The sequence below is a fragment of the Vibrio sp. 1874 genome, assembly GCF_033344395.1.
GTDB lineage: Bacteria > Pseudomonadota > Gammaproteobacteria > Enterobacterales > Vibrionaceae > Vibrio > Vibrio alginolyticus.
Genome location: NZ_JAWPOR010000003.1, coordinates 115,343 through 230,685 on the forward strand (window position 1 = coordinate 115,343; position 115,343 = coordinate 230,685).

At 44.6% G+C, this 115,343-nt stretch carries 111 protein-coding genes, 1 tRNA gene, 1 riboswitch and 1 other annotated feature (2 of these 114 running past the window's edge); of the genes, 77 read left to right on the forward strand and 35 right to left on the reverse strand.

Annotated features, from left to right (window positions below; all coding sequences use genetic code 11):
- Positions 1–256, reverse strand: partial view of a DUF72 domain-containing protein gene (locus R8N46_RS07925; RefSeq protein WP_033905053.1) — the 5' end (the start) only. It extends 611 nt beyond the left edge of the window; the window shows 256 of its 867 coding nt (coding positions 1–256); its start codon is at positions 254–256; the stop codon falls past the left edge of the window.
- Between the two features lie 273 nt (positions 257–529).
- Between R8N46_RS07925 and aspS the strand changes: the two genes are divergently transcribed.
- The 21 genes from aspS to R8N46_RS08030 all read left to right on the forward strand — a co-directional run bounded on the left by aspS (position 530) and on the right by R8N46_RS08030 (position 19,541).
- Positions 530–2,308 (forward strand): aspartate--tRNA ligase, encoded by a 1,779-nt coding sequence (aspS, locus tag R8N46_RS07930; RefSeq protein ID WP_005378401.1) that lies wholly within the window; start codon positions 530–532, stop codon positions 2,306–2,308.
- A 144-nt stretch (positions 2,309–2,452) separates the two neighbouring features.
- The gene (locus R8N46_RS07935) at positions 2,453–3,199 is read left to right on the forward strand and encodes a YebC/PmpR family DNA-binding transcriptional regulator (RefSeq protein WP_318098379.1); all 747 of its coding nucleotides are present in this window, start codon (positions 2,453–2,455) and stop codon (positions 3,197–3,199) included.
- A gap of 92 nt (positions 3,200–3,291) precedes the next feature.
- A complete protein-coding gene (ruvC, locus tag R8N46_RS07940) occupies positions 3,292–3,813 on the forward strand; it encodes a crossover junction endodeoxyribonuclease RuvC (protein WP_005387909.1) in 522 nt (173 codons plus the stop codon).
- Positions 3,814–3,880: 67 nt separating this feature from the next.
- Positions 3,881–4,492: a Holliday junction branch migration protein RuvA gene (gene ruvA, locus R8N46_RS07945; protein WP_017820041.1), complete on the forward strand. Its 612-nt coding sequence runs from the start codon at positions 3,881–3,883 to the stop codon at positions 4,490–4,492.
- 287 nt (positions 4,493–4,779) lie between these two features.
- On the forward strand, positions 4,780–5,784 hold the full coding sequence (gene ruvB, locus R8N46_RS07950) for a Holliday junction branch migration DNA helicase RuvB (protein ID WP_005378312.1): 1,005 nt from the start codon (positions 4,780–4,782) through the stop codon (positions 5,782–5,784).
- Positions 5,785–6,245: 461 nt separating this feature from the next.
- Entirely contained in the window at positions 6,246–7,832 is a 1,587-nt protein-coding gene (gene cydA, locus R8N46_RS07955; RefSeq protein ID WP_005378311.1) for a cytochrome ubiquinol oxidase subunit I, read from the forward strand.
- A gap of 17 nt (positions 7,833–7,849) precedes the next feature.
- Positions 7,850–8,986 (forward strand): cytochrome d ubiquinol oxidase subunit II, encoded by a 1,137-nt coding sequence (cydB, locus tag R8N46_RS07960; protein ID WP_006742909.1) that lies wholly within the window; start codon positions 7,850–7,852, stop codon positions 8,984–8,986.
- Positions 8,987–8,998: 12 nt separating this feature from the next.
- Positions 8,999–9,106 (forward strand): cytochrome bd-I oxidase subunit CydX, encoded by a 108-nt coding sequence (gene cydX, locus R8N46_RS07965; protein ID WP_000270284.1) that lies wholly within the window; start codon positions 8,999–9,001, stop codon positions 9,104–9,106.
- Complete coding sequence (ybgE, locus tag R8N46_RS07970; protein WP_025766908.1) at positions 9,099–9,401, forward strand: cyd operon protein YbgE; 303 nt, start codon at positions 9,099–9,101, stop codon at positions 9,399–9,401. Before cydX ends, ybgE begins: the two co-directional genes overlap by 8 nt.
- Positions 9,402–9,573: 172 nt before the next feature.
- Positions 9,574–9,993: a tol-pal system-associated acyl-CoA thioesterase gene (ybgC, locus tag R8N46_RS07975; RefSeq protein WP_017820044.1), complete on the forward strand. Its 420-nt coding sequence runs from the start codon at positions 9,574–9,576 to the stop codon at positions 9,991–9,993.
- Entirely contained in the window at positions 9,983–10,681 is a 699-nt protein-coding gene (tolQ, locus tag R8N46_RS07980; RefSeq protein WP_005378301.1) for a protein TolQ, read from the forward strand. Before ybgC ends, tolQ begins: the two co-directional genes overlap by 11 nt.
- A 3-nt stretch (positions 10,682–10,684) precedes the next feature.
- Positions 10,685–11,128, forward strand: coding sequence for an ExbD/TolR family protein (locus R8N46_RS07985; protein WP_005378298.1), 444 nt, complete (start codon positions 10,685–10,687; stop codon positions 11,126–11,128).
- Positions 11,129–11,141: 13 nt separating this feature from the next.
- Positions 11,142–12,209, forward strand: coding sequence for a cell envelope integrity protein TolA (gene tolA, locus R8N46_RS07990; protein ID WP_042522108.1), 1,068 nt, complete (start codon positions 11,142–11,144; stop codon positions 12,207–12,209).
- A gap of 12 nt (positions 12,210–12,221) precedes the next feature.
- Positions 12,222–13,574, forward strand: a complete 1,353-nt coding sequence (gene tolB / locus R8N46_RS07995) for a Tol-Pal system beta propeller repeat protein TolB (RefSeq protein WP_005387925.1) — start codon at positions 12,222–12,224, stop codon at positions 13,572–13,574.
- 30 nt (positions 13,575–13,604) lie between these two features.
- Positions 13,605–14,129, forward strand: a complete 525-nt coding sequence (pal, locus tag R8N46_RS08000) for a peptidoglycan-associated lipoprotein Pal (RefSeq protein WP_005378293.1) — start codon at positions 13,605–13,607, stop codon at positions 14,127–14,129.
- A 15-nt stretch (positions 14,130–14,144) separates the two neighbouring features.
- Positions 14,145–14,897, forward strand: a complete 753-nt coding sequence (ybgF, locus tag R8N46_RS08005; protein WP_005378285.1) for a tol-pal system protein YbgF — start codon at positions 14,145–14,147, stop codon at positions 14,895–14,897.
- A gap of 251 nt (positions 14,898–15,148) precedes the next feature.
- Entirely contained in the window at positions 15,149–16,210 is a 1,062-nt protein-coding gene (nadA, locus tag R8N46_RS08010; protein ID WP_017635054.1) for a quinolinate synthase NadA, read from the forward strand.
- A gap of 118 nt (positions 16,211–16,328) precedes the next feature.
- The gene (locus R8N46_RS08015; protein WP_017635053.1) at positions 16,329–17,372 is read left to right on the forward strand and encodes a potassium channel protein; all 1,044 of its coding nucleotides are present in this window, start codon (positions 16,329–16,331) and stop codon (positions 17,370–17,372) included.
- A complete protein-coding gene (locus R8N46_RS08020; protein ID WP_005378281.1) occupies positions 17,372–17,788 on the forward strand; it encodes a DUF350 domain-containing protein in 417 nt (138 codons plus the stop codon). Before R8N46_RS08015 ends, R8N46_RS08020 begins: the two co-directional genes overlap by 1 nt.
- Before the next feature lie 8 nt (positions 17,789–17,796).
- Positions 17,797–18,366, forward strand: a complete 570-nt coding sequence (locus R8N46_RS08025; protein ID WP_025766906.1) for a DUF1190 domain-containing protein — start codon at positions 17,797–17,799, stop codon at positions 18,364–18,366.
- 8 nt (positions 18,367–18,374) lie between these two features.
- Complete coding sequence (locus R8N46_RS08030; RefSeq protein ID WP_042522104.1) at positions 18,375–19,541, forward strand: glutathionylspermidine synthase family protein; 1,167 nt, start codon at positions 18,375–18,377, stop codon at positions 19,539–19,541.
- Between the two features lie 73 nt (positions 19,542–19,614).
- Here R8N46_RS08030 and R8N46_RS08035 read toward each other — a convergent pair whose 3' ends face one another.
- The gene (locus tag R8N46_RS08035) at positions 19,615–20,226 is read right to left on the reverse strand and encodes a YecA family protein (RefSeq protein WP_005378278.1); all 612 of its coding nucleotides are present in this window, start codon (positions 20,224–20,226) and stop codon (positions 19,615–19,617) included.
- Positions 20,227–20,277: 51 nt separating this feature from the next.
- On the opposite strand from R8N46_RS08035, the gene R8N46_RS08040 reads away from it, so the two are divergent.
- The 3 genes from R8N46_RS08040 to R8N46_RS08050 all read left to right on the forward strand — a co-directional run bounded on the left by R8N46_RS08040 (position 20,278) and on the right by R8N46_RS08050 (position 23,882).
- Positions 20,278–22,698: a hybrid sensor histidine kinase/response regulator gene (locus R8N46_RS08040; protein ID WP_115385852.1), complete on the forward strand. Its 2,421-nt coding sequence runs from the start codon at positions 20,278–20,280 to the stop codon at positions 22,696–22,698.
- 502 nt (positions 22,699–23,200) lie between these two features.
- On the forward strand, positions 23,201–23,650 hold the full coding sequence (locus tag R8N46_RS08045; protein ID WP_005378276.1) for an L-alanine exporter AlaE: 450 nt from the start codon (positions 23,201–23,203) through the stop codon (positions 23,648–23,650).
- A 144-nt stretch (positions 23,651–23,794) separates the two neighbouring features.
- Positions 23,795–23,882: transfer RNA gene (locus tag R8N46_RS08050), tRNA-Ser, on the forward strand.
- Between the two features lie 273 nt (positions 23,883–24,155).
- Here the strand turns inward: R8N46_RS08050 and R8N46_RS08055 are convergent.
- The 3 genes from R8N46_RS08055 to R8N46_RS08065 all read right to left on the reverse strand — a co-directional run bounded on the left by R8N46_RS08055 (position 24,156) and on the right by R8N46_RS08065 (position 26,960).
- A complete protein-coding gene (locus R8N46_RS08055) occupies positions 24,156–24,284 on the reverse strand; it encodes a hypothetical protein (RefSeq protein WP_005378275.1) in 129 nt (42 codons plus the stop codon).
- Between the two features lie 349 nt (positions 24,285–24,633).
- Positions 24,634–25,626 (reverse strand): cytochrome d ubiquinol oxidase subunit II, encoded by a 993-nt coding sequence (locus R8N46_RS08060; RefSeq protein WP_115385853.1) that lies wholly within the window; start codon positions 25,624–25,626, stop codon positions 24,634–24,636.
- Between the two features lie 2 nt (positions 25,627–25,628).
- The gene (locus R8N46_RS08065; protein ID WP_115385854.1) at positions 25,629–26,960 is read right to left on the reverse strand and encodes a cytochrome ubiquinol oxidase subunit I; all 1,332 of its coding nucleotides are present in this window, start codon (positions 26,958–26,960) and stop codon (positions 25,629–25,631) included.
- Positions 26,961–27,776: 816 nt separating this feature from the next.
- Here R8N46_RS08065 and R8N46_RS08070 point away from each other — a divergent pair.
- Positions 27,777–28,025, forward strand: coding sequence for a hypothetical protein (locus R8N46_RS08070; RefSeq protein WP_005378271.1), 249 nt, complete (start codon positions 27,777–27,779; stop codon positions 28,023–28,025).
- A 5-nt stretch (positions 28,026–28,030) separates the two neighbouring features.
- Here the strand turns inward: R8N46_RS08070 and R8N46_RS08075 are convergent, their stop codons facing one another.
- Positions 28,031–29,020 carry a Solitary outer membrane autotransporter beta-barrel domain gene (locus R8N46_RS08075; protein WP_149191922.1) on the reverse strand — a complete coding sequence of 330 codons (990 nt, stop codon included), beginning with the start codon at positions 29,018–29,020 and terminating at the stop codon, positions 28,031–28,033.
- A 774-nt stretch (positions 29,021–29,794) separates the two neighbouring features.
- Between R8N46_RS08075 and R8N46_RS08080 the strand changes: the two genes are divergently transcribed.
- From R8N46_RS08080 to R8N46_RS08095, 4 genes are all read left to right on the forward strand, one after another.
- On the forward strand, positions 29,795–31,432 hold the full coding sequence (locus R8N46_RS08080; protein ID WP_115385856.1) for a methyl-accepting chemotaxis protein: 1,638 nt from the start codon (positions 29,795–29,797) through the stop codon (positions 31,430–31,432).
- 466 nt (positions 31,433–31,898) lie between these two features.
- Positions 31,899–33,038 (forward strand): efflux RND transporter periplasmic adaptor subunit, encoded by a 1,140-nt coding sequence (locus R8N46_RS08085; protein ID WP_115385857.1) that lies wholly within the window; start codon positions 31,899–31,901, stop codon positions 33,036–33,038.
- Positions 33,039–33,040: 2 nt separating this feature from the next.
- On the forward strand, positions 33,041–36,202 hold the full coding sequence (locus R8N46_RS08090) for an efflux RND transporter permease subunit (protein ID WP_054577971.1): 3,162 nt from the start codon (positions 33,041–33,043) through the stop codon (positions 36,200–36,202).
- 187 nt (positions 36,203–36,389) lie between these two features.
- Positions 36,390–36,845: a MarR family winged helix-turn-helix transcriptional regulator gene (locus R8N46_RS08095; RefSeq protein WP_115385858.1), complete on the forward strand. Its 456-nt coding sequence runs from the start codon at positions 36,390–36,392 to the stop codon at positions 36,843–36,845.
- Between the two features lie 44 nt (positions 36,846–36,889).
- On the opposite strand, the gene R8N46_RS08100 is transcribed toward R8N46_RS08095, so the two are convergent.
- Positions 36,890–37,846: an AEC family transporter gene (locus R8N46_RS08100; protein WP_005388415.1), complete on the reverse strand. Its 957-nt coding sequence runs from the start codon at positions 37,844–37,846 to the stop codon at positions 36,890–36,892.
- A 601-nt stretch (positions 37,847–38,447) separates the two neighbouring features.
- On the opposite strand from R8N46_RS08100, the gene trpS reads away from it, so the two are divergent.
- A complete protein-coding gene (gene trpS, locus R8N46_RS08105) occupies positions 38,448–39,470 on the forward strand; it encodes a tryptophan--tRNA ligase (protein WP_213972289.1) in 1,023 nt (340 codons plus the stop codon).
- Between the two features lie 84 nt (positions 39,471–39,554).
- Here trpS and R8N46_RS08110 read toward each other — a convergent pair whose 3' ends face one another.
- Both R8N46_RS08110 and R8N46_RS08115 read right to left on the reverse strand, forming a co-directional pair.
- Complete coding sequence (locus R8N46_RS08110; protein WP_017634956.1) at positions 39,555–40,511, reverse strand: hypothetical protein; 957 nt, start codon at positions 40,509–40,511, stop codon at positions 39,555–39,557.
- Positions 40,508–41,836 carry a sphingomyelin phosphodiesterase gene (locus tag R8N46_RS08115; protein WP_115385860.1) on the reverse strand — a complete coding sequence of 443 codons (1,329 nt, stop codon included), beginning with the start codon at positions 41,834–41,836 and terminating at the stop codon, positions 40,508–40,510. Before R8N46_RS08115 ends, R8N46_RS08110 begins: the two co-directional genes overlap by 4 nt.
- A gap of 292 nt (positions 41,837–42,128) precedes the next feature.
- Between R8N46_RS08115 and R8N46_RS08120 the strand changes: the two genes are divergently transcribed.
- Complete coding sequence (locus tag R8N46_RS08120) at positions 42,129–42,395, forward strand: hypothetical protein (protein WP_017634954.1); 267 nt, start codon at positions 42,129–42,131, stop codon at positions 42,393–42,395.
- A 155-nt stretch (positions 42,396–42,550) separates the two neighbouring features.
- Positions 42,551–44,179 (forward strand): methyl-accepting chemotaxis protein, encoded by a 1,629-nt coding sequence (locus tag R8N46_RS08125; RefSeq protein WP_115385861.1) that lies wholly within the window; start codon positions 42,551–42,553, stop codon positions 44,177–44,179.
- 125 nt (positions 44,180–44,304) lie between these two features.
- Here the strand turns inward: R8N46_RS08125 and miaE are convergent, their stop codons facing one another.
- Together miaE and R8N46_RS08135 are read right to left on the reverse strand one after the other, a co-directional pair.
- Complete coding sequence (gene miaE / locus R8N46_RS08130; protein ID WP_017634952.1) at positions 44,305–45,075, reverse strand: tRNA isopentenyl-2-thiomethyl-A-37 hydroxylase MiaE; 771 nt, start codon at positions 45,073–45,075, stop codon at positions 44,305–44,307.
- 97 nt (positions 45,076–45,172) lie between these two features.
- Positions 45,173–45,937 (reverse strand): hypothetical protein, encoded by a 765-nt coding sequence (locus R8N46_RS08135; RefSeq protein WP_005378247.1) that lies wholly within the window; start codon positions 45,935–45,937, stop codon positions 45,173–45,175.
- A gap of 313 nt (positions 45,938–46,250) precedes the next feature.
- Between R8N46_RS08135 and cysB the strand changes: the two genes are divergently transcribed.
- Positions 46,251–47,225, forward strand: coding sequence for an HTH-type transcriptional regulator CysB (gene cysB / locus R8N46_RS08140; RefSeq protein WP_005388967.1), 975 nt, complete (start codon positions 46,251–46,253; stop codon positions 47,223–47,225).
- A 53-nt stretch (positions 47,226–47,278) separates the two neighbouring features.
- Positions 47,279–48,475 (forward strand): methyltransferase, encoded by a 1,197-nt coding sequence (locus R8N46_RS08145; protein ID WP_104975208.1) that lies wholly within the window; start codon positions 47,279–47,281, stop codon positions 48,473–48,475.
- Between the two features lie 93 nt (positions 48,476–48,568).
- Here R8N46_RS08145 and ald read toward each other — a convergent pair whose 3' ends face one another.
- Positions 48,569–49,693 carry an alanine dehydrogenase gene (gene ald, locus R8N46_RS08150; RefSeq protein ID WP_005378241.1) on the reverse strand — a complete coding sequence of 375 codons (1,125 nt, stop codon included), beginning with the start codon at positions 49,691–49,693 and terminating at the stop codon, positions 48,569–48,571.
- 156 nt (positions 49,694–49,849) lie between these two features.
- Between ald and lrp the strand changes: the two genes are divergently transcribed.
- From lrp to R8N46_RS08190, 8 genes are all read left to right on the forward strand, one after another.
- Positions 49,850–50,344, forward strand: a complete 495-nt coding sequence (gene lrp, locus R8N46_RS08155) for a leucine-responsive transcriptional regulator Lrp (protein ID WP_005378234.1) — start codon at positions 49,850–49,852, stop codon at positions 50,342–50,344.
- Positions 50,345–50,496: 152 nt separating this feature from the next.
- Positions 50,497–53,544 (forward strand): DNA translocase FtsK 4TM domain-containing protein, encoded by a 3,048-nt coding sequence (locus tag R8N46_RS08160; RefSeq protein ID WP_054575123.1) that lies wholly within the window; start codon positions 50,497–50,499, stop codon positions 53,542–53,544.
- A gap of 61 nt (positions 53,545–53,605) precedes the next feature.
- Complete coding sequence (lolA, locus tag R8N46_RS08165) at positions 53,606–54,232, forward strand: outer membrane lipoprotein chaperone LolA (protein WP_005388103.1); 627 nt, start codon at positions 53,606–53,608, stop codon at positions 54,230–54,232.
- Positions 54,233–55,588: a replication-associated recombination protein A gene (locus R8N46_RS08170; protein ID WP_031781169.1), complete on the forward strand. Its 1,356-nt coding sequence runs from the start codon at positions 54,233–54,235 to the stop codon at positions 55,586–55,588.
- 91 nt (positions 55,589–55,679) lie between these two features.
- Positions 55,680–56,987 carry a serine--tRNA ligase gene (gene serS / locus R8N46_RS08175; RefSeq protein ID WP_005378225.1) on the forward strand — a complete coding sequence of 436 codons (1,308 nt, stop codon included), beginning with the start codon at positions 55,680–55,682 and terminating at the stop codon, positions 56,985–56,987.
- 203 nt (positions 56,988–57,190) lie between these two features.
- Positions 57,191–58,093, forward strand: coding sequence for an N-acetylmuramidase domain-containing protein (locus tag R8N46_RS08180; RefSeq protein ID WP_104975211.1), 903 nt, complete (start codon positions 57,191–57,193; stop codon positions 58,091–58,093).
- Complete coding sequence (locus tag R8N46_RS08185; RefSeq protein ID WP_238854764.1) at positions 58,068–58,511, forward strand: hypothetical protein; 444 nt, start codon at positions 58,068–58,070, stop codon at positions 58,509–58,511. Before R8N46_RS08180 ends, R8N46_RS08185 begins: the two co-directional genes overlap by 26 nt.
- A gap of 137 nt (positions 58,512–58,648) precedes the next feature.
- The gene (locus R8N46_RS08190; protein WP_132936554.1) at positions 58,649–58,915 is read left to right on the forward strand and encodes a DksA/TraR family C4-type zinc finger protein; all 267 of its coding nucleotides are present in this window, start codon (positions 58,649–58,651) and stop codon (positions 58,913–58,915) included.
- A 69-nt stretch (positions 58,916–58,984) separates the two neighbouring features.
- Here the strand turns inward: R8N46_RS08190 and bioA are convergent, their stop codons facing one another.
- The gene (gene bioA, locus R8N46_RS08195) at positions 58,985–60,265 is read right to left on the reverse strand and encodes an adenosylmethionine--8-amino-7-oxononanoate transaminase (protein WP_115385863.1); all 1,281 of its coding nucleotides are present in this window, start codon (positions 60,263–60,265) and stop codon (positions 58,985–58,987) included.
- A 129-nt stretch (positions 60,266–60,394) separates the two neighbouring features.
- Here bioA and bioB point away from each other — a divergent pair, with 129 nt between their 5' ends.
- Genes bioB through bioD form a run of 4 tightly spaced genes read left to right on the forward strand, consistent with a single transcriptional unit; the run spans position 60,395 to position 64,089 of the window.
- Entirely contained in the window at positions 60,395–61,447 is a 1,053-nt protein-coding gene (gene bioB / locus R8N46_RS08200; protein WP_005378222.1) for a biotin synthase BioB, read from the forward strand.
- On the forward strand, positions 61,434–62,585 hold the full coding sequence (bioF, locus tag R8N46_RS08205; RefSeq protein WP_165935340.1) for an 8-amino-7-oxononanoate synthase: 1,152 nt from the start codon (positions 61,434–61,436) through the stop codon (positions 62,583–62,585). The genes bioB and bioF overlap by 14 nt, the downstream gene beginning before the upstream one ends.
- Positions 62,585–63,406, forward strand: coding sequence for a malonyl-ACP O-methyltransferase BioC (bioC, locus tag R8N46_RS08210; protein ID WP_054866301.1), 822 nt, complete (start codon positions 62,585–62,587; stop codon positions 63,404–63,406). Before bioF ends, bioC begins: the two co-directional genes overlap by 1 nt.
- Positions 63,403–64,089 carry a dethiobiotin synthase gene (gene bioD, locus R8N46_RS08215; RefSeq protein ID WP_005378217.1) on the forward strand — a complete coding sequence of 229 codons (687 nt, stop codon included), beginning with the start codon at positions 63,403–63,405 and terminating at the stop codon, positions 64,087–64,089. Before bioC ends, bioD begins: the two co-directional genes overlap by 4 nt.
- An 82-nt stretch (positions 64,090–64,171) precedes the next feature.
- Here bioD and R8N46_RS08220 read toward each other — a convergent pair whose 3' ends face one another.
- On the reverse strand, positions 64,172–64,339 hold the full coding sequence (locus R8N46_RS08220; protein WP_005378215.1) for a hypothetical protein: 168 nt from the start codon (positions 64,337–64,339) through the stop codon (positions 64,172–64,174).
- A 509-nt stretch (positions 64,340–64,848) separates the two neighbouring features.
- Between R8N46_RS08220 and htpX the strand changes: the two genes are divergently transcribed.
- From htpX to R8N46_RS08265, 9 genes are all read left to right on the forward strand, one after another.
- Positions 64,849–65,718: a protease HtpX gene (htpX, locus tag R8N46_RS08225; protein WP_005388085.1), complete on the forward strand. Its 870-nt coding sequence runs from the start codon at positions 64,849–64,851 to the stop codon at positions 65,716–65,718.
- 209 nt (positions 65,719–65,927) lie between these two features.
- On the forward strand, positions 65,928–66,347 hold the full coding sequence (locus tag R8N46_RS08230) for a nuclear transport factor 2 family protein (protein WP_005378211.1): 420 nt from the start codon (positions 65,928–65,930) through the stop codon (positions 66,345–66,347).
- Positions 66,344–67,069: an SDR family oxidoreductase gene (locus R8N46_RS08235; RefSeq protein WP_054577961.1), complete on the forward strand. Its 726-nt coding sequence runs from the start codon at positions 66,344–66,346 to the stop codon at positions 67,067–67,069. Before R8N46_RS08230 ends, R8N46_RS08235 begins: the two co-directional genes overlap by 4 nt.
- A gap of 12 nt (positions 67,070–67,081) precedes the next feature.
- The gene (locus R8N46_RS08240) at positions 67,082–68,392 is read left to right on the forward strand and encodes an NAD(P)/FAD-dependent oxidoreductase (RefSeq protein ID WP_213904736.1); all 1,311 of its coding nucleotides are present in this window, start codon (positions 67,082–67,084) and stop codon (positions 68,390–68,392) included.
- A 1-nt stretch (position 68,393) separates the two neighbouring features.
- Positions 68,394–69,212 carry a DUF1365 domain-containing protein gene (locus R8N46_RS08245; protein WP_115385866.1) on the forward strand — a complete coding sequence of 273 codons (819 nt, stop codon included), beginning with the start codon at positions 68,394–68,396 and terminating at the stop codon, positions 69,210–69,212.
- A complete protein-coding gene (locus R8N46_RS08250) occupies positions 69,206–70,462 on the forward strand; it encodes an SAM-dependent methyltransferase (protein ID WP_017821710.1) in 1,257 nt (418 codons plus the stop codon). The genes R8N46_RS08245 and R8N46_RS08250 overlap by 7 nt, the downstream gene beginning before the upstream one ends.
- Before the next feature lie 6 nt (positions 70,463–70,468).
- Positions 70,469–70,981: a DUF2878 domain-containing protein gene (locus R8N46_RS08255; RefSeq protein WP_213972290.1), complete on the forward strand. Its 513-nt coding sequence runs from the start codon at positions 70,469–70,471 to the stop codon at positions 70,979–70,981.
- Positions 70,941–71,534: a chalcone isomerase family protein gene (locus tag R8N46_RS08260; protein ID WP_017821712.1), complete on the forward strand. Its 594-nt coding sequence runs from the start codon at positions 70,941–70,943 to the stop codon at positions 71,532–71,534. Before R8N46_RS08255 ends, R8N46_RS08260 begins: the two co-directional genes overlap by 41 nt.
- Positions 71,534–72,067 (forward strand): DUF3833 domain-containing protein, encoded by a 534-nt coding sequence (locus tag R8N46_RS08265; RefSeq protein ID WP_017821713.1) that lies wholly within the window; start codon positions 71,534–71,536, stop codon positions 72,065–72,067. Before R8N46_RS08260 ends, R8N46_RS08265 begins: the two co-directional genes overlap by 1 nt.
- A 133-nt stretch (positions 72,068–72,200) precedes the next feature.
- On the opposite strand, the gene purB is transcribed toward R8N46_RS08265, so the two are convergent.
- The 3 genes from purB to mnmA all read right to left on the reverse strand — a co-directional run bounded on the left by purB (position 72,201) and on the right by mnmA (position 75,477).
- Positions 72,201–73,571 carry an adenylosuccinate lyase gene (gene purB / locus R8N46_RS08270; protein WP_005378198.1) on the reverse strand — a complete coding sequence of 457 codons (1,371 nt, stop codon included), beginning with the start codon at positions 73,569–73,571 and terminating at the stop codon, positions 72,201–72,203.
- 153 nt (positions 73,572–73,724) lie between these two features.
- Positions 73,725–74,342, reverse strand: a complete 618-nt coding sequence (gene hflD, locus R8N46_RS08275) for a high frequency lysogenization protein HflD (protein ID WP_005378194.1) — start codon at positions 74,340–74,342, stop codon at positions 73,725–73,727.
- Between the two features lie 10 nt (positions 74,343–74,352).
- Complete coding sequence (gene mnmA / locus R8N46_RS08280) at positions 74,353–75,477, reverse strand: tRNA 2-thiouridine(34) synthase MnmA (protein WP_005378192.1); 1,125 nt, start codon at positions 75,475–75,477, stop codon at positions 74,353–74,355.
- Positions 75,478–75,665: 188 nt separating this feature from the next.
- Here mnmA and R8N46_RS08285 point away from each other — a divergent pair, with 188 nt between their 5' ends.
- Positions 75,666–75,935 carry a hypothetical protein gene (locus R8N46_RS08285; RefSeq protein ID WP_005378190.1) on the forward strand — a complete coding sequence of 90 codons (270 nt, stop codon included), beginning with the start codon at positions 75,666–75,668 and terminating at the stop codon, positions 75,933–75,935.
- Positions 75,936–76,052: 117 nt separating this feature from the next.
- Positions 76,053–77,357, forward strand: coding sequence for an inosine/guanosine kinase (locus tag R8N46_RS08290; RefSeq protein WP_005378187.1), 1,305 nt, complete (start codon positions 76,053–76,055; stop codon positions 77,355–77,357).
- Between the two features lie 127 nt (positions 77,358–77,484).
- Here R8N46_RS08290 and R8N46_RS08295 read toward each other — a convergent pair whose 3' ends face one another.
- On the reverse strand, positions 77,485–77,892 hold the full coding sequence (locus tag R8N46_RS08295; RefSeq protein ID WP_005378185.1) for an H-NS family nucleoid-associated regulatory protein: 408 nt from the start codon (positions 77,890–77,892) through the stop codon (positions 77,485–77,487).
- A gap of 582 nt (positions 77,893–78,474) precedes the next feature.
- Positions 78,475–78,657, forward strand: a riboswitch (Lysine riboswitch).
- Between the two features lie 109 nt (positions 78,658–78,766).
- Here R8N46_RS08295 and tet(35) point away from each other — a divergent pair.
- From tet(35) to hisIE, 9 genes are all read left to right on the forward strand, one after another.
- Entirely contained in the window at positions 78,767–80,368 is a 1,602-nt protein-coding gene (tet(35), locus tag R8N46_RS08300; protein WP_005378182.1) for a tetracycline efflux Na+/H+ antiporter family transporter Tet(35), read from the forward strand.
- A 180-nt stretch (positions 80,369–80,548) separates the two neighbouring features.
- Positions 80,549–80,686, forward strand: a sequence feature (His leader region).
- Between the two features lie 53 nt (positions 80,687–80,739).
- On the forward strand, positions 80,740–81,636 hold the full coding sequence (hisG, locus tag R8N46_RS08305; protein WP_005378180.1) for an ATP phosphoribosyltransferase: 897 nt from the start codon (positions 80,740–80,742) through the stop codon (positions 81,634–81,636).
- Between the two features lie 5 nt (positions 81,637–81,641).
- Positions 81,642–82,934, forward strand: coding sequence for a histidinol dehydrogenase (gene hisD, locus R8N46_RS08310; RefSeq protein ID WP_115385867.1), 1,293 nt, complete (start codon positions 81,642–81,644; stop codon positions 82,932–82,934).
- Between the two features lie 12 nt (positions 82,935–82,946).
- On the forward strand, positions 82,947–83,987 hold the full coding sequence (gene hisC / locus R8N46_RS08315) for a histidinol-phosphate transaminase (protein WP_017634689.1): 1,041 nt from the start codon (positions 82,947–82,949) through the stop codon (positions 83,985–83,987).
- Between the two features lie 71 nt (positions 83,988–84,058).
- On the forward strand, positions 84,059–85,132 hold the full coding sequence (gene hisB / locus R8N46_RS08320; RefSeq protein WP_005389832.1) for a bifunctional histidinol-phosphatase/imidazoleglycerol-phosphate dehydratase HisB: 1,074 nt from the start codon (positions 84,059–84,061) through the stop codon (positions 85,130–85,132).
- 26 nt (positions 85,133–85,158) lie between these two features.
- Positions 85,159–85,773: an imidazole glycerol phosphate synthase subunit HisH gene (gene hisH / locus R8N46_RS08325; protein ID WP_005389830.1), complete on the forward strand. Its 615-nt coding sequence runs from the start codon at positions 85,159–85,161 to the stop codon at positions 85,771–85,773.
- A 12-nt stretch (positions 85,774–85,785) separates the two neighbouring features.
- Positions 85,786–86,523: a 1-(5-phosphoribosyl)-5-[(5-phosphoribosylamino)methylideneamino]imidazole-4-carboxamide isomerase gene (hisA, locus tag R8N46_RS08330; RefSeq protein ID WP_005390889.1), complete on the forward strand. Its 738-nt coding sequence runs from the start codon at positions 85,786–85,788 to the stop codon at positions 86,521–86,523.
- A complete protein-coding gene (hisF, locus tag R8N46_RS08335) occupies positions 86,505–87,278 on the forward strand; it encodes an imidazole glycerol phosphate synthase subunit HisF (protein WP_004749837.1) in 774 nt (257 codons plus the stop codon). Before hisA ends, hisF begins: the two co-directional genes overlap by 19 nt.
- Positions 87,275–87,910, forward strand: coding sequence for a bifunctional phosphoribosyl-AMP cyclohydrolase/phosphoribosyl-ATP diphosphatase HisIE (gene hisIE, locus R8N46_RS08340; RefSeq protein ID WP_115385868.1), 636 nt, complete (start codon positions 87,275–87,277; stop codon positions 87,908–87,910). The genes hisF and hisIE overlap by 4 nt, the downstream gene beginning before the upstream one ends.
- A 275-nt stretch (positions 87,911–88,185) precedes the next feature.
- Here the strand turns inward: hisIE and R8N46_RS08345 are convergent, their stop codons facing one another.
- The 4 genes from R8N46_RS08345 to R8N46_RS08360 all read right to left on the reverse strand — a co-directional run bounded on the left by R8N46_RS08345 (position 88,186) and on the right by R8N46_RS08360 (position 91,394).
- Positions 88,186–88,701 carry a YchJ family protein gene (locus R8N46_RS08345; RefSeq protein ID WP_005378159.1) on the reverse strand — a complete coding sequence of 172 codons (516 nt, stop codon included), beginning with the start codon at positions 88,699–88,701 and terminating at the stop codon, positions 88,186–88,188.
- An 87-nt stretch (positions 88,702–88,788) separates the two neighbouring features.
- Entirely contained in the window at positions 88,789–90,003 is a 1,215-nt protein-coding gene (locus tag R8N46_RS08350) for an EAL and HDOD domain-containing protein (RefSeq protein WP_005378158.1), read from the reverse strand.
- A 98-nt stretch (positions 90,004–90,101) separates the two neighbouring features.
- Positions 90,102–90,839 carry a UDP-2,3-diacylglucosamine diphosphatase gene (lpxH, locus tag R8N46_RS08355; protein WP_005378157.1) on the reverse strand — a complete coding sequence of 246 codons (738 nt, stop codon included), beginning with the start codon at positions 90,837–90,839 and terminating at the stop codon, positions 90,102–90,104.
- Positions 90,840–90,899: 60 nt separating this feature from the next.
- Positions 90,900–91,394: a peptidylprolyl isomerase gene (locus tag R8N46_RS08360; RefSeq protein WP_005378156.1), complete on the reverse strand. Its 495-nt coding sequence runs from the start codon at positions 91,392–91,394 to the stop codon at positions 90,900–90,902.
- A gap of 202 nt (positions 91,395–91,596) precedes the next feature.
- On the opposite strand from R8N46_RS08360, the gene cysS reads away from it, so the two are divergent.
- Positions 91,597–92,979: a cysteine--tRNA ligase gene (cysS, locus tag R8N46_RS08365; RefSeq protein ID WP_005378155.1), complete on the forward strand. Its 1,383-nt coding sequence runs from the start codon at positions 91,597–91,599 to the stop codon at positions 92,977–92,979.
- An 87-nt stretch (positions 92,980–93,066) separates the two neighbouring features.
- Entirely contained in the window at positions 93,067–93,645 is a 579-nt protein-coding gene (locus R8N46_RS08370; protein ID WP_005378154.1) for a thymidine kinase, read from the forward strand.
- A 60-nt stretch (positions 93,646–93,705) separates the two neighbouring features.
- Here the strand turns inward: R8N46_RS08370 and R8N46_RS08375 are convergent, their stop codons facing one another.
- The 3 genes from R8N46_RS08375 to R8N46_RS08385 are packed head-to-tail and all read right to left on the reverse strand — an operon-like array spanning position 93,706 to position 96,065.
- Positions 93,706–94,344: a YdcF family protein gene (locus tag R8N46_RS08375; RefSeq protein ID WP_054576404.1), complete on the reverse strand. Its 639-nt coding sequence runs from the start codon at positions 94,342–94,344 to the stop codon at positions 93,706–93,708.
- Positions 94,341–95,168 carry an NAD-dependent epimerase/dehydratase family protein gene (locus R8N46_RS08380; RefSeq protein WP_054576405.1) on the reverse strand — a complete coding sequence of 276 codons (828 nt, stop codon included), beginning with the start codon at positions 95,166–95,168 and terminating at the stop codon, positions 94,341–94,343. The genes R8N46_RS08375 and R8N46_RS08380 overlap by 4 nt, the downstream gene beginning before the upstream one ends.
- Before the next feature lie 18 nt (positions 95,169–95,186).
- A complete protein-coding gene (locus R8N46_RS08385; protein ID WP_005378151.1) occupies positions 95,187–96,065 on the reverse strand; it encodes a LysR family transcriptional regulator in 879 nt (292 codons plus the stop codon).
- 89 nt (positions 96,066–96,154) lie between these two features.
- Here R8N46_RS08385 and R8N46_RS08390 point away from each other — a divergent pair, with 89 nt between their 5' ends.
- Positions 96,155–96,601 carry a PACE efflux transporter gene (locus R8N46_RS08390; protein ID WP_025766871.1) on the forward strand — a complete coding sequence of 149 codons (447 nt, stop codon included), beginning with the start codon at positions 96,155–96,157 and terminating at the stop codon, positions 96,599–96,601.
- A gap of 42 nt (positions 96,602–96,643) precedes the next feature.
- Here R8N46_RS08390 and R8N46_RS08395 read toward each other — a convergent pair whose 3' ends face one another.
- The gene (locus R8N46_RS08395; RefSeq protein ID WP_005387662.1) at positions 96,644–96,877 is read right to left on the reverse strand and encodes a TIGR02647 family protein; all 234 of its coding nucleotides are present in this window, start codon (positions 96,875–96,877) and stop codon (positions 96,644–96,646) included.
- Positions 96,878–97,176: 299 nt separating this feature from the next.
- Here R8N46_RS08395 and focA point away from each other — a divergent pair, with 299 nt between their 5' ends.
- Complete coding sequence (gene focA / locus R8N46_RS08400) at positions 97,177–98,037, forward strand: formate transporter FocA (RefSeq protein WP_005378146.1); 861 nt, start codon at positions 97,177–97,179, stop codon at positions 98,035–98,037.
- A gap of 85 nt (positions 98,038–98,122) precedes the next feature.
- On the opposite strand, the gene R8N46_RS08405 is transcribed toward focA, so the two are convergent.
- Positions 98,123–98,260 carry a hypothetical protein gene (locus R8N46_RS08405; RefSeq protein WP_005378145.1) on the reverse strand — a complete coding sequence of 46 codons (138 nt, stop codon included), beginning with the start codon at positions 98,258–98,260 and terminating at the stop codon, positions 98,123–98,125.
- 354 nt (positions 98,261–98,614) lie between these two features.
- Complete coding sequence (locus R8N46_RS08410) at positions 98,615–99,427, reverse strand: ABC transporter permease (RefSeq protein WP_017634681.1); 813 nt, start codon at positions 99,425–99,427, stop codon at positions 98,615–98,617.
- Positions 99,428–99,889: 462 nt separating this feature from the next.
- On the opposite strand from R8N46_RS08410, the gene torE reads away from it, so the two are divergent.
- The 4 genes from torE (at position 99,890) to R8N46_RS08430 (ending at position 105,731) form a co-directional block, all read left to right on the forward strand.
- Entirely contained in the window at positions 99,890–100,069 is a 180-nt protein-coding gene (gene torE, locus R8N46_RS08415) for a trimethylamine N-oxide reductase system protein TorE (RefSeq protein ID WP_005378141.1), read from the forward strand.
- A gap of 50 nt (positions 100,070–100,119) precedes the next feature.
- Positions 100,120–101,304 (forward strand): pentaheme c-type cytochrome TorC, encoded by a 1,185-nt coding sequence (gene torC / locus R8N46_RS08420; RefSeq protein WP_005378139.1) that lies wholly within the window; start codon positions 100,120–100,122, stop codon positions 101,302–101,304.
- A 26-nt stretch (positions 101,305–101,330) separates the two neighbouring features.
- Entirely contained in the window at positions 101,331–103,793 is a 2,463-nt protein-coding gene (gene torA, locus R8N46_RS08425; RefSeq protein WP_005378138.1) for a trimethylamine-N-oxide reductase TorA, read from the forward strand.
- 198 nt (positions 103,794–103,991) lie between these two features.
- Positions 103,992–105,731 (forward strand): glycoside hydrolase family 36 protein, encoded by a 1,740-nt coding sequence (locus tag R8N46_RS08430; protein WP_054576408.1) that lies wholly within the window; start codon positions 103,992–103,994, stop codon positions 105,729–105,731.
- 77 nt (positions 105,732–105,808) lie between these two features.
- Here R8N46_RS08430 and R8N46_RS08435 read toward each other — a convergent pair whose 3' ends face one another.
- Positions 105,809–107,023: a putative manganese transporter gene (locus R8N46_RS08435; RefSeq protein WP_062730704.1), complete on the reverse strand. Its 1,215-nt coding sequence runs from the start codon at positions 107,021–107,023 to the stop codon at positions 105,809–105,811.
- Positions 107,024–107,209: 186 nt separating this feature from the next.
- Between R8N46_RS08435 and R8N46_RS08440 the strand changes: the two genes are divergently transcribed.
- Both R8N46_RS08440 and R8N46_RS08445 read left to right on the forward strand, forming a co-directional pair.
- Positions 107,210–108,115 (forward strand): manganese-dependent inorganic pyrophosphatase, encoded by a 906-nt coding sequence (locus R8N46_RS08440; RefSeq protein ID WP_017634678.1) that lies wholly within the window; start codon positions 107,210–107,212, stop codon positions 108,113–108,115.
- 68 nt (positions 108,116–108,183) lie between these two features.
- Positions 108,184–108,573 (forward strand): DUF2750 domain-containing protein, encoded by a 390-nt coding sequence (locus R8N46_RS08445; RefSeq protein ID WP_054576411.1) that lies wholly within the window; start codon positions 108,184–108,186, stop codon positions 108,571–108,573.
- An 82-nt stretch (positions 108,574–108,655) separates the two neighbouring features.
- On the opposite strand, the gene R8N46_RS08450 is transcribed toward R8N46_RS08445, so the two are convergent.
- The 6 genes from R8N46_RS08450 to pspF form a co-directional block, all read right to left on the reverse strand.
- Positions 108,656–109,447, reverse strand: coding sequence for an ATP-binding cassette domain-containing protein (locus R8N46_RS08450; protein WP_005393308.1), 792 nt, complete (start codon positions 109,445–109,447; stop codon positions 108,656–108,658).
- A complete protein-coding gene (locus R8N46_RS08455) occupies positions 109,444–110,439 on the reverse strand; it encodes an oligopeptide/dipeptide ABC transporter ATP-binding protein (protein WP_005378126.1) in 996 nt (331 codons plus the stop codon). The genes R8N46_RS08450 and R8N46_RS08455 overlap by 4 nt, the downstream gene beginning before the upstream one ends.
- Positions 110,439–111,326: an ABC transporter permease subunit gene (locus R8N46_RS08460; protein WP_005378123.1), complete on the reverse strand. Its 888-nt coding sequence runs from the start codon at positions 111,324–111,326 to the stop codon at positions 110,439–110,441. Before R8N46_RS08460 ends, R8N46_RS08455 begins: the two co-directional genes overlap by 1 nt.
- Complete coding sequence (locus R8N46_RS08465; protein ID WP_005378122.1) at positions 111,313–112,275, reverse strand: ABC transporter permease; 963 nt, start codon at positions 112,273–112,275, stop codon at positions 111,313–111,315. The genes R8N46_RS08460 and R8N46_RS08465 overlap by 14 nt, the downstream gene beginning before the upstream one ends.
- Complete coding sequence (gene sapA, locus R8N46_RS08470) at positions 112,275–113,894, reverse strand: ABC transporter substrate-binding protein SapA (RefSeq protein ID WP_017820870.1); 1,620 nt, start codon at positions 113,892–113,894, stop codon at positions 112,275–112,277. Before sapA ends, R8N46_RS08465 begins: the two co-directional genes overlap by 1 nt.
- Positions 113,895–114,099: 205 nt before the next feature.
- A complete protein-coding gene (pspF, locus tag R8N46_RS08475) occupies positions 114,100–115,107 on the reverse strand; it encodes a phage shock protein operon transcriptional activator (protein ID WP_017820869.1) in 1,008 nt (335 codons plus the stop codon).
- Between the two features lie 232 nt (positions 115,108–115,339).
- On the opposite strand from pspF, the gene pspA reads away from it, so the two are divergent.
- On the forward strand, positions 115,340–115,343 hold the start of the coding sequence (gene pspA, locus R8N46_RS08480) for a phage shock protein PspA (RefSeq protein ID WP_005378119.1). It continues 668 nt past the right edge of the window; the window shows 4 of its 672 coding nt (coding positions 1–4); its start codon is at positions 115,340–115,342; the stop codon falls past the right edge of the window.

Below are 115,343 nucleotides of genomic sequence, written 5' to 3' on the forward strand. Positions count from 1 at the left end.
TTAGCATTTGCTCATGAGTGATGGCTTTAGGAAGTTTGAAAGTAAAGCGAAAATCATCGTGGGTTGCGGCTCTCCAGTTTTGCACTGTATTGAGCGTCGGTGTGGCATAAAATGTCGTGTTGCCTTCCACGGTATGAAACACTTGCGCATACCTTTCTAAACGTTCAGCGGGCTTTGTCCCGCTGCCGTAAAAACTTTGTTGCCATTGATTGTGCGACCACATCGTCAATCCAAGTCGAAGAGGTAAGTTATCCATTATTCTTTACTGCTTGCTACTCGTGTGAATACTTTACGAGAGTTTTGCTGAAATAGGTAATTTCACGCTATAATCCTCCCCAATTTTTTCGCTTTGGTGCGCTTTTGAACATTTGTTGTACTAAAAAGCACCAGTGAATGATAAAACACACGTAATTGTATGTTGAGTAGTCGATTTTCGTGGACATTCAGCGTATAACTGAATCTTTACTCTGCTTAGCAATGAGGCTGACAGAGCGTAGTTAACAACATTTGAGAGATTGGGAATTTCATTATGCGTACCCATTACTGTGGTCACCTGAACAAGTCCCTTGCAGGACAAACTGTAGAACTTTGCGGCTGGGTTAACCGTCGTCGTGATTTAGGCGGTCTTATTTTTATTGATATGCGAGATCGCGAAGGTATCGTTCAGGTAGTTGTTGATCCAGATATGGCGGATGCGTATGAAGTGGCGAACACACTTCGTAATGAATTCTGTATCAAACTAACGGGTGAAGTGCGCGTTCGCCCAGAGAGCCAAGCAAACAAAGACATGGCAACAGGTGAAGTCGAGATCCTTGCGAAAGGTCTTGAAATCATCAACCGTTCTGATGTTCTGCCTCTAGACTTCAACCAAAAGAACTCTGAAGAGCAGCGCCTGAAGTACCGTTACCTAGATCTACGTCGTCCAGAAATGAGCGACCGCATCAAGCTACGAGCTAAAGCGTCTAGCTTTGTTCGTCGTTTCCTAGATGACAACGGTTTCCTAGACATCGAAACACCAGTCCTAACAAAAGCGACTCCAGAAGGCGCTCGTGACTACCTAGTACCTAGCCGTGTTCACAAAGGCAGCTTCTACGCGCTTCCTCAGTCTCCACAGCTATTCAAACAACTTCTAATGATGTCTGGTTTTGACCGTTACTACCAAATCGTTAAGTGTTTCCGTGATGAAGACTTGCGTGCTGACCGTCAACCAGAATTCACTCAGATCGATATCGAAACGTCATTCATGACGGCTGACCAAGTTCGTGCAACGACTGAGAAAATGGTTCGTGAAATGTGGCAAGAGCTACTAAACGTTGACCTAGGTGAATTCCCAGTAATGCCGTTCAGCGAAGCGATTCGTCGTTTCGGTTCTGACAAGCCAGACCTACGTAACCCACTGGAACTAGTAGACGTTGCTGACCTAGTGAAAGACGTTGAGTTCAAAGTATTCTCAGGTCCAGCAAACGATGAAAAAGGCCGCGTTGCCGTTATTCGCGTTCCAGGTGGCGCTTCTCTGACTCGTAAGCAAATTGATGGCTACGGTGAATTCGTTGGCATCTACGGTGCGAAAGGTCTAGCTTGGATGAAGGTTAATGACCGTGCAGCGGGCATGGAAGGTATCCAATCTCCAGTCGCTAAGTTCCTAAATGAAGACGTGATCAACGGCATTCTAGATCGTACTCAAGCGGAATCTGGTGACATTATCCTATTTGGCGCTGATAAAGCGGGTATCGTTGCAGAAGCAATGGGTGCGCTACGTTTGAAACTAGGTAAAGACCTAGAGCTAACGGATGAGTCTGCATGGGCTCCACTATGGGTTGTTGACTTCCCAATGTTCGAAGAAGATGACGAAGGCAACCTACACGCGATGCACCACCCATTCACATCGCCTCTAGGTGTGACTGCAGAAGAGCTAAAAGCAAACCCTGCTGCGGCAAATTCTAACGCTTACGATATGGTTCTAAATGGCTACGAAGTGGGCGGCGGCTCTGTTCGTATCCACAACGCAGATATGCAAGAAGCCGTATTTGATATTCTAGGTATCACACCTGAAGAGCAACAGCTTAAGTTCGGCTTCCTGCTTGATGCGCTGAAATTCGGTACGCCTCCACATGCTGGTCTTGCATTTGGTCTAGACCGTCTAGTAATGCTGCTATGTGGCACAGAGAACATCCGTGATGTTATCGCGTTCCCTAAAACAACAGCAGCGGCGTGTCTACTAACAGACGCACCAAGTATTGCGAACCCAGCAGCGCTAGAAGAGCTAGCAATCGCAGTAACTGCAGCGAAAGAAAAAGACGCAGAATAAGCGCACAACATTTGAAGAAAACTCCCGCAACTGCGGGAGTTTTTGTTTAAATAAACCCAAGAAACTTCCAAAGCAATTTCCCAAGCAACGCTTTTTAGAACATGTTTTTGTTATTAAGCGTCAAAATACATTAAAAGGTGAATTATGGCTGGTCATAGTAAATGGGCGAATATTCGTCACCGTAAAGCAGCGCAAGATGCGAAGCGCGGCAAAATCTTTACTAAATTAATTCGTGAAATCGTTGTTGCGGCAAAAGAGGGGGGCGGTGAGCCAGAAAATAACCCACGTTTGCGAGCAGCAATTGATAAAGCACTGTCTAACAACATGACACGTGACACTGTCAACCGCGCTGTCAGCCGAGGTGCTGGTGATGAAGGCGACGACAACATGGAAACCGTGATCTATGAAGGTTATGGTCCAGGTGGTACGGCGGTCATGGTCGAATGTATGACGGATAACCGAAATCGTACGGTATCTGGCGTGCGCCATGCATTCTCAAAGTCAGGCGGTAATCTGGGGACGGATGGTAGCGTCAACTATCTTTTCGACAAGAAAGGCGTGATTTCATATGGCCCAGGTTTAGATGAGGATGCGGTAATGGAAGTAGCATTAGAAAGTGGTGCTGATGACATTGAAACGGCAGAAGATGGCTCGATTGATGTCTACACGGCCCCAGGCGATTTTGGACTCGTAAAAGATGCTCTTGATGCCGCAGGGTTTGAGGCAGAGAACGCGGAGGTGTCGCTGATCCCATCTACGAAAGCAGATTTGGACGCGGATACTGCGCCAAAACTACTTCGTTTGATTGACGCTTTGGAAGATCTGGACGACGTTCAAGAGGTTTATCACAATGGTGATATCTCTGACGACGTTGCGGCTACGCTAGATTAAACTCAAGGTGTCGGGAGCGGTATTTGCTCCGAAGTTAGCAAGTAATAATAAAAAGACTGAGGCCGAATTAGGCCTCATTTTTAGGAACATTCATGTCAATTATTTTGGGCATTGACCCAGGTTCGCGCATTACCGGCTATGGGGTCATTCGTCAAAATGGACGCCACTTGCAATACCTTGGTAGTGGCTGCATTCGTACTTCAGAAAAAGAACTTCCGGGTCGGCTTAAACAGATTTATGCAGGCGTCACGGAAATCATTACCCAGTTTCAACCGGACGTTTTCGCGATCGAGCAAGTGTTTATGGCCAAAAACGCGGATTCAGCGCTAAAACTTGGCCAAGCTCGTGGCAGTGCAATTGTTGCTGCGGTGAATGCGGAGTTGCCGGTATTTGAATACGCGGCTCGTCTTATTAAGCAAGCTGTCGTAGGCACTGGTGGCGCGGACAAAGCGCAAGTTCAGCATATGGTTCAGCAGATGCTTAAATTGCCCGCCAAGCCTCAAGCGGATGCGGCCGATGCTTTAGGTGTGGCGATTTGTCATGCCAATACTAACAAGACTCTCGTTGCCTTAGCGGGCAAAGCAACCAGTGCCAGAAAAGGGCGCTATCGATAAAATTAACTGGATGTCTATCCAGTTCTTTATTATCCTGTCGCAAATTCATTTCCAAAGAGTATTTATAGTGATTGGACGTCTTCGTGGCATACTGATTGAAAAGCAACCACCTGAAGTATTAATTGAAGTTAATGGCATTGGCTATGAAGTCCAGATGCCAATGAGCTGTTTTTACGAACTGCCAAATGTTGGCGAAGAAGCCATTATTTATACTCACTTTGTTGTCCGTGAAGATGCGCAATTGCTATATGGTTTCAACACGGTAAAAGAACGAGCACTTTTCCGTGAAGTGATCAAAGCCAATGGCGTTGGTCCTAAACTCGGTCTTGGTATTCTCTCTGGTATGACAGCAACGCAATTTGTTACTTGTGTGGAACATGAAGACGTTTCTACGCTGGTTAAGCTTCCAGGCGTTGGCAAGAAAACCGCAGAGCGATTGGTTGTTGAAATGAAAGACCGCTTGAAAGGGTGGGGCGCAGGCGATCTATTTACACCATTTACGGATGCTGCTCCTGCGGATTCTAGTGCGACATCCAACAACGCGGAAGAAGAGGCAATCAGTGCGCTTCTAGCTCTAGGTTACAAGCCGACTCAAGCGTCGAAAGTGGTATCTCAGATCGCTAAACCGGACATGAGCAGTGAGCAAATGATCCGTGAAGCTCTAAAATCAATGGTGTAACGCTGGTTGCACAGTGAACATTTGTTCAAGATAACTCATTCTCTAAGGTTAATGCCAATCGCTTAACGATGTTTTTTTGTGTCATTTCAGCGAGCCTGGCGAGACTGGGAATCTAATAGCAGCACGCTGAGCGGTTAATGAAACAATTTGACCATAAATCGCTCGGATAGAAGATCCTGTATCACGCTCCTTCGTCGCTGTACAGGATGACGAGATATAGAAATATGCCACTTGCTGTTAAACGAGCGGCATTATTCTCTCAGGTAACCATTTTTCAAGGTAAAAAGATGATTGAAGCCGATCGTTTAATCGCGCCAGAAAACCCTGCCTTTCGTGATGAAGATGTCATTGATCGTGCTATTCGGCCAAAAAAATTAGCGGATTACCAAGGTCAGGACCATGTCCGTGACCAAATGGAGATCTTCATTAAAGCTGCTCAGTTACGTAGCGAAGCACTTGATCACCTTTTGATTTTTGGTCCCCCAGGTTTGGGTAAAACCACACTTGCGAATATCGTTGCCAATGAAATGGAAGTGAACATTCGCACTACTTCAGGCCCTGTACTTGAGAAAGCAGGCGATTTGGCCGCGCTGTTAACCAACCTTGAAGAAAACGATGTGTTGTTCATCGATGAGATTCACCGCTTGAGTCCGATGGTTGAAGAGGTGCTATATCCGGCGATGGAAGATTATCAACTGGATATTATGATCGGTGAAGGTCCGGCCGCTCGTTCTATTAAGATCGATTTACCACCGTTTACGTTAATTGGTGCGACGACCCGAGCGGGCTCTTTGACGTCACCATTGCGCGACCGCTTTGGTATTACTCAGCGCCTTGAGTTTTATAAGATAAAAGACCTCCAAGATATCGTGCAGCGAAGCGCGGATTGTTTAGGTTTATCAATGGAACCTGAAGGTGCATTGGAAGTGGCAAGACGTGCGCGTGGCACACCACGTATTGCTAACCGTTTGCTACGCCGTGTTCGTGATTATGCGGAAGTAAAAGGCAATGGTCACATTTGCGCCGATGTTGCCGATAAGGCGTTGAATATGCTTGATGTGGACGCCGAAGGCTTCGATTACATGGACCGTAAGCTACTACTCGCGATTATGGAAAAATTTGGTGGTGGTCCGGTCGGGCTCGACAACATGGCAGCGGCAATAGGTGAAGAAAAGGACACTATTGAAGACGTTCTTGAGCCTTATCTTATTCAGCAAGGTTATTTACAACGCACTCCGCGTGGAAGAATCGCGACAGATCGTGCGTATTTGCATTTCGGAATTGAAAAATAAGATTCCCTCGCTGGGCCTTTGTTGCCCAGCACTTCATTAAAGTTGACCAAACTCACATTTTTTGAATTTTTTCTCATACTGGTTTAGTAAGTAAAAAGCATTGATTGTTAACTCGATGTTTGCTTGCAACTGGTTAATTTCTCTCCTGATTACTCTCTCTTAACATCCGTATCCAATACTGGTTGATCTAGATCAATGTGATGGATTTTTGTGCAAATTCCGCGCATAAACATTGATGTATATCAAAGCGCGTTACGGCTATAAACCTTTTGAAACAATCTGTTTTTACAAGTAATATTAGTCCCAGCTATATTAGCTGATGCTTAACAATTAACTAACCAATGAAGCACATTTTTGCAACAATGAGTTGTGATAATTCAACATTTTTCAAGTGTAAATAACACCTGAATATGGATTGCAATATGTAGAGAGTGTCATTCAGCCGACACATAGGAGTTACCATGATTGACGTAGTTGATCTATCGCGGTTGCAGTTTGCACTGACAGCGATGTATCACTTCCTATTCGTACCATTGACCCTTGGTATGGCCTTCCTTCTGGCCATTATGGAATCGATGTACGTAATGACGAACAAGCAAATCTATAAGGACATGACCAAGTTCTGGGGTAAGCTATTCGGTATTAACTTTGCACTTGGTGTGGCGACAGGCCTTACCATGGAGTTCCAGTTTGGTACGAACTGGTCTTACTACTCCCACTATGTAGGTGATATCTTCGGTGCACCGCTAGCGATCGAAGCACTTGTCGCATTCTTCCTGGAGTCAACTTTTGTTGGTCTATTCTTCTTCGGGTGGGATCGTCTATCTAAACGCCAACACTTAGCGGTTACCTGGCTTGTGGCACTAGGCTCTAACTTCTCTGCTCTTTGGATTCTTATCGCAAACGGCTGGATGCAAAACCCAGTAGGCGCAGATTTCAACTTCGAAACCATGCGAATGGAAATGGTGAGCTTCTCTGAGGTTGTACTAAACCCAGTTGCTCAGGTTAAGTTCGTGCATACGGTTGCTTCTGGTTACACTTGTGGCGCAATGTTTATTCTAGGCATCAGTTCATACTACCTATTAAAAGGTCGTGACATTGCGTTTGCTCGTCGTTCGTTTGCTATTGCTGCTTCTTTCGGTATTGCAGCTATCTTATCTACCATCGTTCTTGGTGACGAATCTGGCTACGAGCTTGGTGAAGTTCAAAAAGTGAAACTCGCTGCAATTGAAGCAGAGTGGCACACTGAACCTGCACCTGCCGCATTTACGTTATTTGGTGTTCCTAACCAGGAAACGATGCATACCGATTACGCAATTAAGATCCCTTACGTAATGGGTATTATCGCGACACGTTCTTTTGATGAGCAAGTAACAGGTCTTCGTGATTTACGTGATGAACACGTCGATCGTATTCGTGACGGCATGTACGCTTATGAACTTCTAGAGAAGCTTCGTGCGGGCGATAAGTCAGAAGAAAACATGACTGCGTTTGATGAAGTGAAAGGTGACCTAGGTTACGGTCTACTTCTAAAACGCTACACAGACAATGTTGTTGATGCAACAGAAGAGCAAATCCAAGCTGCTGCGGACGACTCAATCCCAACAGTATGGCCGCTATTCTGGTCATTCCGTATCATGGTTGCTTGTGGCTTCATCATGTTGTTTGTCTTTGGTGCGGCGTTTATCCAAACGTGTCGTCAGAAGATTGAGCAGAAACAATGGATTCTAAAAGCTGCACTATTTAGCATTCCACTACCTTGGATTGCAATTGAAGCGGGTTGGTTCGTCGCTGAGTACGGCCGTCAACCTTGGGCTGTAGGTGAAATTTTACCAGTGCATGTTGCAGCTTCTGCACTAACTGCAGGTGAAATCTGGACTTCACTCTTCGCAATTCTGGCGCTATACACGGTATTCCTGATTGCAGAAGTTTACCTAATGTTGAAATTCGCTCGTAAAGGTCCAAGTAGCCTGAAAACGGGTCGCTACCACTTCGAGCAAAATGCTGACTCTGTTGAAGACAAAGTTAGTCGCCAAGTAGAAGCGTAAGGTAAGGAGATAACAAGATGTTTGATTACGAAATCTTGCGACTCATCTGGTGGGTACTAATCGGTGTTCTACTAGTTGGTTTTGCAGTAACAGACGGCTTCGATATGGGTGTAGGCGCGCTTGTACCTATCATCGGTAAAAACGACACGCAACGCCGTGTCATGATTAACTCAATTGCTCCTCACTGGGATGGTAACCAAGTTTGGCTTATCACTGCTGGTGGTGCACTGTTCGCAGCTTGGCCTTTGGTTTACGCAACGTCATTTTCAGGCTTCTACTTAGCGATGATTTTGACACTAGCAGCGCTATGGCTTCGTCCTCTGGGCCTAGACTACCGCTCTAAAATCGAAGATCCAAAATGGCGCAATACCTGGGATATCTGTATCTCAATCAGTGGTTTTGTTCCGCCAATCATCTTTGGTGTAGCGTTTGGCAACCTTCTACAAGGTGTACCATTCCAATTGAGCGAGTTCTTGATGCCAACATACCATGGCTCATTCTTTGGTCTACTAAACCCATTTGCACTGTTGTGTGGTCTAGTAAGCTTGTTCATGATTTTGATGCAAGGTTCTACTTGGCTACAAATGAAAACAACAGGCGAAGTGCATGTGCGTGCGCGCAACGTTGCTCAGTTGGCTGGTTTACTGACGGTTGCTGCGTTTGTAGCGGCTGGTTTCTGGATCCAAAATATCGATGGCTACGTCATTGTTGGCGGTATCGACACTAACGCTGCTTCTAACCCTCTAAACAAAGAGGTTATCCGTGAAGCTGGTGCGTGGATGAAGAATTTTGAAAACTACCCACTACTATGGGCTGCTCCTGTATTAGGTGTTGCAATGCCGCTTCTCGCTGTATTGGCATCTCGTCTTGAAAAATGTGCGATTTCGTTCATTACTTCAAGCTTGGGTGTTGCTGGTGTTATCTTTACTGCAGGTTTTGCGATGTTCCCATTCATCATGCCTTCAGACTTAATGCCAAGCCACAGCTTAACAATGTGGGATGCAACGTCATCTGAGCTGACTCTGAACCTAATGACAGGCGTTGCGTTTGTTATGGTGCCAATCATCCTTGGTTACACATCTTGGACTTACTACAAGATGTTTGGTCGCCTTGATGACCAGTACATTGAAGACAACAAAAACTCACTTTACTAAGGAGCATTTACTATGTGGTATTTCGCATGGATTCTAGGTGTACTACTTGCTTGTGCATTCGGTATCATCAACGCTCTTTGGCTAGAGCACTCAGAAATGATGGATAAAGACAGTGAGTAACCTCGCTGATAAGGTAGCGAAACTTCACGCACCAATGGATAAGACTCTGCTACGAGTCTTATCTCTCATCCTTGGCTTTATGCACGTAGGATTGGTGATGTGGGACCCTGAAGCTTACCATCAAGCAATTGGTGGTTTTAACTCAATCACCGCACCAGCACTGATTTGGTCTGTATGTTCAAGCATGGTGTATGGGGTGGGCTTCAAGCCAAGAAACTGGTACTGGCAAGTTTTGTTTAGTCCTTATTTCTCGTTAGCTATCTTAATTTATCTAACGGCACTTTATTTCATTTAGGCTGAAATATGCTGTAATAAAGTCGGTTACTAAATCATCGAATAAAAGCTAGGTATCTCGCCTAGCTTTTATTTTTTCTACAAATTTCAAAAATATTTCCTTAGCTCGGTACCAATTGCTGTCGCTTCAGTTATAGTAATTACTTTAAAGAATTGAATATATTGGTACTCCCTTGCAAGGCACATCAAATCTCTTTCACTGGCCGATCACTGTGTACTATGAAGACACTGATGCGGGCGGTGTTGTATATCATTCTAATTATCTAAAATTCTTTGAGCGCGCACGGACAGAGATGTTACGTGCTAAAGGCATTTCTCAACATGTGTTACTGGAACAAAATATCGGCTTTGTTGTCCGACACATGGATATCGATTTCAACCAAGGCGCTAGGCTGGACGAGCATCTGACAGTCGTAACCCGAGTGTCAGAAATAAAACGTGCTTCTCTGCAATTCTGTCAAGAGTTGGTCAATGATCAAGGCAAGATATTGTGCAAGGCCTCGGTTAAGGTAGCATGTATCGATAATAAGAAAATGAAACCAATAGCTATTCCAACCTTTATAAATTCGGAGCTAACAAATAGTGACTGCTGATATTTCCATTTTAGATCTCTTTCTTCAGGCCAGTCTGTTGGTAAAGCTTGTGATGCTGACGTTGCTTGGCATGTCAATTGTGTCATGGGCAATGATCATCAAGCGCAGCAAAGTGCTTTCTCAAGCGTCAAAAAATGCAGAGCAGTTTGAAGACAAATTTTGGTCGGGTACTGATCTTTCTCAGCTTTACCAAAAAGTAAAAGCGCGTAAAGACGAAATTGAAGGCACAGAAGAAATCTTCTACGCAGGTTTTACAGAGTTTGCTCGCCTACGTAAGAGCAACGCAAATTCACCAGCTTACATCATGGAAGGCACTGGCCGCGCAATGCGCGTTGCTGTTTCTCGTGAAGTAGATGAGCTAGAAACAAGCTTACCGTTTTTGGCAACAGTCGGCTCTATAAGCCCTTATATCGGCCTATTTGGTACCGTTTGGGGCATCATGCACGCCTTTATTGCGCTGGGTGAAGTAAAGCAAGCTACGCTGTCTATGGTTGCACCGGGTATCGCCGAAGCACTTATCGCGACAGCGATGGGTCTATTTGCGGCTATTCCGGCAGTAATGGCGTACAACCGCCTAAGCAATAAAGTGAGTAAACTAGAGCACACTTACGCAACATTTTCTGAAGAATTCCACAGCATCCTTCATCGTCAAGCGATGGCTGGCCGAGACAGCGCGGATAAGGAATAAAGCATGGCGGGTTATCAACCTAAAAAGCGAAAAATGACAGCGGAGATCAACGTTGTTCCGTATATCGACGTAATGCTCGTACTGTTGATCATTTTTATGGCGACCGCTCCATTTGTGACTCAAGGCGTCGACGTTGATCTTCCGAAAACATCGACCGCAGAATCTATGCAAGACCTTGCTGGCGAGACTGACAGTAGCTTTATTATCATCGAAATTGATAGCGAGGGTAATTTAGGCCTAAGCGTAAATGATGAAGAAGTTCAGCGAGGTTTGTCGTTGCAAGATGTTATTGTGCGAGTGAAAGCGGAGCGAGAGGTTAAGCCGGATTCACCAGTTGCGGTAGGTGGCGACGCGGCAACACCATATGCCGATGTTGTTCTATTGCTAGATGAACTAAGTAGAGCTGGTATCCCTAAGGTAGGTCTAATGACCGATATCAGGGAATAGACATCAATTATCTATGAAAGATCACAAGAAGAAACCCAACCAATACGCCAAACCGATAGCAATATCGGTTGGTTTGCATGCAATTCTAGTTGCAGCCCTGCTTTGGGGGACGGACTTCAACATGTCTAAACCAGAGCCTACAGGGCAAATGGTTCAAGCTGTTGTCATCGATCCAAAACTTGTGCAGCAACAAGCGAAAGAAATTCGCCAGCAACGCGAAAAGGCAGCGAAAAAAGAACAAGAGCGTCTTGATAAACTGAGACGCGAAGCAGAGCAGCTAGAAAAAAACCGCAAAGCTGAAGAAGAGCAAATTCGCAAGTTGAAAGAGCAGCAAGCGAAAGATGCTCAAGCGGCGCGAGAAGCAGAAGCTGCACGTAAGAAAAAAGAGCAAGAGCGCAAGCAGGAAGAAGAACGTGTTCGCAAAGAAAAAGAGCGAGCTGCTAAGCTAGAAAAAGAGCGCAAGGAAAAAGAAGAAGCCGTGCGTAAAGCTGAGCAGGAGCGTTTAGCAAAAGAAGCGGCTATAGCAAAAGCTGAGCAAGAACGTTTGGCTCGTGAAAAAGCAGCAAAAGAAGCGGAAGAAAAAGCACGTCGTGAGCGTGAAGCTGCTGAAAAAGCTGAACAAGAGCGCATTGCAAAAGAGAAAGCGGCAAAAGAGGCAGCGGAGCGAGAGCGTAAAGCGAGAGAAGCAGCTGAGCGTGCCGAGCGTGAGCGTAAAGCTCAAGAAGCCGCGTTAGATGATATTTTTGCGGGTCTCGAGGATGAGGTCAGTAAAAACAGTGCTGCGCGCAATCAATTTATTGACGACGAACTTTCTCGTATGTCATCCATCTATACTCAAAATATTCAGCAAAAGCTGATTAAGGATGACTACTTGCTGGGAAAGGAGTGTAGGGTAAACATCAAATTGATTCCGACAGGAACTGATATGATGGTCTCTGGTGTTACCGTTTTGAGTGGCGATACTCGAGTATGTGCTGCGGCGAAGCGAGCAATAGCTCAGGTAGGGACGTTCCCTAAATCTTCAGAATCAGCGGTCAATGAAAGACTAAAAGACATCAACATAACTGTTGCTTTGGACTAAAAGGAATAAGACGTGATTAGACGCCTTTTACTAGGAATGTTTGTACTGTTTAGCAGTATGACAAATGTGGCGAATGCCGCATTAGAGTTGGTCATTACCGATGGTATTGATTCAGCACGACCAATTGCTGTTGTTCCGTTTAAGTGGGAGGGCACACAAGCGCTTCCAACGGATGTTTCTGCTGTTATCGCCTCGGATTTACAACGTAGTGGTAAATTCAGCCCAGTTCCAACGAGCAAAATGCCACAAACACCGTTCAGTGAATCAGAAGTTAATTTTGATGCTTGGACCAATTTAGGTGTGGATGCGCTATTGACTGGTTCAATCAAGCAAAACGACCAAGGTGACTACGTTATCAACTATCAACTTGTTGATATTGTGCGTGGTCAGTTAACAGGTGGGAAGAGTAAGGCGCTTGGTAGTGACGGTGAATTGGTTCTGTCAAAAGATCATGTGCTGTTCAATAAAGTAGCCACTGTTCAAGGGCCTCGTATGCGTGAGTACGCTCACCGTATCTCTGATTTGGTGTATGAACAGTTAACTGGCGACCGTGGCGCTTTCATGACTCGTATCGCATATGTGGTAGTGAACGATAAAGACCGTTTCCCTTACCAACTTCGAGTCGCTGATTACGATGGCTACAATGAGCGTCTGGTTTTACGTTCTAAGCAACCATTAATGTCACCAGCGTGGTCACCAGATGGTAAAAAGCTTGCGTATGTTAGCTTCCAAAATGGCCAAGCAGAAATCTTCATCATGAACATCTACACCGGTGAACGTGAGAAAATTACTTCATACCCACGTCACAATGGTGCGCCAAGATTTTCGCCAGATGGCAATAAGTTAGCGATTGTTCTTTCTAAAACAGGCTCGCTTCATGTTTATACGTTTGACCTTAACACTCGTAAGCTGACGCAAATTACGCGTGGCAGATCAAATAATACGGAACCGTTCTGGCATCCGGATGGAAAATCGTTGATTTTCACATCGGATAGGGGTGGTAAACCACAGATTTATCAAGTAAATTTGGGCAGCGGTTCTATTGACCGTTTGACTTGGCAAGGCAGCCAAAATTTGGGTGGTCAGATTACTCCTGATGGGCGATTCCTAGTTATGGTGAACCGCAGCAACGCAGGATTTAATTTGGCGAAACAAGATTTGGAAACTGGTGCTCTTCAAGTCTTAACTAAGACCTTGCTTGATGAGTCTCCTAGTATTGCCCCAAACGGTGGCATGGTTGTGTATAGCTCGATTTACAACAAGAAAAACGTACTATCGATGGTGTCAATTGATGGTCGATTCAAGGCTAGATTACCGGCAACAAATGGGCGTGTTCGAGCGCCTGCATGGTCACCGTTTTTGTAGTAATAAGTTTGATTAATAAAGGAAAATAAGATGCAACTGAACAAGGTTCTAAAAGGGCTACTAATCGCGCTTCCTGTAATGGCTGTTACAGCGTGTAGTTCAAGCGACGACGCTGCTTCTAACACTGGTGCAGCAACAAACAACAATGGCGCAGTGGAAACAACAGTAGCTACGCCAATTGATCAAAGCGGTCAGTTGACAGAGCAAGAGCTAAAAGAGCAAGCGCTACGTGAAACTCAAACAATCTACTTTGCTTTTGACAACTCAACAATTGCAGCAGATTACGAAGAGATGCTAGCGGCTCACGCTTCTTACCTAAGCAAGAACCCAGCACTTAACGTAACTATCGAAGGTCACGCTGATGAGCGCGGTACACCTGAGTACAACATTGCTCTAGGTGAGCGTCGTGCACAAGCAGTAGCGAACTACCTACAAGCACTAGGTGTTCAAGCTGACCAAATCTCAATCGTTAGCTACGGTGAAGAGAAGCCACTTCTTCTAGGTCAATCAGATGAAGTTTACGCTAAGAACCGTCGCGCGGTTCTAGTATACTAATTCGAGGTAATCCTCATGTTCAGTAACACTAAGCGCGCTGTTGCGCTTACGTTACTGGCAAGTGCAGCGAACTTTGCGTTCGCTGCACCAGCTCCAGTATCCGATCTCAACAGCACATCATCCGTCTCTAAGAGCCGTTCATCTGAAACGGAAGTAGAACGTCTAGAACGTTTGCTACAAAATCGCAATCGCGTTCAGCTCCAAATGCAACAGCAAATTGACCAAATGTCACAAGAGATCAGTGAATTGCGTGGTCAATTAGAGCGAAATAGCTACGAAATGAAACAAATGTTGCAACGTCAACGTGAGTTGTTTGTCGAGCTGGATCGTGTTCGTGGAGAGATAAAATCCACACCTGCACAAGAAGCACAACCTGTGAAAACAGGTGGCCAGTACACTCCAAATGTTGATGAGCAAACGGCATATCAGAATGCAGTTGACCTCATTCTCAAAAAGCGTGATTACACTGGTGCAATTGCAGCGTTCCAGCAGTTCCAGAAAGATTATCCTGATTCTACATATTCAGCGAATTCTCACTACTGGTTAGGTCAGTTGTACTTCGCTAAAAAGCAGGATGAGGATGCAGTGAAAAGTTTTGCCGCTGTGGTGTCTTATAAGGACTCCAATAAGCGAGCCGATGCGTTGCTTAAGTTAGGCGAAATCGCTGAGCGTAATAACAATGCAGCTCAAGCGAAAAAGTACTACCAACAAGTGGTTGATGAATACCCAGGTAGTGCATCTGCAAAACTTGCCAGCTCTAAGCTGTAAGACGTTATGTTTTAAAAAGGAAGCTTCGGCTTCCTTTTTCTTTTCCATTTTCTGTTGGTGCAGAACGGCTAAGTCGATAGCAATGATGCAGAGCCTCTGACCTTATGTTGCACCGAATTTCGCTACTCGGAAATGCTACCTGTAACAAAGATATACGGCTAGATCGCTAGAAATCCCCGCGACAAGTTGGTTTTTGAAAATTAACGAGGTTACAATACTCGGATTAAAGGAAGTTGCGTAGAGCAAGAGCAATGAGCCATATATTAGATAAAATCGACACTGTTTACCCATTCCCACCGAAACCAGTTCCATTAAGCGAAGAAGAAAAAGCATCTTACATTGAGCGTATTAAAAAGTTACTCAAAGAAAAAGATGCGGTACTTATCGCGCACTACTATACCGACCCTGAGATTCAAGCCCTAGCTGAAGACACTGGCGGGTTTGTTGGTGACTCGTTGGAAATGGCGAAGTTTGGTAATCGTCACCCTGCAAGTACATTGATTATTGGTGGTGTTCGCTTTATGGGCGAGTCGGCCAAAATTCTGACACCAGAAAAGCGCATTCTAATGCCAACGTTGGAAGCGGAATGTTCGCTCGACCTTGGCTGTCCTGCGGATAAGTTCAGCGAGTTTTGTGATGCTCACCCTGATCATACGGTTGTAGTTTACGCAAACACCTCAGCAGCGGTTAAAGCCCGTGCCGACTGGGTCGTTACATCGAGTATTGCGCTTGAAATCGTGGAACACTTAGACGCTGAAGATAAGCCAATTATTTGGGGACCAGACCGTCACCTAGGATCGTACATCGCTAACAAAACTGGCGCAGATATGCTGCTTTGGCAGGGTGAGTGTGTGGTTCATGATGAGTTCTCTGCTGATGCGTTACGAAAAATGAAGAGCGTGTATCCAGATGCGGCTATTTTGGTTCACCCTGAGTCACCAGCAAGCGTCGTAGAACTTGCCGATGCCGTTGGATCAACGAGTCAGCTGATCAAAGCAGCGAAAGAGCTTCCTCACAAACAAATGATCGTTGCGACAGACAAAGGTATTTTCTTTAAAATGCAGCAACTAGTGCCAGAAAAAGAACTTATCGAAGCACCAACCGCAGGTGCAGGCGCAACATGCCGCAGCTGTGCACACTGTCCTTGGATGGCAATGAACGGTTTGAAAGCAATTGAGAAAGCGCTTAGTGAAGGTGGTAAAGAGCACGAGATTTTTGTTGACGAAGAACTGCGTGTTAAATCCCTTATACCACTTAACCGCATGCTAGATTTTGCTGAGCAGCTAAATATGCAAGTGAAAGGTAATGCTTAAAAAGTAGGCGTAACTGAAAGTAAATCTCAAAAACCAGTCGAATATGGCTGGTTTTTTTGTGTCTTACTATCAATGAGTTACTATTGATGCAATCAATGAATATCGAGGTCATAAATTTATGGCGGTGTGGTTAGTAGTTAAAAAGTGGCTTAGTTCACACCTTTTTAAATTGAGCAACCGAAGCCTTCTCATCTTTAGTGGCTTATATGTGAGCCTTTCATGGTGGCTGCTGGTTCTCGCTGGTGAAACAGCATTAACAGACAGTTTCGCTAACTTTATCTATTACCTCATGGTTACGGCGAGTACGGTGGGTTATGGCGACCATTCTCCAGTAACAGATTTGGGTAAATGGGTTGTCGTACTATTTGTAATCCCCGGCGGTTTGAGCTTATTCGCCGCATTATTGGGGCGTGTCGCTGGAGCCGCGATGGACTATTGGCGAGCGGGTATTTTAGGAAAACGGAGAGTAAGAGTGGAAAACCATATTGTATTGTTGGGCTGGAATGGATCGAGGACGATGCACCTTATTCGCATGTTACAACATGAAGAAGAGGGAAAGCGTCCGATTGTTTTATGCAGCCGTTCAGAAATAGAGAACCCGTTACCTGGCGAAATCAGTTTTATCAAAGTGACCAGTTATACCGATTCGCAAGAAATGAAAAACGCCAATATTGCCGAAGCCGCTTGCATTATTGTGGATAATCTCTCGGACGACATTACCTTGTCAGCCGCTCTATACTGCGCATCTGTAAACCCTTCCGCTCATTTGGTCGCTTACTTTAAAGATGAAGCGCTAGGCCGACTTCTAAGTCAGCATTGCCCGAAAGCGGAATGCATACCTGCTGTTGGCGCAGAAATGTTGGCAAAAGCGGCGGTTGACCCGGGCTCAAGTGCGCTTCATCAGGAGCTTTTGGCTTCAACACGAGGTATGACGCAATACTCAGTTATTTATCCCGAGGGTCAGTCTGCCACCACTATTGAGAATCTCTTCGTTTTTCTCAAAAGACGCCATCATGCCACGCTGATTGCTTTTGATATTGGCGATGGTATTCAACTCAACCCAGATTTAGATGCTGAAGTACCCGCGAGTACCAAGCTGTTTTACATTGCAGATGAACGTATTGAAGATTTTGCCTGGAAAGAAATGAACAAGGAACAATAATGCACATGATTGCCGGCCTGTTAGCAGGCTTCCCAAACTTTTTACTCTATTTCTCTGTTTCTATTATTTTTGTATTGGCGTTTAAGTTCATCTACGTCAAGTTGACGCCATACGATGAGTGGCATCTGATCAAAGAAAAACAAAATACAGCAGCAGCGATTGCGCTAAGTGGGGCCTTCCTTGGTTATTGTCTCGCGATTTCGGGGGCGGCAAAAAACTCGGTCAATATCGTCGATTTTATGGTGTGGGGCGTTGTTGCAATGCTTGCTCAAATTATCGCATTTGCAATTGTACGCTTTATTTTACTTCCGAAAGTGGCAGAGCGTATCGAAAAAGATGAACTGCCAGCCGGTATTGTATTAGCCGCAGTTTCTGTTTCGGTCGGCGTATTGAATGCCGCTTGCATGACTTACTAGGAGGAACGATGAAGCGGAGTTCTAACGTTAAACGTTCTTCCATGGACAAAAGCTTAAAGCTTGGGAAAATTCTTCCCTTTGCTGCCTTTGGTGGTATTTTCTTCTTTGCTACGTACGAGTCAAAAACAGAAGGGTACATTTTTTCTGATGCTGATGAGTGTAAATCTAACTCGCCTGAGTTTAGTGAACAGTGTGACATTGCATACCAAGAAGCTTTAGCTCGTGCCGAACAAAATGCCCCTCGCTACCGCAGCGAGTTCGAATGCGAGAATGATTTCTACGAGGATGATTGTTACTACAGTTCCAGTTCCCGAGCTTATGTACCTAACTTTGGCGGTTTTTTTTACAGTCGCTCATTAAGCGGGTTGAAAGGTTATAACAAGAGCTATTACTCAGAGCCGATGTACCGTTATAAATCCAAATTCTATAATGGAGCAGGACAATTCTTTGGCTCCTACCGAAATCAGCCGACCAAAGTTGCGACTAATAGCCTTAATAAACGTGGTGGCGGCACCATTGGCAGGGCGATGTCTCGAGGCGGGTTTGGTAAAGCGGTGTCGGTCAGTCGAGGCGGTTAAAAAGCACTATGTTTCGACGAGAAATACAAGAGCGCGAAAACTGGCGTGAATTAGCACGCCAGTTTGGTTTTGGTTTCCATACCATGTATGACCAACCGTATTGGGATGAGAGTGCTTACTATCAATTCACGCTGGAGCAAATTGAGCGCGATATAGAAGCGCCCACTGAAGAGCTGCATCAGATGTGCCTGGCTATTGTGGATGAAGTCGTTCGGAGTGAGCGGTTGCTGACGCAATGTGCGATCCCTGAATCTATGTGGGAGCAGGTCGCTTCTTCATGGAGACGAAGCGAACCTTCGCTTTATTCGCGGCTGGATTTCGCGTACAACGGGACCTCGCCAGCAAAATTACTGGAAAACAATGCGGATACGCCAACCAGCTTGTTTGAAACTGGCTTTTGGCAGTGGGTGTGGCTAGAAGATGTTGTAAATAAAGGTCGAGTTCACCAGAGCGCGGATCAATTCAATATTCTTCAAGACTTTTTGATCGAGCGCTTTGCCGAAATAGCAAAATACCAACCAGGACAAACACTTCACTTTAGCTGCTGCAAGTACACTGAAGAAGATAAAGGGACTGTCCAGTATTTAGAGGATTGCGCGCGAGAGGCAGGGTTAGCAACGGCATTCGTGCATGTCGAAGATATTGGAGTTACGGAAGATGGTCTGTTTGTGGATGCTGACGACAGAGCGATTCGTTGGATGTTTAAGCTTTACCCTTGGGAGTTTATGTTTGAAGAGGAATATGCGAAGTACTTAGCGACTGCGAACGTAAACTGGTTAGAACCGATGTGGAAGTCGATTCTATCCAATAAAGCACTTTTACCGTTATTGTGGGAGCGCTTTCCTAATCACCCGAACCTTTTGCCCGCTTATTTTGCTAACGATTCAAAAGCGAACACTATGAGAGATTATGTCATCAAGCCACTATTTTCTCGAGAGGGCGCGAACATCGAGATCGTCATCGATGGAAAACGTTTTGTTAAAACGTCAGGGCCTTATGAATCTAAATTCAATATCGTCCAGCAATACCATCCACTACCTAAGTTTGGGCACAACCATACGTTAATTGGCAGTTGGTTGGTCAATGATAGAGCTGCCGGTATTTCGATTAGGGAAGATAGTAGCTTAGTGACTCAAGATATGGCGCGGTATATTCCACATGTAATTTTAACATGATCAAAAAAGCTCTCCATTTGGAGAGCTTTTTGTCTATTCAGCCGTTCAATCTTGATGGTCGACAGCGTTGCGTCTATTGTTCTTCAGCTAATGCAACACCGCGCTGGGTAAGACCACATAACATCACTGGCATTGCATTGAAGATCTCTTCAAACTGCTCTAAGCCTTCCATACCTTGTTCGGCCAATGTTTCAATGGTTGTTTCTGGGTCGTAAAGCATAGTAAGAGAAAGTAAAACACCACCGAGTAGGGCATTATCTTCGCTATCCTCAGGCATCAACGTTTCCCAGTCATCACGCGCAAGTTGCCAGCCTTGTAATACACCTTCACAGAAATCGCGAGCCTGACTTGTTACAATGTCTTGCTCATCTAGCGCGCACCCTGCAGGCCACTGCCAAGTGCCTTCTAGGAGAGCGGGACGAGTTTGGTTCCACATTTGTACAATCTCGTCAATGTACTGCTCTAGTTGTTCACCGTCAGTAAATGGCGCTGTTTCTTCTCCACCCCATAAGAATGGCAACCACTCTTGAGGCATTAATACGTTTGGCGCTGCAGCCATCGCTGTTACAAAGCCTTGAGTTTTTGCTAGGTTTAGTAGTTTACCGTCAAGTTCTGGGAGAGAAAGGATGTCTTGTAGTTTCAAAATAGAATACCATTTGTTAATGGGCTGGTTGATTGCGCTCATCTTACCAATCAATTAGTGATAAATCGATATTAGGGAATGATTCACACATCTATGGAAATTCGCTCATCACTTAGAAAAAAAAGCATTCTCGCCCTAACACTTTACCTGTGCTTCTTTATCGCCACTATCGGTTCTGTCGCCTATTTGGTTGTTGAGCCACCGGTTAGACAAAAGCTAGAGCAAAACCTAGAGTTACGTACCCAACTCCTGGCTCTTGAGATAAAAGAGCCCCTCCTCAGTTCTACAGGTGTATTGAGCAGCTTAGTAGGGCTAGCCCAAGGGACTGAAAATATTCAATCTCTCAACACAATAATTCCACATATACTTCAATTGAGTGACAAGATGCTTGTTAGTGGTGGCGTATGGCCTAAACCCGAACTAAAAGCAGAACAATGGAGATATAAAAGTCTATTCTTCAATAAAAACAGTGATAGTGGTATTGACCAAATTCACTCCTACAATAACCCCGAATCTGGCGGTTATGATAATGAAGCCTGGTATGTCGCTGCCGCCGATGCTCCGGTAGGTTCTGTTAGTTGGTCTACGGTTTACATCGATACCTTTACTCAGGTCCAGATGATTACCGCGTCTTCTCCGTACTACCAAAACGGTCGATTCGCTGGAGTTGTAACGGTAGACCTATCACTTGATGCACTTTTTCAGTTTATTCGAGAGCACACGAACCAGCATTCTTTGGGGGTAGTGGTTCGCGATGCTGACTCAAACGTGATTATTGAACACAACTTTCAACTGACGGACGAAATTTATGTCAGCGAGCTTGATTTCGGAGAGTTCGATTGGCGCATGGAAGTTGTCAACGCAAAAGCTAAAGTCGCCGATCAAGTGTTTGAACAAGTGATGAGCGTTGAGGGGAGGATCATTCCATTTTTGCTCTTGTGTGTCTTGGTCGGTTACTACTTACTGAATCGCTATATTGTTGAACCAATTGTTCGCATTGCCGCTAAGATTGATGACTCGAAAACTGGTGGGATCATAGATATTGACTACGATAGCGATGACGAAATCGGACAGCTTATCGAGAAGTTCAATGAAAAGACGATCTATTTAGAGCAGGAGAGAATAAAAGCTCAGGCTTCGACAAACGCTAAAACGGCATTCTTAGCCACATTGTCCCACGAGATTCGCACACCAATGAACGGTGTACTAGGAACTGCCCAGATACTGTTAAAAACACCACTTACCGATGAGCAGCGTAAGCACCTGAGAACACTTTATGATTCAGGTGATCACATGATGACATTACTCAATGAGATTTTAGATTACTCAAAAATTGAACAAGGGCATGTTGAGTTTGAAAATAAGCCTTTCCCAATTGAGTCGATTATCGGCAGTATCAAGAGTGTTTATCAAACTCTATGTGCAGAAAAAGGTCTTCGCTTTAGAGTCGTCTCGCATTTACCAACGGGTCGTTGGTACAACAATGACAAAGCCCGTTTGCGTCAAGTACTGTTCAATCTACTCAATAACGCTGTTAAGTTCACCGATCGTGGCATCGTAGAGGTAGAGCTAGCCGAGAAATCGAGTAAGGCAGGCACCAAGCTGATACTAAAGGTAAAAGATACAGGAATTGGTATTTCAAAAGAGGCACAAAAACGCATTTTTCGTCCTTTTGAGCAAGCGGAGTCATCAACGACTAGACGGTTTGGTGGTACAGGGCTTGGTTTAGCAATAGTCAAAGAAATCGCGGAACATATGGGTGGGCAAGTGGTTGTAGAGAGTCAGGAGGACGCTGGAACGACTTTTACTGTCGAAATTGCCCTTACACCTTGCAAGCCAGGTAAAGTAGAGTCAATCAATACACATAAATTGAACTGTAAAGGGTTGAAAGCACTCATTGTTGAAGACAACCGAACAAATGCGATCATTATGGAAACTTTCCTCCGAGCCAAGGGCTTTGAGTGCACAAGTGTCGAAAATGGTCAGCTTGCAGTCGATGAGGTTGCGATCAAACCATTTGATTTGATACTGATGGATAATCATATGCCTGTTCTAGATGGCGTTGGGGCCATATCAGCCATTCGAGCAATGAGTTCACCTGCTAAGTCGGTACTGATTTTTGGCTGTACAGCGGATGTGTTCAAAGAAACACAAGAGCGTATGATTAATGTAGGAGCAGACCACATAATAGCGAAACCAATAGTGGAGTCTGAATTAAATGATGCACTGTATCTTCATGCGACACAGTTATATCAGTACCAATCGGACTTTGATGGAAATGCAGCAGATAGCTTTAATACTGAAAAGTGGTTACTCAACTTCTATGTCGCTCTAGATAATGGACATCTTAATGAAGCACTTGAGGCTATTTCAGCGATCATTGCGGAGGCTCCCCTTGAACTCAGTGGCGACGTTTCTTCAGTCGCCGAACGGATAAGAAGTAACTTAAAGCGTCAGCAATCCCCGGACCAAGATGATATCGATACATTAACGATTTTGCTGGCCTCACCATAACTGAATCAATATGGCGCAACTGTGAATTGTTCTTACTATTCATACGTCATCCAGCGTCGTCACAAACTCTTCTAACCTGCAATGAACAGGCTTGCAGTTTTACTTTTACGAGTAAAGCAGCAAGACCTTCTACTGTGATTATATCGGTAATACTCTGAATTTTCGCAGCTTGGTAGCATAAGCTATAGGAGTGACTGTTTACAGTCCGAGTTTTGTTCTAACTTTACGTCAAAATAATTATCGTAACCCCTTTTTATGTAAGTGAAATCCGTGTTTTTGTACCATTTTTACGTGATTTTAGGCGTTTTTACTCGCCATTGGTGAAAAAAACTACTTTTACTTTAAAAGTTGGTTATAAATTTACAACTTAATTTTAAATACAGAACCATAAGCTAGTTTTTGTGTGCTCTAATTGCATCATTAACTGGCTTGGTGTCTTTTTAGTGGTTAATAGTTTTATTATTTTTATTAATTGCAGTGTTTGATTTTAAGGGTTTTGTAAATGAAGTCTCGTGGACCATTTTGTATTCGTCACGCCGCAGCGGATACCTTTGCTATGGTTGTTTTTTGCTTTATCACAGGGATGATTGTCGAGATTTTGATTTCAGGGATGACATTTGAGCAATCTCTAGCATCGCGTACGCTATCGATTCCAGTGAATATCGCCATTGCTTGGCCGTATGGGGTTTTTCGTGATTGGGTGCTGCATCAAGGTAGTAAGGTGTCGCCGTCTTCCTTTATGAAGAACATCTCTGATCTGGTCGCTTATGTACTATTTCAATCTCCAGTTTATGCGGGTATTTTATTCGCAGTTGGCGCGTCTACAGATCAAATTGTGACCGCAGTGGCAAGTAACGCTGTTATTTCTTGTGGCATGGGTGTGTTGTATGGGTACTTCTTGGACATGTGCCGCCGTTGGTTCCGTGTTCCCGGTTATTCTCAAAGCATGTAAATGCCCCAGTTTTGCTCAATTTAGTTACTTAGTGAGCAATCGATTCGAAAAGGGCGCTTTTTTTTATGTTTAGCCTTGACCATCAGGCACATAATCATTAAATTAGCGCCTCGTTAGCCAATGATGCTAACCAAAATTTGATTCGGTGAGTTGTCCGAGTGGCTGAAGGAGCACGCCTGGAAAGTGTGTATACGGCAACGTATCGAGAGTTCGAATCTCTCACTCACCGCCACATTCTAAAAGGTCTGATTTATTAGGCCTTTTTTCGTATCTACACTAAAGTAATGCGTCATTGAAAGTACACAAGAGTGCTCAAGGTGCAAGCGCCATTCTATCTACAAGCCAACTATTCACATCTCACCTCTATACAACGCCAAAATTGAAGATGCTATACAGAGGCAGCCATAATCTGATTGGTGCGGGTTAGCACATCCGCTTTAATCTAGAATCTAGCACCCATATCACATGAGGTATGAATACGGCCACAAGAATGAACGTAGTGCTACTAGATGCTAAGCAAAACAGCCATGAACACGAATACAACAGCAATCATACCAAAGAGATCTGTGTTTAGATTGAGGTCATCAGGGTTAAATTTTTCAATGCTTTGCGTCGTTTTGCATCTTATCTTCATGTTCTTGTCCTTATTTCATGTACGATTTCAACAGCAACATAACATGCAATTGAGTGTTCACAAGTCATAAAAAGCATAAGTATACTTGCACCTCATTGAGCGCAAAAAATACTCAAAGCGTTTTAAAGTGGCGGTCTACCTTTTGTAACATCAAATATTCTTTCTGTTTTTGTGCCTGTATCGCTATAGTTGAGAAACGGTTATCTCGTTCTAGTTAGGAACAAACTACTGGCTGCCGCTACATTCTCTCAGCGTTCCCACTCAGTCGCCTTGGGTAGATACTTTAGTCGTTGAGTACTGCAAAAAAACGCCGCATGAGCAGCGGCGCTTTGTTGAGGAATTCCCTTTCCTACTTGTAGCTAAGTTCTGTCGCTTTGCCTTTGAAGATCCGGTATACCACAAAGGTGTAAAGCAATATCACCGGCATAACAATCATCACACCGTAGCCCACGATTATTAACGTCGCAGGCGAGGAGGCGGCTTCTTGTGCGGTCATTAATCCCGGCACAACTTCTGGGAAGAAGCTATACGCAAGACCAAGAAAGCTCAAGGCGAAAATGACGGTGACACCAAAGAAAGGCCAACGCACACCCAGATCATTCACCATCGGAACCTGACGCAAATAGCGATCAACGAGGAAGATGGTCGCCAACACAATTAACGGAACTGGGGCAAGCAACAAGACTTCTGGGAAACTGAACCAACGCAGGGCAACTTGTTGATTTACAATTGGGTTTACAACGCTCACGACTAAGATTCCTAAGGCTGCTAACCAACCAGCACGACGAGACCAACGTGCTGAACGTATTTGTAAATCACCTTCCGTTTTCAGTACCAACCATGCGCCACCGATGTAAACATACGCCGCCGTTACACAAAGTGCGCTTAACCAAGCAAAGCCAAATGCTTCGGCTGATTGCTCAAATCCCATGATGTAACGACCCACCATGTAACCCTGAGTTAGTGCGGTGATTAGCGAGCCAATTCGGAAGCACCAATCCCAATGAGGCTTATGATCCGAGTTCGCTTTGGCGCGGAAGTCGAACGCCACGCCACGCATGATCAATGCGATAAGCATGATGGCGGTCGGCATATAAAGCTCAGTCAAAATCAAGCTATGAGCGGTAGGAAAGGCAATTAGCAGAATACCGACGGCTAACACTAACCACGTTTCATTCGCGTCCCAGAAAGGGCCAATAGACGCTATCATTCGGTCACGTTGCGCTTCATTATCACTTGGCAACAGGATACCGACGCCAAGGTCGTAGCCGTCGAGCACGGCATACATAAAGACCGAGAAGCCAAGCAGCAGAAGATAAATTTCTGGTAGATAGTCGAACATGATTAGGCCTCTTGTTGTGTCAGTGGGACTTCATGGGCTGCAACGTCTTTGCGCGCCAAATAGAACAGGGTATGGATGTACGCAACCAGCAATGCCGCGTAAATGGCTAAGTACATAATGAGCGAAGTCATCACACTACTGCTCGCAACCGTGGTGACGGCTTCTGATGTACGCAATACACCGCTGACCAACCAAGGTTGTCGACCAATCTCAGTAACATACCAACCCGCCAGTGTGGCTATCCAACCAGAGAACGTCATAGCTAACACTGTGTACAGGTAAGGTTTAGGTAGCGCTTTTTTGCGTGCTAGCTTCACCGCGCCATACCAGCTAACCAGCAGCATAAGAATACCCACACCGACCATCACGCGGAAACCAAAGAACAAGGGCTTCACTGGCGGGTGATCAGGTGCAAACTCGTTAAGTCCTCGGATTTCTCCGTCTAAGTCATGAGTAAGAATCAAACTCGCTAACTTCGGGATGCCAACTTCAAAATCATTGCTGCGAGTTTCTTCATTTGGCATCGCAAACAGAAGAAGAGGTGCGCCTTGCTCGGTCTCCCACACGCCTTCCATTGCTGCAATTTTTGCAGGTTGATGTTCAAGCGTGTTTAACCCGTGAAGGTCTCCGACAAAGATTTGAATTGGGATGAATCCAGCCGCCGCGAACAGTGCGACTTTTAGGCCAAGTTTGGCTGAGCGATGATCTGGCTTTTTCATTATTTGATAAGCCGAAATACCCGCAATCAAGAAGCTGGCAGTCAGCGCCGATGCCAATAGCGTGTGCAGAAGACGGTAAGGTAAAGAAGGATTGAAAATAACTTCCTTCCAACTGGTTACATGTACTATTCCGTCAATCACTTCATATCCGCTTGGTGTGTGCATCCAGCTGTTAAGCACCAGAATCCAAAATGCGGACATACTTGTCCCAACTGCAACCAGAACGGTTGCGAGAGTATGAACCCATTCCGGTACTCGTCCTCGTCCAAAAAGCATCACACCAAGGAAGGTGGCTTCCATAAAGAAGGCAGTCATCACTTCGTATCCGAGCAATGGTCCTGCAACGTTTCCGACTCGCTCCATAAAGCCCGGCCAGTTAGTACCAAACTGGAAACTCATCGTAATGCCGGATACCACACCTAAGGCGAAAGTGAGAGCGAATATCTTGACCCAGAAGTAATAAACATCGAGCCATACGGGGGCTTGTGTGCGGTTATATCGCCACTTGAAAAACACCAACATCCACGCCAACGCGATGGTGATGGTCGGGAAGAGAATATGAAAGCTGATATTGGCCGCGAACTGGATCCGCGACAGCATGAGGGTATCTAACATCTTGGTTCCTCAAAAACGTGCCGTGCTAAAAATCGTGTCTATCTGTAATTTAGTTACGAAAAATCGGGCAGTTTGGATTCATGTATCGAGAAATACAGGTGATTCTGTTTTCTTCTAACCATGATTTATATCAACTAAGACAAAGAAAGGAGTGTGGGAAATTGTCTCAAAATGCCGCTAATAGTCGCGAGAAGTGAGTAAAAGAAAGCAAATGTAACTGAAGCCACATGAATTAAGATTAGTTCGAATTATCCTTATGATGGCTTCGATAATTCTGAAATAAAATTACAGAAACAGTGTTTTTAGTAAGGAAAATTGCCTTGCCTTCACTTTGAACCTCCATACTATTTATACACTAGTCATGTCGAGATCATCTCAAACACAGCAAACTTACTGGCAGTTAAGGTGGGAAACTTTAGCTAATTGATAAACTTAAAATTGCACTGCTAATGACATGTGCATCATAAGTTCGTTAGCACTCGACCAGAAGTGCGATAGGCTACATTTTTATACTAGCGAACGATTTGGCTCTAGGTAATTCGGCTTTCACTAGATCAACAAGTCGACTGCGGACCATTTTCGATTCCTGATGAGTTTCAATCCAAACTGACACTTACTTTTCAGCAAGTGTGCTAGTGTCTTTCTTGTTATTTATTAAATAATTAATAAATGCCTATATGGTAAAGAGAGTTGTGGGCAGCTATCTCGAGCAGTAGACTGGCGCTAGCCAGAGAGTCTGACTTTGAGGGGGGCATTCTACATGAACCTTGGATTCTGCCACCGCAAAGCTGATATTGAATTTGATGGAGATGGATAATGAACGACAGTTGGGCTAATTTCTTTCCTTACTTTGCTGGAGCTTTTAAGCTTATTGTATTAGGGATAGGAGCCTACTTAGCCATTAAATGGCATTTTGACGAAGAGCGAAGGGTAAGAGAAGCGGAAGGTGTGGTGTTTGATAACCCAAGTCTCATGAAAAAGTTTGCGAAGACGCTAACTCTGCCATTCCTTTTGTGTCTTCTCGTTCTTCTTGTTATATATGCTACCAACTGGTTCCTGTACTGACAGCGTTATTGTTTGTTGTAGTAAAGTTGAATGCTGCCACCTCTGAGAGTCGAGCCGTAGTTGAAGTTAACGCCTATGCCGAAATTGTCTAACCAATCAAAGGGCTTTGGTGCATAAAATAGCCATCCTATAGAAGCTTCGTAGTAATGCGGGCTTCCCAGTTCATCGCTTAAATCATGCGAAAGGTCGACTCTTTTAATCCCGGTAAATAAAGCTTGCTCACCGTGATAAATATTGTAGTAACCGGTGATTTCATTAGATAGGTACCAACCTTTAGGGTTGCCTATATTGCCGTTATTTGCGCTTCCCCAGCTGTGCCCCATGAATGAATTCAATGTCGAACTGGCATGCCATTTCCCCCAACTTGTGGGAGACGTGTATTTGGCTTTAATGGATGGTTGAACTATTGCCGCCCATGCTGAAACGTTAACGGCACGGCCGTCTAGGATTCTTCCAATGATGGAGGAAAGTTTATTATCGGTAGAGAATGAGTTTTCATAACGCATAAGGTGAGTCGTCGTTCTGGTGCTAAGGGTGACGTTTTCACTTGCTTTGTATAGGTACCCATAACCAATCGACGCACCGTATGTCCTTTCCTTGAGAAGATCCTTACTTGTGCCGAATAGTTTGAGATCATTCTCTGTTTGTATCGTAAATGCCTTAAACGACAGCTCATGTAAGTCCTCGCTGCCCTCTATGTCAAAGTTAGTCGTGTAAGGGAGAACATATACGGATTTGCTTCGACGTTCATTGATTGACTCGTCAGTCCCGAACTCTGGGTTGGCGGTATCAAATAATGCATTCGGATCAAAGTCGCCAATACCAAACGCAATTGCGTCAGTATCGGACAGCAAAACCGCGATAGAAAAACGTTGTTGGAGAAGGTTGCTAATTTCCTTATCTAGTGGATCCGCTTGAGCTGTGTTAGGAAGAGAGAGTAGGAGAGCGAGCGAAACGACTCGCCACTCCACTGAGGCGAAGTTGGGTTGGAACATTTTGGCTCTTTCAAATGGTTCATGCATGGAGTTTTTGGACGTACCGGTACGCTAACATTAGTTTAATCGTTGAATGGTCGGTGTAACTTTGAGAAATCTATGTTTTCTCATATTGATATGAAAAAGTTCCTTAAACGAGTTTAGCTTCAATGTGTATGCTGCACCAGATTTGTTTAGCAACATCATTCTTTTCTGAAGATGTAGCAAGACTTTGTGACTAGGTTGCATTATTTTCTTTAATGCGTCTCTTGAGAGGAAAATAGCAAACTTTTTTATTGCCTTGGCGCTCAAGAAAATCTGAATCGTTCACTGTGCTACTGGTTAACTTCGAAAACTTGTAAGCATCCTGTCTGCCAACATCACGACTAACATCATCAAGGAGTACCCTTAAATACGTCAGATAAACAATGGTTTTTTTGAGCTTTAGAAGAAATGTTCGGACCTTTGCATATTCCGCGGTGGTGCTCAATCCAAGAACTGTGTTTTGTATGTGTTCTTAGTAAATCATTGAGTCGATCTATTCTTCAAAATGTGGTCCCTTTTAATTCACTTTCTGTTACATATTTTTCGTTTTGAAAGAGCATTTTAATTTGCATCTTTTGAAAAGATCTCTTTGTTAAATTTTGTATAAAATCAACTAATTGTTGAAATTAGAACCCTTGTCAAAAAGTCATTAGATTTCATGTTGAATAGCCTCTTTTACCTAATAGTATACTCTATTTGTTTGATATAATTTCCGGCAGTTTGTATACCATAAATAAAGAGAGTCTATTCATGTTCCAGAACTTAACGATCAAGCAGAAGATAGTGATTCCGCTGTCATTGATTATTGGATTGTTTATTGTGAGCTCTGTATTAAACGTTATGACAAGTTGGAAGCAATCTGAATTGAGTGAGACACTCAACGAACGGATCGTGCCGAACTTATTAACGATTGAGGATGCTTACCGCGATCTTTACCAAGCTACATCTGCAATCCAAGGTGTTGCTCTTTCTGATACTCAAACCGATATTGATCACCACATCGGTGAATACAAAGACAACGCATACAAAGCGCTGCCGCGTATGGAACAAATGATTGAGCTATCGCAAGCCGGTGTGACGCCTTCTACACATGGTAATGAAGTTCGAACGCTTGTCTCTTTGGGTGAAAAATGGTTAGCAAGTTATGAGGCGATGCTACGTTTACCTCAATCTCAATGGCGTGGTTACTACAATGAGCACAAACATACCTTTGAAGACCAATTTATCGAGGTTAGAGCGCAGCTTAACGTTGTAAAAGATGCAATAGAAGAAAAGCAAAGCCAATTGAAGGACGAAATATCAGCGGCTGCAACAAGAGCAGAACTCATTCTTGAAGCGGGCATTGTGATTGTTATTCTGGCCGCTATTGCGATGGCGTTTTTGTTGTTGCAAACGGTTGTGAAGCCTATCAATGATATTAAAAATGCGATGACAGAAATTGCGTCCGGTGAAGGTGATCTAAGTCAGCGAATCGATGTAAAAACACAAGACGAAATTGGCAATTTAGCAGACGCATTTAACCAGTTTGTGTCCAAAATTCAAATGACAGTCGCTCAGGTAATTGAAAGCTCAAATACCTTACGTAACGAAATGGCAAATCTTAGCTCGTTGACCACGACCATCGCGAATTCGACCGTTTCTCAGCAAAAAGATAGCGAGGCGGTAGCGGCGGCAGTGCATGAAATGCAAGTCACCAGCAGAAATGTAAGCGATAGCGCTAACGAAGCTGCGGTTGCGAGCCAAACAGCGAATGATGAACTTACCAATACCAATGTTATTTTGGATCAAACGGTTAGCTCAATTCGTAGCCTCGCAAGTGAAATCGAAAGCGCAAGCCACGTCATTAACACATTGGATCATGATGTGAGTAACATTGCGTCCGTACTGGATGTAATTCGTGGTATTGCCGAGCAAACAAACTTATTAGCGCTTAACGCAGCCATTGAAGCGGCTCGCGCTGGAGAGCAAGGGCGAGGCTTTGCTGTCGTAGCGGACGAGGTTCGTTCTTTAGCCAGTCGTACGCAACAGAGTACGGGAGAAATCCAAACCATGATTGAAAAGCTACAATCTGGTGCAGGACAAGCTGTAGAAGTGATGCGCGGTAGCCAAAATAGCAGTGATGAAACGATCAAGTCCGCTGGCCGAGCGAGTGAATCCCTTTCTGAAATCTTGAACGCGATTTCACGTATGAACGAGATGAATACACACATTGCAACGGCTGCGAGCCAGCAAAGTACAGTAAGTGACGAAGTAAATAGCAACGTACAAGGCATTGCAGACAGTAGCACTTCAATTGTGGAAATCGTAAACCAAGCGCAAGCTTCTTTAGCCATGTTGTCAGAGCAAACTCAACGTTTAGATCATCAGGTCAGTCAGTTCAAAGTATAAGCTTGAGAACAGCAATCTCACTGACGAAATAACCCGCTTCTTAGCGGGTTATTTTTTAGATAAGTGGCGAACCTGACTTGTGAAATTTCGACTATATTTACATTCCTTTCTCACTTTAGTTCGTATACCAGAGTGGGCAAATAACCCTAGACAGTGGTAACAAACTCTGTACAGCGTGATGATGCTTTTATCATCACTTTTGCTGCTTTTTAACCATTGCAATTGCACACAGGAAAATGTGATTTCCAACCCAAAATCTTCAAATTTGAGAACTTCATAACACCTTTACCATAAACGTTTTTCGTAAGCGTATAGAACTGTAAATTTTGTTGTATGTACAACACTGGGTATTTATCATCCTAATTAATTTGTTCTGGATATACATCCATTAGTCATTATTAAGTCATTCTAGAAGCTTTTAATAAGGAATCTTGAAGGCTTGTCGGTAGATAAGAGAGAAAAATTCATGAGACGTAAAACCACGCTATCTCTGCTGATTGCGTCGAGCCTTTTTGTGGTTGGATGTCAGCCTAGCGAAGAAGGATCGAGCCAAGGTGGGGGGCCTGCGCCCGCAACCGAAGTAGAAGTGTTAACAGTGCAGCCAACGCGCCAAGCATTAACAGTGGAGTTGCCGGGTCGTAGCCGAGCATTCAAAGAAGCAGAAGTTCGTCCGCAAGTCACTGGCATTATTTCGGAGCGAAATTTTGTTGAAGGTGGCTTTGTTGAACAAGGACAGTCGCTATATCAAATTGATGATTCATCATTTCAGGCGGATTTGCTGAGTGCTGAAGCGGAATTAATCCGTGCGCAAGCTGCGGCAGAGTCGACCTATGCCACGGTGAAGCGTTACAGAACCTTGATCACCAAAAAATCCATCAGCCAACAAGACTTGGATGAAGCAGAAGCGGCATACAAAGAAGCGAAAGCACAGGTCCTCGTCGCAAAAGCCAAGATCAACACAGCAAAAATCAACTTAGATTATACGCAAGTCAAAGCTCCGATTAGCGGGGTGATCGGTAAATCGAGTGTGACAGCGGGTGCGTTGGTTACGGCTAACCAAGCTGCCAAATTAGCGACCATTCAGCAGCTTGACCCTATCAATGTTGATATTGTGCAATCATCCGCGCAACTGTTGCGTTTGAAAGCATCATTCTCCCAAGGCCATATGCAAGAAGATGACTCTGCGCAAGTTACATTGATGCTTGAAGATGGCAGCACTTACGAACACAAAGGCACAATGAAATTTACTGAGGTCAATGTGAACGAAAGTACGGGCAGCGTGACGCTTCGTGCCGAATTCCCAAACCCTGACGGTTTGTTGCTACCTGGAATGTTTGTTCGTGCGACGGTCATTACTGGTGTCGACCCTGATGCGATTCTAATACCACAAAATACGGTCTCTCGTGATGCGACAGGTAAAGCGACAGTGATGACGGTTAATGGCGAGAACAAAGTGGAAGCGAAACCAGTGAAGACTGCCGAAGCGATCAATAGCCAATGGCGCATTATTGATGGTTTGAACGCGGGTGATAAAGTCATTACCGCCGGTTTACAAAAGGTAGGGCCAGGCAGTTCGGTAACTATCCAAAACGGTGAACAGGAGTAATCATGGCACGATTTTTTATCGATCGTCCGGTATTTGCTTGGGTTCTCGCGATTCTAACGATGTTGGCGGGGGTAATGTCATTATTCAATTTACCCGTCTCGCAATACCCAACGATTTCACCGACGACGATCACCATTAGTGCTCGCTATCCAGGTGCATCAGCAAAAACCGTTGAAGACTCGGTAACGCAGGTTATCGAGCAAAACATGACAGGATTAGATTACCTTCGCTACCTATCATCGAGCAGTGATGCATTTGGTAATGCGACAATTACCCTGACGTTTGATAGCGAAGCTGACCCTGATATCGCGCAAGTACAGGTGCAGAACAAACTGCAATTGGCATTGACTTCATTGCCGATGGAGGTACAAAACCAAGGTATTGTCGTCAATAAATCCAATACGGCATTTCTCATGGTTGTCGCAGTTTATTCTGAAGATCCTGACTTTACAGAAAACGATATCGGCGACTTTGTTGTAACGAATATTCAAGACCCGATAAGTCGTGTAACTGGCGTAGGACAAGTGCAGGCGTTTGGTGCGCAGTATGCAATGCGAGTTTGGCTGGACCCTTTTAAGCTTACGCAGTTCAACTTGACCGCGATCGACGTAGCAAATGCAATCAGTGAACAGAACGCGCAAGTTTCTTCAGGTCAACTTGGTGCGGCACCTGCGCAGGAAGGCCAGTTGTTGAATGCAACGATTTCGTCTGCAAGTCGTTTGAGTAGTGTAGAAGAGTTCCAAGACATCATTCTTAAGTCCGACGCCAGTGGTTCGAATGTTTATTTGAAAGATGTAGCTCGCGTTGAGCGTGGTGCAGAAAGTTATGATATTCGAGGCCAATATAATGGCTTCCCAGCATCGGGGTTAGGTATTTCATTAGGTACTGGCGCAAACGCGCTTGAGACAGCCAATGCGGTAAAAGAGCGCTTAGAACAACTGAGTGCAACGTTCCCAGAAGGGTTGCAGATTGCTTACCCATTTGAAACAACGCCATTCGTCAAAGCCTCGATTCAAGAAGTGGTTAAAACGCTATTAGAAGCTATTCTTCTTGTGTTCTTAATCATGTACCTGTTCTTGCAGAACTTCCGTGCGACGATCATTCCAACGATCGCAGTGCCTGTCGTATTGCTCGGAACCTTCGCTATTTTGTACGCGACTGGATTTAGCGTAAACACGTTAACCATGTTCGCGATGGTTCTGGCTATCGGTTTGCTGGTGGATGATGCCATCGTTGTGGTGGAAAACGTCGAGCGTGTGATGCATGAAGATGGGTTGGAGCCCAAAGAAGCGACCAAAAAATCGATGGGACAGATTACTGGTGCCCTGATTGGTGTTGGTTTGACGCTTTCTGCGGTATTCGTCCCTATGGCGTTTATGTCTGGTTCTACCGGGGTTATTTACCGTCAGTTTTCAATAACTATTGTGGCGGCTATGACGCTTTCCGTTTTGGTTGCGATAATTCTGACTCCAGCATTGTGTGCTACGTTGCTGAAAAAAGGCGATGCTGAGCTTCTAGAGAAGAAAGGCTTCTTTGGCTGGTTTAACCGCAAGTTTGATGCGATGACAGCAGGCTATGAAACCGGCGTTGCCAAACTTCTAAAACGCACAGGTCGCATGTTGGTTGTATTTTTGGCAATGAGTGCAGGTGCTGGCTGGTTATTTATGAACCTTCCAACGTCATTTTTGCCAGATGAAGACCAAGGCACAGTATTCTCAATGGCTATTTTGCCGCCTAACTCAACACAAGAACAGACGGAAAAAACACTTGAGAAAATGCGTGACTTTTACCTAGTAGACGAAAAAGACAATGTAAAATCCGTCTTCTCCGTTGCTGGATTTAGTTTCGCAGGTCAAGGCCAAAACATGGGGATGGCATTTATCGGCCTGAAAGATTGGTCTGAGCGTGAAGCGCCTGGCGCCGATGCCGCTTCCATTACTGGTCGAGCGATGGGGTACTTCTCTACCATTAAAGAAGCTTTGGTGTTTGCGTTCGCCCCTCCAGCGATTCAAGAGCTAGGTAACTCGACAGGTTTCGATTTCTATCTCCAAGACTCGTTGAATAAAGGGCACGATGCATTAGTTGCGGCTCAAGGGCAACTTCTGGGCATGGCTGCACAAAACCCGAAACTTGTCGGTGTTCGTCCAAACGGTCAGGCAGATGCGCCAATGTACAAAGTGAACATTGACCACGTTAAACTTCGTGCTTTGGATGTCAGTATCAATGACGTAAACCAAATCCTGTCAGCTGCATGGGGCGGGGCTTACATTAACGATTATATTGACCGCGGTCGTGTGAAGAAAGTGATGGTGCAAAGTGATGCGGAATACCGCATGCAGCCAAAAGACTTCGATTCATGGTACGTACGCAACGCTAAGGGAGAGATGGTACCTTTCTCTGCTTTTGCGAGTGGCGAGTGGACCTATGGTTCTCCTCTTTTGCAGCGCTTTGATGGTTTGCCAGCAATGAATATTCAAGGCGGTGCAGCTCCTGGTGTAAGTACTGGTGAAGCCATGGAAGAAATTGAAGCAATGGTAGAAAAGCTACCAGAAGGTTTCACGGTGAACTGGAATGGTATTTCGTATGAAGAGCGCCTTTCCGGAAACCAAGCGCCAATGCTATATGCGCTATCTATCCTCGTCGTATTCTTAGTTCTTGCCGCTTTGTATGAAAGTTGGTCAGTACCTTTCGCCGTGGTGTTAGTTGTTCCTCTTGGTGTGCTTGGTGCTGTGCTTGCGGTAATGACGCGCAGTATGGATAACGATGTGTTCTTCCAGGTGAGCTTATTAACGACGGTCGGCTTGGCAACCAAAAACGCCATTCTGATTGTTGAGTTTGCAAAGGACTACTACGAGAAAGGCGCTGGGCTTATCGAAGCAACCCTGCATGCCGTTCGTGTTCGTCTGCGCCCAATTATCATGACATCGCTTGCTTTTGGTTTGGGTGTGGTACCACTTGCTATCAGTTCAGGTGTGGGATCGGCAGGTCAAAACGCAGTAGGTACCGGCGTACTTGGTGGCATGATCAGTGCCACGATATTGGGTATATTCTTCGTCCCAATCTTCTTTGTAGTGGTTGAGCGATTGTTTGATCGACGTGCGAGAAAAGAGTCGGAGGCAGAGTTGTCTGAGACCAGCACTAAACCCAGTCAGCAAAGCGAGTAGGACTTGGTTGTTTTAACTGAGTTATACTAGTGATAATTAACACGATTAAAGGGCGCTTCGGCGCTCTTTATTTTATGTTTTCACTTGGTGGTTACCGTCTATGACGCGAGCCTGAAAGACGGCGTGTTGTGTGCAGTATCAGCACAGCCTTTTCGACCGAATGAAAGCCTAAAGAAGAAAAACGACGATGAAAGATCAGAAAATTTCCCCAATTTCCGTTTTGGATCAAAGCCCTATGTTTGTCTGCGGTGTGATGCAGCGCATGTACCGCAATCGTGCCCAAGCCGAGCTCTCTCGGCAAAATTTGATGACACTAGAAATGGCAAGTGCACTGGCCGCTTTAGAAGAATTTCAACCTATGAGCCAGCAAGCGTTAGCTGATGCGGTTCGAACTGAGCGAAGTGTAGCAAAGCGGATGGTGGACAATCTGGAAAAGAGAGGGTTTGTTCAAGTTTCTAAAAGTAAATCGAATCAGCGCCTTAAAATGCTAAGCATGACAAAAGAGGGGGCAAATGCTTTAAAGCAAGTTCATCAAATCATGACGAATTTACAGAAAGAGTTTTTTTCTTGTTTGTCGGAATCTGAAGCGACTGAATTTTTTCGTCTGGTAAGAAAGCTCACTTTTGCGAATCACGACCAGTAACTTACATCAATGCCGTCTAGCGTCTTTATTTTATCGCTGGCCAATTATATTAAGTTGTAGAACTTAAGAAATAGGATGCCCAACGTACAGGTCACGGTAGAAAGCACCGTAGTGAGTGCGATGATATTTGCAGCTAACGTGGCATTGCCTCCCATGGAACGCGCCATGACATAGCTGGCAGCAGCGACTGGAGAGGCGTTCATAAAGAAAAGAATACCTAGCTCAATTCCTCGAAATCCTACTAAGTAAGCTCCCATGGTGATGATGACTGGCGCTACGATGAGCTTGTAACTGCTCGCAAACCAAGATGGACCTTTCTCTTTTCTCATCAAGCTAAAGTCAAGTGAGCCACCCGTACACAACAGCGCCAAAGGCAATGTCATTTTGGACAAGTAGTCTCCTGCGTCAATAACCACATTCGGTACTGGAATAGCGAGTAAATAAAAAGCCATTCCTAGAACAATGGAGATTATGAGCGGATTCCTAGTCAGTGTTCGGCCCATCATCTTTGCTGCTTGCGAGGCAGACGTTGCCCCCTTGGGCGATAAGCAAATTACCGCTTGGACGTTATAAATAAATGTGGTGACCGCGACATAGAGCGCTGCTAGCGCCACACCTTGAGAACCATACGCATTGGCAACGTAAGCGATACCAATAATACCTGTATTTGCTCGGAACCCACCTTGGATGAGAACGCCTTGGTCAGGCGATGCTTTGAACAGAAGTTTGACGGAAAGGTAGGTGAAAATGAAAAACGAAATACTAGCGATGACGCCGAAATTGACGAATCCACTTGCCGCGGAAAAGTCGTGTTCTGAAGCCACAATGCTGACAAATAACATTGCAGGCAAGGTAACTTGAAACACCAGTTTAGAGCCTACTTCGATAAAATTATCGTTGATTAGACCAAAGCGCTTAAAAAGAACGCCAAGTACCAACATCAAACAGATAGGTCCGGTTATCGACAAAGAGAATTGCAACTGATGTAAAACAGCTTCCATGTAAGTATCCGCAGCAAAAGAAAAAAGTGTTCCTGTTGCCTATTAAGCCACAAACCCGGAGGGTAGGACAGTAACGTGATGAAATTTTCTTCTGTTGTAGGTTCCGGAGTCATTTACACTCCAAGTTATGGACGAGGTCCCAATTTAACAAAGCGGTACTGGTCCTACGTGCGATATGTTGGTTAACTTGTTGTCGTGATGCATCCACATGCGTATTAGATGTGAGGGCTGGTCATCGTAGTTATGGATAGGAGTTCATCAATGAAAAGGAAACACAACAAAACTGTACTGTGTGCGTTTGTCTCTGGTTCGGTATTTGGTGCGGTTTTGGTCATTGCGATGTCTTTACCAATGTAATCCTCTTAATTGGCTGTTGGAACACTCACACTAATTCAGTACAAAACAGATTGAGTTCTGCGGTGTGTGCTGTTAGTTTAAAAAACATGAAAATACACGTTCGCCCTTCATTAACAACCTTCTCTTGGTGGCGCTCTAAATAGAGCGGCGCGGAATACTTACATTCTTAAGCTGCTGGATGGTAGCTAAGAGTGTTTGATCTTTTTATCTCCAGTAGCGATCTATTAAATACTTGGAGACAAATATGAATAGCCATAAAAATACATCTCAGCGTGAAATTATACTTACCGGAGATCGAGCAACAGGTCCATTACACCTCGGGCACTATATTGGTTCATTGCAACAACGAGTCAAATTGCAAACGGAGCACGAGCAAACGATCTTGGTTGCGGACATGCAAGGGCTGACGGATAACGCGCATAACCCATCAAAGGTATTCTCTAATATTCTCAATGTCGTTGCAGATTATTTGGCTGTTGGTATCAACCCCGCTCAAACTACGATCACGTTGCAGTCTCAAATTCCAGCGTTAGCCGAGTTGACAATGTATTACAGTAATCTTGTTTCTATCGCACGATTAGAGAGAAACCCTACGGTTAAAAATGAGATTCAGAGTAAAGGTTTTGAACGCTCTATTCCCGCAGGCTTTTTAACGTATCCAATTTCTCAAGCTGCTGATATTACGGGGTTTCATGCGACGCTAGTACCAGTGGGTGATGACCAACTGCCGATGTTAGAGCAAACTAATGAAATCGTGAGAAAAATAAACCATCTGGGTGGAAAAGAGGTTCTTAGAGAATGCCGTCCATTACTTAGCGATGCACCTCGTTTGCCGAGTACTGACGGTAAAAATAAGATGTCTAAAAGCATGGGGAACGCAATCAACTTAGGCGCCTCCGAAAAGGAGATTTCCGCGGCAGTGAAATCTATGTATACCGATCCCAATCATCTGAAAATTGAGGACCCTGGCCAAGTCGAAGGGAATATTGTATTCATCTACCTCGATGCTTTTCATCTTGATAAAAATTATGTCGAACAGCTAAAAGACCATTATCGACGAGGTGGATTAGGTGATGGTTTGACCAAGAAAGTGTTAGAAGAATGCTTACAAGAGATGCTTCGCCCTATTCGAGAAAAGCGCGCTATGTATTTGAATGATAAAGCGCAGCTGATTGATATTTTAAAACAAGGTAGTGAGCGTTCTCGCGAGAAAACCGAAAAAGTGCTATTTGATGTGAAAGATGTATTTGGTTTAAATTTGTTCTGAATTAAAAGTAGAGAGTTGAACATAAGGCACGACGACTGGTTAGCAACGTGCCTTTTTAAGTTCCCAGTCAGTCAAAGCGCATTGTTAAGAAGAAAAAAATTCACGACGAAAATCCGCGACTTCTTGTTGGTAATAGCTTTGCCATTCCGGTTCTGACAAATGTGAATGGCTAGAGGCTCTTTGCGTTCTTAGCTTGGACTCAAGTTGTTGTAATGCTTGTTGGTAATCTTTGACTTGTTTTTTTTGCTCTGTAATTTGCTGCTGACGAGCATGAATGTTTTTACTTTCTTCTTTCGTTAAGTAAGTTCGTTCTAGCTCTGCGATGATCGCCAAGCGATCTGGTAGGCTCATACTATTAGGAATCAGGGTGACCGCACGCTCATATTTTTCCTGGTTGCTTGTTAGCCCGATAGCATCTGCATGTTCTTGCCAGTCAATGGTGAGTTGCTCGAAAGCTCGCAAAAAGTTATCTGGGCTTTGAGTGTCCAGCTTTTGGGCTTCTAAATTGAAATCGTACAGCGCGAACTCATCCGCGAAAACAACATCAGCCAATTCTCCCCAGATGCTCCTTGCTTCGTTCTTCAGCTGTGCAATACGCGACGCCAGTGATTGTTGCTCATCAAATAACAAATTTCCTACACTCTCTTGCCATTGGCTGCTGAGCTGAGGGTAGTTCGCCAAAAGCTGGAATCGAGCTGAAGATAAATGCGCCTCAAACAAGGCGACCTGCTCTTCACAACTACGGTTCAACATACACTCTTGCCAAAACGTCTCAAGTTCGGCGACAAGTTTCCTGCCTTTGAGTTGAGTTAATCGCTCAGTCGTTATTTGAACTGTGGAAGGGAGCTTAGCGGTTTGTGGTGAAGTATCTGTATCGGGCACGATGCTACTCGTTTGTAGTGATGTACTGGAGACACTCTTATTTTTTGTCTTAGGGAAAGGAGAGGAAGCGAGCTCTTCTTTTTGAACATCGTGACTGAAAGTTAAAAATATCATGCCCGCCATAATGGCGGACATGATTATCAAAGCGATTTTCTTCATGGCTTGATTGTTGCGCTTACTGGGAAATGGTCAGAAAGGTTATAGTGTTTCCATAAACTCTCTGCGGTTGTGCGCGGCACGTCTACACGGTTGTCATTGAATGATTTCACCCCGTATTCACTACTCACCATAACATAGTCAAGGTATTCCACGTTTTCGCCACCTGATAACGCTTCACCTGCAAAGTTATTGATACGGGGATCAAAGGTTGACTCCGTGTAACCAGAGTACTGAGGTTCGATGGCGCTTAAGTTAGCGATCATTTGTTGGTAGTCACCAGGGAACTTTCTTTTGTTTACGTTAAAGTCGCCGCTGTATACCACAGTTTCGCTTGAAGGAATGTTAAGAGATTGGGCGAGTGCGCGGATTTGTTTGAACTGGCGCTGACGATACTCACGGGCGGTGTCTGTATCGAAAGATGCGGTATGGGTAGCCAACACATGGTAAGCCTGACCACCTTTAATTATTTCCGCATAATTTACGCCTTTATCGGCAAAGCAGTCTGTACCAGAACAATCGGGAAAGACATATTGCGCTTCGTTCACGATAGGGTAGCGACTAACTATGATTACGCCACCATCATGAATATTAACGCCTTCTTTATCTAACATCTTTGTTTGGTAAGGATATTCCTTGGCTAACTCACGTAAGAATGCTTCACGGCCGCTGGCAAACACCTCTTGCAGCGCCAAAACATCGTAACCTTTTACATGTTGAGGAATCAGTTCGTAACGATCTCCAATGTGCGATGCAATAGCCGTCAACGCCCAGATGTTATAAGTCATCAACTTAAGGTTTTGTTCTTCGTTGTCGACAGACTCCGCTACCTTGCTTGGCGTGATGGTGTAGTAAAGATCATCATATCGAGCGGTACTGTCTGACTTAAATGCCAGTTCGGTTTCTCTCGCACCAAAAGCGTTAGTGTTGGCACGATGAATGTTACGATCATCTTTGAGTGATAACTCGACATCGGCTGCGGACAAGCCGTATTCAATGGTCGAATTGTACCAATGGCCTTCCATTATTTGATTGAGTGTTATGCTTTCACCTTCAGGGCTAGAAACCACCGTTTCAAAACGGTAAGTTTGATTTGATTTCACGCCCTCCCAACGGTTGAAGCTTAATACAGATTTAGTTTCCCACGGACCAAGTACCTGCACATGTTGTTGCCACTCTTCTCCGTATTGAAGCAAATCACTGCCTTCATGTTTTACTTGAATAGTTAACGGTTGATCAGAGTTATTCGTTAGGTAAACGTCGGTATCTGCAATGCAGGGTAACGCTATCAAGCTACTTAATAAAAGGCTCCACTGCGAAAATTTCATCTTATTTTTCCATCATTTGAACTAGAGCAATCATTCTTGTTTATAAATGTTACTTGCACGTTAAATATGGATGACATCTAAGCCAGCGCTGAAAATTGTTATCAGAATGTGATCTTTATTCAATGGTTAGGATGGGGGTATTGAGTGTGTGGTCGTTGAAGCGGTGGAAAAATAATACCAACAGTCAACGAATTGCATTCACTGCAATCAAGCTGTCATCTTTGCTCTATAAGTTGTGCGGCGTCATTCATCTAGCCATATGGCTAGAACTCAAATTGATAGATGGAGCACCATGGCTAGAGCAGTAAATCCAACCGATGAAACCATCATTAAATTGTTACAAGAGCAAGGTTTGATTAGAAGTGAAGCAGAAGCACGTTTAAAGAAAGAGGTGTACCGCTTGCAACCTAATGAGATAGCAAAAGTAAAAAATTATGCCCAGCATTTTGGGATAAATGCGAAAGAAAAGCTCATTGATGAGATCTTGGATCTGCGCCGAGAAGCGCTCATGAAAAGATGTAGACACAATACGGAGCATGCGAGCCTATCTCTAAAATAGCATGTGATAAAACTATCAATTACTGGTCAAGATTTGATCTCTCAAGCCGATGTATATAAGAGCGTTCAATGATATCGAGCGCAAAAAACAGTGTGTTTTAGAGGTTAAGCTTTCACTTAAGTGAGAGGTTTGGAAAGGCTGCGGGGAGAAAGTGCATGCGTATTAAAGACTTAAGTGTCGTAAAGAAAATATCGGTTAGTTATTTAACCGTTTTTGCCGTGTTTGGTTTAGTGTCAGTAATGTTGGTGCAAGGTTTGTTAACACTGAATAAAGACATTTCAGTGTTAACAGATAAAAGTTTACCTTCTGTTGCGATTTTGAAAGGTATCCAAGTTGATATTACTAAAGTGCGTAAAGATGAGTTCTCTTTATTGCCAAACGCAAATCACCCCAAAATTGGTGAATGGTTAAAAGGCCTCGACCAATGGCGTTCTGATGTGCAGGCTGGTATTGCAGAATACGAAAAGCTCGACCTTAATAAGCGTGAAACGCAGTCCTTTAGCGTTTTTAAAGAAACTTGGAATCAATACATCAAAGAAACGAAGACTTACAACGTATTGCTAAGCCAAGGCGATGCTGAAAGTGCAAATGATGTAATTTTATCAAGTTTCGATACCTACTCAAAAGCGTTGAGCAGCTTGGATGATACCCTCGCGTTGAACGATGAGTTGGTGAATTTGATTGGCGAAGAAGTACAAAGTGAAGCGGCATTTACACAATACAGCGCTGCTGTTGGTGCGCTTGTCGTCGCATTGGTCATGGTAATGTCTGCCATGCTGCTTTCTCGAGTCATCTGCGGGCCTGTTGATCGAGCATTGGAGTTCGCTTCCAAAATCGCCAAGGGTCAATTGAATAATCAAATCGACGAAAGCGAATTGAGCAAAGACGAGTTAGGAACGCTGCTCAAAGAGCTTGTCGGTATGCAAACAAACTTACATTCGTTGGTTTCTGAGATTAATGACTCAACGATTCAGCTAACGGCAGCAGTAGAGGAAGTGAGTGCTATTTCTTCTCAGACCGCCTCTGGTATGCAAAATCAACAAATTGAACTTAGCTCGGTGGCTTCTGCGATGACAGAGATGCAAGCTGCTGTAAGTGAAGTGGCACAAAATACCGAAGTTGGCGCAACCTCTGCTTATTCGGCTGCGGAAGTGGCAAAGCAAGGAACGGCGACGTTACAACAAACTATCGCAGTAATTGAGCGTGTATCACATACGATCCAAGAATCAGATGAACTGGCACGTGAGCTTGAATCGAGCTCAAACAATATCAATGTGGTCGTCGATGTGATCCGCGGGATTGCCGAGCAAACAAACTTGTTAGCACTGAACGCCGCAATTGAAGCCGCTCGGGCTGGTGAACAAGGACGTGGGTTTGCTGTTGTGGCAGATGAGGTTCGTTCTCTGGCGCAACGCACTCAAGACTCCACTTCACAAATTGTGGAAATTGTTAATCAACTACAAGAGAGCAGCAGTAAAATAGGGCATTCAAGCCGCGATTGTCAGGAGGGTATTTCTCAGTGTGTTGAGCAAGTTAATGACGCTGATAGCCAGATAAAAGAAATTGAACATTCTGTCGATAACATAGCGCAAATGAGCACACAAATCGCAACGGCGTGCAGTGAGCAGAATTCTGTATCCGAAGAGCTGAATCGCAGTGTGGAGCATATTAATAGTGCTTCAACAGAGATGGCTGAGGGAGCTTCACAAACGGCTGTGGCTTGTCAGCAGATTAGTAGCCTAGCGCACAACTCGAAAACTCGAATGGGTTCATTCCAGCTCTAGTTGTTGTGTTTCAGCTTTATTCCTAACCTCATTGCTACAATAAATAAGCCGGACGAAATGTCCGGCTTATTTATTCTCTGTCTATATAAGTTCAGAGTATGCTCAACCTTGGGAGAATATGCTCGCTAGGCTGGGATACCACTGTGAAACTTAAAATCTGTATCTGGCGTAGAAATTAAATCTGCCTCTATACGTCCAAAGTAGGCGATGCGCTCGCTGATATCTTTGCCTGCGATTTGCTCCGCTAATACAAGATAATCCTGGTAATGGCGTGCTTCTGAACGTAATAAAGAAATGTAGAACTTTGCGATATCGTCATCCATATGTGGTGCTAGTTTGGCAAAACGCTCACAAGATCGGGCTTCGATGTACGCACCAATGATGAGTTTATCGATCAGCGTTTCCGGCTCATGAGTCTTCATATGCGAAATCAGTCCTTTAGCATAACGACTTGCTGGAATATTTTTGTACTCAATTCCACGACTTTCCATGATCTCTAAAACTTGATAAAAGTGGTGTAACTCCTCTTTTATCAAAAGCACCATCTTATCGATCAAATCTTGGCTGTATGGTGAGTCGGACTTAGCCATGATTGACTTAGAAATATTGCTCTTGCCTTTTAAAGTTTCCAATGAGCCTACGTTACGGTAAGCAAAATCTTCGTAGGGCTTAAACCAGTCAAGTAGAGCATGTGAACTGGATTGGTCAACGGCATACTTACGAATTAAAAACATGGCAGATTGGCCAGCTTTTAGTTCGCACAGTAGGTGGTCTAACAAAATGGTTTGAAGGTTCTCTGGTTTCTTTGCTTCCTCTACCCATTCATCAGGTGTACTGCATCGCAGAAATTGGTTAATGGGAGCAAGAAGATCTTGATAGGCGTCTAGATTCATCATTTTAGTTTTAGTACTTCACATTTTTATTGGGCATATCCGTTGTCTTGCGGATAGAAAAAAGGCTGCAATTGCAGCCTTTTTTGACCTGAAGTGAATGTTACCACTTTTTCTTCTCGCCGAAGAGAGCTTCCATGTCATTGTCACGCTCTTTGTCAGCAATCTGCTGCATTTCGGCATCGCTTTTATCTTGGCGCTTTTTATCTAAGTCACCTAACATCTCTTCAAGCTTTTGTTTCGCTTGAATAGAATAAGGATCGCTCTTAGTGCTCAAAGCATCGATACCTTTACGCAGCAGTTGAAGTGCGGTGCCTGGTTGGCCACGAGCGATAGAGTCGTTTGCTCTTTTGATGACATTTTCAATGTTGATGCGAATTTGCATCGTTTCCAAGCGCGCATTTTCGGTGACGTAAGTCTGGGTATCCAATCGGCCTTTGTTGTGCTCGTTACGGATAGTGTCGCGAAGTCGTTTAACCAGCTTAAGCATGACGATAGCTTGTTTATCACTACTCGGCATCTTGAAAGTGGTACTCTCGCCAGTAGGACCATTCTCTTTTAGCTGCGTAATCTGCTGCTTCATATTTTCGATACGTTGAGCAAGTTGCTTGTTCTTCGGGTCCAGCTCATGCATGCTCTCTAGCGCGTCAAGAATACGATTGTTTAGACACAGCAACAGCTCTTTACTAAAAGGGATATGGTGCGCATGACCAATCAACTCTTCAGTACCATCTATCAAGGCTACATATCGCGCTGATTCCTGCCTTTTTGCGGTTTCAACTTTAACCTTATATTGCAACATAATGTTATAGCCTAGGATTAACACCAGTAGGATGGCTACCAAAGCGATTATTAAACCAATATTCATATCTTTGCGTCTGCTTTACTTTTCTGCGGCTAGCGTTAAAGAATACATGAATCTTATCTTACTCGGCACCTTATTTGTTTGATTATTTTGTCTCTCCCACGTTTTAGTTACTGATAGAAGTCACATCATAGAACTTCGGTCATTTATTGGCTCAACTTTGTGCATATTGTTTCTTGCTTGAAGATTATTAGTATGTGATTGAGGTATAAGTTAGAAATTGCTGTTCATTTCGATTTGAACGCGTTATAACTAATTATTATATCGCTCGCTTGAGTGGCCAATAAACTCTCTCATGAATAAGTAAGGGATTACGATGAAACTGCAGCAGCTGAAGTATATTGTTGAGGTTGTAAACCATAATCTGAATGTATCTGCAACGGCGGAAAGCTTATATACCTCTCAGCCAGGTATCAGTAAACAGGTTCGGTTGCTTGAAGATGAGTTAGGCATTCAGATTTTTGAACGTAGCGGTAAGCACTTAACGCAAGTGACGCCAGCTGGTGAAGAAATTGTACGTATCTCTCAAGAAATTCTCGCTCGTGTAGAAAGTATCAAAGCGGTGGCTGGAGAGCACACCCATCCAGAAATGGGGACGCTGAATATCACCACGACACATACGCAGGCTCGTTATGCACTGCCAGATGTCATCAAAGGTTTTACTTCTCGTTATCCAAAAGTGTCGTTACACATGCACCAAGGTACACCGTCACAAATGTCTGAGGCGATAGCTAAAGGCACAGCGAATTTTGCGATTGCGACAGAAGCGCTTCACTTATATCAAGATGCTATCATGCTGCCTTGTTATCACTGGAATCGTTCAATAGTTGTGCCTAAAGACCACCCACTAGCGAAGAAAGACAAAGTAACGATCAGTGATCTTGCCGCTTACCCATTAGTCACTTACGTGTTCGGTTTTACTGGCCGTTCAGAGCTGGATACAGCATTCAACCGCGAAGGTTTAACCCCGCGAGTGGTGTTCACTGCAACTGATGCAGACGTCATTAAAACTTACGTTCGTATGGGTATTGGTGTGGGTGTGATTGCAAGCATGGCTGTAGATGAAGAGCAGGACGGTGACTTGGTTGCAATAGATGCGAGCCATTTGTTTGGCGCGAGCACCACGAGCATCGGCTTCCGCCGTGGTACATTCTTACGCTCTTACATGTTCGATTTTATGGAGCGTTTTGCACCGCACTTAACGCGTCCAGTGGTTGAGCAGGCGATTTCGTTGAAGTCTAATGCAGAAATCGAAGAGATGTTTAAAGACATCGAGCTTCCGGTGAGATAACACTTCATTGATGTTTCGATTCCCTCTACAATGCGCTCGTTGTAGGGGGAGCTATGAAAACGCAATTTCAATTTATTAATGACTGCTTAATCGAAAACCAATCTTTGTGGCGATTCGAGCCTTTTAAAAGCAGCATTCACACATCATTACCTTGGCAGGAGCAACATCCTCGACTGTGCCAATGGCTAGCGTCTCTTACTCCCTCTCAAATCGAAGAATACAAAGCAGCACCAGAACTCGCGTTAAAAGCACTTAGTCCGTTTTTGCCTGAGCTTGAACAACTCGCAGAACTGACTCATTTAGAGCTTTTGTCGTTAAACGGCTTGGAGCTCGCTCGTGGTTTAGATAACGGTATTCCGGGACGTAAGTTGGAGCAAATTAGCTCGATGGGTGAAGCTGCAATTCAACAACACTGTGGCGAAGAATGGCTAGAATGGTGCTCAGGTAAAGGTTACTTGGGGCGAATCCTGACAACGCAAACCGATCAGCCTGTAACCAGCTTTGAATACCAACAAGCACTGTGCGATTCGGGGCAACAAGCAGCCAATGAACATCATTGGAAGATGACGTTTATTCAAGGCGACGCGTTTGATAGCAAAGCGAAAGCCGTGTTTAAGCCAACGCAACACGCAGTAGCACTGCATGCATGCGGTGACCTTCACGTTCGTTTAATGCAGTACGGCAGTGAAAATGGGGTTGCTGCGATGACCATATCACCTTGTTGTTACCACTTGATTCAGTCGGAACAATACCAGCCGATGTCGGAATCGGGCAGGGCTTCTTCTCTCTCATTGTCTAAGCAAGAACTGCGTATCCCATTACAACAAACGGTGACGGGAGGAGAGCGCGTGCGTCGTCATCGTCAGCAGGAAATGATGTTTCGTCTTGGGTTTGATTTGATCACGCGACAAGCTTTGGGAATGGCAGAGTATCAGCCTGTGCCGAGTATCCGTAAGTCGCAATTAAGTGATGGTTTTGAAGCCTTATGTCGCTGGGCAGCGGAGCAAAAAGGCATTGTTCTTCCTCAAGAAATCGATTTCTCTCATTTTGAAAAGTTAAGCGAACAACGCTTCTGGCAAATGGAGAGAATGAGCTTAGTGCAACTTGTTTTTCAACGTCCGTTGGAGATCTGGCTCGCATTAGACAAAGTGCTTTATCTTGAAGAACGTGGTTACCGTGTTAGATTGTCAGAGTTTTGCCCTAAATCGGTCACGCCTAGAAATATTTTAATTTGTGCATATAAGATTTAGTTATTCTTTATAGCCAAACGCTCTATATAAAAAAGCCCACTTATGAGTGGGCTTTTGTAAACAAAACGTGACAAGTTATGTTTTATTTTGTCATTAATTAAACATAGCGATAGCTTGAGTTGGTTCAACGTATTCCAAGTCAAAGCTTTCTGCTACTTCTTTACACGTTACTTTTCCGTGAATAACGTTTAGACCTTCAAGGAAGCCTTTATCTTCTAGAAGTGCTTCGCGGTAGCCTTTATTTGCTAACTTCACGATGTATGGAAGTGTAGCGTTGTTGAGTGCAAATGTTGAAGTGCGAGCAACTGCGCCAGGCATATTTGCTACACAGTAGTGAACCACTTCATCAACGATGTAAGTTGGATCTGCGTGAGTTGTCGCGTGTGAAGTTTCGAAACAACCGCCTTGGTCAATTGCCACGTCAACCACTGCTGCACCAGGCTTCATCTTAGCAATGTGCTCTTTAGTGACCAGTTTAGGTGCTGCTGCGCCAGGAATTAGAACGGCACCGATAACAAGGTCCGCTTCTAGAACATGCTTCTCGATAGCGTCTTCAGTAGAATAAACCACTTTTGCGCGACCTTGGAATTCTTCGTCAAGCTTACGAAGTGTGTCTACGTTACGGTCTAGAATGGTGACGTCAGCGCGAAGGCCAACCGCCATACGAGCAGCGTTTGCACCAACAACGCCACCACCAACGATAACGACTTTTGCAGGTTCAACACCAGGTACGCCGCCTAGGAGCAGACCACGACCGCCGTGCGATTTTTCCAACGTTTGCGCGCCAGCTTGGATAGACATCCGACCTGCCACTTCTGACATTGGTGCTAACAGTGGCAAACGACCCATATTATCTGTTACAGTCTCATAGGCTATACAGACAGCTTTGCTCTTGATTAGCTCATCAGTTTGTGGAAAATCTGGTGCTAGGTGTAAATAAGTAAATAAAATTTGCCCTTCGCGGAGCATTGCTCTCTCTACTGCTTGGGGTTCTTTTACTTTTACAATCATGTCTGCTTGCGCAAATACGTCAGCAGCATGAGGGAGAATGGATGCGCCGACAGCGATGTAATCATCGTCTGAAAAACCAATGCCGGCACCTGCATTGGTCTCAACTAAAACTTGGTGACCATGTGAGATGAGTTCTCTCACGCTAGCTGGGATCATACCAACACGATATTCGTGATTCTTGATTTCCTTAGGTACGCCAATGATCATCCTGTATCCTCTTTCTATAATGGTTGTATTAACTGTTAGTAGGGTGTTATTGTCGAATTAATAACTAGTATAGTTATAGATTTGTAAAATTTGGCACCAAATATTAAAAAGTTGTAGTATATTTTTTTGCAAGGAAGTAATAAGGTGGAATAAAAAATGGCAGACAACTATAAAAAGCCGTCCAAGGAACTAGACCGTATCGACCGCAACATTCTTAATGAGCTGCAGAAAGACGGTCGTATTTCAAACGTTGAGCTTTCAAAACGTGTGGGACTTTCTCCAACGCCATGTTTGGAGCGTGTACGTCGCTTAGAGCGTCAGGGTTATATCACAGGGTATACTGCATTATTGAATCCGCAGTTCCTGGATGCATCACTATTAGTATTCGTTGAGATTACGCTAAACCGTGGTGCGCCGGATGTGTTTGAGCAGTTTAACTCAGCTGTTCAAAAGCTAGACGACATACAAGAGTGTCATCTTGTTTCAGGTGACTTTGACTATCTTCTTAAAACCCGTGTATCAGATATGGGTGCTTACCGCCGACTATTGGGCGATACGTTACTACGTCTACCTGGCGTAAATGACACTCGCACATACGTTGTTATGGAAGAAGTGAAACAATCTAACCAGCTTGTGATCAAAACTCGTTAATTTCTTGCAAAGAAAGCGGTATATGCTTCCGCTTTCGCCAGAGAGTAATTGGGTTTTTCTCCTTGATATGGTTAAATCAATTTACCGAGCGGCTTGATGCCGCTCGGAATGTTTTGCAATTTCCTATTTCATTTCCATATTCAAGTTGATTTATGTTCAAAGAGAACGCAAAGAAAGTCGAAACCATTATCAAAACCAGTGAAGAGCCCCAGTCTTCACGCTTAAATGGCTTCCAACGCTTAAAAGAGTGCTGCTTTATCGTTGGCGTTCTTAGCTCGGTATTGCTTGCGGTTGCACTATTTACCTTCAGTCCGGCCGATCCTTCTTGGTCCCAAACCGCATGGGGAGGGGATATCGATAATGCTGGTGGCCTTTTCGGCGCTTGGCTAGCCGATACTCTATTCTTCACATTTGGCTCTCTCGCTTACCCAATCCCTTTCTTGCTAGCGGCGGCTGCATGGGTGATTTGCCGTAAACGAGGAGAAGATGAGCCAATTGATTTCATGCTATGGGGTACAAGGCTGCTCGGTCTTGTCGTCCTTATTATGACCAGTTGCGGTCTTGCCGATATTAATTTTGATGACATTTGGTATTTTTCATCCGGAGGTGTGGTCGGGGATGTGTTGTCTAGCCTCGCTTTACCTACATTGAATGTACTCGGTACCACATTGGTACTGCTGTTCTTGTGGGGAGCGGGCTTTACGCTCTTCACTGGCATCTCATGGCTTAACATCGTGGAATGGCTTGGTGATCGTGCGTTAGCACTAATTGCCGCGCTTGCAAATAAGGCAAGAGGTTCAGAGCAGGAAGTTTTAGAACCTCAGCTTGATGAGTTTGTAGAAGATAAAGTCTCTACGCCTAAACATAATGTAGACCATGAAATTGATGATGAGCCGCTTCCTCATTTAACGGCGTACGATGTTGATGAACCGAAAGAGCCGGCGCCAGCGCATGAGTATCCTATTTATATGCCGCAAGCTAAACCTGATAAGCCTGCGGAACAGGCGATGGTAGAACCGACGCCACCACAACGCAAGGCTACGGTTAATGCTGCGCCAGTTTATTCTGAACCTGAGCCTCAAATACAACCTATCCATACGGTTAACACGGATAACGTTGATCCGCTCTTGGAACGCACCAAGCAACTGAATGTTACGATAGAAGAGCTTGAAGCAGCGGCGCAACAAGCAGATGACTGGGGAACTGAAGAACAGGCAGCCCCATCATTTGCAGACACTTACTCTTCCTATGTAGAGCCACATACAGCTACAGAAGAACCGATCAGTGTTGAACCAGATTATGCGGAGTACGAACAATTTGAAGCAGAGCAAGTACAGCAGCCAAGTATTGAGCATCCTGTACATGAAGAGCCTGCAATTGATTCTGCTGTATTAGATAGCATCACGGCGCAAACGGAATCGAGCCAACATATTGAGCCTACGATCTCTGACTTTGATGTGTTAGATGATGAAGACGAAGTGGAGTCTCAGCCTGCGCAGCAAGTACAGCCAACAACGCCTCATCAGCAAGTTGCAACACCTTCAACAACATTTGAACCTGCACCTCAAAAAGTTGAGGTAGAAGAGGTCCAAGACAACGACCAAGACGTTACCGCATTCCAAGATATGGTTTCCAATGCGCAAGCCAAAGTCGCTGCAACACAGAACCCATTTTTGGTACAGAAAGAAGAAAACTTGCCAGTTCCGGAAGAGCCACTCCCAACGCTCGAGTTGCTTTATCATCCAGAAAAACGTGAAAACTTTATCGACCGTGATGCGTTAGAGCAGGTCGCTCGATTGGTAGAGAGCAAACTCGCTGACTACAAAATCAAAGCCGATGTGGTTGGTATTTATCCTGGTCCAGTGATCACTCGTTTTGAGCTTGATTTGGCGCCGGGGGTGAAAGTAAGTCGTATTTCTGGTCTTTCAACTGACTTAGCGCGTGCATTGTCTGCGATGGCGGTACGTGTCGTGGAAGTAATCCCTGGCAAGCCTTACATCGGTTTGGAACTGCCAAACATGAGTCGTCAGACGGTCTATTTATCTGATGTCATCAGTAGCCCTCAGTTTGAGCAAGCAACGTCACCAACAACGGTTGTGTTAGGTCAAGACATTGCGGGTGAAGCCGTGGTGGCCGATCTTGCGAAGATGCCTCACGTGCTAGTAGCAGGTACAACAGGTTCTGGTAAGTCGGTGGGTGTGAACGTGATGATTTTGAGCATGCTGTATAAAGCAGGTCCAGAAGATGTACGCTTCATCATGATTGACCCGAAAATGCTAGAGCTTTCTATTTATGAAGGTATCCCTCATCTTCTTTCTGAAGTTGTGACTGATATGAAAGACGCATCAAATGCTCTACGTTGGTGTGTGGGCGAGATGGAACGTCGTTACAAATTGATGTCGGCATTAGGTGTACGTAATGTGAAGGGCTTCAACGAAAAATTGAAGATGGCAGCAGAAGCGGGCCACCCAATCCATGACCCGTTCTGGCAGGAAGGCGACAGCATGGATACTGAACCGCCATTGCTAGAAAAGCTGCCTTACATCGTCGTTGTTGTTGACGAATTTGCTGACCTAATGATGGTGGTAGGTAAGAAAGTTGAAGAACTGATTGCTCGCTTGGCGCAAAAAGCGCGTGCGGCAGGTATTCACTTAATTCTTGCGACTCAGCGTCCATCGGTTGATGTTATTACCGGTCTAATTAAAGCGAACATTCCAACTCGTGTTGCGTTTACGGTATCGACTAAAACGGACTCTCGTACAATCCTAGATCAAGGCGGCGCAGAATCACTACTTGGTATGGGTGATATGTTGTATCTACCGCCGGGATCAAGTCATACAACTCGTGTTCACGGTGCATTTGCATCAGATGATGATGTTCATGCTGTTGTAAACAACTGGAAAGCGCGTGGTAAACCGAACTACATTGAAGAGATCATCAGTGGAGATCAAACTCCAGAAAGTCTATTGCCAGGTGAGCAAATGGAAGCGGATGAAGATGTAGACCCGCTCTTCGATCAAGTTGTTGAGCACGTGGTTCAATCACGTCGAGGTTCGGTTTCCGGTGTTCAGCGCCGATTTAAGATAGGTTACAACCGTGCCGCCCGTATTGTAGAGCAGCTTGAAGCGCAGGGCATCGTAAGTGCTCCGGGTCATAACGGTAACCGTGAAGTACTGGCACCTGCGCCACCAAAAGATTAATGAACTTGTGTTACTCACCTCAGTCCAACTGAGGTGAGTGGTTCTAATAATAGGTATCTGAATGAAAAAACTATTTTCAGCGAAACTTTTCTCCGCGCTTGTTTTAAGCTTTTCCCTCTTCTCTACTGCACACGCAGCATCTCCTAAAGATGAATTAAACAAACGCCTTTCTATGAATGATGGCTTTAGTGCGGATTTCTCTCAGCAGGTTATCAGCCCTGAAGGCGAAACGGTTATGGAAGGAGAAGGTACGGTTGAAATTGCCCGCCCAAGCCTGTTCCGTTGGAGTACAACATTCCCTGATGAGAACCTATTGGTCTCTGACGGTAAGACATTGTGGTACTACAGCCCATTCATCGAGCAAGTGAGCATCTACTGGCAAGAGCAAGCAACAGAGCAAACGCCATTTGTTTTGCTAACGCGTAACCGAGCAAGTGATTGGAATAACTACAAAATATCTCAAAAAGGTGACCAGTTCACTCTCATTCCTACCGCAGTAGACTCCACACAAGGTCAATTCCAGATTAATATTGATGCCAAAGGTGTCGTGAAAGGCTTCAACGTGGTTGAGCAAGACGGTCAAAAAGGTTTGTTCACCTTTAACAACGTGAAGCTGGGTAAACCAAAAGCAGACAGATTCACATTCACAATTCCAAAAGGTGTGGAAGTGGATGACCAAAGGAATTAATTGGTAGTGAGTAATTACACATTAGATTTCTCGGGGGACGAAGATTTTCGTCCCCTTGCTGCTCGTATGAGACCGGAAACAATCGAGCAATACATTGGACAGCAGCACATTTTAGGCCTTGGTAAGCCACTGCGCCGTGCGCTAGAGGCGGGTCACATTCACTCTATGATCCTTTGGGGACCACCAGGCACAGGCAAAACGACATTAGCGGAAGTGGCTGCAAACTATGCCAATGCTGAAGTAGAGCGCGTGTCTGCCGTGACGTCTGGTGTGAAAGAAATTCGTGCTGCAATCGAGAAAGCACGTGAGAACAAAATGGCGGGCCGCCGCACCATCTTATTTGTGGATGAGGTGCATCGCTTCAACAAATCTCAACAAGATGCGTTTTTACCGCATATCGAAGATGGCACGGTTACCTTTATTGGTGCGACGACAGAAAACCCATCGTTTGAGTTAAACAACGCATTGCTGTCACGTGCACGTGTCTACAAGCTAACGTCTCTCGATAAAGATGAAATCTCACTGGCGCTGAATCAAGCGATCAGTGACAAAGAGCGTGGTTTGGGCAATACACCCGCACATTTCGCTGATAACGTATTAGACCGCCTAGCAGAACTGGTCAACGGTGATGCTCGCATGTCTCTCAATTATCTTGAGCTGCTCTACGACATGGCAGAAGACAATGCGCAAGGTGAAAAAGAGATCACGCTTAAGTTGCTGGCTGAAGTGGCAGGGGAGAAAGTCTCTCGCTTCGATAACAAAGGTGATATCTGGTATGACTTAATCTCTGCGGTCCATAAATCCATTCGTGGCTCTAACCCAGATGCGGCGCTTTACTGGGCTGCACGTATGATTGCTGCGGGTTGTGATCCTCTTTATATTGCCCGTCGATTACTTGCGATAGCATCGGAAGATGTCGGCAATGCGGACCCTAGAGCCATGCAAGTGGCACTCTCCGCGTGGGACTGTTTTACGCGCGTTGGTCCAGCAGAAGGTGAACGTGCGATTGCACAGGCGATCGTGTACTTAGCGTGTGCGCCAAAAAGTAACGCGGTGTATACAGCATGGAAACAAGCGCTCACGGACGCTCATAACTTACCTGAATATGAAGTGCCGCATCACCTTCGAAATGCGCCAACCAGTTTGATGAAAGACATGGGTTATGGGGCTGAGTATCGTTATGCTCACGATGAGCCTGGTGCTTACGCAGCAGGTGAGCAATATTTGCCACCTGAAATGGGCGATCGTAGGTACTATCAGCCGACAAATCGTGGTCTAGAGACCAAAATCGGCGAAAAGTTAGATTACTTGGCTACTTTAGACGCAAATAGCCCACAAAAGCGCTATGAAAAGTAGGCGTTTTTGGATACATTTGTTCAGTAAATTTTTTTAACGCGTACGCTTGGAAAGTGCGCGTGATTTCACAACAAAAAGCATAGGATTAACAATGCTGGATTCTAAATTACTTCGTACAGAGCTGGATGAAACAGCTGCTAAACTGGCGCGTCGTGGCTTTAAGCTAGACGTAGATACTATTCGTAAACTTGAAGAACAACGTAAGTCCATTCAAGTAGAAGTAGAAAATTTACAATCCACGCGTAACTCCATCTCCAAGCAAATCGGCCAAAAAATGGCGGCTGGCGACAAAGAAGGCGCAGAAGAGATCAAGAAACAAATCGGTACGCTAGGTAGCGATCTTGATGCGAAGAAAGTTGAACTTGAGCAAGTAATGGCTCAACTAGACGAATTCACGCTTTCTGTACCAAACATCCCAGCAGATGAAGTGCCAGATGGCAAAGATGAAAACGACAACGTTGAAATCTCTCGTTGGGGTGAGCCAAAGTCTTACGACTTCGAACTGAAAGATCACGTTGACTTAGGCGAAATGGGCGACGGTCTAGACTTCGCAAGTGCAGTTAAGATCACTGGCGCACGTTTCATCGTGATGAAAGGCCAATTCGCTCGTCTACACCGTGCAATCGCTCAGTTTATGCTAGATCTTCACACTGAAGAGCACGGCTACACAGAAATGTACGTACCTTACCTAGTAAACTCTGACAGCCTATTCGGTACTGGTCAGCTTCCTAAGTTCGGTAAAGATCTTTTCCACACAGAGCCTCTAGCGGAAAAAGTAAACGACGAAGAGCCACGTAAACTGTCTCTAATCCCTACTGCAGAAGTACCTGTAACGAACCTAGTTCGTGACACGATTTCTGACGAAGCGGATCTACCAATTAAGATGACAGCTCACACGCCATGTTTCCGTTCAGAAGCGGGTTCTTACGGTCGTGACACTCGTGGTCTGATTCGTATGCACCAGTTCGACAAAGTTGAGCTAGTACAAATCACTAAGCCAGAAGATTCAATGAACGCACTAGAAGAGCTAACAGGTCACGCTGAGAAAGTTCTACAACTTCTTGAGCTTCCTTACCGTAAAGTGGTTCTATGTACAGGTGACATGGGCTTCGGCGCTCGTAAGACTTACGACCTAGAAGTTTGGGTTCCTGCTCAAGAAACTTACCGTGAAATCTCTTCATGTTCTAACATGTGGGACTTCCAAGCTCGTCGTATGCAAGCGCGTTTCCGTCGTAAAGGCGAGAAGAAACCTGAGCTTGTACACACGCTAAACGGTTCTGGTCTAGCTGTAGGTCGTACAATGGTTGCTATCCTAGAAAACAACCAAGAAGCAGACGGCCGTATTGCAATCCCTACAGTACTTCAGAAGTACATGGCGGGCGCAACGCACATCGGTTAATTCATTAACCACTAGAACACCAAAACCCAGCCTTAGTGCTGGGTTTTTTGTTATCTGCGTCGAGTGAAAATACGTTGTTATGTAAATGTAGGATGAGGTATTGCATAGTTAGCCTAAATTATAAAAACCAGTCCCTAATGATATTTTTCTAAGCTTCATTGAGCGTGACAAGCTCCTCCAAAAGATAAAGAGGAGGTACTTTCATGGCTTCAATAAGAATAAGCGGCTCTGTTGGCTTGGGTGGTAAAAATGTGGATGCTGATATTCGTACGGTACAAAGGTCTATTAACCAATTGCTTGGTTCTTTAAAGGGAGTAAAGGAACTTAAAGTGGATGGGAAACTAGGCTCTAGACCGGAAAACTCCAAGACTGTCGCCGCAATTAAAGCTTTTCAGAAAAGCCTTGTTGGGATGGTTCGTCCAGATGGAAGGATAGATGTGAATGGAAGAAGCCATCGTAAGCTGAATGATTATTTAAAACGAACACCTGAGACTGCGGTGGCATATACGTTACCTTTGGTTGGCTCAAGAGATGCGTTGACGGACTTGGATTATCGCAAAGTAGCTGAAACCCTTGAATGCGAAGTCGCTGCTATTAAAGCTGTAGCGGAAGTTGAGAGCCGAGGAGAAGCCTACTTTAGCAATGGTAAGCCAAAGATTTTGTTTGAGGCTCATATATTTTCGAGACTCACTTCAAGAGCCTACGATAACAGTCATCCAAGTATTTCAAGTCGGCATTGGAATCGAAGTCTGTATGTTGGTGGTATCTCAGAATACGTACGTTTAAATAAAGCGATTGAACTGAATTCAAATGCAGCAATCCGCTCCGCATCTTGGGGACGTTTCCAAATTATGGGCTTTAATTTCAAGTTAGCTGGTCATGTTACCGCTGAATCCTTTGTTAAAGCTGTATTCGAGTCAGAGAAGAAACAACTTGAGGCTTTTGTTACGTTTATCCAAAAGTCTGGCTTAGGTGAACATATAAGAGATAAAAATTGGGCTGCCTTTGCTCGTGGTTACAATGGTTCTGAGTATCAGAAAAATCAATACGACGTCAAATTAGAAAAGGCTTACAAAAAATATGCTTCGATTAAAAATGCTGCGTAACATTTCTTTGCTTGGACTTATTTTTAGTTCATCTGCTTGTGCTTCCAGCCACACTAATACTGCGCTATTTAAGTGTGATGCTTCACATCCTAACCGTCTAGAAATATCAATAGAAAATATAAACAGTCAGGTTCTACTGTCGGAGCTTAACTTAGGGGGGAGCAGTATTGAAAGAACCTTAGCTGTAAAGGACTTTAAATTAGACCAGTATCATCGAGCGTTGGTAGATGAGAAGTCACTGGAATTTAGTATTGGTGAGCGCGTCATATTAGTCAGTGAGTACTTTAGCGAGGAGTTTGGTGAGGTAGAGAAAATACTCAGTGTTACTTTGAGAGAGCCTGAGCAAACGCAGTACTTTGAATGTGAGGAAGGGAGTATGAGTAACCTTGCATTGCTTTTCCATGAGAGTGCCGAATAATCGATTACAGAGTAATTATTACTAAAACGTAATAGTGTTTTCGAATTTATCCTAATTATCTTGTTATTTGTAATCGATATAATCATCCACCTTACCACGGTAAGTAGATTTTCTCATTCAAGTAACGAAGAGGGCTTATGGCCGTAGGGTGGGCAAATGACGATAGCGTCAGCCAACAAATTCAAAACACAATAGACGACGAGATTTCCCGTGTTCGTGGCAGTATCACAAGGGGTGAAAGCGCCCATTATTGCGATGAGTGTGGTGATGAGATCCCAGAAGCACGTCGTTTTGCTATGAAAGGCGTTCGTTTGTGTATCGAATGTCAGTCAACAATCGAATTGGTGTCTCAACGCCAAGCATTGTTCAATCGACGAGCGAGTAAAGACAGTCAACTCCGATAACTTTACTGTTCTAATAAATAATGAGACGGTTTGAGTCTCATACTCAAACCGTTTTCGTATTGAATTGGACTATGAAGCGAAGCAGTCTTTACGTTGCAACGCAGCATCAATCGCGTTAACTAGCTTCTCAATATCTTCCGGCTTGCTGATGAACGGCGGCATCATATAAATCAGTTTGCCAAATGGACGAATCCAAACTCCGTGTTCAACAAACAAGGCTTGGATGGTTTCCATATTCACAGGGCGATGCGTCTCCACTACGCCAATGGCACCTAGCCAACGGGTGTTCTTCACCAACTCGTATTCTTCAAGTTTTGGTAGTAACTCAGAAAACAGCGTTTCAATTTGTTGGGTTTGTTGCTGCCAATTACCTCGCTCAATCAATTCCAAACTTGCGGTGGCAACAGCACAGGCGAGTGGATTCCCCATAAAGGTTGGACCGTGCATAAAACAGCCTGCATCACCACCACAAACGGTGTCTGCTACGTGTTTGCTCGCCAGAGTCGCAGAGAGGGTCATGTAGCCGCCAGTGAGTGCTTTCCCGACACACAGAATGTCTGGTTGAATGTCTGCATGTTCGCAGGCAAACAACTTACCGGTACGACCAAATCCGGTAGCGATCTCATCTGCAATCAATAACAAGCCGTATTTGTCGCAAAGCCTACGCACGCCTTTGAGAAATTCTGGATGGTAGATGCGCATGCCGCCTGCGCCTTGAACAATAGGTTCTAGGATCACCGCAGCAAGTTCTTCATGGTGCGTTTCAATCTTGTGCTCGAAGTCAGTAAGGTCCTCTGGCTTCCATTCATCCCAATAACCACAAGTTGGTGACTCCGCAAAGATATGCTCAGGCAAAAAGCCTTTGTAAAGAGAGTGCATTGAGTTATCAGGATCGGTAACCGACATAGCCGCAAAGGTGTCGCCGTGATAACCGTGTCGCAAAGTAAGAAACTTCGGTCGGCGTTCGCCTTTTGCATGCCAATATTGCAGTGCCATTTTTAAGCTGACTTCTACGGCAACGGAGCCTGAATCGGCAAGGAATACATGTTCAAGGTTATTTGGTGCAAGGGACAATAGCTTCTTACACAAACTGATTGCTGGCTGGTGGGTAATCCCGCCAAACATCACGTGAGAGACCTGATCGATTTGCTGGTGAGCGGCTTGATTTAAATGCGGGTGGTTGTAGCCGTGGATCGTCGACCACCAAGAAGACATGCCGTCGACCAGCTCAGTACCGTCTTCCAATTTAATGTGAACACCATTTGCCGATGCCACTGGGTAGCAGGTCAGAGGTGTCAATGTCGAAGTATAAGGATGCCAGATATGCTGGCGGTCGAAGGCGAGATCCATGTGCGATTCCAATAACAATTAAGATTAAAAAATAAACAGATGTAAACTTTGTTTTTTGTGTTGTGTTGACAGTTTATCGAGACTCAGTAGACTGTCAACACAACAACAAAAGTGACTAAAGGAATACACGTGGAAGTTCGTCATAACTGGACGCATGCTGAAGTGCGCGATCTCATGGAAAAACCATTCATGGATCTCCTATTCGAAGCGCAGCTTGTACATCGTCAATATCAACAAACCAACCATGTTCAAGTAAGCACGCTTCTGTCGATTAAGACAGGTGCTTGTCCAGAAGATTGTAAATACTGTCCTCAGAGTGCTCGTTACACCACAGACATCGAAAAAGAGCGCCTGATGGAAGTAGAACGCGTACTCGATGCTGCGCAAAAAGCCAAAAATGCTGGTTCTACTCGATTCTGTATGGGCGCCGCATGGAAAAACCCGAAAGAGCGTGATATGCCGCATTTGACCGACATGATCAAAGGCGTGAAGGGCATGGGTTTAGAAACGTGTATGACATTAGGCATGCTGACGCCAGATCAAGCAAAGCAATTGGCAACCGCAGGTCTGGATTACTACAACCACAACCTAGATACCTCTCCTGAGTTTTACGGCAACATCATTACCACACGTACTTACCAAGACCGTTTAGATACTTTGTCTCACGTGCGTGATGCTGGCATGAAGATCTGTTCTGGTGGCATCATCGGCATGGGTGAAAGTGCTAACGACCGAGCTGGTTTATTGGTTGAATTGGCGAACTTACCGGTACACCCTGAAAGCGTTCCAATCAACATGCTCGTGAAGGTGAAGGGCACACCACTGGAAGAAGTGGATGATGTTGAGCCATTCGATTTCATTCGCCTGATTGCGATTGCACGAATCATGATGCCTCAATCAGCCGTTCGTTTATCCGCTGGTCGTGAAAACATGAACGAACAAATGCAAGCGCTGTGCTTTATGGCGGGTGCAAACTCCGTCTTCTATGGCTGCAAACTTCTGACCACGCCAAACCCTTCAGAAGACAAAGACATGATGCTGTTCAACAAGCTCGGTATTAACAGCCAAGAGGTGTCTCAAAAGCCTGATGAAATCGAAGAAAACGAGTTACTCGATCGCGTCGTAGAGCGCGTTGCTGCCCGTCCGACAAAAGACGACCTTTTCTACGATGCCAGCGTTTAAATCTCGTATCGAGTCCGCCCTTGCTGAGCGTAAAACGCAAGGGTTGAATCGTTCTATGAATGTGGTGTTTGCCGGTAACCAGTCCGTTTTGGAACACGAAGGTAGACGCTACATTAATTTCTCAAGTAATGATTATTTGGGATTGGCTAATGACCAAGCGCTTGTTCGGGCTTGGCAGCAAGGTTTAAGCGTATATGGTAGTGGCAGTGGAGCATCACCGATGGTGACTGGCTTTAGTGCCGCGCACAGCAATTTAGAAGCCGCACTGACCGAATGGTTGGGTTACGACAGAGCAATTCTGTTTGGTTCTGGATTCAGTGCTAATCAAGCCTTGTTGTTCACCTTGTTGGAAAAATCAGACGTATTGATCCAAGACCGTTTGAACCATGCCTCACTGATGGAAGCGGGGGCGTTATCACCAGCTAAGATGAAGCGCTTCAAACACAATGACATCGAGCACCTAAAGTCGCTGATTAATAGCGAAGACAACCATCTAGTTGTGACTGAAGGGGTATTCAGCATGGACGGCGACTGTGCGCCGCTTAGCGATATCGCTGCTGTCGTTGATAGCCACAATGCATGGTTTGCTGTCGATGACGCTCATGGTATTGGCGTTCTTGGTCAATCCGGTGGTGGTTCTTGTGAGTTGGCAACGGTTAAACCCGAGATACTGATCGTTACTTTCGGCAAAGCGTTTGGTATGTCTGGCGCGGCTATTTTATGTGACCACGCAACGGGGGACTTTTTAACTCAGTTTGCTCGTCACCATGTGTATTCCACAGCGATGCCTCCGGCACAAGCCTATGCGCTAACGCATGCGGTTTCTATCGTTCAAGAGCAGTCTTGGCGACGTGAAAAGCTTTCAGAGCTTAGTGAAGTGTATCGAGACTGCCTCAGCGATCTGGAGGGCTTTGTTGAGACTCAGACTTCGATTAAGCCGTTTGTGATTGGTGAATCTGAACTGGCTTTGCAGGTTGCGAGCGCTTGTCGCCAAAACGGCATTTGGGTTACCGCTATTCGACCACCGACGGTGCCTAAAGGGACGTCTCGCCTTCGAATCACACTCACTGCCAATCACACCAACGAACAAGTTAAAACGCTTTCAATGGCATTGAAGCAAGCATTAGGAGCGCTGTAATGGATAATGCAACTACCGCATTAGCGCAAACGCTCGCGTTAGAGAGTTTCCATCAAGATAAAGACGCGATTGCCTCTTCGTTTGGTAAAGCAGCAGAAACATACGATAAACATGCGGCTTTTCAACGTGATGTCGGGCATCAGCTGCTTGATAAACTTCCTGAAAACTTGACGGGAAAACGTGTATTGGATTTAGGTTGTGGCACGGGTTATTTCTCCCAACTACTTCAACAACGCGGTGCGGAAGTAGTCTGCGGCGATATCTCTCAAGCCATGTTAGATAAAGCAGAGCAGCGTTGTGGTGCAGTACGAATGCACTACCAAGTTGCTGATGCTGAAAACTTACCATTTGACGATGATAGCTTCGATTACGTGTTTTCAAGTTTAGCGCTGCAATGGTGTACAGATTTAAGTTACCCACTAAAAGAAGTGCGCCGCGTGCTAAAAAATGGTGGGAAAGCGTGGTTCTCTACACTGGTTGATGGATCACTGTATGAGCTGCGTGCATCATGGGAAAAAATTGATGCATATCAACACGTCAATAACTTTCTAACGCTCAATCAGGTAAAAATTGCGTTAGCGCAATCTCGATGTGACAGCCATCAACTAGACTTGACCACCATCACAGTTTGGTACGACTCTGCATTTTCAGTTATGCGTGACCTCAAAGGTATAGGTGCAAATCACGTAAGCGGGCGCTCACACGGTTTAACTAGTCGCGAGACTTTGTTGCAAGTTGAGCATGCGTACCAAGCGTTTAAAAACGATCAAGGTCTTCTACCTGCAAGTTATCAGGTTTGTTTTGGAGTAATACATCTATGATTGATGCTTTTTTTATTGCTGGTACGGATACTGATGTTGGAAAGACGGTAGCGTCTAAAGCCATTTTGCAAGCGATTGCAGCAAAAGGACTAAATACTATTGGTTATAAGCCAGTGGCAGCAGGGAGTGACAAGACTGAAGCGGGATGGCGTAACTCTGATGCTTTACACTTACAAGACGCCGCAACACTCGATGTGGCCTATGATGATGTGAACCCATACGCTTTAGAGTTGCCTGCTTCTCCCCACATTGCAGCGAAGCATGAACATGTCGAAATAAGTTACGATGTTCTGAGTCAAAAACTGGCTCAACATAAGCAGCAAGCCGATGTTGTTCTCGTTGAAGGTGCTGGAGGCTGGCGTGTGCCAGTATCCGATACGGACTGTTTATCTACATGGGTAAAAGAAGAGCAGTTACCTGTTGTACTGGTGGTTGGCATTAAATTAGGCTGTTTGAGCCACGCTTTACTCACAGCGGAGAGTATTAAAGCGGATGGTTTGAATCTTGTTGGCTGGGTGGCAAACCGCGTCAACCCTGGCACAGAGCACTACGCTGACATTATCGAGATGCTAGAAGCACGTATCGATGCACCTAAGCTTGGGGAAATTCCATATATTCCAAGTGCTAAACGCAAAGAGCTAGGCAAGTACATTAATGTAGAGCCGTTGCTAAACACTGACTAATGGTGTTTAGGATAAAAGACTAAAAAACCCAAAGGGCTGCGCAATGCAGCCCTTTCTTGTTGGTGTAACCTAAAAAGTCAGATTACTTATCTTGGCTGAGCCCCATCAATGCTTGTTGTGTTTCTGCAACACGCTGAGACATATGATGATCGGTTGAAATACCAAGTTGTTGCTTTGCCTCGTCCTCTGAGATGCCTAGGTGACAACGTAGTAAATCAATAGCCATTTGATAGTCGTTAGTTTCTACCATGGTTTTTCCCTCAATACATGGAGTTTTTGAGCTCACCCAATGCACTTTTTGCAATGTACTTAGAGTGGCTCTGTTTTGTTCATCTCATTCGAATTTAGCATGTCCATGTGGCCGCACAATAAGACCAAAGTCTATAGCAGAGCTAACGTACTGTTTTTGGTCTATTAAAAAATTTCTAGCTAAGTTGCGAAGAGGTGATAGATTTAACACCAAGATCATCTATCAATAGATGATGGGTAGCTCAGAGCTTATTTTATCATTTTGATAAATGTATATGAACGGAGGTTCCAGCTCCTACCAAAGCATGTTTTGAAATCGCTTGAATCAAATATTTCAGTCCCGAAAACAAATGTTGCAATTTATTGCTTAACCTTGTTTTTATCGCGGATAGACTATATCTATAACGCACGGAACATGAAAATCAACGGAATTGGCTTTTATAGCGATTACCATTTGTTCCTTATAACAATCCGTTTTAAAAAAACGATAAGCTTCCTCGGAGAAAAGTAATGAAGCGAATTATGTTATTCCTAGCAACTAACCTAGCTGTCGTGCTAGTGCTTAGTGTTGTTCTGAATATTGTTTACGCTGTAACTGGAATGCAACCAGGCAGTCTGTCAGGTTTACTTGTAATGGCTGCTGTATTTGGTTTTGGTGGCGCATTTATTTCGTTGATGATGTCAAAGGGTATGGCACTACGCTCGGTTGGTGGTATGGTCATTGAAAGCCCGCGCAACGAAACGGAGCATTGGTTAGTCGAAACTGTGGGTCGTCAAGCTCAACAAGTGGGTATTGGTATGCCAACGGTGGCTATTTATGATTCACCAGATATCAATGCATTTGCGACAGGTGCAAAACGAGATGACTCTCTTGTCGCAGTTTCTACTGGTCTTTTACACAATATGACTCGTGATGAGGCAGAGGCAGTACTTGCACACGAAGTGAGCCATATTGCAAATGGTGATATGGTCACGATGACGTTGATGCAAGGTGTCGTGAACACGTTTGTTATCTTCCTATCACGCTTTATTGCCAATATCGTGGCATCGAACGATGATGAAGAAGGCCAAGGTACAAATATGATGGTTTACTTTGGCGTATCCATGGTGCTTGAACTGGTATTTGGTTTCCTAGCTAGCTTCTTGACTATGTGGTACAGCCGTCATCGCGAATTCCACGCGGACGCAGGTGCTGCGCGCCTCGTTGGCAAAGAAAAAATGATTGCGGCTCTAGAGCGTTTGAAGGTGAGTCATGAATCTCAACTGGATGGCACCATGATGGCGTTTGGTATCAATGGCAAGCAGTCGCTGACTGAGCTACTAATGAGCCACCCTCCGCTAGATAAACGTATTGCAGCGTTGCGAGGCCAGCAATACTAATTGTTCCTACTTAAATAATTGTTAATCTGCTGAAAAGGCTTGGTTTTGACCAAGCCTTTTTTTTCGCCGATTGATCGCGTGCGAACTTCATCACGTACTACTTACAGAAATAAAGTTATACAAAATTATTTTTGTACAACTTTGGAGGAATGAACTATCTTGTACATATAATAATTTTGTACAACTTAATGGGCGTGTAGGAGTAAAAAATGGACATACAGTCTGTTGGCAATATCTATCAAAAGCTCAACAAAGCGAACTTACATCTGCTTAAGGATATATATCACCAAGATGTAGTATTTGAGGACGCAGCGCATCGTTTAGAAGGATGGCCAGCACTTTCGGATTATTTCACCTCATTATATGCCAACGTCATCAGTTGTGATTTTGTAATCCATGAGCATCAACAAGTCGGAGATACAGGCTTCCTAACTTGGACAATGGACCTTCAGCATCCCAAACTTCAGAAGGGTGCGCCTATTCTCGTCAATGGTGTTTCGCACCTCAAATTTAGCGAAGGTCAGGTCATTTATCACCGAGACTATTTTGATCTCGGAGAGATGCTCTATGAGCATTTACCATTACTTGGTTCAGTCGTTAAAACCATCAAGCAGAGGTTAGGACAATGAACAACACCATTTTAATCACAGGCGCCACCTCCGGAATAGGAAGACAGCTTGCCCTAGATTACGCGACCTCAGAATGGAATGTGATTGCTTGTGGTCGGAATCAAGATGTTCTTGCAGAACTGGAGGCAGTTTCTTCCAAAATTCATACATTGCAGTTTGATGTGACAAATTATGAGGAAACTCAGCAGGCGCTCTCTAATTTGCCCTTTACGCCAAACACATGGGTTTTTAACGCAGGCGATTGTGAGTACATGGATGAGGGAGTGGTCGACGCGAAACTCATGGCGCGTGTGATGAACGTAAATGTTGTCGGTGTTGCCAACTGCGTTGAAGGCTGCCAAGTACATTTAGAGAGAGGGCACCGCATTGTTATTGTTGGCTCTATCGCATCAGAAGTGGCACTGCCTCGTGCAGAAGCTTACGGCGCATCCAAAGCGGCAGTCAGTTATTTTGCACGCACGCTCGCCGTCGACTTGAAAAAGAAAGGGATCAAAGTGGTAACGGTGTTTCCTGGTTTTGTTGAAACGCCGTTGACTGACAAAAACGACTTCGAAATGCCAATGATCATTTCTACTCAGCAAGCGTCGGACTCTATCAGGAAGCAGTTAGCCGCCAACAAGACCTATATCTATTTCCCAGCGAGATTTACCAGTATTTTACGTTTTATCTCGTTACTTCCATACAGTTGGCAAGCTCGCCTAACTGCTAAACTCGTATCATAAGAAGGAATAAAAATGAAAACAGCAGGAAGAAAGAAGATAGCGATTGTGGGAACGGGAATCTCTGGCCTTACTTGTGGTTATTACTTGCATAAAGAACATGATGTAACGCTTTTTGAAGCGAACGATTACATCGGTGGCCATACTGCAACCGTTGATGTGAGCCTTGATGGTAGAGAATACGCGATAGACACTGGGTTCATCGTCTATAACGACCGTACGTACCCTAATTTCATTAAAATGATGAGCGAGATTGGCGTTGAAGGTCTGCCGACTCAAATGAGCTTCAGTGTCAGAAACGATGGGAACGGACTAGAGTACAACGGCCACACAGTGTCGACATTGTTCGCTCAAAAACGCAACTGGGCAAACCCTAAATTTTATCGATTTATCTTCGAGATACTTCGTTTCAATAAACTTGCCAAGCGCTTCGCTAGCGAGCAATCCTCGCACTCTCAGACGTTAGGTGAGTTCCTTGATGAACACAAATTCAGTGCTTTCTTTACCGATAACTACATATTACCGATGGGTGCTGCGATTTGGTCGTCGACTTTAGCTGACATGCGTGCATTCCCTCTTATGTTCTTCTTACGTTTCTTCCTCAACCACGGTCTGCTAGATGTGACTAACCGGCCACAATGGTATGTGATTAAAGGTGGTTCACGTTCATACATTCCACCATTGACCAAAGGCTTTGCCGAGAGTATTCGTCTTAATAGTCCTGTCAAAAAAGTGGTTCGCAACGAAAAAGGGGTTGGCGTTCAAGTTCGCGGAGAAACGCATTGGTTTGATGACGTTATCTTTGCTTGTCACAGTGATCAAGCAATGAGAATGCTAGAGGATATTAGCCCAATTGAGCAGGAAATCTTGGGGGATATGACATACCAAGCAAATGAAGTTGTTCTTCATACCGACTCTGCCGTACTACCAAAACGTAAGGCAGCATGGGCATCATGGAACTACCTATTGGAAGGCAGTGAAGAGGAACAGCAACGCCTCCCTTCGCTCACTTATAACATGAACATTCTTCAACATATTCAATCAGAGCACACGTTTTGTGTAACGTTGAACAGTACTGAGCAAATTAACTCAAATAAAGTCTTGCGTTCGTTCACTTATCATCATCCAGTATTCACCACTGAGTCTATTGCAGCGCAGCAGCGCAAAGATGAGATACAGGGCAAACAAAGTACCTGGTTCTGCGGCGCTTATTGGTACAACGGTTTTCATGAAGATGGCGTGCGTAGCGCGCTTGATGTTGTGAAAGAACTAGAAGAAAAGTACCGCGAACAAAATGTGGTTCCTTTCGAAAAAGGCGCAGCGTGATATGGATAGCCAAATGAACAGCCGATTGTTTATAGGCAACGTTCGTCACCGTCGATTCACGCCTGTGAATCATGAGTTGAACTACTCTTTATTTATGCCCGCCATCGATGTAGACGAGCTCGATGCTTTAGAGAAAAAAGTATGGGGTTTTGGTTCGCGTTGGTGGCATTGGGCACGCTTCAAACGCAGTGATTACATTGGTGAAGGTAGCGTCAAGTCGGCAGTGCACAGCAAAATTGAAGAACTGACAGGTGTTCGCTGTACCGGCAAGGTAATCGCAGTCTGTCACTTGCGTTATCTAGGACTTTATTTCAGTCCCGTTAATTTCTACTACGTTTATAACACGGAAGGAGAATGGAAGTATGTCCTCGCAGAGGTGAGTAACACTCCTTGGAATGAACGACATTACTACGTGGTGTCAGCAGATAAAGAAGAAGAAAAGTTTGGTTGGGAACAAGATAAAGCATTCCATGTTTCACCATTCAACCCGATTGACCAACTCTACCGCTGGAGAATTAAGCCTTTGACAGACAAGTTGAATATTCATCTTGAATGTCACAAAGGAGAGAAACACTTTGATGCCACCATGGTTATGAAAGCTAAGCCACTTTCAAGCAAAACCTTATTGAGGTGTTTGATCGTTACACCAATACAAACGGTAAAAGTAATGGTTGGTATTTATTGGCACGCATTAAAACTTTGGGTGAAAGGCGCACCTTTTTATTCTCATCCTAAATATTCAACGCATGAAGAAATAGAAGCCGATATTGAAAAAACAGACAAAAAAAATAAAAAGCACAAGGAGAATTCTGCATGTTAAATACTAGTTCTATGACATTGCCGCGTAAATTGACGACAACGCAAAAAGCGGCTCGCGGAGTTATTTTTCAATGTCTGCAAAAAATGGAAATCGGCTGCTTAACAGTTATTGAAAGTTTTAAGACGGAAACGACAGAGCGAAGCGAGCGTTTTAGTGCGCCAAATGGGGAGTACAGTGGTCAACCTGTTGTCGCTACTATAGAGGTAAAACATCCAGGCTTTTATTCACGGATCTTGCAGGGCGGCAGTATTGCTGCTGGTGAGGCTTATATGGATGGGTGGTGGGATAGCCCCGATTTAACCTCATTAATGAAACTGATGGCCCTTAACATGCGTGCTCTAGATAAACTCGAAGAGCAAGGCAGTTGGTTGACTAAAATACTGTACAAGTTCAGTCATTGGTCAAACAGAAACTCTGAAGAGAACTCACGTAAAAATATCCATGCGCATTACGACTTGGGTAACAACCTATACGAAGCGTTCCTTGACACCAATATGCTGTACTCGTCGGCGCTTTACAATCATGCGGACGACTCTCTAGAGCAGGCTCAAATCAACAAAATGGATCGTCTATGTCAGCAACTTGAGCTGAAGCCCACTGATCATGTTGTTGAAATTGGCACTGGGTGGGGCGCTATGGCGATTTACATGGCCGAACAATACGGCTGTCAGGTCACCACAACAACGATATCTGAAGAGCAACACGCGTACGCGGAGCAAAAAATCAAAGAGCGTGGCTTAGAAGATAAAATCACACTACTCAAAGAAGATTACCGTAACTTAACCGGCACTTATGACAAGCTCGTTTCTATTGAAATGATTGAAGCTGTGGGCAAACAATTCCTGCCTTCGTACATTAAGGTCTGTGAGTCTTTATTGAAGTCTGGTGGCTTGATGGCGATTCAAGCGATTACGATTGCCGATCAGCGTTACGATTACTACAGTAACAACGTCGACTTTATCCAAAAGTACATTTTCCCGGGTGGTTTTTTACCGTCGGTAACCTCACTAACCCAAGCAACAACAAAGTACAGTGACTTAGTGACGCGAGACTTGTTCGATATTGGTTTGGACTACGCCAAGACGCTGAACGAATGGCACTTACGTTTTAATCGAGCAGAGAATGAAGTGCGCTCGTTTGGCTACGACGACCGCTTTGTGCGTATGTGGCGCTACTATTTGAGCTACTGTGAAGGTGGCTTTTTGGCTCGCACGATCAGTGCCGTTCACATGACGTTTCAACGCCCGTAGTTCGTTATGAAGGTGTTTCTTGCTTCGACATGGTTCCAACTCTGCTGGTTTGCAGCGGTGCTTGGAACCTATCAATGGCAATGGGTGACGTTATTCCTTACTTTGGCAACCCTACTATATTGTTTGAAAACTGACGCATCTTCGCTCAAAAGTATTGGTGTTATCGCCACGATTGGTCTCGTGCTTGATACATTAAATCAGCAATTTTCAATTTTCATGTTTGCCACTCAATGGTTACCCCTTTGGCTTTTGTGCCTTTGGATTCTGTTCGCCTGGTATGCCTATCAAGTCAAGTCAATTTTGTACCGTTTCCCAAAAACCTACGTATCAATAGTAGGCGGACTCGGAGGAACAGCGAGCTACTTTGCTGGCTATAAGCTCCAAGCCGTTGAATTTGGATTTAGCACTGGCGCTACACTGGCAATGTTGTTTGTCGAATGGTGCGTCATGATGCTCTTGATACTCAAGGTGTACGGAAATGAAAAGCTTGAAGAGAGACTTAACTCAGAGACTGACTAGGCTGCTTGCGTTGGTAATAGTAACTGGCTCTTTTGCTCTGCAAGCTCAACCTGTTGGAAACAGCGAAGCTGCTAGCAACATTGCGAATTGGAAGGGATGGAAAACTGTTGGAGAAGCCCAACTTACTTGGTTCATCTTCGATATTTATCACTCAAGATTAAAAGCGCCTGATGGAAAGTTCATCGTAAGCGATGACGTATCGCCACATCCCCTTGCGTTGGAAATTAATTACAAGAGAGACATCAGTAAGCAACAGCTGCTTGATGTGACGGATGAGCAGTGGGCGAAATTGGGTTTTACGGACTCATATCGAAAAGCTTGGATCAGCGAGCTCGATCGTATGTTTCCTGATATTCAAAAAGGTGACGAGCTTACTTATCTAACAGATGGAAAATCTGGTCAGCTTTTTTATAAGCAGGTTGGGGACGTGCAAGTAAAGAACGTTGGCATCATTGAAGACGAACGAATGAACGATGCATTTTTGGCTATATGGTTATCACCCAACACAGAATTTCCGAAACTCCGAAAACAATTGATAGGGCAGGTTAGATAGTGTTTAAACGAATTTTTAAATCAGCGACTTTAGTGGCAGCTGTTTTTCTTTCGGCATGTTCCGCAGACATTGATAATTACCGCTCTTCTAAACCGACTTTTGACGTATTCGGTTATTTCGAAGGCGACATAAAGGCGTGGGGGATGGTGCAAGATTATACCGGACAGCAAACGCGTCGCTTTGAAGTCGATATAGTGGGTACTGTAGCGGGTGATACGCTGACGCTGGTGGAAGACTTCGTGTTTGATGACGGAGAGGTGGACCAGCGAATTTGGGTTATCACTAGATTAGAAGACGGTCGTTATGAAGGTAAGGCAGACGATATTATAGGTGTGGCAACAGGGGAAGAGCAGGGCAATGCGCTACAGTGGCAATATGACTTTGAGCTACAAATGGAGGATTCATCAGTGACGGTTGCTTTTGATGATTGGCTTTATCGTCAGGATGACAGACACGTTTTCAATCTAACGAAAATAAAAAAGTTTGGTGTGGAAGTAGGAACAATAACCTTGTTCTTCCAAAAGCTGCCATAACAAATGGGGCTGATCTTCAATTAATAATCCATTCCATATAACTAAAATTATTTTCTCCCGACCTAACTCTCCTAACTAAAAAAGGTTGACGCTTTCGCGTCAACCTTTTAAGTATCTGGTCGTTACAGGAGTATTACAGCTTATCTGTCAGCTCGATTGCTTGACCGATATAGTTCGCTGGTGTCATCTCTTTCAGACGTGCTTTCTCGTGCTCAGGAAGCTCAAGACCGTCGATGAAGTTACGCATTGCTTCGCCGTCTACACGCTTACCACGAGTTAGCTCTTTCAGCTTCTCGTATGGCTTCTCGATGCCGTAACGACGCATAACGGTTTGTACTGGCTCAGCTAGTACTTCCCAGTTCTTGTCTAGTTCAGCAAGAAGCGCTTCACGGTTTACTTCTAGCTTGCTGATGCCTTTAAGTGTCGAAGTGTAAGCGATGATAGCGTAGCCAACACCAACACCAAGGTTACGTAGAACCGTTGAGTCAGTTAGGTCACGTTGCCAACGAGAGATAGGCAGTTTCTGTGCTAGGTGGCCGAATACAGCGTTCGCAAGACCTAGGTTACCTTCTGAGTTTTCAAAGTCGATTGGGTTAACTTTGTGAGGCATTGTTGAAGAACCGATCTCACCAGCAATAGTTTTTTGCTTGAAGTGGCCTAGTGCAATGTAACCCCAAACGTCACGGTCGAAGTCAATCAGGATAGTGTTGAAACGAGCGATAGCGTCGAACAGCTCAGCGATGTAATCGTGCGGTTCGATTTGAGTTGTGTAAGGGTTCCAAGTTACGCCTAGAGACTCTGTGATGAACTCTTCAGAGAACTTGTGCCAATCTAGCTCTGGGTAAGCAGAAAGGTGTGCATTGTAGTTACCTACTGCACCGTTGATTTTCGCTAGGATCTCAACGTTTTCGATTTGCTTGAATTGACGCTCCATACGGTACGCCACGTTTGCCATTTCTTTACCCATAGTAGATGGAGAAGCAGGCTGACCGTGTGTACGAGATAGAAGAGGAATGTCGCGGTATTCCACTGCTAGTGCTTTGATAGCGTCGATTAGGTTACGGATTTCTGGAAGAATCACGTTCTCACGCGCTTCTTTAAGCATTAGAGCGTGTGATGTGTTGTTGATGTCTTCAGAAGTACATGCGAAGTGGAAGAACTCGTTTACTGCGTGCAGTTCAGGAACGTCTGCTACTTTCTCTTTTAGGAAGTACTCAACCGCTTTTACGTCGTGGTTAGTTGTACGCTCGATCTCTTTGATACGGCGTGCATCTTCTTCAGAGAAGTTTGCAGCAAGGTCGTCTAGGAATTGGTTTGCTTCTGCGCTAAACGCTGGCACTTCTGCAATTTCAGCAGTAGCAGCAAGCTTTTGTAGCCAGCGGATTTCAACGATAGTACGGTACTTTAGTAGACCGTATTCACTGAAAATTTCGCGTAACGCAATTGTCTTGCTTCCGTAACGGCCGTCTACTGGTGAAACAGCAGTCAATGCTGACAGTTCCATGATGTTCTCCTGAATTGGGTTTCTAAATTTCGTGAGCTTTATACCAATAACTGTGGCAATTGTCACGAATATTGCGCAAACGTTTGCGCGAGATTTGTTTTAGTCGAAAAAAATGAGCTCGCGATAAACGCGAGCTGCTTACTTGATATTTTACTACAGACGAGCAAGAAGGATTTGTGCTTGCTCTACCATCTTCTTGCGCCCGAAGATTAGGTGGCGACGCTTACCACCAACTTGACGCCAAAGAACTGCACTACGAATGCCAGATAACAACAGCGCACGAACTTTGTGTTGGCTTGCCGTCTGCTGCAGTACAGATGGCGTGCCCGTTACTTGAATGCGTGGGCCAATAGGGCTAACGACATCCAGATAGATGCTCGCTAAATTGCTGATCATTTGATCGTCTAGTAGCTCAAAGTGCTCTGACTGACGCTTGGCCATTTGAATACGATCACCAAGCTGAGACATAGCATCGTTTCGAGAGCTTAACTTACGTTCTAACGCCATTAAACTAATAATGTAACGAGTAATTTCACTGCCTGATGGTGTGCTATCAATCCCTTTAACCAAGCATTCTAGGCCGAGCTTTAGATCGGCTTCGCGACCGAATACGCCAACTGTGTTAGCAGGGTTAGTGCTCAAAATAGCGTTGATTGATGTTTCAAAAGCATCTTGATCACAATGTCCGTTTCTCGCTACCTGTTGAACTAAAGCAACAGCTTGGCAAATCCCAGCGAAAGCGATAGTACGGTCATAAAGTGTATTCGCCACGTAACGACTCCTAAGCTTGAGAATATTTAATGCGTTGCTCGATGATGCCGCCACCTAGGCACACGTCACCTTTGTAGAACACTGCTGATTGACCTGGAGTTACAGCAATTTGTGGCTCGTCAAAGATAACTTTAATGTTTTCATCATCGATAGGGATGATTGTACAAGGAATATCTTCCTGACGGTAACGAGTTTTCACTGTGCACTTCATAACATCGCGAATTGGCTCACGATCTACCCAGTGAAGTTGTGATGCAAGTAGACCTTCTGATTTCAACATTGGATGGTCTTTACCTTGAACGGCAATCAAAACGTTACGTTCTAGATCTTTCTCACCAACGAACCATGGGTCCTCGTTACCACCGCCGCCTTTACGGCCACCAATGTGTAGACCTTTACGCTGACCAAGTGTGTGGTACATCAGGCCTTGGTGTTGACCAATCACTTCGCCTTCTGGAGTCTCGATATTACCAGGCTGAGCTGGAAGGTAGCGACCCAGGAATTCCGTAAACTTACGTTCACCGATGAAACAAATACCAGTAGAGTCTTTCTTCTTCGCCGTGATTAGATCTTGCTCTTCAGCAATGCGGCGTACTTCTGGCTTCTCTAGGTCACCAACAGGGAATAGGCTACGTGCGATTTGCTCGTTGCTTAATGTGTACAGGAAGTAGCTTTGATCTTTGTTGCCATCTAGACCACGCAGCATCTGTGGTTTTTCACCATTTTCTGGGAAAGAGCGACGCACATAGTGGCCCATTGCAATGTAATCAGCATCAAGTACTTCATCAGCGAATTCTAGGAATGCTTTGAACTTGATTTCTTTGTTACAAAGAATGTCAGGGTTCGGAGTACGGCCAGCTTTGTATTCAGCAAGGAAGTACTCAAATACGTTATCCCAGTATTCGGCAGCAAAGTTGATAGTGTGTAGGTGGATGCCTAGCTTGTCACATACTGCCTGAGCGTCAGCAAGATCTTCTGCCGCTGTACAATATTCTTCGTTGTCATCTTCTTCCCAGTTCTTCATGAAAAGGCCTTCTACTTGGTAGCCTTGCTGCTTTAGAAGATACGCGGAAACAGATGAATCAACGCCGCCGGACATACCGACGATGACTTTCTTTTGGCTGTTATCAGACATTACTAAACACCACTTAAATAAACGGGATGCAGATTCTATCAGAATCCACAGACCGGTGACAGATCCGAGATCGAAATCACAATTCGTTTCGCTGGATTTTTCTTCAACAAAGATTCGAACGAGTAATTTCGCAAGTATAGAAGAGGTATATATGGCATAGTTGGCCAAAATCCAAGAGGAAACACCAAATGACAGAAGAAAACCAATTTATGCAAGAAAGTGAGTTGATTGAAATTGTTGAAAATCAGCTCGAAGATGGCAACCCGCTTAAAGTAAAAGAAACCCTTATGCGTTTAATGATGACAGGCACACCACGTGAAGATGCGGTTGCGATGATGGCATGTGCGATGTCAATTGAGATTTTTGATGTAATGAAGAATGAAGGTGAGTTCAACCTAAAGCGTTATAGCGAGCACCTTGAGCAACTACCAGATCTCAGCTTTATGGAAGGTGAATAAGCCACCTAAAAGAAAAAAGCTGTCAGCAAACGTTTGCTATAATCGCTTTTATTGCTGCTTTATTATTAGCGGTATAGAATCCGCTCTCCTTTTCATCCCCTTACTCAGACTGACAATATGAAATTTCCTGGACAACGCAAATCGAAGCACTATTTTCCTGTTCATGCTCGTGACCCGCTGGTGAGCCAAGCACAAGAAAGCAAGAAGATGACGCGCACTCACATCATTGGTATTGACCAAACCTTGGTTGATATTGAAGCAAAAGTTACAACGGATGTGATTGAAAAGTACGGTCTGAGTAAAGGTCACTCTCTGGTTATCGATGACGAAAGAGCAGAAGAGTTATACCAGCAACTGAAAGAAGAGAACTTGATTACCAATGAGTATGCGGGCGGTACAATTGGTAACACGCTACATAACTACTCCGTGCTAGCGGATGACCGCTCCACACTACTTGGAGTGATGAGCCAGGATATTAAGATTGGCAGCTACGGTTACCGTTATCTTTGTAATACATCAAGCCGCATGGACTTGAACTACCTACAAGGTGTAGATGGTGCAATTGGCCGTTGTTTTGCTCTTATCACAGAAGACGGTGAACGTACTTTTGCTATCAGCGAAGGGCAAATGAACCAACTCCATCCTGATAGCATTCCAGAGAAAATCTTTAAAAATGCATCAGCACTTGTACTGACGTCATATCTAGTACGTTGCAAAGACGGCGACCCAATGCCGGAAGCAACAATGAAAGCAATTGAGTACGCGAAAAAGAATGATGTGCCTGTTGTTCTGACTTTAGGCACAAAGTTTGTTATTCAAGATGACCCTAAATATTGGCAAGAATTCATTAGAGATAACGTTTCAGTCGTTGCGATGAATGAAGATGAAGCAGAAGCACTGACGGGGGAATCTGATCCACTTGCTGCGTCTGATAAAACATTGGAGTGGGCTGATCTAGTATTGTGCACGGCGGGTCCTGTAGGTCTATTTATGGCTGGGTATACGGAAGATAGCGCGAAGCGCGAAACTTCTTTGCCATTACTTCCAGGGTCAATTGCTGAATTTAATCGTTATGAATTCAGTCGTCCGGCGAAAAAAGACTCATGCGAGACGCCAATAAAAGTGTACTCGCATATCTCGCCATATATGGGTGGCCCAGAAAAAATTAAGAATACAAATGGCGCAGGTGATGCTGCGTTATCTGCTGTTCTTCATGATATGGCAGCAAATAAATACCATAAAGAAAATGTGCCTAATTCAAGCAAGCACAGTAACGAGTATTTAACTTACTCTTCTTTTTCTCAAGTCTGCAAATACGCAAACCGTGCTAGCTACGAAGTTCTCGTGCAACATTCACCACGATTGTCGCGCGGACTTCCTGAGCGAGAAGATAGCCTAGAAGAAGCATACTGGGAACGTTAATACGAAGCGGTTTAATTAACTATTCTGTAACTAAAGTAAAAGGCACATTAAGAAATGTGCCTTTTTTATTTGTAATGGTTTAAATAAAAAAGGCTCCCTATGGGAGCCTTTTAAAAATAGCACGGATCTAGATTAGGAACTCATCCAGAGATTTACCTGCATCAAGTTGCTCTTGAATCGCCGAAGGTGTACGACCTTGGCCAGTCCAAGTTTTCTCATTACCGTTTGAATCTGTGTATTTGTATTTAGCAGGGCGAGGTGCGCGCTTCGCTTTGCCTTTCGTCTTAGTTTCGCCAGATAGCGCAGTAATAAGTGCTTCTACGTCAATACCGTCTTGAGCGATTTTCTCAGCAATCTCTGCAAGCTTAGCTTCTTGCTCTGCTTGTGCTGCGCGTTCTGCTTCTTCTGCTTCACGACGCTCATCTACGACAGTAGTGAGTTTATCTAGAGCTTCTTCCAATTGTTCTAGAGTCAGCTCACGAGAAAATGCACGAAGGCTACGGATATTTAGAAGGGTTTTAGTCAGCTCTGACATAACGATTCCTATTAAAAGGTTAATGTGTTGGGCACTTTTTATCGTTACGATTAAATAATGCCAATCTATAAATAAACAAAGAGTCCTTATATTTAACTTTATCTTTTCCTTATGTGCAAATGCTAAATCAAGATTTTGTTTAAATTTGACTATTTTTTAAAGCAATTAATATTATTACACTCGAAATAAATCATTATTAGATGAGAACTAAAATCAACAATCATTATTGTATAGAGAGAGTGACAGCTTGGTTTTTTATAAAAAAATTTGAGTTATTACTTAAAAATATGAAGCATCCATCTTTAATGGTGTGTCATATATCCTTAATTTATTGATATAAGATAAACCATGATATTTCTAAGGTAGTAATAATGTTTCATAAATAACATGATTGATGTGATTTCAGTTGCACAAAACTTATGGAAGTAGGCAAGGTTTATAAATTATCTCAGTCATTATTTATTTGTTTAATTTAGTTTGATGTGTTGCATTGACTCTCATCATAAGTACAATGGCTGCCACCTGATGCAATATTGCAGACAATTTGTTGTTAATTTGTACAGTTAGTGGTTAATTGTTTGTTGTTGCCGTAGAGGCGCGGTCTCGAAGAGTAGCTATTATTGGGGTGATGCCAATGAATAATAGTGGAAGGCGAAGATTGCCGAAGTAAGTAACTCATCAAAGTTACTTGCTGGGGTTGTATCTGAAAGGAACAACACTGCCATAGTATATATTCACATTAAACTATGGAGCGCTACTGTAGGGTTGGGTGGAGTGTTCGCTTCCCTGTCGCTAAGTTCAACATGAGCACGTATCGTATGCTACGTGACTTGTCTGCAGTAGATCTCTAGCCAAACTTTGGTTTTTGAAGATCATGAATTTAATAGATTTTTCTAGTTCTCCTGTTTCATTATTGCCACCTATTGTCGCTTTGACTTTGGCGATTTTGACTCGACGTGTATTAGTTTCCTTGGGTGTAGGTATCGTGCTAGGTGCGGTGCTACTTAATAGCTGGTCTATCAGCGACACCGCAGGTTACGTCAGTTCTCAAGTTTCTTCTGTCTTTATTGAAGATGGCGGAATTAACACTTGGAACATGAGCATTGTTGGTTTCCTAATCTTATTAGGTATGACAACAGCTTTATTAACGCTATCTGGCGGTACTCGTGCTTTTGCTGAATGGGCACAATCTCGAGTGAAGAGTAAACGCGGCTCCAAACTTCTTGCCGCCTTTTTAGGCGTATTCATTTTTGTCGATGATTACTTTAATAGCCTTGCTGTTGGTGCGATCTCTCGCCCAGTAACCGATCGCTTTTATGTGTCTCGCGCTAAGCTTGCGTACATTCTAGACTCAACCGCTGCTCCAATGTGTGTAATTATGCCTGCTTCTAGCTGGGGTGCTTACATTATTACTATTATTGGCGGGATCTTAGTCTCACATGGGATCACAGAGTATTCGGCTCTTGGCGCATATGTTCGTCTTATTCCAATGAACTTCTACGCCGTTTTTGCGCTGCTAATGGTGTTCGCTGTTGCGTGGTTTGGTCTTGATATTGGTAAAATGCGTGAGCATGAGATCTCTGCATCGCAAGGTCGTGGCTTTGATAAAGACAAAGAAAATGACTCGCAAGAAGCGCATGACCTAAACGAAGAGCTAGATATCCGTGAAAGTGAAAAGGGTAAAGTGTCAGATTTGATACTTCCTATCGTGACGCTGATTATCGCGACTATCGCTTCAATGCTTTACACGGGTGGCCAAGCATTGGCTGCTGATGGTAAGGAGTTTGCGCTTCTTGGTGCTTTTGAAAATACAGATGTAGGTACATCACTAATCTACGGTAGCTTGCTTGGCTTAGCAGTTGCACTGTTTACTGTTGTGAAGCAAGGTCTACCAATGGCTGAGATCGCACGTACACTTTGGATTGGTGCTAAGTCTATGTTTGGTGCGATTCTAATCTTAGTATTTGCCTGGACCATTGGTTCTGTTATCGGTGATATGAAGACTGGTACTTACCTTTCGACAATGGCGCAGGGCAATATCAACCCTCATTGGCTCCCAGTTATCCTATTCTTGTTGTCTGGCCTGATGGCGTTCTCAACAGGTACTTCATGGGGTACGTTCGGCATCATGCTTCCAATCGCTGGAGACATGGCTGGCGCAACAGACGTAGCGCTAATGCTACCGATGCTGAGTGCGGTTTTAGCTGGTGCGGTATTCGGTGACCATTGTTCACCAATCTCAGATACGACTATCTTGTCATCGACGGGTGCACGTTGTAACCACATTGATCACGTATCAACACAGCTACCTTATGCATTATCAGTCGCGCTTGTTTCATGCGTCGGCTTTATTGCCCTTGGTATGACTGCTTCAATAGCGTTCTCGTTCATTGCAGCGTCGATAACATTCGTTATCGTTTGCGCTATTTTGTCATGGCTTTCAAAGTCTAAAATAGCGTCTTGCCAGAGTGCGTAATTCACTGATTTAAAAAGTAAATTTATAGGAGGCTTCGGCCTCCTTTTTTATTTGTATTATACAATTCGAATTTTTTTAAAATTAAGGGTTGAAAAAAGTAATCAGCTTGGTTAGTGTGGTTGGTAACAAAGCAAATGAGAAGAGCCTTGAAATAAGTATGCGTAATTTTGTAATGAACATTCATCACCATCATCACCCAATCTAGTCTTTCGGGCGATGTACGCATACCCGGGAGGCAGGAAACTCCCGGAGGTAAAATCAAAGTAAAAGCAGATTTTAAACCCTCGGGAGACTTCAATCTCCCGAGGGTTTTTTAGTTTTATTAGTTTGAAAAATACTTAGATATCAAAATCTTGCATAGGGACAAAGCAATGCAAACACAACGTTTAAGAATCGCAATTCAGAAAAAAGGTCGTCTTAGCAAAGAGAGTCAAGCTCTACTAAAACAGTGCGGCGTAAAGTTCAACGTAATGGGCGAGCGTTTAGTTGTCCATTCTGAAAATATGCCAATTGATTTACTCTTGGTTCGTGACGATGACATCCCAGGTTTAATTATGGATGGCGTGGTTGACCTTGGCTTTATTGGCGAAAATGAACTAGAAGAAGTTCGCCTTGACCGCAAAGCATTAGGTGAACCCTGCGAGTTTGTTCAGCTTCGTCGACTTGATTTTGGTGGCTGTCGTTTATCTATCGCAATCGACAAGGACGAAGAGTACAACGGTCCACAAGACTTAGCTGGCAAGCGTATTGCTACAACGTATCCTCAACTTCTAAAAGCGTACATGGATGAAGCCGGCGTTCCATTCTCTACATGTATGCTGACAGGCTCTGTAGAAGTTGCCCCTCGCGCGGGTCTCGCTGATGCTATCGCTGATTTGGTTTCTACAGGTGCAACACTGGAAGCGAACGGCCTTAAAGAAGCTGAAATTATCTTTAAATCAAAAGCGACATTGATTCAACGCACAGGTGAGTTCGACGCAGACAAAGTGGCGCTAATCGAAAAGCTGTTAACTCGCATGCAAGGCGTGCAGCAAGCGAAAGAATCTAAGTACATTATGCTTCACGCCCCAGCAGAGAAGTTAGATCAAATTAAAGCACTACTGCCAGGTGCTGAAGACCCAACTGTTCTTCCTCTTTCTGCAGATAAGCAGAAAATGGCTGTTCACTTAGTGAGTTCTGAAAACCTATTCTGGGAAACAATGGAACAGCTGAAAGAGTTGGGCGCAAGTTCAATTCTCGTTCTACCAATTGAAAAAATGATGGAGTAAGCATCATGAGAACAGTCGTTTGGCAATCATTAAGTGAGAATCAGCAAGACTCTATTTTGGAGCGCCCTGCTATTGCAGAAGGTGCCAATATCACCACTGCTGTGGCCGAAGTTATTGCTAAAGTTCGAGAAGGAGGTGACTCTGCTCTTATTGAGCTGACAGAAAAGTTTGACCGTGTTAAGCCTGAATCCATTCGTGTTTCTTCTCAGGAAATTAAGGCAGCGTCAGAGCGTTTGTCAGAGTCAATGAAGAGCGCACTAGAGCAAGCTTACGCCAATATTTCTAAGTTCCACAAAGCGCAAAAGCCGCAACCGCTCAAGGTGGAAACGCAGCCAGGTGTTCTTTGTGAACAAGTAACACGTCCAATTCAAAAAGTGGGTTTGTACATTCCTGGTGGCAGTGCGCCTTTGCCATCGACTGTTTTGATGCTCGGCGTTCCTGCAAAAATTGCAGGTTGTCGTAAAGTCGTTCTTTGTTCTCCACCGCCAATCGCTGATGAGATCCTTTATGTCGCGAAGCTGTGTGGCATTGATGAAGTGTACAACGTCGGTGGTGGCCAAGCAGTTGCTGCAATGGCTTATGGCACCGAGACTGTATCGAAAGTAGATAAGATCTTTGGTCCGGGCAACGCTTACGTGACCGAAGCAAAACGACAGGTTAGCAATGATTTCCGCGGTGCTGCGATTGATATGCCTGCAGGGCCGTCTGAAGTGCTTGTGATTGCCGATGAAACCGCAGATGCAGACTTTATCGCTGCGGATCTTTTGAGCCAAGCAGAGCACGGTCCTGATTCTCAAGTGGTACTTGTGACTCCTTCTCCTGTTATTGCGGATCAAGTGACAGATGCGGTTCAACGTCAGCTTAAGGAGCTATCTCGTGCGGACATCGCCGAGCAAGCATTGGCTTCAAGCTTGATCATCATTGCCGAGTCTCTTACTCAATCGGTTTCCATTTCGAATTACTACGGTCCTGAGCACTTAATTGTTCAGACTAAGAACCCACGCGAGCTTCTACCTCTATTAGATAACGCAGGTTCTATCTTTCTTGGTGATTGGTCGCCTGAATCAGCAGGTGATTACGCATCGGGCACCAACCACGTTCTTCCTACTTACGGTTACACACGCACGTATTCAAGCTTAGGCTTAGCGGACTTTTCGAAACGTATGACGGTTCAAGAACTGTCTGCTGATGGTCTAAAGAACCTTGCACCAACGGTGGTAACCATGGCGGAAGCAGAAGGTCTGGATGCGCACAAACGTGCAGTGACCATTCGCGTAGAAAAACTGGCAGCTAAGTAAGAGGATATTGAGATGGAAAAGCTAGCGCGCAAACAAGTCCAACAACTTACCCCTTATATGTCGGCTCGTCGAATTGGTGGTACCGGTGACGTATGGCTAAACGCCAACGAATCGCCATTCAATAATGAATACAAAACAGACTTCGCTCGTCTTAATCGTTACAGCGAATGTCAGCCTAAAGAACTGATTTCTGCTTACGCAGCCTATGCGGGTGTGAAACCAGAGCAAACACTAACATCTCGCGGAGCGGATGAAGGTATTGAACTATTGATTCGTGCTTTCTGTGAGCCGGGTGAAGATGCGATTCTTTACTGCCCACCGACTTACGGTATGTACGCCATCAGTGCAGAAACCATCGGTGTAGAGCGCAAAACCGTGCCGCTAACGTCAGATTGGCAACTAGACCTTGCAGGCATCGAAGCCAATCTGGATAACGTGAAACTGGTTTTTGTATGTTCGCCAAACAACCCAACAGGTAACTTGGTTAAGCGTGAGGACATTGTGTCTCTACTTGAGATGACCAAAGACCGTGCAATCGTGGTGATGGATGAAGCGTACATCGATTTTTGTCCAGAAGCGTCAACGGTAGACCTACTGGCGCAATACCCGAACCTTGCGATTTTGCGTACTCTGTCGAAAGCTTTCGCACTTGCTGGTCTGCGTTGTGGATTTACGCTTGCGAACGAAGAGCTGATTAATGTACTTCTTAAAGTTATCGCACCTTACCCAGTCCCGGTTCCAGTGGCAGAAATTGCGACTCAGGCGCTTTCGGAAGCTGGTTTAGCGCGAGCGAAGTTCCAAGTTCTTGATCTGAATGCAAACCGTGCTTACTTGCAAGTTGGCCTTTCAATGATTCCGGGTTTAGAAGTGTTTGAAGGGTGGGGGAACTACCTATTGGTGAAATTCCCAGATGGCGATGATCTTTTCAAAGCGGCTTGGGATACGGGCATTATTTTGCGTAACTCGCCAATTGAGAACTGTGTACGTATCAGTGTTGGTAACCGCGACGAGTGTGAAAAAACGCTTGGATTTATCAGAAACTACTACGCATAAGTAGAGACAAAATTAATCGCTCTCGCTCAATAGCGGGAGCGCCAAAAGAATAGCAATAAGGAAGTTCCCGAGTGAGCAAACAACAAAAAATCCTTTTTATTGATCGTGATGGCACCTTAATTGTTGAGCCGCCGATTGATTTTCAAGTAGACCGTTTAGACAAACTAAAACTAGAGCCATTTGTTATCCCAAGCCTGTTGTCGTTGCAGGATGCAGGATACCGTTTAGTGATGGTTACGAACCAAGATGGTTTGGGGACCGACAGCTACCCACAAGCTGATTTTGATGCACCACACAACATGATGATGGAGATCTTTGAATCTCAAGGTGTGAAGTTTGATGACGTGCTGATTTGTCCTCACTTCGATGAAGACAACTGCTCTTGCCGTAAGCCTAAGCTAGGCTTGGTGAAAGAGTACCTTCAAGGTGGCAAAGTTGATTTTCAAAACTCCGTTGTGATTGGCGATCGTCAAACCGATCTTCAACTTGCAGAAAACATGGCAATTCGTGGCATTCAATACAACCCAGAAACCATGGGCTGGAAACAGATCCTCAAAGATCTGACGGTGAAGGCGCGTGTTGCTGAAGTCGTTCGCACCACAAAAGAAACAGACATTAAAGTATTCGTTAATCTTGACGAGCAAGGCGGTAACGATATTTCTACAGGTCTTGGCTTTTTTGACCACATGCTGGATCAAATCGCGACGCACGGTGGATTCCAAATGGTGTGCAAAGTGGAAGGTGACCTGCACATTGATGATCACCACACAGTGGAAGATACCGCTCTAGCATTGGGTCAAGCGTTAAAAGAAGCACTGGGTGACAAGCGTGGTATTGGTCGCTTTGGCTTCAGCCTTCCAATGGATGAGTGTTTGGCACAATGTGCACTAGACCTATCTGGTCGTCCTTACCTTAAGTTCGACGCGCAATTCAGTCGTGAGCAAGTGGGTGATCTTTCAACAGAGATGGTAGTTCACTTCTTCCGATCTCTGACTGACACATTAGCGTGTACGCTGCACCTGTCTTCAGCGGGCAACAATGATCACCACATTATTGAAAGTCTATTTAAAGCGTTTGGTCGTACTTTGCGCCAAGCAATCAAAGTAGAAGGCACTGAGCTACCAAGTAGTAAAGGCGTACTTTAAGGCTAACCTTAGCAAGGAGAAAAACAGTGACAGAACAGAAAGTTGTCATTATCGATACTGGCTGTGCCAACGTCTCTTCAGTGAAGTTTGCTATTGAACGCCTAGGCTATGACGTAACAATTTCAAAAGATCCGCAAGTTGTATTGTCGGCAGACAAGCTATTCCTACCGGGCGTGGGAACTGCCAGCGAAGCGATGAAGAACCTAGAAGAACGCGATCTTATCAGCTTGGTAAAACAGGTAGAAAAGCCGTTGTTAGGTATCTGTTTAGGTATGCAACTGTTGGGCAAAGTGTCTCAAGAGAAAGGGCAGAAAGCCGACGAGTTGGTTGAGTGTCTTGGGCTTTGTGATGGCGAAGTGAAGCTACTACAAACTGGCGATTTGCCACTGCCGCATATGGGTTGGAACACGGTCTCTGCAAAAGCAGGTAATCCACTTTTCAAAGGTATTGAAGAAGGAGAGTACTTCTACTTCGTGCACAGCTTTGCAATGCCTGTTGGGGATTACACGATTGCTGAATGTGAGTACGGCAACCCGTTCACAGCAGCAGTACAAAGCGGTAACTACTACGGCGTGCAATTCCACCCTGAGCGTTCTTCAAAAGCGGGCGCGAAGCTTATTCAAAACTTCTTAGAATTATAAAAGGGATTTAGTGTGATTATTCCAGCTCTTGATTTAATTGAAGGACAGGTGGTTCGCCTTTATCAAGGTGATTACGGCCAAGTAACCGAGTACAAAGTCGACCCAGCAGAGCAGTTCAACTTGTACCACCAAGCGGGTGCTAACTGGCTGCACTTGGTGGATTTAACTGGCGCGAAAGACACAACAGCACGCCAGCTTGATTTGATTGCAAAACTACTAGCAAGCACACCAGCAAACATCCAAATCGGTGGCGGTGTGCGTACAGAGCAAGACGTGATTGACCTGCTAGAAGCTGGTGCTCAGCGTGTTGTTGTTGGCTCAACAGCAGTAAAACAGCCGGAGCTTGTGAAAGGTTGGATGGAAAAATACGGCGCAGAGAAAATCGTTCTTGCGTTAGACATCAATATCGACCAAGACGGCACACGTAAAGTAGCGATCTCAGGTTGGCAAGAAGACTCAGGCGTGACCATCGAAGCTTTAATCAACGATTACCTAACGGTAGGTTTGCAGCACGTACTTTGTACTGACATTTCTCGTGACGGTACGCTCGAAGGATCAAACGTAGAGCTTTACGTTGACCTATGCAAACAGTACCCACAAGTGCAGTTTCAATCTTCAGGTGGCATTGGCTCATTAGCAGATATCGAAGCGCTAAAAGGCAGCGGTGTGGCTGGTGTGATTGTTGGTCGTGCGCTGTTAGATGGTAAGTTCACAGCAGAGGAGGCGTTTGCATGTTGGCAAAGCGAATAATTCCATGTCTTGATGTTCGTGATGGACAAGTGGTAAAGGGCGTTCAGTTCCGTAATCACGAGATCATTGGCGACATCGTTCCACTGGCACAGCGTTATGCGGAAGAGGGCGCTGACGAGCTTGTGTTCTACGATATTACCGCTTCAAGTGATGGTCGTGTCGTAGATAAAAGTTGGGTCGCTCGCGTTGCAGAAGTGATTGATATTCCTTTCTGTGTCGCTGGTGGTATTAAATCAGCGGAAGATGCAGCGCGCATTCTTGAGTTTGGTGCAGACAAAGTGTCTATCAACTCACCTGCCTTGGCGAACCCGCAATTGATTACTGACCTTGCTGATAAGTTTGGTGTGCAATGTATCGTGGTGGGCATTGATTCTTACTACGACAAAGAGACCGGCAAGTATCAGGTTTACCAGTTTACTGGTGATGAAGAACGCACCAAAGCAACTCAATGGGAAACGCGTGATTGGGTGCAAGAAGTACAAAAACGGGGCGCTGGTGAAATCGTACTGAACATGATGAACCAAGACGGCGTGCGTAACGGCTACGATATTGAACAACTTAATATGGTGCGTGAAGTGTGTAATGTGCCATTGATTGCATCGGGTGGTGCAGGTGCCATGGAGCACTTCGCAGAAGCCTACCAAAAAGCAAATGTGGATGGCGCGCTTGCCGCATCGGTATTCCACAAGCAAGTCATCAATATTGGTGAACTAAAGCAGTATTTGAAACAACAAGGCATTGAGGTACGACTATGAGTGTGAAAGCCGCCGAAGTAAGTTCGCTAGCTGAGCGAATCAACTGGGAAAAGGTGGATGGTCTGGTACCTGCTATCGTACAAGATTTCCAATCAAGCCAAGTGCTGATGATGGGTTATATGAACCAAGATGCGTTGGCAAAAACGGGCGAAACAGGTCAAGTGACGTTTTTCTCTCGTACCAAGCAGCGTCTTTGGACGAAAGGTGAGACCTCCGGCAACGTATTGCAACTAGTGAACATGCAGCTCGATTGCGACAACGATACGCTACTGGTGAAAGTGAATCCCATTGGTCCTACATGTCACTTGGGTAACACAACTTGCTGGGATGTGGACCCTCAAGAGGAGTCACAAATGGTGTGGCTTCATCAACTTGAGCAGCTATTGGCTGCCCGCAAGAGTGCCGACCCAGATTCCTCTTATACTGCCAGTCTTTATGCCCGTGGCACCAAGCGTATTTCGCAAAAAGTGGGCGAAGAAGGCGTTGAAGTCGCGCTTGCGGCGACGTCGGGCGATAAGGCGGAGTTAGTGAGTGAATCTGCAGATTTGATTTATCACTTAATGGTATTGCTTCAAGACCAAGGCTTATCGATGAATGACGTAGTGAATAAACTGAAAGAGCGTCATAAGTAAGCTTGCGATAAGTGAAAGCCCCTATGCTCTCGAGCCTAGGGGCTTTTTACTTTAGTGTTCTTGATTCGGGGCAAAAACCGGCAACAGTGCTGGTGGCGATTAGATTCTGAATCACGCTCGTCCCTAGCTGTTCAGAATGACGGTATATTTTCTAATGGTACTTGCAGTAGAGTTATTTACTTCAAATAGGTACATATATTCACGTCACTCCAACGAACCTAGGCGAAGTCAAGAATCCAATTAAATCGAGCTCAATAAGCTAGGAGTGGATGATCTTACCCACAACACTTCTTAAATTTCTTACCGCTTCCACAGATACACGGGTCGTTACGACCTACTTTTAGGCTACTCACTGGTTGGTTTAGGCGAGGATCTTGTTCTGGTTCTTCTTCTAGCTCTTCTTCTGGAAACGTGCCGTCAATGTAGTACCAAAGCCCATTTTCTTTTACAAAGCGAGAACGCTCTGTCATGCAGTAGCGTTTGCCGTCTTCGTCAAAGTAAGCGTTGAATTCAACAAAACCTTCATTCTCGTTACAACCCGCTTCAGCTTTCACTACCTCAAGCTTGCACCAATCGCTGTCGATAGATTGGGCAATGCCTTCACGTTGCTCTTCTGCATTACAGCTTGGGTGGTATGTGTTCACCACGTAATCCACTAGACCTAACACATGCGCGCTGTAACGAGAGCGCATTAGCTGCTCCGGAGTGGTGACGTCAGCGTGGTTATTGTGGGCAATTTCACAACACTGTTGGTAGGTGCGGTTAGAGCCGCAAGGACAAGAAGAAGCCATAAAATGAAATCTCGATTAATTAAGCGGTAAAAACAAACAACCCCACATAAGTGAGGTCGCAGGTATTCTTTGGGGCATTATAGCCGTTTAGGGCGTTTGAGACAGCAGTTCTTGAGCCCATTCCGTCGATTGATTAAAAGCGTCTGCTAATTGAGGTTCGGTTAATTTAAGAACGGTGCAATATCGCTCGGCTAACTCCCAGTCCGCTTGTTCGTAGGCGATCGTCATCGAAAGTAAGTGACCAAGTACGCCTTTTCGACTGGTTAATGCGAGTTTTATATCTTCGTCAACGGGGATATCTTCAATGACATCCGAGAGCGGTTGATCGAGCAAAGATCCGAGCAAAGAAAACATGCCTGTCAAAAAAGCCTGCCCAGGGTCATACCTAGTGTTCATTTGACTAAGTAGCAGTTCACACATTCGTGCACGCTGAATCGCTAAAGAGTAAAGAGAGTCAGGTTTATCTTCTTGAACGGAGGCAATTGCAACTAAGGAAATAAAGCGTCGTAGTCGCTCTTCACCCAGATAAATAAGCGCCTGTCTGAACGATTTGATCTTAGTCGTTAATGTATAGCCTGAATTTACGTAAGTAAGCAGCTTGTATGACAGCGTCACATCAATCGAAAACAGACGTTCAACCTCATTGAAGTCGATGGGCTTATCTGCAATCTCTTTACAAAGTTGGATGACGGTAAGAAACGCGGGGTTCAACCGTTTTTTCTGGATCATCTCAGGTTTGCTAAAAAAATACCCTTGAAAATAGTTAAAACCGGCTTCTAGAGCTTGCTCAAACTCTTCATAGGTCTCTACCTTTTCCGCAAGAAAGTCGATTTTAAATGGGCTCAACGCCTGAATAAAAATGGCAGCTTTCTTGATCGGCACAAGTCTAATATCAAACTTGATCATGGAAACGTATGGAAGAAAACGCTTCCAAGCTTTCGTCGGAACAAAATCATCCAGAGCAATTTTGTACCCGCACTCATGAAGGTGCTTGATGGCTTCTAACAGTTCTTCTGTCGGTTCGCAGTCTTCAAGGACTTCAATGACGAGAGATTCTTTAGGAAACAAAGTTGGGACCAAGTTCACCAAGCTTTGATGCGGAAAGTTAACAAAGCCAAGTTTGTTTCCTAATGTGTTGTAATGCGTCGACAAAAAATGATCGGATAGCAGTCGACTAGTAGCCAGCTCTGGTTCTACTTCAGGGAAGGTATTTTTAGGGCCGTCTCGAAAGAGGAGTTCGTAACCTATGGTTCGTTTTTCTCTATCCAGAATCGGTTGGCGAGCTACGTAAGAATACTTCAATTAGGTACTTCGTTCTGTTTAACTTAGTATTATGATAATAGCGATTTTTTACAAAATATCTACGACTTGAGCGTGAATCTTCTACACGCTCTACATGCTTAACGCAAATTCTGTATGAACGGTCTCGTTTGCAGGTCAAAACTATCAGAATTTACTTTTAAAACTGAGCCTTGCGTATACCAATCCCCTAAAACAATTCGGGTCTTTTTAATGCCATCGACGTCAAAAAAATGTGTGTTCGGGCGATGTGTGTGACCATGAATCATTATGTTGACGCAGTTCTGAGACATCACTTTCTCGACCTCATTTTGGTTAACGTCCATGATATCTAATGACTTGCTCATTTTATCATCACGAATATCGGATTGAACTTTTGAGACAATTTTCTTCTTAATGAACCAAGGAATACGGTTAAACAACCATTGTAGCCATGGCTTGTGAACGGTTTTTCTAAACTCTTGGTACTTCACATCGTCAATGCAGAGCGTATCGCCATGTAGGATTACGGCTTTTTGACCATAAAGATCAATCGTGCAGACATCGTCGAGTAATGTCATACCGGTTTCTTTGCAAAAGCGTTTGCCGAGTAAAAAATCTCGATTGCCTTGGATGAAAAAAGTTGGCACACCCGCATCCGTCAGTGCTTTAAATTCTGCGCGGATTTGGTCTGCAAAAGGGGTGTTGTCATCGTCACCAATCCAGAACTCAAACAGATCGCCGAGTACATAAAGTGCATCAGCTTTTGTTGCTTCTGTTCGCATGAACGTCACAAAACATTCCGTGATATCAGGACGTGATGGGGTAAGGTGAAGATCGGAAATAAATAATGTCGTCATAGAAATAAGGGGAAGCTATGCCTCCCCATTAACTTATCTTTTAAAAATAATTCCTAAGAATTACTCTTCAATTGTTGTACCAGTGATTACTACGTCTTCTAGAGGTACGTCTTGGTGCATGCCGTAAGAACCAGTGCTAACGCCTTTGATCTTATTTACGATGTCCATGCCTTCGATTACTTCACCGAACACACAGTAACCCCAACCATCTAGGCTTTCGCTACGGAAGTCTAGGAATGTGTTGTTGTTTACGTTGATGAAGAACTGAGAGCTTGCTGAATGCGGCTCCATAGTACGTGCCATAGCAAGTGTACCCACTTTGTTGCTTAGGCCGTTGTTTGCTTCGTTCTTGATAGGTGCACGAGTCGCTTTTTCACGTAGACCAGACTCCATACCACCACCTTGGATCATGAAGCCGTCAATAACACGGTGGAAAAGCGTGTTGTCGTAGAAACCGTCGCGGCAGTACTGAAGGAAGTTTGCGCTTGTCTCTGGCGCTTTCTCTTCGTTTAGTTGAATCTTGATGTCACCAAAATTAGTGTGAAGGGTGATCATGCTACTTTCCTTTACTGTGTTGTGTTGAGCCCGAGATTCTAGCCTAAGTTCTAGTGCTTTAAAAACTCAGGAAGAGGAAATTCTTCGTTTTGTGCTTGAAGTTTAGCCGATTATCGTTTTATCGGTTAATTGCTATTACCTAACTAGGTTGGAGTTGATATACTCATCTTCTTTTATTCATTCACAATCATAGATAGAGATCATGTTAAAGATATATAACACACTCACAAGACAGAAAGAGGAATTCAAACCAATTACAGCTGGCAAAGTCGGTATGTATGTCTGTGGAGTTACCATCTACGATCTCTGTCACATTGGTCACGGTCGTACTTTCGTCTCTTTTGACGTTGTATCACGTTACCTTCGCTACTTGGGCTACGATCTGACGTTTGTACGTAACATCACAGATATCGACGATAAGATCATCAAACGTGCCGCAGAAAATGGTGAGTCTTGCGATTCATTGACTGAGCGTTTGATTGGTGAAATGCACGCTGATTTTGATGCGCTGAACATGAAACGTCCGGACGTTGAACCTCGTGCGACACAGTTTATTGCTGAAATCATCGAATTGGTTGAGAAGCTAATCGAGCGCGGTTTTGCATACGTTGCAGATAACGGTGACGTAATGTTTGAAGTGGGTAAGTTCAACGAATACGGCAAGCTTTCTAAGCAAGACCTTGATCAGCTTCAAGCTGGCGCGCGCGTTGATATCGAAACAGCAAAACGCAGCCCTCTAGACTTTGTACTTTGGAAGATGTCTAAGCCGGGTGAACCAACGTGGGAATCACCATGGGGTCCAGGCCGTCCAGGTTGGCACATCGAATGTTCTGCAATGAACTCGTCAATCCTAGGCAACCACTTCGACATTCACGGCGGCGGTTCTGACCTTCAGTTCCCACACCATGAAAATGAAATCGCGCAATCATGCTGTGCACACGATACACAATACGTGAACACATGGATGCACAGCGGCATGGTAATGGTAGACCGTGAGAAGATGTCTAAATCTCTAGGTAACTTCTTTACTATCCGTGACGTTCTTGGTCACTACGATGCTGAAACAGTGCGTTACTTCCTAATGTCTGGTCACTACCGTAGCCAGTTAAACTACAGCGAAGATAACCTAAACCAAGCACGTGCTTCGCTTGAGCGCCTGTACACATCTCTACGTGGTTTAGACCTAAACGCTGCGCCTGCTGGTGGTGAAGAGTATGTATCTCGCTTTACAGCAGCGATGAACGATGACTTCAATACACCAGAAGCGTACTCAGTTCTGTTCGACATGGCGCGCGAAGTTAACCGTCTGAAGACAGAAAACCTAGAGAAAGCGAGCGAGCTAGGTGCGCTAATGCGTGAACTAGCAGATGTGATCGGTATTCTTCACCAAGATCCAGAAGCCTTCCTAAAAGGTGATGCAGGTAACGATGATGAAGTGGCTGAAATCGAAGCTCTGATCAAGCTGCGTAACGACTCTCGTGCTGCGAAAGATTGGGCGAATGCAGATATGGCTCGTGACAAGCTGACCGAAATGGGCATTGTTCTGGAAGATGGTCCAGAAGGCACAACGTGGCGTCGTAAGTAATTGAATTTTCATTTTTAAAGGGCTGATAATTCAGCCCTTTTATTTTCCATTTCCATAAATTAAAACTTTAACTTTAGGTAATGCTCTGTGGCTCAGATGTATTTCTATTACTCAGCAATGAATGCGGGTAAATCAACAACGCTTCTTCAATCCTCTTTCAACTATCAAGAACGCGGCATGACGCCAGTTATTTTTACGGCTGCGCTAGATGATCGTTTTGGTGTCGGTAAAGTGAGCTCTCGTATTGGTCTTCAATCTGACGCACATTTATTTCGTCAGGATACCAATTTGTATCAGGAGATCGCAGCTCTGAATGAGGTTGAAAAACGTCACTGTATTCTTGTTGATGAGTGTCAGTTCTTGTCGAAAGAACAAGTTTATCAACTTACTGAAGTCGTTGATAAGTTGCATATTCCAGTATTGTGTTACGGCCTTCGCACCGATTTTCTAGGCGAACTTTTTGAAGGCAGTAAGTATCTATTATCTTGGGCAGACAAGCTGGTTGAGCTCAAAACAATCTGCCATTGCGGCCGCAAAGCGAATATGGTTATTCGTACCGATGAACACGGCGTGGCAATTAAAGAAGGCGATCAAGTTGCGATCGGCGGTAACGATAAGTATGTCTCCGTATGCCGCCAACATTACAAAGAAGCGCTCGGTAAATAAGCCGTATTGATACAGAAAAGCCACCGAACTTGGTGGCTTTTTGTTGTCGGTTAGAAAAAGTTAGACTAAGTCAAAACCAAACCGCTCGAGTAAAACCTGGTAAGAAGATTCGACTTGCTGAGGGATGTTCTGCTCGGTTTGAAATCCTTTCTCTGGATAGCTTTTTACGCGAGAGAAATCTTCCATTAGTGCTTCTAGCACCATCATTAATGGCATGTCTTCATTAATGTATTCAAAAAATGGAAGAGCCGCAGAGCTTACTTGGAGCTGAGTGTAGGGTGACTGCCACTGTTTTTCAAATGTCGCGATTGCTCTACGCTCCATAAACGGTTTTTGTACCAGAATAAACGAGGAACACTGTTTTCCTTCCTCTTTTAATCGTTGCTCAGTAAAGCGAACATTTTCTCCACTGTTTGTGGATTCAGTTTCGAGCAAAATTGCTTCACTTGGAACGCCCGACAACTTTGCAATCTCGGCAAAGGTTTCTGCCTCGCTTTTTTCAAACAGTCCATCTGTGAAGCGACCTTGACCCCCTGAAAATACAATCAAAGGTGCCAACTTTTGGTGGTAGAGCTTGGCAGCGTGCTCCGCTACACGCACATCATTACTGCACATCACAAACAAACAGTCCGCAGGTTTCAGTTCATGTTTGAGTTGCATGTAATCCCAAAGCGTTTCTATATGTCTATAGAGTCTCATAGCGCATCCAAAGTTGAATTGAAGTGAAATCGATAACCAAGTGAGAGTAGTTTGTCAGCAAGAATACGCTTGTCAGCTTGCTCTGTGACGGGTGGAAGAGGTATATCACTTCCGATTTTGTTTATGGCAGCTTGGTAGAACTCAGCCTTGCTGACAGTATGAGGTGTCGTAACATTAATGACTTGGTTGCTTAAATTGCCTAAGGCAAATTTCGCAGCCGAGACAGCATCATCTTGATGAAGCATATTAGCTGGTGCTTTACGACTAACTTGTTGAAGCCTTGCAGCAAAGCGAGATGGGTGTCTATCTGGCCCGATTAATCCGCTACAACGTAGAATAACAAAGCTAATATTCGAGTCGATAACATGCTGCTCTGCTTGAAGCATAATACGTGCATTGTCAGAGAAATAAGGGCTTTCGGCTGCTAAAGAGAGTGACGCGTCAGCTTCTTCCATATCGGAAGCAAGGTTAGGGTAAACCGTGGTAGAGCTGATCATGAGAAGTTTTTCAACGTTGTTTTGCTTAGCTGCGTTGGCAAGTATTTGCCATTGCTGTGCATATTCTTGACCGCGTCCTTTACGAAATCCTGGAGGAAAAGCACCGATAACGTGCGTAATTTGATGCTGTTTGAGCAGCTCATCTAGCCGTGCTGTGGCGTTCAATTGATTGAAATCGAACAATGCGGAGTGAGTTAATGAGGTGGGTAACTCTTTTAATCGAGTTTGGCTACGACGAGTGACGACAACATAGTGTCCATCTTTCATCAATATTTCTGCTAGCGGAGTTCCGAGCCAGCCTGCACCTACGATCAATGTATTTGCCATTTGGGTCTTCCTACTTACTTATGTCTGCCCGAATAGGTTGAGCAGTTCTGCTTTGGCTTGTTGATGGAGGGGATCTGAATGCCATTTCTGGTGCTGAATAAGGTCAACATTGACTTGCCAAGCCAGTTTTGTGAAATCATCCCCAACTTTTTTTAATGTATTAGGTGAATACGCGACTAAATGCTGTGGTAGAAAGCACCAACCAAACCCTTTATTCGCCAATTCCAACAAAATATAGTAGTTATCAGCGTACCAGATATCTGGGCTAAATGCTTGATTGAGACCACATGGCTCTGCACTTTTGGATCGTATGACCAATTGACGATGTTGTTTTAGTTGATCAATGTGAGTGATTTGCTGCTTTGCTAAAGGATGCGTTGAAGAGACATAGACATCAAATGCAATATTGCCAAGATTGGTGAAATCGATGTGCCTTGGCATTTGTAAATCACTCAAAATAATCCCAGTCGTGGCGCGTTCCGACTTAACCAATTCAATGATATCAGGGCTTGATGCCGTTAAGCATTCAACTTGTAAGTGTGGAAAGCGTTGCTCTAACTTCTTTAGCACATCCGGCAAGCGAGTCAGAGGAATCCCTTCATCAATAGCTAAGACTAATTTGTTCGTTGGCGTGGAAAAGAGCTGCGATGCCCTATTGTTTAGGCGGTCGAGTTGGCTGATTGTTGCTTGTGCATAGGGTACGAGAGCGAGGCCATTCTCAGTTAATTTAGGGTACCTGCCTGATCGATCAAAAAGCTCAACGCCACAGTCGATCTCCATATTCATGATGTGCTGGCTCACTACAGATTGAGCTCGCCCCAGTTTTCTAGCTGCTCCTGAAAATGATCCTGCTTCTGATGTAGCAATAAAAGCTTGCAGTTGTTCGATGGTAAACATATCGCTTAAACCGATGGTATCTAACTTTTGGTTATCTAAATAATAGATAAAATTCTAAGCATTGAGTAGAACTATTTGGACAGAGAAATATGACTCGTAACGAACGAATTTTTCATGCAGTACTTTTTGAGTTAATCGCACTCGCGATTATTGTACCAGCGGCTTCATTGATCACTGGAAAGGGCTCTAGTGATCTTGCGTTGGTTGGGGTCGGGTTGAGCATGTATACCGTGCTATGGAACTACATCTACAACTTGTACTTTGATAAGTGGTTTGGTGACAATCGAGCTGAGCGAAGTTTAGCGATGCGGCTTGGACACACTATTGGTTTCGAGGGAGGATTAATCTTTATCTCTCTACCTGTGATTGCCTGGTTCTTAGAAATTACGCTTCTTCAAGCTCTAATGCTGGAAGCCGGCTTCCTCGTTTTCTTCCTATTTTATGCCACTGGTTTTAACTGGTTGTATGACAAGGTTCAACCATTTAGCAAAATGAAAAAGCGATTATTGCCGCAGGCATCGACAGGAAAAATATAGGACTAAAAAAGCCACCGAGTTCGGTGGCGTTTTTTGTTCAAATTACACAGACAAAACTCTTAAAATCTTATCTGCATGTTCTGCAACTTCAATGCCTTCGTCTGTTAGATAACCACCGTCAGGCTGTGTACAAAGTTGCTTCTTATATAGACGAGCAACGGCTGCCTGCATTTCTTCTGACGCGTCTGTATGAACTTTAATACCAGTTGCAGCACTACTTAGGTCGAACTGAAGAAGTAGATTCAATTCGGCGATATGTTCAGCTGAATATTTCATAAATGATTCCTTTGCGCTTTTTTTACCAAGCTAGTCTGAAAAGTAGCGTTGGGCAACATTCAACGACAAGAAGTGTTAAGTATGGCGCTATCAGGCTGATATAACGCAGGATCTTTGTTCGAAAGGCCGAATACTTGTTAAGTATCAATGATACTTACTGTAGCGAATGATAGGCGCTATTTATTGCTTGATCTCCCAATAACAACGATTTTAGTAAACACGCCAAATAGCACTTGAAAAAATAGGGAAATAGAGCGATTATCCGCGCCTCTTTAAATGTTTCTAAATGTTACACCAGAATGAACTTTAATCAGTTTGACTCACTATTACCGCCACAAGCTGCGGAACGCGCGGCTGAAGTGGGGGTAGGCAAAGCAACGAAAGCTCCAATCAAATCTTTTCTGCTCGCCATTTCTGCGGGGCTTCATATTGGTATTGCTTTCATCTTCTATACCACAGTAACGACAGGCGCAGGCGAGCTGCCTTGGGGCATTACACGACTCATTGGTGGTCTGGCATTTAGCCTTGGTTTGATTTTGGTGGTGGTTACTGGCGGCGAGCTTTTCACTAGCTCTGTGCTGACACTAGTTGCGCGTGCGAGTGGAAAAATCTCTTGGCAAGCACTTATCAAAAACTGGTTGGTGGTTTATTTTGGCAATATGGTTGGGGCCATTTTGCTCGTGGCCTGTATGCTAGTTACCAAGCAATATATGTTTGATCATGGCCAAGTTGGTCTCAACGCGATGGCGATCTCCCAACACAAATTACATCATGGTTTCTTTGCCGCTGTTGCGCTTGGCATTATGTGTAATGTATTAGTTTGTATTGCAGTTTGGATGACGTTTAGTGGGCGAACATTGACAGATAAAATAGCGGTCATGATTTTGCCTGTGGCTATGTTCGTGTCGGCAGGTTTTGAGCACTGTATTGCGAACATGTTCCAAGTACCTATGGCGATTGGTATTAAGTACTTTGCGCCAGAAGCGTTTTGGCAAATGACAGGGGCAGATATTGCAAACTACGCGGACTTAAACATGATGGGGTTCATCGTAAACAACCTAATTCCTGTTACGATAGGAAACATTATTGGTGGTGGCGTATTTGTTGGCATGTGGTATTGGATGATTTATCTACGCGATGAAGATAACCATTTGCGATAAGTTTAGAAGATCACAAGAAAGGCGAACTAGATGGTTCGCCTTTCTTTTTATTTGTCTCTGCAAATGTCAAACAAGTCGAGTCATGCTAAATCAACTCTTCGTTGATGCCAAAATCGGTTGGGAGCCAATGAGAAGTTACTTCCTTTGGTTCTTGAACGAGCCAATCCAGAGGTGCATCGGACAGGAGTTCATCGTAATTTTCTTTGATCATTAAGACATCCATGTACGTCTCTCCAAGTTTGTGGTCACTGCCTTTACTTTAAAATTAGAACATGTCAGTCACGTGATCAATGCATGACGATTCGATTGATCACTTATGTTGCTATGTTTCTGGTTGCGTATGGGTTTTGGGGGCTTATCCACATTTTCTGTGGATAACCTGTATCAAAGGTCGTGCGTATCTAAACTTGCAAAGAAAATTTCATAAAATTAGAGGCTTATATCAAAAAGAATTCTGCCTGACTTTTCATCTGAAAGCGTCTTGATGAGTGCTCGAAGAATAGTTGAGTTATTCAGTTATAAGTACGTTCGACTTGGCAATATAAGTTGTTTAACGGTCTTTACCTACAAGCGCCAGCTAACCATGAGTTTTGGTCGATTCGGGTTGCTCGATTTTTATCTTGATTCGGCCTTCTTTGGTTTGTACCCAGCGCAATGTCATTTCTAACGTTATGGTTACGGAGGCACTCAACATAACGAAAATCGCCAGCATAATTACTAACTGGTATTTAATCGCAACCATCGGGCTCGCGCCACCTAGAATTTGACCGGTCATCATACCCGGTAAGGTAACCAGCCCTGTAGTGGCCATAGAAGCTAAAGTCGGGGCGAGGGACTTTCTAAGAGCCTCCTGAATGAAGGGGAAGGATGCGTAGCGAGGAGATGCTCCAAGTGAGATTGCAGCCTCATATTCTGCTTGTCTCTGCTCAAAAGCCGTAAACAAATTCTGAAGAGCGATGATATTACTACTCAAGCTGTTACCCAATAACATACCGGCAAGTGGGATCATGTACTGCGCATTGTAAATAGGGGATGGTTGCACTAAGCCTGCTGTAATTGCTATCAGAAGTGGTATTAGACCACAGGTAAGGCCCGTTAGTAGCGGAAGCATAAGTGGCTTTTTAGGTAAGTGAGCTTTTCCCGCAATTGAGCTGGCACCAATCAGTAGCATGATGGCAAGCCAAAGTATATTGACAAGTAAGCTGTTTAATTGAAAAAGATATTCTAAATACACGCCAATCAATATGAGCTGAAGTGTCATTCGGATAACACTGATTATGGTGTCTTTTGCTATCCCTAATTTGTAGCGGGCATTGATAAAGAAGGGGACCAATAAAATCAAACCAAACAGTGCCAGTTTGACCCAGCTTATATCCACCACGTTATCCATAATCGCTCCTTGAAAATACGCGAATAATTGTATCTAAGCCTCTCCTTTATATGAACCACTACGTGCACTTTTTGCTGTTCTTAAAGTAAATCTTGAGTGCTATTTTAGACATTAATACGCAGCATTTTGTTTACAAGTGGTTATCTTTTCCGGAGTTTTTAAGTCGATTTATGGCATGGTAATTACGATTTAAATGTGATCGATGTTTCTTAAATGTTGGTTATTTAACAACTCATTAAAAGACTTATTTTGTCACATCTGTTCATGTTTTTTAATAAATAACATCAATCCATCATATCTCTGGATGAGCTCAAAAAAGTGTTGAATTACAAGGTCTGAGGTCGCTTATTTGATTGAACCCTACTATTAGTATGGTCTAACATTTTCCATTAGAGATTGTAAAAAACTTAAGCTTGGTTACGCGGGCTTTTCAATAACACTAGATACAAAATAGGCAAATGTATGAGTGATGTTAATAAAATTGAGAGTGGTGAAAAACGCTCCCTGGAGTGGAAGTCGTTCCTCTTCATTGCAGTTGTTCTCTTCCCAATTCTGAGTGTGGCCTTTGTTGGCGGCTACGGGTTCATCGTTTGGATGTTGCAAGTCTTCTTCTTTGGGCCTCCAGGCGCGCACGGCATGTAAGCCAGTGAGCTCATAACCACACTTTTGAAAAGATTTTAAGAGAGCAAATAATGAAATCATTAATCATTAAACTGTGGCGTACCATGACGCGCCCAGCTGTACATATCAGCCTAGGTGTGCTGACTATGGGCGGCTTTATTGCTGGTGTTATCTTTTGGGGTGGCTTTAACACCGCTCTAGAAGCAACCAACACAGAAGAATTCTGTATTAGCTGTCACACAATGCGTGACAACGTGTACGTTGAGCTGCAAGAAACGGTGCACTGGAAAAACCACTCTGGTGTTCGTGCTACCTGTCCTGATTGTCACGTTCCACATAACTGGACAGATAAGATCGCTCGTAAGATGCAAGCTTCTAAAGAAGTATTTGCACAAGTATTTGGCAACTACGACGAACCGGGTGTGTTCGAAGAGCGTCGTATCGAACTTGCTAAACACGAATGGGATCGTTTCTCGGCAAACAAATCTCTGGAGTGTAAAAACTGTCACAACTATGAATCGATGGATTTCGAGCAAATGTCTCCTACGGCTCGTATCCAAATGAAGCAAGCCGCTGAGAAAGATCAAAGCTGTGTTGACTGTCACAAGGGTATTGCGCACAACCTACCAGCAGGCATGGACAGCATTGGCGGTATCGTGGGTGATCTAGAGGGTATGACTTCTAACACGGATTACGGCGTTGGTCAGCAACTCGTGAGCGTTCGTCACCTACCAATTTACTTTGATGCGCAAGGCAGTAAAGAAGCTGGTCTTCTTAATCCTGCATCGACCGTTAAAGTTCTTGAAGACAAAGGCGAGTTTGTTGAGATCGAAATTGACGGTTGGCGCAAAGCAAAAGGTTTTGGTCGTGTAATTCAAGAAGACTTCGGTAAGAACATTGCGACTGCGTCTCTGATGAAAGAAGCAGCAACAGACAGCAACATTGTGACGACTGGTGAGAAAAAAGTGGATGAGCTAACAGGCCTTCCTTGGGAAAAAGTAGCGGCGAAAGTATGGATTAAGAAAGAGTCTATGCTGAACGACATCAATCCTGTTTGGGAAAAATCTCGTGAAGCCTACAAGACCAATTGTTCTGTATGTCACACTCAACCTGCGGAAGCGCACTTCGACGCGAACACCTGGCCAGGTATGTTCGACGGTATGTTGGCGTTCGTTAACCTAGATACAGACAGTGAAGCACTGATCTTGAAGTATCTACAGAAACACTCTTCAGATTATGCTGAAGGTCACCACTAATAAGCGTCGGATTGGAGTAATTTTAAATGGCTATTACACGAAGAAGTTTTCTTAAAGGTGTAGCAACCACAAGTGCAGCGTCAGTAATTGGTCCTAGCTTATTGGCGTCCGCCTCTGCAAATGCCGTTGAGACGACAGGTACTTGGAAAGTAACCGGTTCTCACTGGGGCGCGTTCCGCGCCCACATCTACGCGGGTAAAGTTCAAGAGATCAAGCCGCTAGAGCTAGACAAAAACCCAACAGAAATGTTGAACGGTATCAAGGGCATTATTTACAGCCCTTCACGTGTGCGTTACCCAATGGTTCGTCTAGATTGGTTGAAGAAACATAAATACAGCGCAGATACGCGCGGTAACAACCGTTTCATTCGAGTAACTTGGGATGAAGCGCTAGACTTGTTCTACCGCGAACTAGAACGTATTCAAAAAGACTACGGTCCATGGGCGCTACACGCAGGTCAAACGGGTTGGAACCAAACAGGTTCATTCAACAACTGTACCGCGCACATGCAACGTGCAGTAGGTATGCACGGCAACTTCATCACGAAAGTAGGTGACTACTCGACGGGTGCAGGTCAAACCATTATGCCTTACGTACTTGGTTCAACCGAAGTTTACGCACAAGGTACGTCTTGGTCTGAGATCCTAGAAAACTCTGACAACATCGTTCTTTGGGCTAACGACCCAGTGAAAAACCTTCAAGTAGGTTGGAACTGTGAAACGCATGAGTCGTTTAAGTACCTTGCACAACTAAAAGAAAAAGTGGCGAAAGGTGAGATCAACGTTCTATCTGTAGACCCAGTGAAGAACAAAACTCAGCGCTACTTAGAGAACGATCACTTGTACATCAACCCGCTGACAGACGTAGCGTTCATGCTCGCTGTGGCACACGTGTTGTACAACGAAAACCTGTACGATAAGAAGTTCATTGATACTTACTGTCTCGGCTTTGAAGAGTTCATTCAATACGTTCAAGGTAAGACAAAAGACAAAGTAGAGAAGACGCCTGAATGGGCAGCAGCGATTTGTGGCGTGAAAGCGGACAAGATCCGTGAATTCGCACGCATGCTAGTCAGCGGTCGTACACAGATCCTGATGGGTTGGTGTATCCAGCGTCAAGAGCACGGTGAGCAGCCATACTGGGCAGCGGCTGTGGTTGCTGCAATGGTTGGTCAAATCGGTCTACCTGGCGGTGGTATCTCTTACGGTCACCATTACTCAAGTATCGGTGTGCCTTCTACTGGTTTCGCGGGCCCTGGTGGTTTCCCTCGTAACCTTGACCAAGGTATGAAACCGAAGTGGGACAACAACGACTTTAACGGTTACAGTCGTACTATCCCTGTTGCACGTTGGATCGACTGTCTGCTAGAGCCTGGCAAAGAGATCAACTACAACGGCGGTAAAGTGAAACTGCCAGACTTCAAGATGATGGTTATCTCGGGTTGTAACCCATGGCACCACCATCAAGATCGTAACCGCATGAAGAAAGCGTTCCGCAAGCTTCAAACGGTTGTAACGATCGAGTTTGCTTGGACTGCGACATGTCGTTTCTCAGATATCGTTCTACCGGCGTGTACGCAATGGGAACGTAACGACATCGACGTATACGGTTCATACTCGAACAAAGGTCTGATTGCGATGCATCGCCTAGTTGATCCATTGTTCCAATCTAAGCCTGACTTCCAAATCATGAGTGAACTAACTCAGCGTTTTGGTCGCCGCGAAGAATACACTCGTGGTATGAGCGAGATGGAATGGATCGAAAGCCTTTACAACGATTGTAAAAAAGCGAACGAAGGTAAGTTTGAAATGCCAGAATTCAACGAGTTCTGGGAGAAGAGCGTACTAGACTTCGGTGAAGGTAAACCTTGGGTTCGTCATGCGGACTTCCGTAAAGACCCTGAGCTGAATCCACTAGGTACGCCGTCTGGCTTCATCGAGATCACGTCTCGTAAGATCGGCCGTTACGGTTACGAACACTGTCAAGAGCACCCAATGTGGTTCGAAAAATCAGAGCGTTCACACGGTGGTCCTGGTTCAGATAAATACCCATTCTGGTTGCAGTCTTGCCACCCTGATAAGCGTCTGCACTCTCAGATGTGTGAGTCTGAAGAGTTCCGCGCGACTTACGCGGTACAAGGTCGTGAGCCGGTTTACATCAACCCAGCAGATGCCAAAGCAAAAGGTATCAAAGATGGTGATTTGGTACGTGTATTCAACGGTCGTGGTCAGCTGTTAGCTGGTGCTGTTTTGACTGACAGCTACCCACGTGGCGTTATTCGTATCGAAGAAGGTGCATGGTACGGTCCTCTAAACGAGAAAGAAGGCGCAATCTGTACCTACGGTGATCCTAACACCCTAACGCAAGACATCGGTTCTTCTGAGCTTGCACAGGCGACTTCTGCGAACACATGTATCGTAGACTTCGAGAAGTTCACAGGTAAAGTGCCGCCAGTCACTTCATTTGGTGGTCCGATCGAAGTTGCTTAATTAGTGCAGTTTGCATAAATCCAAATACCAGCCTCAGGGCTGGTATTTTTTTATCAAAATTTCAGTGAGCGTTGTCTCAATAGTAACTTCATAACGTTAAACGAGACTGGTATTCGTGATGATGGTAACGAATTGGGTGAGACAAGCAGGAGATAATGCGCCAAGCTAAACAATAATAATTAAGTGAGTAGACTCTTTATGGCTCAGAGCATTCAATTAGCAAATCACACTGAGATCACTGTGAATAACAATGACTTCCAAGTTGAAGTCGAGGGTAATCAATTACATTTTTCTTTTGCTGGTCTTCACAATAAAACCTTTACGGACCGTGAAGTGTTATTCGAAATGCCGTTTTTGTACGAGCACGAGGCCGACGTAATTGGGGATGGTTTTCAAATGTTGGCGCAAACGGCGGGAACGATCAATCACCCCGTTGATATTGGTCGCTGCCCAGACAGTAATCCTTCTTATCGAATCTACCCTAAAGATGCACCTAAGCGTTATTACAACTATTTAGTGGTGGAAGGTTCAGCGGGCTACACATTATTTGGCTTCACATCATGTCATCGCTTTGCAGGCTATTTTGATGTTGTGCTGCGTGATGGGCATTGGGTTTTATCAGCCGCAATTGATGGTGAGTTGACTCAAGTGGCGGATTGGGAAAGTAATCAACTTGAATCCGTGGCGGTACTCTGTGGTCAATCGCTGTCCGAGCTTTATCAAACCTATGGCGAGATGATTGCAAAGCATCATCCTGTTCGCCAAGGTGTGACACAAGATGCGCCTGTTGGTTGGTGTTCGTGGTACGCGTACTACGCAGACGTGACAGAGCAAAACATCATGCAGAACGTTGATTGCATGCAAGATAAGCTCGAAGACCTGGAGTGGGTACTTCTGGATGATGGCTATCAAGCCTTTATGGGCGATTGGTTAACCCCATCAGATAAGTTTTCTGGTGGCGTAAAAGAGCTCATTCATAGTATCCGTGCAAAAGGCAAAAAGCCGGCGATTTGGATGGCGCCCTTTATTGCTCAGCCTGAGTCGGAGATCTTCAAACAGCATCCAGATTGGTTTGTTCGCCACAAGGATGGTGGCTTACTTAAAGCAGAAGATGTCACATACGGTGGTTGGCGATGCACGCCTTGGTACATACTCGATACCTCAAACCCAGAAGTACAAGACCATCTGACGAATGTAGTCTCTGTCATGAGACAAGAGTGGGGCGTTGAGTTGTTCAAGCTAGACGCGAACTATTGGGGCACCTTAAAAGGTGTTCGTAAACAATCTGGTATTACAGGCGTTGAGGCGTATCGCTTAGGAATGGAAGCGATTGCCAAAGGCGCTGGTGATGCGTGGCTTTTAGGTTGCAACGCGCCAATGTGGCCATCTCTGGGGCTTGTGGATGCAATGCGTGTTTCTGACGATGTAGAGCGTCATAGTCGTCGATTCGAGCAGATAGCCAAAGAAACCTTTTACCGTAGTTGGCAGCATCGAAAATTGTGGCAAATTGACCCGGATTGCGCCACGTTCACTTCATTAGCTAATCAATCTGCATCCAGAGAAGAGTATGAATTTCATCGCACGGTGTTATTAGCGAGTGGTGGTTTGCTGCTGTCTGGTGACCCGCTCCCTGAGATTACGCCGTTTGCTAAGAAGACACTGTCTAAGCTCATGTTACGTCAACAACGTAACCAACAATCTGCAAAGTTTACCGCTTTGAGTTTAAATCACGCGTTTTTAAAACTAACGACGAAGAATGACCTCCATTGTTTGTTTAATTATGCGAGTTACGGAGCGATGGAATTTACGCTGACGTCTGATCAACCGGTGGACTGGTATGATTACTGGACAGGGGAAAAGCTAAACCAAGAACCTTGCCAGTTGTTAATGGTGAGCGTTGATAAAGGGCTCAATGCGAAAGCGATCGTTACAGCATAACGTGAAGTAAATCGCCCAATACCAAGATCAAGAAAGGAGCCTATTGCGGCTCCTTTCTCGTTTTGATGCTCTGGGCGTTAGAACTCGAATAAAAAGTAATACCCGTATCCAACAATAAACGCAGGAATGGACGAGTAAATAGTCGCGACCAAAGCAGCTTTCGGTGCCATTGCAATGGCGGGGAATAGGGCGTCACCATCGTTAGAAATCGCATTGGCCAGTTGCGCAGAAAGTGGCGCTGCACCAGAAATGTATAGGCTAGTGACTAAAATTTGCGGTCCACAACCAGGCAACATACCAATGGCTAGGCCAGCTAATGGCATCCAAATTCCCCAATGAGAAAAGGTTTCTACAAGGTCGAGTCCAGAAAAATAGGTCGTCAGTTCAAACGCCAGAAACGCCACGATCACCCAAGCACTGACGAAATTCGTATCTTGTGCTGCTTTTTGAATCGGGTGTGAGTCCACGATTTTTTCATCTTCAGAGACCGTTGACTGATAATCGCCGAGCTCTTTTGTCATAGCCCACAACGACATTGTGATCACCGCGAAGATAGCGCCCAGCCATTCAATGGTATTGGCCTGCAAAGACAACAGCTGATTAATATCGATTTGGAAAGACATTAACACAGCAACGACACTAGCAGGCACAATAAGCCATTTCCAAAATGCGCCTTGTAGATTGATTGCACGTTGTTCAAGGGGTGTGTGTCGGTCTGTCTGGTGTTGGCAACAAGCATGTGTCTGAGGTGCTTCTTTTGGTTCTGGTCGCAGAAAGTTATCAGCATGAAAAGCATTAACGACTAACCCTGAAAGAGTACCCACGATAATGCCTAATCCAACCACGCCTAATCCAACACTTGGTTTGGCGGCCAGAAGTAAAAAGGCAGCGTCACCCATTGTTGAAGTAAGTACCGCGACAATCGCACCAAATCCCACTCGGCCACTAATAAATTGCGTTGTCACAACAATAGCGCCACCACAGCCAGGCAAAGCACCCAATAAAGAAGCAAAGAAAACCTGATGATTACGCGAGCGATGGTAGAGCTCGGTAATTCGATTGGTTTTCGACATAAAGTTTGAAAGATAATGATAAATAGCCAATGTGGCAGCAACATAGCATGACACTGCCCAGAATGAGTCGGATAGCGTCTGTACGGCAACGTCACGTGTATTTTCATTGCCTAGCAAAATGAGCATGACGATAGGGATCAGCAATCGCTTATAAGCTAAACGAAACTGAGTAGGCTGAAACAACTGTTGTGCAGAGTGTAAAAATTGGGTCGCGTTCATCGTTTACTCAAATGCAAATAGGAATAATTATCATTATATGTAAATGAGATTTATTCGCAATAGCATTGTGAACTTTTCTTCGTGTCAAACTCTCTGAAATCAGGTAAAGTATCGGCCTTTGTGAGCAAACACGCCCTAATTAACTGTATTAGGCGGCGTATAAAATTGACTTGAATAGGAAGAAACATGATTCTAGTTGTAGGTCATAAGAACCCAGACAGTGACAGTATTTGTAGTGCACTCGTTGCAACTGAACTTCTAAAAGCGCGTGGCGTTGAAGCTATGCCAATTCGCCAAGGCGAAATCAACCGTGAAACTCAGCACATCCTAGAAGTTGCTGGCGCTGAAGTTCCTGAGCTTCGCACATCAGTTGCGGGTGAGACCGTTTGGCTAGTAGATTACTCAGATCTAGCACAAGCACCAGACGATATCGCAGAAGCTGAAATTGCGGGTATTGTTGACCACCACCGCCTAGGTGACGTGATGACAGTAAACCCAATGGAAGCATGGATCTGGCCTGTTGGTTGTACCAACACTGTTCTATTCAACATGTTCAAGATTGAAGGTCACGCGATTACTCCACAAATCGCTAAGCTAATGATGTCAGCAATTCTATCTGACACAGTAGGCTTCGCTTCTCCAACTTGTACACAAAAAGACAAAGATGCCGTTGCTGAGCTAGCGGCAATCGCAGACGTACAAGATGTTGACGCATTCACTAAAGATCTTCTAATTGCTAAGACAAACATCGAAGGTCTATCTGCGGCTGAGCTTGTTGAGAAAGACCTTAAAGGTTACCCATTCAACGGTCGTGACGTAGTGGTTGGTCAGGTTGAACTTGCAACTCTTGAGCAAGTTGACGGTATGATCGAAGCACTAGAAGCAGACCTAGAATCTCGTTGTGAGAAAGATAACCTAGCGTTCGCTGCTGTAATGCTAACAGACATCACGACTGCTCAAACTCGTCTTCTATACAAAGGTGAGTGGGCTGAGAAGCTTGTTAAGCACGAAAAAGACGGCATGCTAATGATGGAAAACACGCTAAGCCGTAAGAAGCAAGGTTGGCCTTGGCTTCAAACTGAGCTAGCTTAATTTTCTAGCATATACTTTAAATGCCCGCCTAGCTGCGGGCATTTTTCTATGGGAAATAGGAGACGAATATGTCTGAGCAACTGACCCAAGAGCAGATGGATACCATTAATCGCTACAATGAAGAGCAACGTTTAAAGTACTGCGTAAAAGAGATTGTGGCGAATCGTAAGATTTGGATTCTGAAAGACGAACATGGCTGTGTCATGTTAAATACAGAAGATGATGATTGTGTACCAGTATGGCCAAACGAAGAGTTTGCTTTGCAATGGGCGAATGGTGATTGGGAAGATTGCGAGCCTGAGGCGATCTCTTTAAACAAGTGGCACAGCCGTTGGACCTCTGGTCTAGAGGATGACGAGCTATCGATTGTTGTATTCCCAAATCAAAATGAAGAAGGGGTCGTATTGTTTCCTGACGAGTTTGATTTTGAACTGCGCAAACAAGCGAGCCGCCGTTAGTTCTTTGATTAGTACCCATGCAATAAAGAAGCCTGCGTTAAAGCAGGCTTCTTTACATTTGCACGATTACATCTTTGATAAGCTATTTTGTTTGATGGCTTGGCGCTTTATAAAAGTGGCTTTCGACTAGTCGTTGAGTAATAGGATGCTCGGGATGAGTCAGTACTTGGTTGGTCTCGCCAAACTCGACCACTTCACCTTCATGCATCACCATCACTTTATCAGTAATATGCTTAACAATGCCAATATGCTGAGACACGTACACAAATGACAATCCCATCTCTTCTTGCAACTCGAGGAATAAGTTAATGATCTGCGAGCGCATTGCCATATCCAAACCGTTTAACGCCTCATCAGCGACAATGATGGAAGGTTGAAGAATAAGTGCACGAGCCAAACACACGCGCTGTTTTTGACCGGCAGCTAGCATTTGTGGATAAAAATAGGCGTGCTCAGGCAGCAATCCTACGCGGAGTAGGGTGTTCTTTACACGCTGCATGCGCGCATCTGGCGGCATGTTGGTATTTCGCTTTAGCGGACCTTCTAAAATACGACCAATCTGGATTCGTGGGTTTAACGATGTGTTTGGATCTTGGAAAATCATGCGGATGAGCTTGCAGCGTGTCGCGTAATCTTTGTGCTCCAATCGTTCGCCATTCACACGGATCTCTCCGGAGCTTGGTTCAACAACGCCAGCAAGCATACGAGCTAGTGTGGATTTTCCTGACCCGTTTTGACCAATAAAACCAATAGTTTGTCCTGGCTCTAAAGTAAAGCTTACCGGTTTAACTGCCTCATTAACCTGACGTTTGAACAGACGGGAGCGCGTAACAAATTGCTTCGATAAATTATCGACTTCAAGTAACGCACTCATGACTTTTTCTCCGTGTTCAATGGAAAGTGGCAGTTAAATTTATGATTCTTAATTCGTCTGGTGTGTGGAATTTCTACACATTGTTTCTGCGCATATGGGCAACGTGGTCCGAGGCGACAACCGATAGGCAGATGCTGCAATGGCGGAATCGAGCCCGGTAGGGATTGGAGTTTTTGCTTGTGTGGTACCCAATCATTAAAGTCAGGCATCGCTTTAAGCAAGGCATCGGTGTACGGGTGCTTGGGTGCCGCAATGATTTTACTGGTATCGGCAGACTCCACCGACTGACCACAATACATTACCGTAATACGCCCTGCCCACTGTGTTATGGTCGCTAAGTCGTGGCCGATAAGCAGAATGGTTGTGTTATTAAGTTGGTTCATGCGGCTCAACAGACGCAAAATTTGCGATTGGGTAATCGGGTCTAAGTCGTTGGTTGGTTCATCTGCGATCAGCAATTTAGGTTTGGTCGCAATCGCCATGGCAATCATGACCTTTTGACACTCACCATCAGTCAGTTCATAAGGGTAGCTACCCATTAAACGCTTGTGATCTTTAATACCCACTTTATGCAAAAGCGCGATGGCTTGTTTTTTACGCCATTTAAATCGCTCCCACCATTTCCCTTCAAATGCGCGAGATGGAATGGATTCAATCAATTGACGCCCGACTTCCTCTGAAGGGTCAAGACAAGTTGAAGGCTCTTGGAAAATCATCGCAATATCACGAGCAATGACGCGCCGACGCTCTTTTGGCGTAAGCTGAAGCAAGTCAATATTGCCAAGGCGCATACGGTCAGCGGTGATGCGCCAGTTATCTTTACTCACACCGACAATCGCTTTTGCAACTAAGCTTTTTCCAGAGCCAGACTCACCTACAAGACCACGAATTTCGCCTTCGTTCAAAGTTAGGCTCATTCGGTCAACGGCTTTGACCAACCCTTGAGGTGTTTCGATCTCAATGGTCAAATGTCGAATATCTAACAACGGCATTATTCGATCCCCGCATTAAGCGCTTGACGTACACCTTCACCTACTAAGTTTAGGGTAATAACAGTAAACATGATGGTCAGGCCGGGTAGGGTCACTGTCCAAGGTGCAATATAAATAAGCTCGACAGAGTCACCTAATATTGCTCCCCACTCGGTGCTTGGGGCCTGTGCACCTAGGCCAAGAAAACCCAGTGCCGTAATATCTAAAATCGCAGCAGAGAGCGCGAGTGTGATTTCAGCGGCAATGACCGTCAGAATGTTAGGAAGAATTGAACTCCATAGTAAGTAGAAATCATTAGCGCCATCAAGGCGTGCTGCCATTATGTAGTCTTTTTCAACTTCGGTGTGGACTGCGATATAAACGGAGCGAATAAAACGCGGAATCAAAGCCAAGCAGATTGCGAGTAAAATATTGAACCCACCAAAGCCTAGAAATGCCACAAAAATGATTGCTAATAAGAGCGACGGGATCGACATGACGGTATCGAGCAAGTGGTTGAGAGTACTCGACAGTAAGCCTTTCGTCATACCTGCCAATACGCCAATTAAACAGCCTACAACGGCAGCAATTGCGGTGATGGCGACAGCAGCGCCAAATGTCAGCTGAGAGCCCATAATCAGGCGCGAAAGAATATCTCTACCTAAGTCATCGGTCCCCAAAAAGTAATCAACCGTTCCTGCTGGAGCCCATGATGGCGGCACAAGCAACTCACCTGACTGTGCTTGGGCGTCAAATGGTGCAAGTAGGGGGGCAAAAATGGTAATAAGGACGATAAACACCAAGCACCACAAGCCAAACATGGCTAGTCCGTTGGCGCGGTAGCTTCGCCAAAAACGCTCAAACTGTGTTGGAATGCGCTCTTCCTGATAAACGTTATTTGTTAGCATACCATTCCTTTCGAACTAAAGGGTTAATCATCGCGCCAATCAAATCCGAGAGTATGTTAGCGGTAAGAACCAAAGTCGCAAGTACCATCACGCCAGCTTGGATAGATGCATAGTCTTGGCTTGCTAGCGCATCTAAAAGCCAACGACCAATACCTGGCCAGTTAAAAATAGACTCCGTGATGATAGCTAAGGTAATCATACTCGAAAGTTGAACACCAACCTTGGGAATGATAGGCGGTATCGCATTCCGCAATACATGTTGAGTTACGATTTCGCGGTTAGAAAGACCTTTGATTCTCGCTGCACGGATGTAGTTTTGGCTCATCACTTCCGCTACCGAGGAGCGCATTAGTCCGACAACCTGGGTGGTTGGAGCCAAAGCAAGCACCAAACATGGCAGCACCATATGCTCAATGACGCTTTGCAGTGCGTGAGCGCGGTATTCACCTTTCGCCATGAATGCGTCGATAATGGCAAATCCGGTTACATGATCAATTTCGTAAAGCAGGTCATATCGTCCTGCCACGGGAAAGAGTTGGTACTCTAATGAAAAAACCATGATAAGTAACAGAGCCACCCAAAAAATTGGGGCGGAATAACCAGACATCGACATGAATGAAATGCTGGTGTCGAGCCATTTACCTTGCTTCATCCCAGCCACGGTTCCAAGTGGAATACCGATCAAAAGGGACACCAAAAAGGCAAAAAAGCACAGTTCCAAAGTGGCAGGGAATACGACGGCGAGCTCGTCATAAATCGCGTTGCCGTTTTTACTTATGCCAAAATCAAGCTGAGAAAGGTTGATTAAGTAAGTTTGCCAACCAGACCAAAAATCAACGTTTGCCCAGTGCGAGAGAGGGTCAAGGCGAAGCAGAGAAAAACCCACTAATGTAAGGATCATCAAAGTGATGATAAATAGGTTAAAGCGTCGAACGGTATACCAAAACATCAGTGAATTCTCTCAACTCTATCAAACGGTTGGGCATTGAAAGGGCTTGATTTGAAGCCTGTCAGCGATTTGTCGTGCACACGGAACTGCACGCCATGCGCCAGAGGAATAACCGGGAACTCTTGATTCAAAATGTTCTGTGCTTGGCGATATAGGTTCAAACGGTAACGCGGTTCTTGAGTTTCTAACGCCAAATCGAGCAAGAAATCGAAGTCATCGTTACACCACATGGACACGTTAAGGCCAACGCGGTCAGACTCGCAAGATAATAAAGGGCGGAAAAAGTTGTCAGGATCCCCGGTATCACCAATCCAACCTGTTAAAAGTAAATCGATATCGTTGATGTTCTCCAAATCCACACGTTCAAACCTATCATCGGTCAGTAGCGTTAATTTAACCCCAATATCGGCAAAATTCGCTTGGATTAGCTCCGCGGTCTTGCGAGGGCTTGGGTTAAAAGCACGTGGTTCAAGTGGTACCCACATGGTCAATTCTAGGCCGTCTTCGTAGCCTGCATCTCGAAGTAGTGCCAATGCATAATTCCGGTCATAACGAATTTTTACACTGTCTTTTTGATAAGCCCATGAATTAGGTGGTAGCAAGGTATAAGCTTGGGAGCCAGTTCCGTAGTAAACCGAATCTAAAATATTTTGACGGTTGATCGCTAAGTTAAGTGCTTGGCGAACTCGAGCATCACTCAGCGCGGTGGTTTCTGTGTTTATCGCAATAAAGGAAACGTTGTTAGCTGGTGTAGCCGTCAGCTCAAGGTTGTCATTTTCTTGAATGACAGGTATTTGGCTCGAAATAGGTGAAGAGAGTACGTCACACTCGTTTCTTAAAAGTTTAGCTAATGTACCCGTGCCTCTGTGAGAGATATCGAACACCACTTGTTCCATTTTTGCTGGTGACTTCCAGTAATTAGAATGACGCTCTAATCGAATCAAATCGTTCACTTGGTACTCTTTTAATTGATAAGGGCCGGTACCGATAGGAAGTTGGTCGATTTCTTCTTTATGATCTTTTGCAGCCAATTGCTGTCCATACTCCGCAGACAAGATAACCGCATGGCTGGTGGCAATATTGGCCAAGAAAGAAAAGTTTGGCTGAGATAACGTAAACCTTACCGTATGCTCATCTATTGCAACCACGTCTTGGAGTAGGTTTTGAAAATCTAACCCTGCAAACCATGGATAAAAACCACCACCTACTTGGTGAAAAGGATGGTCTACATCGATGATTCGCTTGAAGCTAAATACCACATCTTTTGCATTCAATGGGCGAGTGGGTGTGAACCAAGGCGTGGTTTGGAATTTAACACCACGTTTAAGCTTAAACGTGTATTCCGTCCCTGATTCATTTACTGACCAACTCTCGGCGATGCTTGCCACGGGCTGATGTGATTTAGGATCGAGCGTGAGCAGCGTATCGTACAGCTGCGGGCTCAGAGCCTCTGCGGTAATACCGCTATCAATAAGCTGAGGGTTAAACGTGGTCGGCTTACCCTGTCCGCAAAACACAAAGCCAGCTTTGCGAATATCATTGTGGTCAATTTCATCGCCACAAGCGGTCAGTAGGCTAATCCCAATAAGGCTCAGCGATAATCTTATAAAAGCATTCATAATATGAAATGTTCATTGGATCTTGCTCGTTTCGTTTGATCTTACTCTTTCAAAGCTAACAAGCGAAAATGATCTCGCTAATTTATCACCTTTGTGAACTCGCTCCAAACATAAAATCCATACACTGTAAGGTGTTATGCCATAAATGCATGCGAATTAGAGCGCAGTCACGAGCTCGTGTATTGATTGAGTACTCTCGGTCAAGTTAGCTTTGTCCGACCAAACCATATTTTCTAACCATCCCTCGTAATTGGTGATAGCTCAAGCCAAGTAGCTCGGCTGCTTGTCGTTGATTAAACTTGGCTTCTTCCAATGCACGATTGAGTAAATGGATATCTTGTTCCTCTTGCCATTGTTTATAGTCTAGAGGGAATTGGATGGTGTTGCTTGATGCTTCCTCTTCTTGTTGTTCTGCTTGTTTTGCACTATGGCCAAGCGCGCTGTGCCAAACCGTTTCAAAAGGATTGAAAACCAGTTCATCAATTGGGTGAGCATTCAGACCATGTTGGTAAATTGCACGTTCAATCACGTTTTTTAGTTCGCGGACGTTACCGGGCCATTCATATTCAATAAGCGACTGCTGCGCTTTTGGGGTAAAACCGACAAAGTATTCCAGTTGCAGTTCACGACACATTTTCATCGCGTAGTGCTCTGCTAAAGAGAGAATGTCTTCTTTGCGCTCGCGAAGAGGGGGTAACATAATGACATCGAAGGCTAGCCTGTCGAGCAGATCTGCACGAAAATCACCTTGCTCTGCCAACTTTGGTAGGTCGGCATTGGTTGCACAAACAAGTCGAACATCCGCATTGAGAGCGGTATGACCGCCAACTCGTTCATATTCACCATATTCGATGACGCGTAATAGCTTTTCTTGAACTAAAAGTGGTGCGGTTGCCAGTTCGTCAAGAAACAAAGTACCGCCCTCGGCGCGCTCGAAACGCCCTTTATGCTTACCTTTAGAGCCCGTGAAGGAGCCGGATTCATGTCCAAACAATTCGGAATCTATTAGCCCTTCGCTTAATGTCGCACAGTTGAGTGATAGTAGTGGTTTATCCCAACGTCTTGATAAATAATGCAAACGCTGAGCGATGAGTTCTTTACCCGTACCTCGTTCACCAATGATGAGGACTGGGCGCTCAATGGGTGCAAGTTGTGATACTTTATCTAGTACAGCGAGAAAAGCAGGTGATTCACCAATCAGGTTTTGCTTCATAAAATCCTTCTTATTTAACAGCCGAGCCATGATTCAGGGATAGAGTTGGTAAATTTCACCAACAGTTGGTGAAAAACATCATAGCACAATAGTGTGTAACGACAACAAAATGAATAACAATCTGATTTAAAAGAAAATTATAAGTTGGCACGTTACTTGTTATATATTCAGGGAGACACAAGGTTAATCACCACCTTGTCGAGTTTTAATAGGAAAAAAGAGGAGTTCCGTTATGG

Excerpts from the sequence above, each read along its gene's own strand:
- lrp (WP_005378234.1), top strand. The coding sequence starts at position 49,850 with ATGGCAGACAACTATAAAAAGCCGTCCAAGGAACTAGACCGTATCGAC.
- hisC (WP_017634689.1), top strand. The coding sequence starts at position 82,947 with ATGGAAAAGCTAGCGCGCAAACAAGTCCAACAACTTACCCCTTATATG.
- focA (WP_005378146.1), top strand. The coding sequence starts at position 97,177 with ATGAACTTTAATCAGTTTGACTCACTATTACCGCCACAAGCTGCGGAA.
- cydX (WP_000270284.1), top strand. The coding sequence starts at position 8,999 with ATGTGGTATTTCGCATGGATTCTAGGTGTACTACTTGCTTGTGCATTC.
- R8N46_RS08075 (WP_149191922.1), bottom strand. The coding sequence starts at position 29,020 with ATGTTCCAACCCAACTTCGCCTCAGTGGAGTGGCGAGTCGTTTCGCTC.
- R8N46_RS08405 (WP_005378145.1), bottom strand. The coding sequence starts at position 98,260 with ATGGATGTCTTAATGATCAAAGAAAATTACGATGAACTCCTGTCCGAT.
- R8N46_RS08185 (WP_238854764.1), top strand. The coding sequence starts at position 58,068 with ATGCTTCGATTAAAAATGCTGCGTAACATTTCTTTGCTTGGACTTATT.
- R8N46_RS08160 (WP_054575123.1), top strand. The coding sequence starts at position 50,497 with ATGTTCAAAGAGAACGCAAAGAAAGTCGAAACCATTATCAAAACCAGT.
- R8N46_RS08040 (WP_115385852.1), top strand. The coding sequence starts at position 20,278 with ATGGAAATTCGCTCATCACTTAGAAAAAAAAGCATTCTCGCCCTAACA.
- R8N46_RS08020 (WP_005378281.1), top strand. The coding sequence starts at position 17,372 with ATGCACATGATTGCCGGCCTGTTAGCAGGCTTCCCAAACTTTTTACTC.
- bioF (WP_165935340.1), top strand. The coding sequence starts at position 61,434 with ATGCCAGCGTTTAAATCTCGTATCGAGTCCGCCCTTGCTGAGCGTAAA.
- bioC (WP_054866301.1), top strand. The coding sequence starts at position 62,585 with ATGGATAATGCAACTACCGCATTAGCGCAAACGCTCGCGTTAGAGAGT.
- torE (WP_005378141.1), top strand. The coding sequence starts at position 99,890 with ATGAGTGATGTTAATAAAATTGAGAGTGGTGAAAAACGCTCCCTGGAG.
- R8N46_RS08445 (WP_054576411.1), top strand. The coding sequence starts at position 108,184 with ATGTCTGAGCAACTGACCCAAGAGCAGATGGATACCATTAATCGCTAC.
- R8N46_RS08455 (WP_005378126.1), bottom strand. The coding sequence starts at position 110,439 with ATGCCGTTGTTAGATATTCGACATTTGACCATTGAGATCGAAACACCT.
- R8N46_RS08085 (WP_115385857.1), top strand. The coding sequence starts at position 31,899 with ATGAGACGTAAAACCACGCTATCTCTGCTGATTGCGTCGAGCCTTTTT.
- hisF (WP_004749837.1), top strand. The coding sequence starts at position 86,505 with ATGTTGGCAAAGCGAATAATTCCATGTCTTGATGTTCGTGATGGACAA.
- R8N46_RS08380 (WP_054576405.1), bottom strand. The coding sequence starts at position 95,168 with ATGGCAAATACATTGATCGTAGGTGCAGGCTGGCTCGGAACTCCGCTA.
- hisIE (WP_115385868.1), top strand. The coding sequence starts at position 87,275 with ATGAGTGTGAAAGCCGCCGAAGTAAGTTCGCTAGCTGAGCGAATCAAC.
- cysS (WP_005378155.1), top strand. The coding sequence starts at position 91,597 with ATGTTAAAGATATATAACACACTCACAAGACAGAAAGAGGAATTCAAA.
- R8N46_RS08060 (WP_115385853.1), bottom strand. The coding sequence starts at position 25,626 with ATGTTCGACTATCTACCAGAAATTTATCTTCTGCTGCTTGGCTTCTCG.
- torA (WP_005378138.1), top strand. The coding sequence starts at position 101,331 with ATGGCTATTACACGAAGAAGTTTTCTTAAAGGTGTAGCAACCACAAGT.
- R8N46_RS08220 (WP_005378215.1), bottom strand. The coding sequence starts at position 64,339 with ATGGTAGAAACTAACGACTATCAAATGGCTATTGATTTACTACGTTGT.
- R8N46_RS08240 (WP_213904736.1), top strand. The coding sequence starts at position 67,082 with ATGAAAACAGCAGGAAGAAAGAAGATAGCGATTGTGGGAACGGGAATC.
- R8N46_RS08030 (WP_042522104.1), top strand. The coding sequence starts at position 18,375 with ATGTTTCGACGAGAAATACAAGAGCGCGAAAACTGGCGTGAATTAGCA.
- R8N46_RS08015 (WP_017635053.1), top strand. The coding sequence starts at position 16,329 with ATGGCGGTGTGGTTAGTAGTTAAAAAGTGGCTTAGTTCACACCTTTTT.
- ybgF (WP_005378285.1), top strand. The coding sequence starts at position 14,145 with ATGTTCAGTAACACTAAGCGCGCTGTTGCGCTTACGTTACTGGCAAGT.
- R8N46_RS08125 (WP_115385861.1), top strand. The coding sequence starts at position 42,551 with ATGCGTATTAAAGACTTAAGTGTCGTAAAGAAAATATCGGTTAGTTAT.
- R8N46_RS08135 (WP_005378247.1), bottom strand. The coding sequence starts at position 45,937 with ATGAATATTGGTTTAATAATCGCTTTGGTAGCCATCCTACTGGTGTTA.
- lpxH (WP_005378157.1), bottom strand. The coding sequence starts at position 90,839 with ATGACGACATTATTTATTTCCGATCTTCACCTTACCCCATCACGTCCT.
- R8N46_RS08460 (WP_005378123.1), bottom strand. The coding sequence starts at position 111,326 with ATGCTAACAAATAACGTTTATCAGGAAGAGCGCATTCCAACACAGTTT.
- R8N46_RS08080 (WP_115385856.1), top strand. The coding sequence starts at position 29,795 with ATGTTCCAGAACTTAACGATCAAGCAGAAGATAGTGATTCCGCTGTCA.
- bioD (WP_005378217.1), top strand. The coding sequence starts at position 63,403 with ATGATTGATGCTTTTTTTATTGCTGGTACGGATACTGATGTTGGAAAG.
- purB (WP_005378198.1), bottom strand. The coding sequence starts at position 73,571 with ATGGAACTGTCAGCATTGACTGCTGTTTCACCAGTAGACGGCCGTTAC.
- R8N46_RS08055 (WP_005378275.1), bottom strand. The coding sequence starts at position 24,284 with ATGAAGATAAGATGCAAAACGACGCAAAGCATTGAAAAATTTAACCCT.
- R8N46_RS08375 (WP_054576404.1), bottom strand. The coding sequence starts at position 94,344 with ATGAGACTCTATAGACATATAGAAACGCTTTGGGATTACATGCAACTC.
- R8N46_RS08035 (WP_005378278.1), bottom strand. The coding sequence starts at position 20,226 with ATGAGCGCAATCAACCAGCCCATTAACAAATGGTATTCTATTTTGAAA.
- R8N46_RS08115 (WP_115385860.1), bottom strand. The coding sequence starts at position 41,836 with ATGAAATTTTCGCAGTGGAGCCTTTTATTAAGTAGCTTGATAGCGTTA.
- R8N46_RS08120 (WP_017634954.1), top strand. The coding sequence starts at position 42,129 with ATGGCTAGAGCAGTAAATCCAACCGATGAAACCATCATTAAATTGTTA.
- R8N46_RS08110 (WP_017634956.1), bottom strand. The coding sequence starts at position 40,511 with ATGAAGAAAATCGCTTTGATAATCATGTCCGCCATTATGGCGGGCATG.
- R8N46_RS08095 (WP_115385858.1), top strand. The coding sequence starts at position 36,390 with ATGAAAGATCAGAAAATTTCCCCAATTTCCGTTTTGGATCAAAGCCCT.
- R8N46_RS08190 (WP_132936554.1), top strand. The coding sequence starts at position 58,649 with ATGGCCGTAGGGTGGGCAAATGACGATAGCGTCAGCCAACAAATTCAA.
- R8N46_RS08435 (WP_062730704.1), bottom strand. The coding sequence starts at position 107,023 with ATGAACGCGACCCAATTTTTACACTCTGCACAACAGTTGTTTCAGCCT.
- R8N46_RS08450 (WP_005393308.1), bottom strand. The coding sequence starts at position 109,447 with ATGAGTGCGTTACTTGAAGTCGATAATTTATCGAAGCAATTTGTTACG.
- R8N46_RS08180 (WP_104975211.1), top strand. The coding sequence starts at position 57,191 with ATGGCTTCAATAAGAATAAGCGGCTCTGTTGGCTTGGGTGGTAAAAAT.
- R8N46_RS08385 (WP_005378151.1), bottom strand. The coding sequence starts at position 96,065 with ATGTTTACCATCGAACAACTGCAAGCTTTTATTGCTACATCAGAAGCA.
- trpS (WP_213972289.1), top strand. The coding sequence starts at position 38,448 with ATGAATAGCCATAAAAATACATCTCAGCGTGAAATTATACTTACCGGA.
- R8N46_RS08360 (WP_005378156.1), bottom strand. The coding sequence starts at position 91,394 with ATGATCACCCTTCACACTAATTTTGGTGACATCAAGATTCAACTAAAC.
- ruvB (WP_005378312.1), top strand. The coding sequence starts at position 4,780 with ATGATTGAAGCCGATCGTTTAATCGCGCCAGAAAACCCTGCCTTTCGT.
- R8N46_RS08090 (WP_054577971.1), top strand. The coding sequence starts at position 33,041 with ATGGCACGATTTTTTATCGATCGTCCGGTATTTGCTTGGGTTCTCGCG.
- sapA (WP_017820870.1), bottom strand. The coding sequence starts at position 113,894 with ATGAATGCTTTTATAAGATTATCGCTGAGCCTTATTGGGATTAGCCTA.
- pal (WP_005378293.1), top strand. The coding sequence starts at position 13,605 with ATGCAACTGAACAAGGTTCTAAAAGGGCTACTAATCGCGCTTCCTGTA.
- R8N46_RS08285 (WP_005378190.1), top strand. The coding sequence starts at position 75,666 with ATGACAGAAGAAAACCAATTTATGCAAGAAAGTGAGTTGATTGAAATT.
- R8N46_RS08245 (WP_115385866.1), top strand. The coding sequence starts at position 68,394 with ATGGATAGCCAAATGAACAGCCGATTGTTTATAGGCAACGTTCGTCAC.
- R8N46_RS08430 (WP_054576408.1), top strand. The coding sequence starts at position 103,992 with ATGGCTCAGAGCATTCAATTAGCAAATCACACTGAGATCACTGTGAAT.
- aspS (WP_005378401.1), top strand. The coding sequence starts at position 530 with ATGCGTACCCATTACTGTGGTCACCTGAACAAGTCCCTTGCAGGACAA.
- ruvC (WP_005387909.1), top strand. The coding sequence starts at position 3,292 with ATGTCAATTATTTTGGGCATTGACCCAGGTTCGCGCATTACCGGCTAT.
- R8N46_RS08235 (WP_054577961.1), top strand. The coding sequence starts at position 66,344 with ATGAACAACACCATTTTAATCACAGGCGCCACCTCCGGAATAGGAAGA.
- R8N46_RS08145 (WP_104975208.1), top strand. The coding sequence starts at position 47,279 with ATGAAAACGCAATTTCAATTTATTAATGACTGCTTAATCGAAAACCAA.
- pspF (WP_017820869.1), bottom strand. The coding sequence starts at position 115,107 with ATGAAGCAAAACCTGATTGGTGAATCACCTGCTTTTCTCGCTGTACTA.
- serS (WP_005378225.1), top strand. The coding sequence starts at position 55,680 with ATGCTGGATTCTAAATTACTTCGTACAGAGCTGGATGAAACAGCTGCT.
- R8N46_RS08250 (WP_017821710.1), top strand. The coding sequence starts at position 69,206 with ATGTTAAATACTAGTTCTATGACATTGCCGCGTAAATTGACGACAACG.
- tolA (WP_042522108.1), top strand. The coding sequence starts at position 11,142 with ATGAAAGATCACAAGAAGAAACCCAACCAATACGCCAAACCGATAGCA.
- cysB (WP_005388967.1), top strand. The coding sequence starts at position 46,251 with ATGAAACTGCAGCAGCTGAAGTATATTGTTGAGGTTGTAAACCATAAT.
- R8N46_RS08295 (WP_005378185.1), bottom strand. The coding sequence starts at position 77,892 with ATGTCAGAGCTGACTAAAACCCTTCTAAATATCCGTAGCCTTCGTGCA.
- torC (WP_005378139.1), top strand. The coding sequence starts at position 100,120 with ATGAAATCATTAATCATTAAACTGTGGCGTACCATGACGCGCCCAGCT.
- ald (WP_005378241.1), bottom strand. The coding sequence starts at position 49,693 with ATGATCATTGGCGTACCTAAGGAAATCAAGAATCACGAATATCGTGTT.
- bioA (WP_115385863.1), bottom strand. The coding sequence starts at position 60,265 with ATGGATCTCGCCTTCGACCGCCAGCATATCTGGCATCCTTATACTTCG.
- R8N46_RS07985 (WP_005378298.1), top strand. The coding sequence starts at position 10,685 with ATGGCGGGTTATCAACCTAAAAAGCGAAAAATGACAGCGGAGATCAAC.
- R8N46_RS08070 (WP_005378271.1), top strand. The coding sequence starts at position 27,777 with ATGAACGACAGTTGGGCTAATTTCTTTCCTTACTTTGCTGGAGCTTTT.
- lolA (WP_005388103.1), top strand. The coding sequence starts at position 53,606 with ATGAAAAAACTATTTTCAGCGAAACTTTTCTCCGCGCTTGTTTTAAGC.
- htpX (WP_005388085.1), top strand. The coding sequence starts at position 64,849 with ATGAAGCGAATTATGTTATTCCTAGCAACTAACCTAGCTGTCGTGCTA.
- R8N46_RS08230 (WP_005378211.1), top strand. The coding sequence starts at position 65,928 with ATGGACATACAGTCTGTTGGCAATATCTATCAAAAGCTCAACAAAGCG.
- R8N46_RS08345 (WP_005378159.1), bottom strand. The coding sequence starts at position 88,701 with ATGGCTTCTTCTTGTCCTTGCGGCTCTAACCGCACCTACCAACAGTGT.
- miaE (WP_017634952.1), bottom strand. The coding sequence starts at position 45,075 with ATGATGAATCTAGACGCCTATCAAGATCTTCTTGCTCCCATTAACCAA.
- R8N46_RS08260 (WP_017821712.1), top strand. The coding sequence starts at position 70,941 with ATGAAAAGCTTGAAGAGAGACTTAACTCAGAGACTGACTAGGCTGCTT.
- R8N46_RS08440 (WP_017634678.1), top strand. The coding sequence starts at position 107,210 with ATGATTCTAGTTGTAGGTCATAAGAACCCAGACAGTGACAGTATTTGT.
- R8N46_RS08100 (WP_005388415.1), bottom strand. The coding sequence starts at position 37,846 with ATGGAAGCTGTTTTACATCAGTTGCAATTCTCTTTGTCGATAACCGGA.
- cydB (WP_006742909.1), top strand. The coding sequence starts at position 7,850 with ATGTTTGATTACGAAATCTTGCGACTCATCTGGTGGGTACTAATCGGT.
- R8N46_RS08025 (WP_025766906.1), top strand. The coding sequence starts at position 17,797 with ATGAAGCGGAGTTCTAACGTTAAACGTTCTTCCATGGACAAAAGCTTA.
- hisD (WP_115385867.1), top strand. The coding sequence starts at position 81,642 with ATGAGAACAGTCGTTTGGCAATCATTAAGTGAGAATCAGCAAGACTCT.
- R8N46_RS08045 (WP_005378276.1), top strand. The coding sequence starts at position 23,201 with ATGAAGTCTCGTGGACCATTTTGTATTCGTCACGCCGCAGCGGATACC.
- R8N46_RS08395 (WP_005387662.1), bottom strand. The coding sequence starts at position 96,877 with ATGAAATATTCAGCTGAACATATCGCCGAATTGAATCTACTTCTTCAG.
- mnmA (WP_005378192.1), bottom strand. The coding sequence starts at position 75,477 with ATGTCTGATAACAGCCAAAAGAAAGTCATCGTCGGTATGTCCGGCGGC.
- R8N46_RS08255 (WP_213972290.1), top strand. The coding sequence starts at position 70,469 with ATGAAGGTGTTTCTTGCTTCGACATGGTTCCAACTCTGCTGGTTTGCA.
- cydA (WP_005378311.1), top strand. The coding sequence starts at position 6,246 with ATGATTGACGTAGTTGATCTATCGCGGTTGCAGTTTGCACTGACAGCG.
- nadA (WP_017635054.1), top strand. The coding sequence starts at position 15,149 with ATGAGCCATATATTAGATAAAATCGACACTGTTTACCCATTCCCACCG.
- R8N46_RS08390 (WP_025766871.1), top strand. The coding sequence starts at position 96,155 with ATGACTCGTAACGAACGAATTTTTCATGCAGTACTTTTTGAGTTAATC.
- R8N46_RS08465 (WP_005378122.1), bottom strand. The coding sequence starts at position 112,275 with ATGTTTTGGTATACCGTTCGACGCTTTAACCTATTTATCATCACTTTG.
- R8N46_RS08065 (WP_115385854.1), bottom strand. The coding sequence starts at position 26,960 with ATGTTAGATACCCTCATGCTGTCGCGGATCCAGTTCGCGGCCAATATC.
- R8N46_RS08290 (WP_005378187.1), top strand. The coding sequence starts at position 76,053 with ATGAAATTTCCTGGACAACGCAAATCGAAGCACTATTTTCCTGTTCAT.
- R8N46_RS07935 (WP_318098379.1), top strand. The coding sequence starts at position 2,453 with ATGGCTGGTCATAGTAAATGGGCGAATATTCGTCACCGTAAAGCAGCG.
- hisG (WP_005378180.1), top strand. The coding sequence starts at position 80,740 with ATGCAAACACAACGTTTAAGAATCGCAATTCAGAAAAAAGGTCGTCTT.
- R8N46_RS08410 (WP_017634681.1), bottom strand. The coding sequence starts at position 99,427 with ATGGATAACGTGGTGGATATAAGCTGGGTCAAACTGGCACTGTTTGGT.